Source organism: Cobetia sp. MMG027 (assembly GCF_027947415.1).
Lineage (GTDB): Bacteria > Pseudomonadota > Gammaproteobacteria > Pseudomonadales > Halomonadaceae > Cobetia > Cobetia marina.
In genome coordinates this window covers 229,155-344,497 of the sequence record NZ_JAQJIO010000006.1, presented here as the reverse complement: position 1 = coordinate 344,497, position 115,343 = coordinate 229,155, and the positions used below count along the sequence as shown (strand labels likewise).

Here is a 115,343-nt window from a genome sequence, read left to right as displayed (position 1 = left end):
GAATGCCAGCGCCTTCCTCGCCCGTGCCCAGACACCTCAGGTCGAGAGCAACCTGCGCCAGATCACCGAGCTTACCCAGCGCATGGGCGAGATCAGCGCCCAGCTGCGCCAGTTCTCGCGCAAGAGTGGTGACCGCCTGGAAGCGGTCGACCTCGCCACCAGTCTCGACTATGCCCTGCGCCTGCTGCAGCCACGCCGTGATGCCCAGGCAGTCGACATCACGCGTGAGCAGAGCACCGCCCTGCCCAGGGTGCGTGCCGAACCGGTACGCCTCGAGCAGGTACTGGTCAATCTGCTCAGCAATGCACTGGATGCGCTGGCCGACAGGCCGTCAGCGCCAGCCTGCCTCCAGCTGAACCTGCATGAACGAGCCGGCAGTGAAGGCACGCAAGTGGTGCTGGAAGTGCATGACAACGGCCCGGGACTTGCGCCAGCCCAGCTGACGCGGGTCTTCGAACCCTTCTATACCCAGCGCGCCGATGGCAAGGGACTGGGACTGGGACTGTCGATCAGCGCGCGTATCGTGGCGGATCTCGGCGGCACCCTCGAGGCGCATCCCTCACCGCTGGGGGGCGCACTGTTCCGACTGACGCTGCCGGCGTCGGGCACGCCCTCACAGCCCTGTTCCCCATCCGCCGCCGCCAATTCACAGGAGCCGTCATGAGTGATGTCACGAATGCTGACATGCAGGTGCTGGTCGTGGATGACGAACCTCATCTACGCGACAGCCTGAGCCAGAGCCTGATGCTGGCCGATTACCTCACCCGGCCGCTGGCCAGTGCCGAGGAAGCGCTTGAGATCCTGAACACCGAAGCCCCCTTCGAGGGCGTGGTGATCACCGACATCCGCATGCCGGGCATGGATGGTCTGAGCCTGCTGCGCGCCGCCCGTGAGCTGGATGACGAGCTGCCGGTGATCGTGATGACAGGGCATGGCGATGTCGATACCGCCGTCTCCGCCATGCAGGGCGGCGCCTGGGACTTCATCGAGAAACCCTTCGATCGTGAGCGGCTGCTGGACGGGGTGCGGCGTGCGGTGGCCGCCAGACGTCTGGCGCTGGAGAACCGCTCACTGCGCGAGCAGCTGGATACCCAGCGCAACAGCGCCGGGCCGCGCCTCGTCGGCAGCAGCGAGGTGATTCAGCGCCTGGATGCCCAGGTCTCACGGCTGGCGGCGGTGGATGCCGATACCCTGCTGTACGGCGAGACCGGAGCCGGCAAGGACCGTGTCGCCCGCTGTCTGCACGAGCGCAGTCTCCGTGCCAGCAAGCCCTTCGTGGCACTCAATTGTGGCGGCATGCCGGAGACGCTGATCGAGTCGGAGCTGTTCGGCCACGAGAAGGGGGCCTTTACCGGCGCCAGCGAGCGCCGTATCGGCAAGCTGGAACACGCCGACGGCGGCACCCTGTTTCTCGATGAGATCGAGTCCATGCCGATGTCGTTGCAGATCAAGCTGTTGCGTGTCCTCCAGGAGCGCAGTATCGAGCGACTGGGCAGCAATACACCGCGCCCCATCGACATCCGCGTCATCGCGGCCACCAAGCGTGACCTGCGTGAAGCGGCCAGCGCCGGCGACTTTCGTGAAGACCTCTACTACCGCCTGAACGTCGTCACGCTGTATCTGCCGCCACTGCGTGAGCATCGCGAGGATATCCTGCAGCTGTTTCGACACTTCGCCATTCTGGCCAGCGAGCGCACCAGTCTGGAGGTTCCGCCGCTGGATTCGCGTACGCTGCAGGCGCTGCTCGACCATGACTGGCCGGGCAATGTGCGTGAGCTGAGAAACTGTGCGGAGCGTCATGTGCTGCTGGGGGGGCTGGAGGGCAATATCGGCGACAGCATGGCGGAGGGGCAGCCGCCGGGAGGTTCCGCCGAACAACGCAGCCTGCAGGCGGAGATGTCACTGGAAGAGAGCGTCAGCCAGGCAACCGAAGGTCAGGCACTGCCGACACGCATGGAGGCCTTCGAGGCCGCGCTCATCCGTGACGCGCTGGCCGCGTGCCGCGGACAGGTCGTGATGGCCTGCGAACGACTGGGACTGCCGCGCAAGACACTTTACGACAAGCTCAAGAAGCATGGCCTGAGTGCCGAACCCTACCGGCGCTGAAGCGCATGGCGGGCTGCGGGAGAGGTAGCCGTCGTGTCAGACACCGGCCATCAGGCGAGACAGGCTGGCGCCGAAGACGGACAGCGGTCCCTGCAGGTGCATGATGTCCACCAGCACCGCCAGCGGCGGTAGCCAGGGAGTCATCGCGGCGATCACCGCCACCATCGCCAGCGAGTTGCCCGGCTCGCGGTAATCGAACAGCTTGAAGGCGGTGCCGAAACTCTTCTTGAGACGCGCCCCGACCATGTCGACGCTGTACATCTCATCCAGCAACAGATGGATCATGGCGCCGAACAACAGGGCGGCGCCCTGCCACCAGGCCTGCTCCTCACTCTGGCCGAGCAGATGCAGACTGGCGGCCGTCACGCCCAGCGAGCACAACAATGAGGCCAGCAGGGAATGCCAGATGCCGCGATGGACGGTGAAACGCTTGAAGATGGCGCTGGCCACATAGCGCACGCCCAGATAGGTCGCGCCGCCCGCCATCATCAGCGGCCCCGCCAGCAGGCGGTCCTGCAGCAGCAGCACGCAGGCCATGGTCGCCAGCACCGCAAACAGCGTGAACAGGATACGGATGGCGCGCGAGTTGTCTGAGTCGATGTCCGGCAGGATGCCACCGAAGGTCGTCAGGCTCGCCAGCGGCACACCCTCCGCCAGCGACCACAGGCCGCCTTGCCAGCCGGCCGCCGCCACGATACCGCCGGCAAAGGCTGCCACGGTGATATGGGTACGAAAATTGGCCATGAGATACGGGTCGCGAGCCCTCGACGATGTCACTGGACCAGTCACCACACGCTGGCACTGGATATATGTCCAGATTATGACGCAAGCATTTCATGAAAAACAATGGCTTGTCCGGGTTTGTGAGTGCAGATGCTGCCTCCACCGTCAACGCTCGGGAAATGCAGCCCCCGAAACGCGCACTCCCCCGCCAGCCTGGGCCGACGGGGGAGTGCTCTTTGCTGCGCTCGGGGAACTCCTTGAAGGAGGTTCAGCCGGCGTAATCCTCAGCCAGATGCTGATCCTTCAGCTTGACGTAGTTCACCGCCGAATAGGTGAAGAACTCACGCTCGCTGTCCTTGATGGGACGCAGCGCACGCGCGGGATTGCCCGCATACACATGCCCGCCTTCGAGACGCTTGCCAGGCGGCACCAGTGCGCCCGCCGCGATGATGACCTCATCCTCCACCACCACACCGTCCATCACGATGGCTCCCATGCCGACCAGCACGCGGTCATGGATGGTGCAGCCGTGCAGCACGGCCTTGTGGCCGATGGTGACGTCGTCACCGATTTCCAGCGGATGGCCGCCCGGATTGAAGTCGCTGGCGTGAGTGATGTGCAGCACTGCCCCGTCCTGCACGCTGGTACGCGCGCCGATACGGATACGGTGCATGTCGCCGCGGATCACGGCCAGTGGCCATACCGAGCTGTCATCACCGAGGGCGACATCGCCCAGTACGACACTGCTGGGGTCGATGAAAACCCGTTCGCCCAGCCGCGGCGTCAGGCCCTTGAAGGATCGAATGCTCATGCCTTGCCTCCTGAATTAGGCCACCAGCCTACTGCTCCCATCGTCATGATGCCAATAGCGCGGCAGCCTGAATCGCGTTGCGGTTTGCTCGACGACGCTCATTTCCCCGCCTTGCGGCACCGCCCCTCCCGAGGACTAAACGCCCTGCTCACGTAACCCTTGGCGGCCTACTTGAAGAAGCTCCACCCCAGCACGACCAGCACCAGCGGAATCGAGATCCAGCGCAGCACCCAACGCCAGCGACGGAAGAAACGACGCGACGTCCCCAGCCCCGCCAATGCCAGATTCTGCGGCATGATCCAGCCCGCGAAGATGGCGATCAGCAGGCCGCCGATCGGCAGGAAGAAGTCCGGCGGAATCGTCGTCACCACATCGAAGGCGTTCATCTCTCCCAGCAGGTGCACCTCCTTGAGGCTCGAGAAGGACAGCACCGACAACAGGCCCATCGCCCAGACCGCGATACCCACCGCCAGCGCGGCACGCCGACGTGTCATTCCCCAGCCCTGCAGCACCTCGACGATGGGTTCGGCGATGTTGATCGAGCTGGTCCAGGTCGCCAGCAGCAGCAACAGGAAGAACAGCGCCAGCAGCAGGCTGCCGCCCGGCAGATTGGCAAAGGCGATGGGCAGGCTGACGAACATCAGTCCGGGCCCGGAAGCCGGGTCCAGCCCCTGACTGAACACCGCCGCGAAGATGGCGATCCCCGCCAGCAATGCCACCCCGATGTCCAGCGCCGCCACGGCAATCGCGGCCGTCGGCAGACTCTGGCGCTCCGGCATGTAGGCGCCATAGGCCATCAGCGCACAGGCGCCGACCGCCAGCGTGAAGAAGGCATGCCCCATGGCATTGAGCACCACGTCCAGCGTGATGGCGTCGGGATTGGGCATGAACAGCCAGCTGATGGCGGGACCGAAGCCCGGAGTGCTGATGCTGTAACCGGCCAATGCCAGCAACAGCACGTAGAGCAGCGGCATCATCAGGTTGTTGAGACGCTCGAGCCCCGAGGAGATGCCGGCGGCCACCACGCTCATGGTCATCAGCATGAAGACGGTGTGGTTGAAGGTCATGGTGACCGGGTCTTCCAGGAAGGCACCGAAGGAGGCGCCGATCTCCGGCGGGCTCATGCCGCTGAAGTCCCCCTTCAGTGAATCGACCAGATACTCGATCGACCAGCCCGACACCACCGAATAGAACGACAGGATGAAGAACATGGTGATGGCACCGAAGAAGCCCAGCCAGCGCCAGTTCGGCGTACGGCCAGCGCTGGTCGCCAGATGGGCGAGCGCCTGCATCGGCCCGCGCCGACCGGCGCGACCGATCATGATCTCGGCCATCATCACCGGCAGGCCCAGCAGCAGCACGAAGCCGATGTACAGCAGCAGAAAGGCCGAACCGCCGTTCTCGCCCGTCATGTACGGGAAGCGCCAGATGTTGCCCAACCCGACGGCAGCGCCGGTGACGGCCAGGATGAAGGCGCGGCGACTGCCCCAGCGTTCGGTGGTTTCGCTCATGTCTGCTCTCGTGGTGAAGAATCGATAGTCAATGAAGGCTCATCAGGGGCTGCAAGATAGCAGCCGCGTCGTTCAGGGCCAATGCGGGCTCGGCTCGGGCGTCCCACGCGGAGAGGTCCGAGCCGCCTCCTATCGGGTCGATAGATTGAATAACACGCGCCAAGGCCTCACATTCTAGGTATCCCCGCGGCGACGGTGACACCGTTCTCGTGGCGCCTCCGATGCGCCAGTCTTCCTTTACCGTTCACCGCTGCCGCCCATCCGAATGACGCGAGGTACACGATGTCGATCAATCCCCTGCTGGAACGCAACACTCTGCCTCCCTTCGACACCCTCAAGGCCGAGCATGTCGAAGACGCGATCAGCGAACTGCTGGAGCACAACCAGCAGGAGATCGAGCGCCTGATCGAGGCCACCCGCGACGACACGCGCTGGGACAACTTCGCCGCGCCGCTGGAAGCGCTTGGCGACCGCCTGAGCCAGGCCTGGTCACCGGTCTCGCACCTCAACTCGACCATGAATTCCCCCAAGCTGCGCGAGGCCTATCAGGCCTGTCTGGCCAAGCTGTCGGCCTACTCCACCTGGGTGGGTCAGAACAGCGATCTGGCCGCGGCCTATCAGCGCCTTGCGGACAGCGACGAATTCGCAAGCCTTGATGAAGCCCAGCAGAAGGCGATCACCAACAGTCTGCGCGATTTCCGTCTCGCCGGTGTCGATCTGCCCCAGGACAAGAAGCAGCGTTATGGCGAGATCCAGGCGCGCCTGTCCGAACTCTCCAACACCTTCTCCAACCATGTGCTGGATGCCACCCAGGCCTGGCACAAGGATGTCGAGGAAGAGGCGCTGGCGGGCGTGCCGGAAAGCGGCCTCGCGGCGCTCAAGGCCAACGCCGAGGCCAAGGGGCTGGAAGGCTATCGCATCACCCTGGACTTCCCGAGCTTCTTCCCGGTGCTCGGCTACGCCGACAACCGCGAGCTGCGCGAGGAGGTCTACACCGCCTTCGTCACCCGCGCCTCGGAAAAGGGTCCCAACGCCGGTGATTTCGACAACGGTCCGGTGATCGAGGAGATTCTGGCCCTGCGTCAGGAACTGGCCAGGCTGATCGGTTTCGACGATTACGCCTCACTGTCACTGGCAACCAAGATGGCCGACTCGCCGGCACAGGTCATCAGCTTCCTCGAGGACCTCGCGACCCGTGCAGTGCCCCAGGCGCGTGAAGAGTTCAACGAGCTGGCGGCCTACGCCACCGAAAGCCTCGGCATCGATGACCTGCAACCGTGGGATGTCGGCTACGCCAGCGAGAAGCTGCGCGAATCACGCTACGCGATCAATCAGGAACAGCTGCGCCCCTACTTCCCGGCGCCGCAGGCCATCGACGGACTGTTCGAGGTGGTCAATCGCCTCTACGGCATCACCTTCCAGCAGCGTGAAGTGCCGGTGTGGCACGACGACGTCAGCTACTACGAGGTGATCGAGAATGACACGCCGATCGCCGGCTTCTATCTCGATCTCTATGCCCGCGAAGGCAAGCGTGGCGGCGCCTGGATGGACGAGTGCCGCGTGCGTCGTCGCCGCGAGGATGGCAGCCTGCAGTTGCCGGTCGCCTATCTGACCTGCAACTTCACCCGCCCGGTGGGTGGCCGCCCGGCGCTGCTGACCCACGATGAAGTGGTTACGCTGTTCCACGAGTTCGGTCACGGTCTGCATCACATGCTGACCCGTCAGGAAGTCGCCGAAGTCTCCGGCATCAATGGCGTGGCGTGGGACGCCGTCGAGCTGCCCAGCCAGTTCATGGAGAACTTCTGCTACGAGCGTGAAGGGCTGGATCTGATCGCGCGTCACGTGGATACCGGCGAGCGTCTGCCCGACGACATGCTCGAGCGCCTGCAGGCAGCCCGCAACTTCCAGGCGGCGATGACCATGGTCCGCCAGCTGGAATTCTCGCTGTTCGACTTCCGCCTGCATCACGAGCTCGACACGCCGTCCGCCGGCGATGTCCAGACGCTGCTCGACGAGGTACGCAGCAAGGTCGCCGTGGTCCCGGCGGTCGAGTTCAACCGCTTCCAGAATGGCTTCAGCCACATCTTCGCCGGCGGTTACGCCGCGGGTTACTACAGCTACAAGTGGGCCGAAGTGCTGTCGGCGGATGCCTTCAGCGCCTTCGAGGAAAGCGCGGTCTTCGACACCGCCACCGGTCAGCGCTTCCGGGAAGAGGTACTGGCCAAGGGTGGCTCGCGTGATGCCGCCGAGCTGTTCCGCGCCTTCCGAGGCCGTGACCCGCAGGTCGGTGCCCTGCTGCGTCACTCCGGTATCGGTGCCCAGGCGGCCTGAGCCTCGCCCAGACGCCGGTCTTGATGACGGCGCAAGCCTGATCACACACTGCTGACCCTGCGCCCCTGACCTTTGCCGGTCGGGGGCGTATCATATGGCGCATCGTCCGCCTGACGCTCGCATTGCCCGATGCCGAGCGGCCTGACACAACCAGATCCTGACTGGAGGCACCATGTCTACCATCAAGCGCTTCATCGCGGGTGCCGTCTGCCCACGCTGCGGAGCAATGGACCGCCTGCGCACCTGGGAGCAGAACGAGACACGCTACCGTGACTGCGTGTCCTGTGACTTCTTCGAGCAACAGGCCATCGAGGAACCGCCCACCCTCGAGGAGCTGTCCACGCGCGTGAACGCGCCACGCGACGAGCCCGCGAGTGATGAGGTCCAGCCGGTGCGTATCCTGGACCCCGGCAAGCTGCATTGACCGCATGTGATATCGCGAGCCCCCCGTGGCATCCATGCTTGCTGCATGAAAAAGCCCCGCCAGATGGCGGGGCTTTTGCGTATCAGCTCGACGGACTGTCAGCTCGACTGGCCCACGGCTTTCATTTGACCACGCCGCAGGCAACGCGCGAGCCGCCACCGCCCAGCTTGGGCGTATCGGTGTAGTTGTCACCGCCAGAGTGGATCATCAGCGCATGACCGCCGAGATCGCTCTCCTTGAGGCGCGGAGCCAACACCGGCAGCGAGATCTTGCCATCGGCATCGACGCTCAGCGCCGGAAGATCGCCCAGGTGGCCATCGCCATACGGGCCCTGGTGGGTGCCGGTCTCCTCTGGGTCGAAGTGGCCACCTGCCGCGGCACCGGCCACGGCCTCACCGTCCTTCTCGGCGGGTTCGCAGCTGGCATTGGCATGCAGGTGGAAGCCATGGATGCCGCTTTCGAGTCCTTCGATCTTCGGCGTCAGCAGCAGACCATCAGCAGTGTCCTCGGCCATGATGCTACCGACGGTCTCGCCCACCCCGTCACTGCTGACACGATGCATTTCCACCTCGGTGGCCGCCTGGGCGACACCGCCGAACAACCAGGCACCGAGCGCCACCGCAGCGGCGCTCTTGAAGGGCTTTCTGGTAGATGTCGCAAAGGATGCCGTATGCCGTGTTTCGTGATTCATGAGCAATCTCTCCTTCACTGAGGCCGGCTTCACTGCCGACGCCTTGAGTGGCTTGCGGGCCGCTGTCGCAAGCGGCTACCCCTCAGACCTCAGGGCGAGAGACGTCACATTCAATGCAATTCTGCCAATGACTTGCCGCGCACGCCGGGCGAGCACACCTCAGCGAGAAGAGATCCCCAGGTTTTCCAGCACCTTGAGACACGGCCCGGCCTGGTTGAGGGTATAGAAATGCAGACCCGGCGCGCCGCCATCCAGCAGACGCTGACTCATCCGCGAGATCACCTCGGTACCGAAGGCCTGGAGGCTCTCGCTGTCATCGGCGTAGCTCTCGAGCTGCCTGCGAATCCAGCGCGGAATCTCGGCACCGCAGGAGTCGGAGAAACGCGCCAGCTTGGTGTAATTGGTGATCGGCATGATGCCCGGGATGATCGGCTGCTGGATGCCCAGATCACGTGCTCGCTCCACGAAGTGGAAGTAGGCATCGGCATTGAAGAAGTACTGGGTGATGGCGATGTCGGCCCCGGCATTCATCTTGCGTGCGAAGTTCTCCAGATCCATACGGTAGTTGTCAGCCTGCGGGTGACACTCCGGGTAGGCGGCCACCGCGATCTCGAAATGATCGCCGGTCTCGTCACGCACGAACTCCACCAGCTCATTGGCATGGCGCAGTTCACTGCGCGCGCCCATCCCGGACGGCAGATCACCGCGCAGCGCCACCAGGCGCTTGATGCCCTGCTCGCGATACTCGCCGAGAATCTCGCGCAGCTCACCACGGTCGCTGCCGACACATGACAGATGCGGCGCCGTGCAGATACCGCTGCTGCGCACGGACTGCACGGTATTGAAGGTGCGCTCACGCGTGGAGCCACCAGCGCCATAGGTGACCGAGAAGAATGCCGGGTCCAGCGCGGCCAGGCGGTCACGGACACCCATCAGCTTTTCACGTCCCACCTCGGTATTCGGTGGAAAGAACTCGAAACTGATGCCTGAGGGGTGTTCGCTGGCGCTCATGGGGCGGCCTCCTGGTCGGTCGTGTCCGGCATTGATGTTCTTGTGCCGCACACGTCGCGGTGTGCGTGCTGCCGTGTGGCGCTGCGCTGATGACACAAGCACGCGCACGGTGCATGTCATGCATCATGACCTGCGCCTCGATCCACGGCCAATGAAAGGTTTTCGCCTCAACATCAATATCATTCATATAAGAAACTGCTTTCTTATAACCACAACGCCTTACCCGGCTCACCTGCTGCGCGACACCCTCCCTGCAGCCCGAGCGGGCGCCGTTTTCGAGATGACGTCGGCACATGACTCACGGCATGATGGCTCGCACGCCCCCGCCCCGCTTCACAAGGAACCGTGATGGATCACCTGGATCTGCAGCAACCGCTCTGGATGCTGATCACCTTCGTTGCCATCGGCGCACTTTGCGCCCGCAAGCTGGCCATCGACCCACGCCCCATCGCCACCTTGCTGATCTACGTGATCGCGCCGCTGACCTTCTTCCGCGGACTGGTGCTGGGCGAGCCCTCCTTGAGCGATCTGGGTCTGACACTGGGCCTGTTCACGCTGTCGAGCCTCATCTGTCTGCTGGTGCGTCCACTGGCCGCGAAGTTCTTCCCGCCGCAGGAGGCCGCCTTGCTCGCCTTCTCTTCCGGCACCGGCAACACCGGCTACTTCGGCCTGCCGGTCGCGATGCTGTTGCTGCCGCCGGAAGGCGTGACCCAGTACCTGTTCTGCCTGCTCGGCATCACCCTGTATGAGTTCACGCTGGGCTTCTACGTCAGTGCGCGCGGGCAGTTCTCGATGCAGCAAAGTCTGGTGAAGATCGCGCGGCTGCCGCTGATCTACGCCTTCATGGCCGCACTGCTGGTCGGCACGCTGGGGCTTCAGGTGCCGGGGGCGGTCATGGAGGGGCTCGACTACTTCAAGTACAGCTACACGGTGCTGGGCATGATGATCATCGGCATGACGCTGGGGGGCATCAGCCTGCGCGAGGTCGACCCGCGCTTCATCCTGGCCGCGACCGCCCTGCGTTTCGTGATGTGGCCGCTGCTGAGTCTGGGCAGCGTGATGCTGCTGGGCAGCCTGTTCGCACTCGACCCGGTACTGGCGCAGGTCCTGCTGCTGCTGGGGGTGGTGCCGATGGCCGCCAATGTGGTCGTGCTGGCCATCGAGCTGAACATCCAGCCGGCCAAGGGCGCGATCGCGGTGATGCTGACTACCCTGGCGGCCCCGCTGATCATCCCACTCTACCTGTCATGGATGCTGACGATCAGCGGGCTGGGGTGAGGCTCAGGCCCCGGCCATCTCGGGGGTGACGGCCTCGGTGGCGGGTGGCACGGCCTGACGCGGCATCACATGACGCGGGGCGCTTTCGAGAATCTGCCCCTGCCAGTCGATCAGATGCAGTGCGCCGTCGCCATCTTCCGCCAGCGCAGTGCAGTGCTCTACCCAGTCGCCGTCGTTGCAGTAGAGCACGCCATCCTCGACCCGAAAGCCCGCCTGGTGGATATGCCCACCGACATAGCCATCCAGGCCCTCGAGACGGGCCTGGCGCATGGCCGCCTCCTCGAACTGGGCCACGTAGCGCTGGGCGACGCCACTGCGGCGCTTGAGCGCGCTGGCCAGCGACCAGTAAGGCAGACCGAACATGCCACGCGCGCGGTTGCACCAGCGATTGAGCGACAGGATGAAGCCGTGCATGCCATCCCCCAGCGTGAGCAGCCACGGTGCGATGCGCACATGGGTATCGAATTCATCGCCGTGAGAGACCAGCAGGCGGCGCCCGCTGCCGGTGGTATGGATCACGCGCCGCTCGATGCTCACGTTGTGGAGCTTGAGGCCGCAGAGCCGACGGAAGGCGGCATCGTGATTGCCGGGAATGTAGATGACCTCGCAGCCACTGCGTGCCAGGCGCAGTACCCGCGCCACCAGCGCCTGCTGATCCTTGTCGAGCACCGCACGCTTGCGCATCGCCAGCAGATCCACGATATCGCCGACCAGATACAGACGCTCAGGGCGCACGCGCCGCAGCAGCTTCGCGAGCAGCGCCGCCTGACAGTCCGGCGTGCCCAGATGCACGTCCGAGATGAACAATGTCCGCACCTGGCCGAGTGACGCATGCCGTGGCGCCGCCTCTGCAGAAGACGCCGGAGAAGACGGGGGAGCGAAGTGCGGCACGGGCATGTCAGTTACCTCTGATCAATCACCTCGGGATCGGCGAGCGCAGACAGACATGGCTACGCCCCGGATTGCCGGACCAGAGTGACCGCGTGCGATGACGCCTCCATAACAGGACCATGACCGGGCGATGACAACCCGCCGCTCACGCCTGCTGATTGCTCCCCTTTACCACCGCATGCCGGCCGGCGCGCTTCTGGCGGTACATGCGATCATCCGCGATGTGGATGAGATCCTGCACGCTGATCTCGCCCTGCAGTACCGAGTCATGCGTGACCCGCCCGATGCTCACCTCGACCGGAAAGGCGATCTGCTCCTCGAGACGTTGCGCCTCCAGGTGATGCATCAGCTGATTCGCCGCCTGCTGACTGGCCATGTCGCAGGCCCCGGGCAGCACGACCAGAAACTCGTCTCCGCCCAGACGGCAGGCCATCCCTTCCTCTCCCGCGGCCTGTGCCGCGCCTGCGGCGACCAACTGGATCAGCCGGTCCCCCTGGGGATGGCCAAAGGTGTCGTTGACGTACTTCAAGCGATCGACATCCACGAACAGGATGGATAGACACCGGCGTTCTCGCAGGCTGGCGGCCAACGTCCTGTCGAGAAACTCGAGACCACAGCGGCGGTTGGGCAGACTGGTCAGCAGGTCATGGTTGGCACGGTATTCCAGCTCATGCTGCTGCGTGAGCAGCTGCTGATTCATGTGGCTGAGCTCGGCGTTGCGCACCTCCAGTGCCCGGCGCAGCTTGACGGTACGCAGGAAGGTGGAGCTGCGAGCGTGCGCCAGCGCCGGCGCCATGATCATCGTCGCGATCATGTAGGCACCTCCCGCGCCGGCAAGGTCCTTGAGCGAGAGCGGGCTCAGCCATAGAAAGAGCGGCAGATAGCCCAGTATCAACGGCAGACTGCTGACCAGCTGGTACCGCCAGCCCCACACCAGCCACGCCGGCATGGCGATCAGCATGGAGGTCGAGAAGCTCAGGTTCCACAGCGATAGCGTGATGGCATCCTGGATCATCGTCGCGCCGAAGCAGAAATACAGATTGGCGCAGACGGCGCCGAGCAATGCGATATCGTCGGGCCGACGTGGCTGGCGACGCAGTAGCGTCACACACAGCACACAGACACCGAGAAGCAGAAAGCGCCCGAGCCACAAGGTCGGCCAGGCGTCAGGGACCTGGAAGTAATCGAACAGCAGAAAGCACGCCAGACCCGCCATCGCGAACAGCACGAAGGTATGATTGAGTCGCGCCCGATAATGGCGAGACTCCTCATCCTCCATCTCACTGCATGGCATGAGGTGATCATGGAACGACACGGCACGTCCTCTCGGAAAGCTGGGGCATGGCCTCATGCTACACCTGCCGCCAGCCTCCCCCTATCCCGACGGCTCGCGTCCCGCCAACGCTACTGCCACGAGTCCTGGCGGCGAGATGCACTCAGGGCCCGATACCGGGAAGGTACGGGCCCTGAGCGTCTCGACGTGACTCGCGCCTTTCGCCTGCGGTCAGACGACCTTGCCGCGTGAACCAGCAGGCACATAGATGCGCGCGGAGGCAGCATCTCCCAGCCAATATCCCGAGAAGATGCCATACAGCCCTGCCGCCATCAGGCCGCCGATGAACAGCGTGAAGTGGGTGATGTCACCCAGCGGCAGGAAGCTGATGACCAGCGTCACCGCCGAGGAGGCCAGCAACGCCTTGACCGCCGCGACATTGACGCCCTTCTCGAAGAAATACTCTCCCTGCGCGCTGTCGGTGAACAATGCCCGGGTGTTGATGCCGCCCTTGTGGATCAAGTAGTGATCGAACAGGATCACGCCATACACCGGGCCGATGGCCGCGGCGAGAATGCCCACGGTGTACTGGATGATTTCCGGATTGTTGAACAGATTCCACGGCGTGATGAAGATGGAGCCGACGGCGGCGAGCATGCCGCCCATCCGCCAGCTGATGCGCGACGGCGCCACATTGGAGAAGTCGAACGCCGGTGACACGAAGTTGGCCACGATGTTGATGCCGATGGTCGCCAGCACCAGGGTCAGGATGCCCAGCGCCGCCGCGACACCGTTGTCGATGCGCGCGACAGTCTCCATCGGGTCATGCAGCATCTCGCCGAAGATGGGCTGCGTGCCGGACACTACTACCACGGTGATGACGGCAAACAGCAGGAAGTTGACCGGCAGGCCCCAGAAGTTGCCACGCTTCACGTCACCAGGCGTGGCGCAGTAACGCGAGAAGTCACCGAAGTTGAGCGTCGGACCCGCGAAGTAGCCCGCCACCAGGGCCGCGGCGATCACCATCTGCCACAGGGCATCACTGCCGGAGAGTGTCTTGCTGCCCAGCGTGAAGCTGATGTTGTCCCAGCCGGCCTGCCAGACGATCCAGCCCGCCAGCGCGAACATCACCACATAGACCGCCGGCCCGGCGAAATCGATGAAACGGCGCACCGCGTTCATGCCCCACCAGAACACCAGCGCCTGTAGCACCCACATGAACAGGAAGCAGTACCAGCCAAGCTGCGAGAGGCCGAGGTACTGGACCTCGGTCAGCCCCTCCAGCGACGGCACGTAACGCAGCAGCACCAGCATCAAGGCATGTGCCGCCAGATACGTCTGGATGCCGTACCACACCACCGCGATCAGCCCGCGGATGATCGCCGGGATATTGGCGCCATAGATGCCGAAGGACTGGCGGCAGACCACCGGAAACGGTACCCCCGTCTGCTGGCTGGGCCGCGAGATCAGATTGGCGAACACCTGCACCACCAGAATCCCCACCAGCATCGAGACCAGAATCTGCCAGCTGGCCAGACCCAGGGTGAACAGACTGGCGGCGAAGACATAGCCACCGACGCTGTGCACGTCGGACATCCAGAACGAGAAGATGTTGTACCAGTTCCAGTTCTGCTCGCAGGGCGCGAGGTCGTCGTTGATGAGCCGCTTGCTGGCGTTGCTCAGGTCAGGGGGAGTCTGGGGTGTCATTGTTGTCTCCAGAGGGGGCTTGGTGCCCGAGTGGACGTTCCGTCCGTGGGCCGGTCACGAGGCATCACGCCTCGCCATGCCTATCCCCCTATCAACAAGCATGCCAATGAAACATATGTTGCGGCTTTTCAATCTCCCAGCGTTTCCCCCAACCCCCGCTCTGCCTGCACCTCCTGCCAGTAGTGCCTCTCAAGCCGAAATCGCTGCCCCCTCAAGCACCATCGATTCCCCCTGAATTCGCCATATGCACCACCAGGGCGCACCAACGATGAAACGAACGTTGCTGAAGCGGTGATTGCCCGTCTGGCACGAATGCTGCTCACGTATTGACCATCCTGCTCGAACGTCTCACCCATCCCCGCGAGCCGAACCTCATCACAGGAGACACGCGCCATGTTGCGTCTCAAGGTCATCAATCCCAACACCAGCCAGGCGATGAGCCAGCAGATGGCGCACTCGCTGCAACGACAGCTCGCGGACGACGTCCGACTCGAGGTACTGACCGCCGAGCATGGCGCCCCCAGCATCGAGACGGCCGTCGAGGAAGCCATGGCGGTGGTCGCGCTGCTGAGTCTGATCGCCCGGGACAGGGAAGGCCTGCTGGACACGCCCCCCGCCGATGGCTATCTGCTGGCCTGCTTCGGTGACCCCGGCCTTGAGGCCGCCCGCGAACTGAGCCCCGTGCCGGTGATCGGCATCGCCCAGGCCGCCATGCACATGGCCACGCTGGCGGCTCCCTCCTTTGCCATCGTCACCAGCATGACCAGCACGCTGCCGATGTCCGAGCAGCTGCTGGAGCGCTATGCGATGCGTCCGCTGTGCAAGGCACTGCTGGCCTGTGACGTCCCGGTACTGGCGCTGTCCGAGGCGCGCACTCCCCCGCAGGCGCTGCTTGAGAGCTGTGAGCAGGCCAGGGCGAGCGGTGCCGGCAGCATCGTGCTGGGCTGCGCCGCGATGGGCCCGCTGCGCGACGCCATCGCTCGGGATATCGGTCTGCCGGTGGTCGACCCGCTGCTGGCGGGACGGGATCTGCTGCTGACATTGATGCGCCAGCCCGCCGTCACCCGCGCGGCACCGGGCGGCGAGGCCAAGCCGCTCAGCGGCGTCTTTGCCCGGGGGCTGGCCGCCCTCTGACCTGCCATTGCGATGCCCTTGGCTTGCCTCTCTCGACAGCAACGAAAACGCCCCCTCACTGCTGTCAGTAAGGGGGCGTTCCTCTTGGCAGGCTCTGACTCAATGCTGGTCGTGCGGCGCCTCCGAGCGAGAGCGATCCCCGACGACTGCGGTCACCAGCTTGCCGATGCTCAGGCCCTGCACGAGGATCGAGAACAGCACGATGATGTAGGTGGTGACCACCAGCGGCTCGCGGAAGTCACCTTCGGGAATCGCCAGGGCCAGTGCCACCGAGATGCCGCCGCGCAGGCCACCCCAGGTGAGCACGCGCGTGGTGCCGGCCCGGAAGGTATACCAGCGCCGCAAGAGGCTCAGCGGAATGCCGATCAGCGCCAGACGCGAGAGCAGGATGACCGCCACCAGCGCCAGGGCGATGCCGATCGAGGTCAGGGTGATCGGCATCAGTACCAGCTCGAGGCCGATCAGCACGAACAGCACCGCGTTGAGGATCTCGTCGACCAGCTCCCAGAAACCGTCCAGATAGCGGCGGGTGTTGTCGGACATGGCGCCATCACGCGCCATGTTGCCGATGATCAGCCCCGCCACCACCATCGCGATGGGGCCGGAGACGTGCAGCGCCGAGGCCAGCGCGTAGCCGCCCAACACCAGCGCCAGGCTCAGCATCACCTCGACCTGATACTGGTCGATGCTGCGCATCAGCTGATAGACCAGCGCACCCAGTGCCAGACCGAGCAGAATCCCGCCGCCGGCTTCCTCGAGGAACAGGAGCCCCATGTGGCCGAGCTCGACCTCACCGCTGCCCGCCGAGGCCGCGCTCAACAGCGCGGTGAACAGCACCACCGCCACGCCATCATTGAACAGTGACTCGCCGACGATGCGGATCTCCATGTCGGCAGGCGCCCCGGCGCTGCGCATGATGCCGAGCACGGCGATCGGGTCGGTGGGCGAGATCAGCGCACCGAACACCAGGCAATACAGGTACGGCACCTCGATGCCGGCCCACTGGAACAGCCACCAGGCGGCGGAGCCGATCACCAGGGTCGAGACCAGCACGCCCAGCGTGGCCAGCAGGCCGATGGAGCGGCGATAGGCCTTCAGACGCGAGAGATCCACGTGCAGCGCACCGGCGAACAGCAGGAAGGACAGCATGCCGTCCATCAGCAGGCTGTTGAAGTTGATGCGCCCCAGCCAGTCTTCCGCGATGTCGGCCACGACGGTGGTCACCGCGAAGTGATCCAGTCCGATCACGCCGAGTGACAGCACCAGACCGATGGCCATCACGCCGATGGTCGGGGGCAGGCGCAGGACCCGGTGGTTGAACCACATGCACACGGCAGTGATGGTAATGAACAGTGCAGCGAGATTGAGCATCCGAAAACGGTCCTTTGCAGTGGCGCCGATACCCTGGCGGGCATGACGTCCTTGTCATTCGTCTTTCATACGAGCTGGTGTGGTGAGCCACTCGCGTGGCCAGCAGCGCTGATCGTGACTGCCATAACGGGTCGTGACTGCCAGAACGGGTCGTGACTGCCAGCACTGGCCGTGATTCCCAGCACTGGCCGTGACTACCAGAGATCACCGTGACGTTCACGGTGACAGAGATAGAGACGCAGCTCGAACTCACGTTGATGATACTCCGGCTGCATGTGACAGCAGAGTCGATAGAACGCCTTGTCGTGGGCCTTCTCGCGCAGATGCGCCAGCTCATGGACCACGATCATGTTCAGCAGCGGCTCCGGCAGGCGCCGAAACAGCGACGAGATGCGGATCTCGTGCTTGGCCTTGAGCTTGTTGCCCTGCACCCGCGACACGAAGGTGTGCAGCCCCAGGGCGTTGTCGATGACGTGAATCCGGTCGTCATAGACCACCTTGCTGATCGGCGCCGAGCTGCGCAGGTACTGATTCTTCAGCGCCATGGTGTAGTCATGCAGCGCACGGGCCCCCTGCAGCTGATGTGGCTCGGGATATCTAGCGAGAAAGAAGGCTGCCGTCTTGCCCGACGCCAGCAGTTCACTCGCCTGCTGTTGGATCTCGGGGCCGTAGCCCTTGAGATAGCGTAGATCAGCCACTGGGCCTCTCTCCTGTTGCTGTCCCACAAAGGGTCAGACCTGCGTGTCAGTCGGGCTCGCGCCGCTAACGCTCCACCAGAGACAGGAAAACCCGCCGAAGCGGGTTTTCCTGTCATGACACTGAGCCGGTGGGGGCGAGATGCCCCTCCCCTGCCAGGCCTGTCGAGCTGACGACCTTACAGGCCGGCAGCAGCCTTGAGGCCAGCGGCACGGTCGGTCTTTTCCCACGGGAAGGCGGTGAAGGTTTCGGTCTTCTTCTCGCCGGTCACGTCGGTCCAGCTGTAGCTGTGCTCGAACGGCTCACGACCGAAGTGGCCGTAGGCAGCGGTCAGCTGATACATCGGGTGCGCCAGATCCAGCATGGTGGTGATGGCATACGGACGCAGGTCGAAGTGCTCGCGCACCAGCTCGACGATCTTGGCATCGCTGATCTTGCCGGTGCCGAAGGTGTTGATCGAGACGGAGGTCGGCTCGGCGACACCGATGGCGTAGGAGACCTGGATCTCGCACTTGTCGGCCAGACCGCTGGCGACGACGTTCTTGGCCACGTAACGACCGGCATAGGCGGCGCTGCGATCGACCTTGGACGGGTCCTTGCCGGAGAAGGCACCACCACCGTGACGGGCCATGCCGCCGTAGGTGTCGACGATGATCTTGCGGCCCGTCAGACCACAGTCACCCACCGGGCCACCGATGACGAAGTTGCCGGTCGGGTTGATGTGGTATTCGGTGGTCTCGGACAGCCACTCGGCCGGCAGGACCTGCTCGATGATCTCGCGCTTGACCATCGCGCGCAGGTCTTCCTGGGACACTTCCGGGTCATGCTGGGTGGACAGCACGACGGCTTCGACGGCGACCGGCTTGCCGGCTTCGTCGTAGCGGAAGGTGACCTGACTCTTCGCATCCGGACGCAGCCACGGCAGCATGCCGTTCTTGCGCAGTTCCGCCTGACGCTCCACCAGACGGTGAGCGTAGTGGATCGGCGCCGGCATGAAGGAGTCGGTCTCGTTGGTGGCATAGCCGAACATCAGGCCCTGGTCGCCCGCGCCCTGATCTTCCGGCTTGGTGCGATCGACGCCCTGGGCGATATCGACGCTCTGCTTGCCGATCAGGTTCAGGACACCACAGGTCTCGCCGTCGAAACCGACATCGGAAGAGGTGTAGCCGATATCCGTGATGACACGACGTACCAGCTCCTCGAGATCGACCCACGCGCTGGTGGAGATCTCACCGGCCACGATGGCCACGCCTGTCTTGACGAGCGTTTCGCACGCCACGCGTGCCTGCTTGTCGCGCGCGATGATGGCATCGAGCACGGCATCGGAAATCTGGTCGGCAATCTTGTCCGGGTGCCCTTCGGACACGGACTCGGATGTGAAGAGTGAGTATTCGCTCATTGGTCCTCGACCCTCTTTTCGGATGCGGGGATGATTCGGCCACTGACGGCAGATGGCTGCTTGAGACCGAGTAGAAACACGCTTGCGGCGCACGTTGAGGACTGACACAGACGGCCCGGCCTCGGGGGGGCGAGTTTACACGCCACTTATGTGAGTGCCTAGCGCCATGCGGACTGCACGACGGCCGTTTCGAGACCTTTTTGCCACAAGAAGGACACCAACCGGCATAAGTCAGCAAGACGCATGGACGGCTGCGGGGCCCGGATGCGATTTGCCGCGCCCCGTCATCTCGGTGACAATACTGGCCCGGAGATCGCGTACGGGCGAAGCTTCGTACGCACAAGGTTCACGCGACGCACTGTCCTTTCCGGCGCGCTGCGCACCACAGGCAGAACGCCGTGATTCATTGCCACACTCTTGACGCCCCGCAGGCGAGGAGCTATTGCATGCCTTCCCGTTTTGACCTGGCCAACGCCATCCGTGCACTTTCCATGGACGCCGTTCAGAAGGCCAAGTCTGGCCACCCCGGCGCCCCCATGGGCATGGCCGACATCGCTGAAGTGCTCTGGAACGACCACCTCAAGCACAACCCGGCCAACCCGAACTGGGCCGACCGTGACCGCTTCGTGCTGTCCAACGGCCACGGCTCCATGCTGCTCTACTCCCTGCTGCACCTCACGGGCTACCAGCTGAGCCTTGAAGATCTGCAGAACTTCCGCCAACTGCATTCCAAGACCGCCGGTCACCCGGAATACGGTTATGCGCCGGGTATCGAGACCACCACCGGCCCGCTGGGCCAGGGGCTGGCCAATGCCGTGGGCATGGCGATCGCCGAGAAGACACTGGCGGCGCAGTTCAACCGTCCGGGCCACACCGTCGTCGACCACACCACCTGGTGCTTCCTGGGCGATGGCTGCCTGATGGAAGGCATCTCCCACGAGGTCGGCTCGCTGGCCGGCACCCTGGGTCTGGGCAAGCTGATCGCCCTGTATGACGACAACGGCATCTCCATCGATGGGGAAGTCGAAGGCTGGTTCACCGATGACACCGCCAAGCGCTTCGAAGCCTATGGCTGGCACGTCGTGGCCAACGTCGACGGCCACAAGCCGGAAGAGATCAACGCCGCCATCGCCCTGGCCAAGAGCCACGACGACAAGCCGAGCCTGATCATCTGCAAGACCGTCATCGGCTTCGGCTCCCCGAACAAGGAAGGCACCGAGTCCTGCCACGGCGCTCCGCTGGGTGACGACGAAGTCGCGGCGACCCGCGAGAAGCTGGGCTGGACCCACGCACCCTTCCACATCCCGGAAGACATCTATCAGGGCTGGGATGCCAGCGAGCGCGGCGCCAAGCTCGAGAGTGACTGGGATGCGCGCTTCGCCCGTTACGCCGACGCGCACCCGGAACTGGCCGCCGAGTTCACCCGTCGTCTGGAAGGCAAGCTGCCGCACGCCCTGAGCAGCGAGAAGATGATCGAGGACGCTCAGGCCGCCGGCGACAGCCCGGCGTCGCGCAAGGCCTCCTTCGAGTGCCTGAACCAGCTCGGCCCGCAGCTGCCGGAACTGCTCGGCGGCAGCGCCGACCTCGCCCCGTCCAACCTGACCTTCTGGAAGGGCGCCCAGGCGATCACCCGCGAAGACTTCAGCGGCAACTACCTGCACTACGGTGTGCGTGAGTTCGGCATGGGGGCGATCATGAACGGCGCCGGTCTGCACGGCGGCTTCATCCCGTACGGCGCGACCTTCCTGATCTTCATGGAGTACATGCGCAACGCCGTTCGCATGGCCGCCCTGATGGGTCAGCAGGCCGTCTACGTCTTCACCCACGACTCCATCGGTCTGGGCGAAGATGGCCCGACGCACCAGCCGATCGAGCAGCTGACCAGCCTGCGCACCACGCCGAACCTGTCCACCTGGCGTCCGGCGGATGCCGTGGAGACCGCAGCCGCCTGGGATGCGGCCATCAAGCGTCACTCCGGCCCGACCGCGCTGATCCTGTCGCGTCAGAACCTGCCGCACCAGAACCGCGACAAGGCCCAGCTGGCCAACATCAGCCGTGGCGGTTACGTGCTGAAGGACGCCGCCAACGGCCAGCCGGAACTGATCCTGATCGCCACCGGCTCCGAAGTCGGTCTGGCGATGGATGCCGCCGCCGAGCTGGAAGCCGCCGGTCGCGCCGTGCGTGTCGTGTCCATGCCGGCCACCGACCTGTTCGATGCCCAGGACGCGGAATACCGCGAATCCGTGCTGCCGTCCTCCGTCACCGCGCGCGTGGCGATCGAAGCCGGTCATCGTGACTACTGGTTCAAGTATGTCGGCCTGAACGGCGACATCATCGGCATGGAGACCTTCGGGGAATCCGCGCCGGCTGGCGACCTGTTCAAGCACTTCGGCTTCACGGTCGAGAACGTGGTCGAACGCGCCAACACGCTGCTGGGCTGATCACCGCCTGACTCACCCCGTCGATGACGGAGTGGGATGCAGATCGACGCCGCCGCCTCCCGCTGGGAGCGGCGGCGTTTTCGTCTGTGCGACACTCGAGAAGCCCTCCACCGTCACCGGCTGTCGCCTGTAGTCGACGCGCTCCATGTCAGTCACAGCTTGATGACACGATTCATCCTGCATGAACGGTCATTCTCCGGCGATCCAGCCCTCGACAGACAGCGTGGATGGCGACTACACAACCCCTCCAGTTGGGTAGTGTGACTACGTGTTCTTAGACGAAAAAAACCAGAAATCAGGCGCTTGCGCGCCTTTCGCTCCCTCCGCCCAGCAAAGCGATGCGCTACCATGGACCCCCTGAAAAACACCCGGAACGAGACCTCATTGAGCCATCAGTCCCCTCTGCCCACCTCCGACGCCTCCCAAGAGGCCAGCATGCGCCTTCGCCAGGGGAACGCCCCCTTGCGAGTGGCCATCAATGGCTACGGACGCATCGGTCAGTGTGTGCTGAGAGCACTGGTGGAACGTGAAGCACGTGGCGAGACGCTGCCACTGGAAGTGGTGGCGATCAACGAGCTGTCAGACCTGGACACCATCACCTATCTGACACGCTACGACACCACCCATGGCCGCTTCCCCGGCACGGTGGAGCAGCGCGACGGCCAGCTGGTCGTCAACGGCCATGCGATCAGCATCCTGTCCGAGGCCAATCCAGACTGCCTGCCCTGGCGGGCACTGGGGATTGACCTGGTCCTGGAGTGCTCCGGCAGCTTCAAGGACCGCGCCACCGCCGAGCGCCATCTGTCGGCAGGCGCGGGACGGCTGCTGTTCTCCCAGCCCGGCGATACCGACGCCGATGTCGATGCCACCATCGTGTGCGGCATCAACCAGTCGGTGCTGGCCCCCGCCGGGACAGGGCAGGACGCTGGCGGCATGCGCATCGTCTCGGCGGCGTCGTGTACGACCAATTGCCTGATCCCGATCCTCACGGTGCTGGAGCAGGCCTTCGGGCTGGAGCGTGGCGTCACCACCACGGTGCATTCGGCGATGAACGACCAGCCGGTGATCGACGCCTACCACCAGACGGACCTGCGCCTGACGCGCTCCGCGATGAGTTCGATCGTGCCGGTGGATACGGGGCTGGCCAAGGGCATCAACCGCCTGATGCCGCATCTGGAAGGACGCTTCGAGTGTCTGCACCTGCGTGTGCCGACCATCAACGTGTCCTGCATGGACATGTCCATCGAGGTGAAGCGCGACGTGAGCGCGGACGAGGTCAATGACCTGCTGCGCGAGGCCTGCGCACGACGCCTGCAGGGCCTGATGGGGTTGAGCGAGGAGCCGACGGCGTCCATCGACTTCAACCACGATCCGCGCTCGGGTATCGTGGATGCGACCCAGACCCGTGTTGCCGGCGGCCGGCTGATCAAGATGCTGTGCTGGTTCGACAACGAATGGGGCTTTGCCAATCGCATGCTGGACGTCGCCACCCATTGGCACGCCTGCGAGATGACAACGCCTCTGGCGACGGGAGCTCTCTCCACCGATTCACGACCAAGGAACCCGTCATGAACGTGCAAACGATGACCGCCCTCGACCTGTCAGGCAAACGCGTGCTGATCCGCGAAGATCTCAACGTGCCGGTTCGCAATGGTCAGGTGACCAGCGACGCGCGTATCCGCGCCAGCCTGCCGACCATCACGGCGGCCCGCGATGCGGGAGCGCGCGTCATGCTGATGAGCCATCTGGGCCGTCCCACCGAAGGGCAGCCGGAAGAGCAGTTCTCTCTGGCACCGGTCGCGGCACACCTGGGCGAGCTGCTGGGCAGCCCGGTGCGTCTGATCACCGACTATCTCGACACGGCACCGGACGTCGCCGAGGGCGAGGTCGTGCTGCTGGAAAACGTGCGCTTCAATGCCGGCGAGAAGAAGGACGATGAAGCGCTGTCTCGCGCCTACGCCGCCCTGTGCGACATCTACGTGATGGACGCCTTCGGCACTGCGCACCGCGCCCAGGCCTCCACCCATGGCGTGGCACGCTTCGCCCCGGACGCCTGCGCCGGCCCGCTGCTGGCCGCCGAGCTGGAAGCCCTCGAGAAGGCACTCGCCGCGCCGCGCGCGCCGATGGTCGCCATCGTCGGCGGCTCCAAGGTCTCCACCAAGCTGGACGTGCTCAAGGCGCTGTCCGACAAGTGCCATCAGCTGATCGTCGGTGGCGGCATCGCCAACACCTTCATCGCCGCCGCCGGTTACAACGTCGGCAAGTCGCTCTACGAGGCTGACCTGCTGGAGACCGCTCGCGCGCTGATGGACAAGGTCGAGATCCCGCTGCCCACCGACGTCGTCGTGGCCACCGAGTTCTCCGACAAGGCCGAGGCCATCGTGCGTGACGTTGCCGACGTGCGTGATGACGAGATGATTCTGGATATCGGCCCGGACACCGCCTCCCGCTTCGGGGCGCTGCTCAAGGATGCCGGCACCATTCTGTGGAACGGCCCGGTGGGCGTGTTCGAGATCGACCAGTTCGCCAACGGCACCGAGAAGCTGGCCATGGCCATCGCCGAGAGCGACGCCTTCTCCATCGCTGGCGGCGGGGACACCCTGGCGGCCATCGACAAATACGCTGTCGAGTCCCGCGTGTCCTACATTTCTACCGGTGGCGGTGCCTTCCTCGAGTACGTGGAAGGCAAGACGCTACCGGCCGTGGCGGCATTGGAAGCCGCTGCAAGCTGACCCGGGCTGCGCTCGAATGGCGCAGCGACAAGGTCCTCATCGACTGTCCCGGTACCCTGAGCCAGCCACATGCCCGGGGTACCCGGTAACTGGGTCACGGTAACAGGGCCATCCTCTGCCTGCGGCACAGGGTGGCCAGACGCTACTCCCTTTTCCATTCCCCAAGAAGACAGGTGATGTCATGGCATTGATCAGCATGCGCCAGATGTTGGACCACGCAGCCGAGTACGGATACGGCATTCCCGCGTTCAACGTCAACAACCTCGAGCAGATGCGCGCCATCATGGAAGCCGCCGACCACACCGACTCTCCGGTGATCGTCCAGGCCTCTGCAGGCGCTCGCAAATACGCCGGCGCGCCGTTCCTTCGCCACCTGATTCTGGCCGCGATCGAGGAATTCCCGCATATCCCGGTGGTCATGCACCAGGATCACGGCACCTCGCCAGCCGTCTGCCAGCGCTCCATCCAGCTGGGCTTCAGCTCGGTGATGATGGACGGTTCGCTGGGGGAAGATGGCAAGACCCCGACAAGCTACGAATACAACGTCGATGTGACCCGTCGCACCGTCGAGATGGCGCATGCCTGTGGCGTGTCCGTCGAAGGCGAACTGGGTTGCCTCGGCTCGCTGGAAACCGGCATGGCCGGTGAAGAAGATGGCATCGGTGCGGAAGGCAAGCTGGATCACGACCAGATGCTGACCGACCCGGAAGAGGCCGCCGACTTCGTCAAGAAGACCCACGTCGATGCCCTGGCCATCGCCATCGGCACCTCCCACGGCGCCTACAAGTTCACCAAGCCGCCGACGGGTGACACCCTGTCCATCCAGCGCATCAAGGAAATCCACGCCCGCATCCCCGAGACTCACCTGGTGATGCACGGCTCTTCCTCCGTGCCGCAGGACTGGCTGGAAATCATCAACGAATACGGTGGCAAGATTCCGGAAACCTACGGGGTTCCGGTCGACGAGATCGTCGAAGGCATCAAGCACGGCGTGCGCAAGATCAACGTCGATACCGATCTGCGCCTCGCCTCCACCGGCTCCATCCGTCGTTTCATGGCCCAGAACCCGTCTGAATTCGACCCGCGCAAGTACCTGAAGGAATCCGTGAAGGCGATGCGCGACATCTGCATCGCACGCTACGAAGCCTTCGGTGCTGCCGGCCACGGCAGCAAGATCGACCCGATCAACCTCGAAGCGATGTTCGAGCGTTACCACCGTGGCGAGCTGGACCCGAAGATCAACTGATCTGACGGCCATGCGCACGACGGCATGAACGAAAGGCGGCCCGCAGGGGCCGCCTTTTTTTGACGCATCAGGGTGCCGCTGCCGACGCGCACGGGTATCCTTTCCTCAGACACCGCCGACAACGCATCATTTTTCTGGTACCGCAGGAGACATCATGGCCTCGCTCAAGGATCAACTTTCCGGGCTTGTCTATTCCACTGAACACGGCGCCACCTGCCCCGAATGCCGCCGCGCCGAAGCCGACTGCGAGTGCGCGGACCTCGCCGAGCGCGAACGGCTCGACAGCCTCGATGGCGTGGTGCGTATCCGCCGCGAGACCAGCGGCCGCAAGGGCAAGGGCGTGACCACCGTGAGCGGGATTCCGCTGGCGGAGAAGGAACTCAAGGCGCTTGCCAAGACTCTCAAGCAGCGGTGTGGCACCGGCGGCAGCCTCAAGGACGGTATCGTGGAGATCCAGGGCGATCACCGCGAGACGCTCAAGACCGAGCTGACGCGACGCGGCTATACCGTCAAGCTGGCCGGCGGCTGAACCTGCACGCCCCGGCATCCGTCTCATCAGACATCTCGGTTGGCGGCGTATCGCCGACCGCACAAGGGACCTCCATGCTGAAACTCTCCATGCCTCATCCTTCCCGCTCTCTGGCCATCGGCGCACTGCTGCTCGGCACGCTGGGGCTGGCGGGCTGCATGACCGGCCCTGACTTCGCTCAGCTGGAGGCACGCGTGGTACCACAGCAGGCCTTCCAGGCACCGGGTGATGCGCTGCTGGAGGTCCGCCTGGTGGATATCTCCAGAGCCGATGCACCGGCCAACCTGATCGCCAGCACCCGCTTCGGCGGTCTGCGCCAGGGGCCTTTCCCGGTCAGCCTGCAATATGATCGCAATGCCATCGAGGATGGCCATCGCTATGCACTGCAGGCCGACGTGCGCAGTGACGGCAAGCTGTACTGGATCAATGACAGTGTGGTGCCGGTACTGGACACTACCCACAACGCAGCGCAGGGTGAGGTCGAGGTGCCGATCGTGCCGCTGCCACGTGCGCTGGGCCACTGAATACGCTCCCCTCTCCTGTAGATAGGACATCCCGATGGATTGGCTGGAATACCTGTTACCTGTCTTCTTTCTCACCCCGCTGGGCGCCATCGCGCTGGTGGTGCTGGGCATGCGCGGCCTGCATGAGCGCCGCATCCAGTCACCCCTGACCCGCCGCCAGCTGCGCGAGCCGGGCCAGAGCCTGCGAGACCGCCTCGATGACGCCTTCCAGTCATTGTTTCTCGATGGCGCACTGGGACCGCTCATCACACTGAGCCCGCTGATCTATGGCATGGGACGCATGGTGTTCGGCGAAGAGCAGAACTGGCTGGAGTGGGCGGGCTATGGACTGGCCTGCGCGCTGTTCGTGCTGATCTTCGCGCTGCGCCTCACCCGCCACTTCCAGCGCATCCGCAAGTTGAAGCTGGGGCTGGCCTGCGAGCTGTCCATCGGCCAGGAGCTGGATCAGCTCATTCGCCCGGAGCAGTTGAGCAGCGTGGTCTATCATGACGTCCCCGCCGACGGCTTCCATATCGACCATCTGGTGCTCACGCCGCTCGGTGCCTATGCCATCCGCACCAAGGCGCGCTCGCGTCCGCTGGATGCTCTGGGAGCGATCAAGAACGAGGTCAAGCTGGAGGATGGCCGTCTGTACTTCCCCGGCGGGCGCGAGCGCAAGCCGCTGCGCGAGACACGCGTCGCGCGTGACTGGACTGCCGCCTGGCTCAAGCGCGAGTGTGGTGTCGAGGTACCGGTACACGGCATTCTGGCGCTGCCGGGCTGGCAGATCATCCGGCGTGGTGAACAGCGCAAGGGCGACCCGGACGTCGTCAATGGCGAAGGGCTGGCCGAGTGGCTCAGCACCCATTGCATGACCCCGGAGGATGGCTGCCCGGCGCTGGATGAGGCACTCAAGCAGCGCATCAACGAGGCGATTCTGCTGCGGGTACAGGCCGAACGCATGGAAACGCCCTAGGCCAGCGACTGGCGGTCTCCCATCCGCCCGTCACAAGGACTTGCCAAGCGGGCCGGCGCGACGTTAAATACGCGCCGGTCCAGCCCTGGCTCCTTGATCGCGCCGTCGCAATGATGGCGCTTCTGGCGACATATCCCCCATGAAACTCATCACCTTCGACGCATTTCGCACCCTCGGTATCGCCGGCGTTCGCTACATCAAGCCGGAACGCATGCTGGATCACCTCGACGAGATCCGCGCCGCCGACATCCTGCTGTTTCCCGAATACTGGCAGATCACCACCCTGGTCTACGGCCTGGGAAAACGCATCTTCCCGAGCCTGCCCAGCTACGCCATCGGCCACGACAAGGTCGAGCAGACGCGCGTCTTTCAGGCCATCTGCCCGGACAATGTGCCGCCCACCGAGATTCGGGGTGCCAGCCGTCAGGCAATCGACGACATCGAGGCACGCTTCGGCTATCCGCTGATCGTCAAGGAAGTGAAGAGCTCCATGGGGGCCGGGGTGAAGCTGATCCAGTCACGTGGCGAGCTGGAAGCCCACGCAGCCGAGCACCCGGTGCTGTATGCCCAGCCGCGGCTGGATATCGATCGCGACCTGCGCATCGTGGTGGTCGGTGGCGAAGTCATCACTGCCTACTGGCGCGTCACGCCGCTGGGCGGCTATCGCTCCAATGTCAGTCAGGGCGGCGAGACGGCCTATGACAACATCCCGGCGCCCGCCATCGAGCTGGCGCTGCAGCTGGCCGAGGCGCTGAGTGTCGACCACGCCGGTTTCGATATCGCGATGGTCGATGGCCATCCGATGGTCTTCGAGTTCAATCGTCTGTTCGGCAACCAGGGCATTCAGGACAGTTCACGGCGTATCGGTGCCGCCATCAGTCGCTATCTGGCCCTCGACAATGACGACAAGGACCCGACGCCGCCGGTGCTGACACCGCGCCGCGCCCGCAGCGAGACACTGCAGGAAACCGCCTGAATCATCGCCCCTGAGACTCACCAGCCCGTCATCCAGACAGCAGAAAGCCGCCCCGAGGGGCGGCTTTCTGCTGTCGGCGGCCTGATCCTTCAGGCCGGCCGGATCACAGTCGGGAAGGACGGCTGTGCGGGTCGCCTTCGACATGATCCTTGGGCGTATCCTGCTGCGGCTTGCCCGCCGCAGGCACGTCCTCGTCCGGAATCTCCCAGGTGCCCTCTTCCGTCCAGGGGTCGTCTTCCGGGAATTCCTCGATATTGATCTCCTTGACCGTGTAATCCGGCTGGTAGCGCAGGTCATAGTGCGCGGCGCGCACGATGGAGATGCACAGCAGCAACGCCACCGCCAGCAACGGCACGCCACCGATGATCGAGGCCGTCTGCAGGGTTTCCAGCCCGCCGACGAACATCAGCACGATCGGCATGAACGACAGCGCGAAGGCCCAGAAGAGACGGTTCCAGCGCATCGGCTCCTCATCCACTTCCTTCTGGACCACGGCCGCCAGGATATAGGAGATGGAGTCGAAGGTGGTGGCCGTGAAGATCAGTGCCAGCAGCGTGAAGGCAAAGATCACCACATAGTCCAGCGGCAGGGTATGCAGCATGGCGAAGATGGCAGCGGTCGGGCTCTGCTCATTGAGTATGGTCACCACGTCCAGCTCACCTGACAGCTGCAGGTACAGGCCGTAGTTGCCCATCACCATGAAGAACAGGAAGCAGCCCATGGTGCCGAAGAACATCGAGCCCGCCACCATCGCGCGAATGGTGCGACCCCGCGAGATGCGCGCGATGAACAGCCCCACGCTGGGCGCGAACACCAGCCACCAGGCCCAGTAGAAGATGGTCCAGTCCTGCGGGAAGTGGGTGTTCTCGAAGCCCTTGAACTCGGCGAACGGCTCAAGCCAGGTCGCCATGTGGATCAGATTGCTCATCACGCGCCCCAGCGCGTCCAGACCGGTATTGGCCATGAACAGGGTCGGACCTGCGATGAAGATGAACAGCAGCAACCCGACCGCCAGCCAGAAGTTGATATCCGACAGCAGCTTGATGCCCTTCTTGAGCCCAACGTAGGCGCTGTAGCCGAACAGCGCGGTACACACCAGCAGCACGACGACCTGGGTCATCAGCGACTTGGGTACGCCGAACAGCTCATGCACCCCCTCGTTGATCATCGGAGCTGCCAGACCGAGCGTGGTCGCCCCGCCACCCAGCATGCCGAAGACGAAGCTGATGTCGACCAGCTTGCCCAGCCAGCCACGCGCCAGCTTTTCGCCGAGCACCGGCATCAGCGCCTCGGAAATCTTCAGGACACTGTGGTGACGCACGTAGTAGAAGTAGGCGATCGGCACGGCGGGAATCAGATAGATCGCCCACGCCAGCGGCCCCCAGTGGAAGATACCGTAGGCGGCGGCCCATTCCGCGGCCTCCGGTGTCTGGCCTTCCACATGGAACGGCGGCGACTGGTAGTAGTAGACCCACTCGATCATCGACCAGTAGAGGATGGAGGCCCCGATACCGGCGCAGAACAGCATGGCCGCCCACGACACGATCGAGAACTCGGGCTTCTCTTCGGCGTCGCCCAGCTTGATCTGCCCGATATCACTGAAGATGATGTAGATCATGAAGCCACCGGCTCCGACACCCAGCATCAGGTAGAGCACACCCAGCTTGCTGGTGACGAAATTCTTGGCCGCCGATACCCACATCGCACCCTGCTCGGGGAAGATGACCAATGGCAACGTCACTGCCAGCAGCAGAAAGATCGAGCCGAAGAAGGTCGGCTTGTCGATCATGTCGAAGGCCTTCTCTGGCTTGTTCTCCGCGTTGGCAGCGGTTCCTCCGGGGGTTTTCTTGCTCATAAATAAGCCTCATTTATCGTTATTGCCCTGCATGATAATAGCTTATCATGAATGAAAAGTGACCTGCGCGTTCACACTTCGTACAAAGCTAGTACAACAACTCGATAGGCTACGTAAAGAAAATTTACCGCTTGTCAGCGCAAGGACGTCACGCGAGACAGCAGCCGGCCAGGATGACGTCAACGGAGACATCGAGGAAAAGAGGGACGGAGGGAAAGCGGGAAAGGAGTTGCCGGAACAGATGGGCCGCGTGACCGGCAGGAGGCCGGCAAGGCAACGCGGAAATGACACGGCAGACCACGACTGCCCGGCACGGCTTGCCGGACAGTCGTCATGCTCGAGCGGATGGCTCAGTCGCCGCGCAGGCGGCCACCCATCTCCTGAGCGAGGTCCACGGCGAAGTGATCGGTCATGCCGCCGATGAAATCGAGCATGCGCCGGTAACTGCGGTAGAGATCCCAGTCACGCGTCGGGGTGTTCTCGCCGATCAGCGCCAGCACGCGCTGATGCTTGAAGCTGGAGCGCCCCGTGGTGTGCAGCTCATGGGCAGCCCCGATGAAGGCTTCAAGCAGGATGCCCAGCGTGGTGTAGGCGCCGATTTCCAGCTTGGCCTTGCGCTCGTTGCGAAAGATCTTCTGGCGCGCCAGATTCTTGGCTTCCCGCACGCCCCAGCCGAGATCGGGATGACACAGATCCAGCAGGTCCTCACTGAGGGTGCCCGCCAGCAATTCCGCCTCATGCTGCACGAAGGCCTGGGCCACGTCATTGACCGCCCGCTCCATCGCCGCGCCCCTGAGGGCCGCCACCTTGCGCCGCTGTGACGTGCCACGCGCGACCATGTCGTCATACTCCCGCGGCGCGCCACCACTGATGCCGGTCAGAATCTCGTAGACCTCCTCGAACTGCAGTATGCCCATCTCGAGGCCATCCTCGAGATCGAGCAGCGCATAGCAGATGTCATCGGCGGCCTCGACCAGCCATGCCAACGGGTGGCGACACCAGCGGCCATCGTCACGCGCCAGCAGCCCGCAGCGCTCGGCCACCTGATCCAGCAGTTCACGCTCACTCTGGTAGCAACCGAACTTGCCGCCTGCCGTGGCGTGCTTCACCGTCCAGGGATACTTGAGCAGGGTGCCCAACGTCGCCGCCGTCAGGCGCATGCCGCCATGAAACTGGTTGTATTCGATCTGGGTGACGATACGAAAGCCCTGAGCGTTGCCTTCATAGGTGAGCAGGTCTTCGCGCTCGGCCTCGCTCAGGCCTGACAGACGCCCGTGGTCACTGGCGGCCTCTGCGGCAAACCAGTCACGGATGGCATATTCTCCGGCATGCCCGAAGGGTGGGTTGCCGATGTCGTGTCCCAGACAGCCGGTCTGGACGATGACGCCGAGGTCGGCGGGCGTGACCCACTCGGGCAGATGGTCCTTCAACTTCTCGCCGACCATCATGCCCAGCGAACGCCCGACGCAGCCGACCTCCAGGGAGTGGGTCAGACGCGTGTGGATGTGGTCGTTGTCGGTCAGCGGGTGCACCTGGGTCTTGCGACCCAGCCGTCGGAAGGAGCCCGCGAACACGATCCGGTCGTGATCCTTGTGAAAGGGCGTACGGCCCATCTCACGCGATACGGTGCCCGGTGCGTCATGCAGGCGACTCGGCTCCAGCAGTCGTTCCCAGTTCATTGATGACATCAGGCAACTCCTTGGCAGGCGCCCGAGAAACGACGCCGGCGAGCAGACAACGGTGAATGACGGGCAGAAAAAAAGAGAACAGGGATTGTGGCACCCTGTTCTCTTTCTCTCCAGACCGCTGGGCGGTTCTCCTGTCCGCCCAGACGGTTTCTCTACCCGCTCAGGCGGTTCATCACCCGCTCAGTCTGAGAAGGGTGCTCGACACTGCCTGGCGCCGGGGCGGCTCAATCCTCGGCCAGTGCCGGCAACAGCACCTTGAGCTTGCGCGTCAGCGTGTTGCGTCCCCAGCCCAGCAACTCGGCGGCTTCGCCCTTGCGACCGCCGGTATGCTTGAGCGCCGTCTCGATCAGGATGCGCTCGAAGTCGGGCACCGCCTCTTCCAGCAGATGGGTATGGCCGGCGGCGAGCGCGCGGTCCGCCCACTCACGGAAGGCACCACGCCAGTCCCCGGACGCGGCCTCGGTGCCACTGACGTCACGCAGTTCCGGCGGCAGATCCTCGACCATCACCTCGCGGCCCGAGGCCATCACCGTCAGCCAGCGACAGGTGTTCTCCAGCTGGCGCACGTTGCCCGGCCAGTCGAAGCGCGTGAGGTGCTTCTCGGCCGCCTCGGTGAGCACCTTGGGGTCCGTGGCCAGCTCGCGTGCGGCTTCGGCGAGGAAGTGCTGCATCAGGCGCGGGATGTCCTCACGGCGCTCTGACAGCCGCGGCAGGTGGACGCGGATCACGTTGAGGCGGTGGAAGAGATCCTCGCGGAAACGACCATCCTCCACCAACGCCTCCAGGTGCTGGTGGGTCGCGGCGATGATACGCACATCCACCTTGACCGGCGTGATGCCCCCCACGCGGTAGAACTCGCCATCCGCCAGCACCCGCAACAGGCGTGTCTGGGTTTCCGCCGGCATGTCGCCGATCTCGTCCAGGAACAGGGTGCCACCATCGGCCTGCTCGAAGCGTCCGCGACGCAGAGCGGTGGCACCGGTGAAGGCGCCCTTCTCGTGGCCGAAGAGCTCTGACTCCATCAGGTCCTTGGGGATCGCCGCCATGTTCAACGCGATGAACGGCTTGGCCTTGCGGGGCGAATGCTGATGCAGCGCCTGGGCGACACGCTCCTTGCCGGTCCCGGATTCGCCGTTGATCAGTACGGTGATGTGCGACTGGGACAGGCGACCGATGGCTCGAAAGACCTCCTGCATCGCTGGCGCTTCCCCGATGATCTCCTTGGTCAATCCTTCCGGCACCACCGCGGGGGCCTTGGATTCCCGCGCGTGCGCCACAGCGCGCCGCACCAGCGCCAGCGCCTCATCGACATCGAAGGGCTTGGGCAGATACTCGAAGGCACCGCCCTGATAGGAGGCCACGGCACTGTCGAGGTCGGAATGGGCCGTCATCACGATCACCGGCAGGTCCGGATAACGCTCGCGGACTCGTGCCATCAGATCGAGGCCATCGATACCGGGCATGCGGATGTCGGTGATCAGCACATCCGGGCACTGGCGCATGATGCTGGCTTCTGCCTGATCCGGGCGCTCGAAGCTTTCCACCTCGAGGTCAGGCTGGGCCAGAGCGCGCTCCAGTACCCAGCGGATGGCGCGGTCATCATCGACGATACAGACGCGTGCAGTCTCGCTCATGAGGGATCTCCAGAAGTGCCGGCAAGCGGGATTAATAATCGGAATTCGGTATGGCCGGGGCGCGAGTCACACTCGATCAACCCCTGATGCTGGTGCAGGATGCCCTGGGCGATGGAAAGCCCGAGCCCTGAGCCTTCGGCGCGCCCCGAGACCATCGGGTAGAACAGCGTCTCGCGCAGCGCCTCGGGAATGCCCGGGCCGTTGTCGCTGATCGCCAGCTCGCAGACCAGACGATGGCGCTCATGACCCAGCGTGAACTGCCGCCGGGCCCGCGTGCGCAGGGTGATCTCCCAGGGCGCCTCATTGCCATCGGCTGATTCGGGCTGCGGCTGCTCGTTGAGGGCCTGGGTCGCGTTGCGCGCGATGTTGAGCACCGCCTGGATCAACTGGCCTTCATCGCCGATGACTTCAGGAAGGCTCGGGTCATAGTCGGCCGTCAGCTTGATGTGATGCCCTTCCGCCGCCAGCAGGGAGCGCACCCGCTCGGTCACCGAGTGGATATTGACCGGCGACTGCAGCGGTGGCCGATTCGGCCCCAGCATGCGATCGACCAGATCGCGCAGGCGATCCACCTCCTCGATGATGATGCGCGTGAACTCCACCATCTGCGGTTCCGGCAGATCGCGCTCCAGCAACTGGGCCGCGCCCCGGATACCGCCAAGCGGGTTCTTCACTTCATGCGCCAGCCCGCGTGTCAGCACCTTGACGGCTTCCTGCCGAGCGATCAGCGCCTCCTCGCGGGAGATCTGCATCAGACGATCACGCGGCTCGATTTCCACCAGCAGCTCATTGGCGCTGACCGGGGTCGCGGTGAAGTCCACCGTCAGCGGCTCGTTGGCCGCATTGACGATCTCGGCCTCACGCTGGGTGTAGGGATGCTGTTCTTCCAGCGCCTTGCGCAGCACCTTGATGGGCTCTTCATCCAGCCCGGTCAGATGTTCAGGGGAGCTGCCCTTGACGCGCACCAGGCTGACCGCCAATAGCGTCTCGGCCGCCGGGTTCAGCCATACCACGCGCAGCTGTGCATCCAGCACCACCACGGCAGTATTCAGGTGTTCGAGCAGTCGTTGATGCATGCCTTTATCCGCCATTCGCAGTACGTCTCCCTGTTCTGCAATAACCGCGCCAGTCTGGTGCAAATGCCGCGTGCATGGCACCCGCGCCGATGCACCTCTTTCGGGCGTCGATTTGAAGCACCATTATGGTGCACCAAAGGATCGCACTGCCAACCCGATGAAGCAGACCTGCTCATCACCGGGCGTGCTGCTGCATCGCGGGCGATACCGTTGCCAGACCTGGCGACAAAAAAGGCCACCCGAAGGTGGCCTGATGACCTGGCGCGCGAGTCACGTGTCGTTCGCAAGCCAGAAGGACTGTCACCCCCGTCTCTCAGCCACCCCCGGCATTGGCCGGGTTGTTGGGATTGCGCGGGAGATTGACGCTGGCGCGTTGCACGTAGACCACTCGGGGCTCGGTGGTCTGGCGCACTCGTCCGGAGGCATCCAGCAGCTCCGCCTGGATGACGTGCTTGCCACGCTCGAGCCCCGGCACCATGAAGACACTGCTGTTCATGGCCGATTGCGACGGCGCGCCATCCACGGTCACGCGTACCTTGTGCTCGGGACGCAGCTGCGGCTCGATGGCCAGGCGCACCGCCAGGTTGCCGGCCTGCCCCGTGGGCAGCGTCTCTTCATTGCTCGGGCTCTGGATGAAGAAGCGGGTATAGCCACGGAAGCTGACATCCACGGCAGGCGCGGAGGGTCGGCTACGGGAAGCGGTCTCGGACGGGGAAGATGACACGCCACGCGAAGCAGGCGCGCGCGAGGGAGCAGACTCGGTGGAAGGCACCACACTCAGCGGCGTCAGCTTGACCTTGCTGCCACCCGCCGGCTGATCACTGAACACCACGTTGCCGTTGGCATCCACGTGCCGGTAGACCTGAGCCGCCTCGAGCTCCGCCGAGACGCTGCCCAGGGCCAGCACCGCTGACAGGCAGAGACCGAGCGTCGTCATGCCGGACAGGCGAGCCATCCGCCGCATTCCCTTGACCGGCAAGGACCTGCTGTCACCCACTGAACCGATGCCACGCGAAGAAGAAGTGAAGGGCCACATCCGGGAATTCCTGAAGAAGTCATGGGAAGCCAGAAGCGCGCATCCGCTCCTGCCAGTCGTGTCACTCACTCGGACGCTACCAGCGTGCCAGAAGTGACATATCCTGCTGCCAAGTTACAAAGCTTCCCGCGTTGATACCAGCCCTGCTTGTTGCGACGCGACTTTCCGCGACGGGTCGCGGGTCCTGGACAGCCGGGAGTCAGCTCTTGGAGCACATGTCTCAGAAACGAGAACAGGGCCATACCTGTCGGTATGACCCTGTGTGTCTCGCCTCACGCATGCCCCGCGCTCAGACTGCTCCGGGCGGGGCCGTGAGCGACATGCGCCGTCGGTAGATCAGACGCTGTAGTACATGTCGAATTCGAGCGGGTGAGTCGCCATGCGCAGGCGCTGGATGTCTTCGCCCTTCAGCTCGAGGTAGGCATCGATCATGTCGTCGGTGAAGACGCCACCCTGGGTCAGGAACTCACGATCGCCGTCCAGCGCGGTCAGTGCCTGTTCGAGGCTCTCGGCCACGGTCGGGATGGACTTGGCTTCTTCGGCCGGCAGGTCGTAGAGGTTCTTGTCCATGGCATCGCCCGGGTGGATCTTGTTCTTGATGCCGTCGATACCGGCCATCAGCATCGCGGAGAACGCCAGGTACGGGTTGGCCGTCGGATCCGGGAAGCGAGCCTCGACACGCTTGCCTTTCGGGCTGGCGGTGTACGGGATACGGATGGAAGCGGAACGGTTGCGGGCAGAGTAGGCCAGCATGACCGGGGCTTCGAAGCCCGGCACCAGACGCTTGTAGGAGTTGGTGGACGCATTGGTGAAGGCGTTCAGCGCACGAGCGTGCTTGATGATGCCGCCAATGTAGTAGAGGGCCATTTCGGACAGACCCGCGTACTCGTCACCGGCGAACTGGTTGTCGCCATCCTTCCAGAAGGACTGGTGAACGTGCATGCCGGAACCGTTGTCACCGACCAGCGGCTTGGGCATGAAGGTCGCGGACTTGCCGTAAGCGTGCGCCACGTTGTGGATCACGTACTTGAGTTCCTGAACCTCATCGGCCTTCTTGACCAGGGTGTTGAACTTGACACCGATCTCGTTCTGGCCGGCGTTCGCCACTTCGTGGTGGTGAACTTCGACTTCCTGACCGATGGCTTCCAGGGTGTTGCACATGGCAGCACGGATATCGTGGAAGCTGTCGATCGGCGGGACCGGGAAGTAGCCGCCCTTCAGACGCGGACGGTGACCCAGGTTGCCGCCTTCCGGCGTGGAATCGGTCGCCCATGCACCTTCTTCGGAAGAGATCTTGAACATCGCGCCGTTCATCTCGTTCTTCCAGTGCACTTCATCGAAGATGAAGAATTCCGGCTCCGGACCGAAGAAGGCAGTATCGCCCAGACCGGTGGACTTCAGATATTCCTCGGCACGCTTGGCGACGGAACGCGGGTCGCGCTCATAGCCCTGCATGGTGGCCGGCTCGATGACGTCACAGCGCAGCACCAGAGTGGTGTCTTCGGTGAACGGGTCAAGGAAGGCAGTGCCATCGTCCGGCATCAGGATCATGTCGGACTCGTTGATGCCCTTCCAGCCTTCGATAGAAGAACCATCGAACATCTGACCATTCTCGAAGAATTCTTCGTCAACCGTGCGCGCCGGGATGGAGACGTGCTGCTCCTTGCCCTTGGTGTCGGTGAAGCGCAGATCAACCCACTTGACTTCGTGTTCTTCAATCAGGGCAAGTGTCTTCTCAGCCATGGTAATTCTCCGATGGAGCCGGCGGCTCGGTTGCAGTTGGTGTCAGCGTTGTCTGTTCAGGTCTTTCGTTGTCTGTCTTTTTTCTCATGGTCAGCCAATGGATGCCAGCCATGAAGAGGATGACCTGATAATGCATCGAGCGTGCCAGAATGAAGCACACCAGAACATCAACAACAATAACTAACTGAAAACAATGAAGAAATACATGCACCCAAAGATGACATACTGGATTTTGCAGCGAGAAACATGACCCCACAAGGTGCAGAAAAGAGGATTGCGCAGGCACGAATTATCATATTGGTGCATCAAAAAATGCCTTGGCACCAATATGGTGCACAGCGAGCCATCAGGCCGATCTGACCGGTCACATCAGCCTCACGCTGGCCGCGTCAATTCGAGAGAACTCGCTGTCGATGACGGTCTTTTTCGCTCGTGATCGTCATGGCAGCCCCTGGCCACAAGTTTTTTTTCATCTGTCACAAGCGCGCGGAAAAGACTTGAGAGACAATCATTTGGGCACTTCAAGCCAATCCATGGCCCTCACTGACCCGCCTCGTGAATGCACGATGCTGGCAGGAGGCATGCCATGCCCCCTATAATGCGCCCCAAATCACAAGCGCCCGGTACGCGAGCGCCCATTTTCCGCACAGGTTCCCGTCGTGATCGAGAAACTTCGCAACATAGCCATCATCGCCCACGTTGACCACGGTAAAACTACCCTGGTCGACAAGCTCCTGAGTCAGTCTGGCACCCTGGACCGCAAGGCCGAGGGTCAGGAACGCATCATGGATTCCAACGACCAGGAAAAAGAGCGCGGCATCACCATTCTCGCGAAGAACACCGCGATCCAGTGGAACGATTACCACATCAACATCGTGGATACCCCTGGGCACGCTGACTTCGGTGGCGAAGTCGAGCGCGTGATGTCCATGGTCGATTCCGTGCTGCTGCTGGTCGATGCTGTCGATGGCCCGATGCCGCAGACTCGCTTCGTGACCCAGAAGGCTTTCGCCCAGGGTCTGAAGCCGATCGTCGTCGTCAACAAGATCGACCGTCCGGGCTCTCGTCCTGACTGGGTCGTCGACCAGATCTTCGATCTGTTCGACAACCTGGGCGCGACCGACGAGCAGCTCGACTTCCCGATCATCTACTGCTCTGCCCTCAACGGCATTGCCGGCATGGATCCGGAAGACCTGCAAGACACCATGGACCCGATGTTCCAGTCCATCGTCGACATCGTCGAGCCGCCGAAGGTCGAGCTGGACGGTCCGTTCCAGATGCAGATCTCCGCACTGGACTACAACAGCTACGTCGGCGTCATCGGTCTGGGCCGCATCAAGCGCGGTTCTGTCAGCCCGGGTCAGCAGGTTTCCATCGTCACCAAGGAAGGCGCTGTCCGCAAGGGCAAGATCGGCCAGGTCATGACCCACATGGGTCTGGACCGCGTGCAGACCGACAAGGCGACCGCCGGCGACATCGTCTGCATCACCGGTATCGAGAACCTCGCGATCTCCGACACCATCTGCGACACCGCGACCGTCGAAGCGCTGCCGCCGCTGACCGTCGATGAGCCGACCGTCTCCATGACCTTCCAGGTCAATGACTCTCCGTTCGCCGGTCAGGACGGCAAGTTCGTCACCAGCCGCAACATCCGTGAGCGTCTGGACCAGGAACTGATCCACAACGTCGCCCTGCGCGTCGAACAGGGTGAGACGCCGGAGAAATTCGTCGTTTCCGGCCGTGGTGAGCTGCACCTCTCCGTGCTGATCGAATCCATGCGTCGTGAAGGCTTCGAGCTGGCCGTGGGCCGCCCGGAAGTCATCATCAAGGAAATCGACGGCAAGAAGCAGGAGCCGTACGAAGAAGTCATCATCGACTGTGAAGAGCAGCACCAGGGCTCCATCATGGAAGAGCTGGGCTACCGCAAGGGTGAGCTGACCAACATGAACCCGGATGGCAAGGGTCGTGTGCGTCTGGACTTCATCATCCCGTCACGTGGTTTGATCGGCTTCCGTGGCCAGTTCCTGACCCTGACCTCCGGTACCGGCATCCTGACCAGCCGCTTCGATCACTACGGTGACCTGAAGGAAGGCGCAGGCGTCGAGCGTCGCAACGGTGTCATGATCTCCATGGTGCCGGGCAAGGCACTGTCCTACGCCCTGTACACTCTGCAGGAGCGCGGCAAGCTGATCATCGGTCACGGTACCGAAGTCTATGAAGGCATGCTGGTGGGTATCCACAACCGTGCCAACGACCTGGTCGTCAACCCGACCAAGGCCAAGAAGCTGGATAACATGCGCTCCACCGGCAACGACGAGAACATCGTGCTGACGCCGCCGATCCGCTTCACTCTGGAACAGGCGATCGAGTTCCTGGATTCCGATGAGCTGGTGGAAGTCACTCCGCTGCACATCCGTATCCGCAAGAAGTACCTGAAAGAGAACGAGCGCAAGCGCGCCAGCAAGTAAGACGCTGCCCGTGCAGCCCTCCACCCCATGTGGAGGGCAAGCCTGAAACGCAAAAGACCCGCCTCCCGGCGGGTCTTTTGCGTTTCAGGCGTTAACAACGCCACTTCCCTAATACTCGAGCATGTCATTGCAGATAGTGCGTCGCCATTAGGGCCGGCAGTTTCCCCCCTCAAACGTCCGTTCCTTGGCCTAACGCGTTCTAACCTCTTAAATGTGAGTCATATCAAGCTTCTGTTGTTGCGCATATCGCAGTGCTGCTCTCTTCCACCCGGCGATAGTGGTTTTCGGATGCGCCAACTTGTTGCCCGCAACGGCCAGAAGCCGCAATAGAAAACTGGAACCTGTTTATATGGCAACAGATTATTTCAATGCGTCACTTTCATGCGACGCAATGAAGTCGCGCCTTTCGCGGACACTGGGGTCAACGCATCCGAACAGGTATCTTCTGCCGGAGCTTTTTTCATGCCTACCCAGCATTTAAGAAGTCCTCAGCCATCACAGGAAGCCCGGAACCGGGTCATCTTCCCGATCATCAATGACGCCTGCCACGCGTTGCCATTGCCAGGGCCCTCTCCAGCAATCTCGCATTTCGGCGCCATAGAAGACCCGTATGAAAGGATTCATCAATGAGCATCAAGGAACGCCTGGAAACCCTGCCCTGGGACACGCTGGCACGCTACCGTCTGATCGAGATCATCGCCCTGTGGGAAGGCCGCGTCACGTCACGTCATCTGGGCAACGCCTTCGGGATAGCACGCCAGCAGGCGTCACGCGTCATGAAGACCTATCGCGAGACCGTCGCCGAACACAATCTTGAATATGATCCCGTGATCAAGGGCTACCGCCCCTCCGCCAATTTTCACCCGATGCTGACGCGGGGTGAGGTGGATGAATATCTGCAGCTGCTCGGCAATCATGACAATCTGAATCCCCACTTCACCGGACTCGGACTCGGTCAGGCCAACACCGAGGCGCTCCGCTTGCCGTCCCGCAGCGCCAGCCCGCCCGTGGTCCGGACATTGATTGAAGCGGCCAGCCAGGGAGCACGCCTGGAGGTCACCTACGCCTCTTTGAACTCCCCTCAGGGGGAAGAGCGTATCCTGTGTCCACATACGCTGGTCTATGCCGCAGGTCGCTGGCATGTGCGGGCCTTCTGTGAGAAGAACCGGGCTTTTCGCGACTTCGTGCTGTCTCGATTCCGCGATGTCCCTGAGCTGTTCGGCGAGGCACTTGAAGGCAGTCAACGTGAATTCGATGACGGCTGGGAAACCCGGGTCACCCTGCGCCTGGGGGCAGACCCTCGCCTGACGCCAGATGAGCGTGGCCTGATCGAACAGGACCACGGCATGGTCGACGGCGAGCTTCACCTCCCGACTCGCGGCGCCCTCGTCCAGTATGTGCTGCGTGAGCTGGGCATCAATCCGGATTATCTGGATGAGTCGCCCCGTGCGCAGCAATTGGTGGTGTTGAATCATGCCGAGATCAGCGACTGGTTGTTCGTCAGCTCCAGCGCCTGAAACGATGGCTTGCAGGACTATCCAGCGCTGAGTGAAGTTTATATGATGACTTCTGCACACAGTCCTTCGCCTACCCGGCGGAGGGCTGTTTTTTTGGTAACTCGCCAGGCCTTGTCAGCAAGGCGCGGATACCACACCTGACAGGAGGTCACATGGCCACACTTCCCTCGATCATCATCAATCGTCTGGATGCCGAACGCCTCGAGCGCCTGATCGATCGCGTCTCGGCTGCCGACCGCCAGGTGGCGGAACAGCTTGAGGACGAACTGGAGCGCGGCGATATCGTCGAGCCTCACGAGGTGCCCGCCGATATCGTCAGCATGAACAGCCGCGTGGAGTTCACGGATCTGACCCGCCAGCAGACCCTGATACGCACGCTGGTCTATCCGCACGCCCTGTCAGACCAGCAGGATGGCCTGTCAGTACTGGCGCCTCTGGGAGCCGCTCTGCTGGGGCTGCGGGTCGGTAGCCTCATCGAGTGGCAGCTGCCGGATGGCAGCCTGCACGAGGTACGCATCGAGGCGCTCCACTACCAGCCGGAAAGCGCGGGCGATCTGCACCGCTGACAGCGCCTAGCGCATCAGCAGGCGGCGGATCAGACCATGGATGGCGCGTGCTGCCGGCCCGTCGGCATAGGGCGGATACATCAGCTTCGCGCCATTCATGCGCCCCTTGGCAAAGACGCCCTTGGCCTTGCTCAGCGTCTGGAATCCTTCCCGCCCGTGGTAATGCCCCATGCCGGATGGCCCGATGCCGCCGAACGGCATGTCATCCTGCGCCACATGCAGCAAGGTGTCGTTCAGACACATTCCACCTGCATGCGTGCCCTCGGTGACCCGCTGCTGTTCGTGCTTGTCGTGGCCGAAGTAGTAAAGCGCCAGCGGGCGTGGGCGCGCATTCACGTAGGCCATCGCAGCGGACAGCTCATCCACCGCCGCGTCCGGCAGCGCGACAATCGGCAGCAGCGGCCCGAAGATCTCCTCCTGCATCACCCGCATCTCATCCGTCACCTCAAGCAGTGCCAGCGGCGGCATCAGACGCTTCTCGACCAGCGCCGGGTCATCCCAGTCAGGGCTGTCGAGCAGTGGCCTGAGCGTCGCACCCTTGGCCAGTGCATCCTCGAGCACTTCCCTCACGCGCTGGTATTGACGCTGATTGATGATGCGCGAGTAATCCTGCGTCTCGGCGAAGCGCGGATAGAAGCGCTGGAAGCACTCCCCCAACGCCTGAACCAGCGACTCGATCTGATCTTCCGCACACAGCACGTAATCCGGAGCGACACAGGTCTGGCCGGCATTCATGCCCTTGCCGAAGGCAAGACGTGAGGCCGCCTTGCGGCGCTGCGCGTCGTCCGCCATCAATTGGCGCGACATGATCACCGGCGACTTGCCGCCCAGCTCCAGCGTGACGGGGGTCAGATTCTCCGCCGCGGCGCGCATCACATGCCGGCCCACCGCCGTGCTGCCGGTGAACAGCAGGTGGTCGAAGGGCAGTGCCGAGAAGGCCGCCGCGACCTCGGCCTCGCCGGTCACCCCCGCGACCTGCACTTCCTCGAAGGCATCCGCGAGCATGCCGCGCAGCGCCTCGGCGGTTTCCGGCGTGAATTCGCTCATCTTGATCATCACCCGATTGCCGGCGCTCAGCGCGCTGATCAAGGGGCCGATCGCCAGATACAGCGGATAGTTCCACGGCACGATGATGCCGACCACACCAAGTGGCTGGTAGACGACACTTGCACTGGCTGGCTGGAAGGCGGCGCTGACGTGGCGCTTCGAGGGCTTCATCCAGCCCTTCAGGTGACGGCGTGCATGGCGAATGCCCTCGTAGCTCGGTACCAGTTCCGCCAGGCGTGTCTCGTGAGCACTGCGATGACCGAAATCTCGGCTGATGGCCGCGACCAAGGCCTCCTCGTGCACCTTGAGCGCATCACGCAGCGCTGCCAGCCAGCCACGCCGCTCCTCGGCACTCGGCATCGGCGCGTGGGCGAAGGCTGCTCGCTGAGCGTCCAGCAACTCACGCATGCGAGCCATCTCGGCCTCTCCCTCGTGGTCTGATGAGGCAGTCGCAGCGTCGGAGGTGGCAGGGAGGTCGTCAACAGCACGGGGGTCTTCAGGGGAAGCAGGCGTCATGAGCGTATCCGGTGGGAGCTGTCGAGAATGACAGACGTCGTCGTGGCTCACTCCGTTTTAGAACACTCGTTTGATGGCGTCAAAGAAAGTCTGCACGACAGTCCACGCAAGCCAGAATGCAAGAAGCCCCCGCACCGTGAGGTGCGAGGGCTTCTCGGATGTCATCTTGCCGATCGGCCGATGACGGAATTCGTTGGCGCGCCCAGCAGGATTTGAACCTGCGACCCCTGCCTTCGGAGGGCAGTACTCTATCCAGCTGAGCTATGGGCGCGCATGCCATGATTGCGGAGAACCAAGGCGCGCTTATGGTAACGTCTTGATTCTACGTTGTCGAGATATCACGCCCGTCACACGGTTGCCGCCCCCTCGGCCAGCGCTATACTGGCTCGATACACAGCCTTCAAAAGGTGCACCTCATGCAAGCTCGCCAGCTATCCGCGTCATTCCTCACGCGCTCATCCCTGCCGGTTTCCCTGAGCGCGATGCTGTTCAGCGTGCTTGTCAGTTCACAGGCGCTCGCCGCGGACAATTCGCATGACGCCATCGCCGAGCGCCTCAAGCCGGTGGGTGAGCTATGCCTGAAAGGTGAGAATTGCGCAGGTGACATGGCCGGAGCGGGCCAACAGCCGTCTGCGGCGGCGGAGACCGACTCCGCCAGCGCTGCCAGCGCGATCGACGGCGAGAAGGTCTACGGCGGTATCTGCATGGCCTGCCATACCACGGGCGCGGCCGGCGCACCGCGTCTGGGTGAGGCCGGCGACTGGGAAGCGCGTCTCGCCAAGGGCGACGAGACGCTCTACACCCATGCCATCGAAGGCTTCAATGCCATGCCGGCCAAGGGCGGCAACCCGGCGCTGTCCGATGAGGAAGTGAAGGCCGCCGTGGACTATCTGCTCGACTCCGTGCGCTGACCCTCAAGCGCGACTAACCGAGCAGGGAACGCAGGCCCGCGATGGCATCCCGTCCGCGGGCCACCTTCTTCTCCTGATCCTGCGGCTTGTCGGCACGCCCTTCCCACTCGAGATCCTCGGGGGGCAGCTCATCCAGGAAGCGACTCGGCACGCAGTCCATCATCTCGCCATAGGTCTTGCGCTGCCGGGCCAGTGTCAGCACCAGCGTGCGCCGTGCCCGCGTGATGCCGACATAGGCGAGGCGACGCTCCTCCTCCACCGTCTCCATCTCGATGGAGTTGCGGTGCGGCAACAGGTCTTCCTCCAGCCCCATCACGTAGACGTGCGGGAATTCCAGGCCCTTGGAGGCATGCAGCGTCAAAAGCTGCACACGGTCCGAATCGTCCTCCTCGGCCTGCTGCTCGAGAATGTCGCGCAGCACCAGACGTGAGATGGCCGCCGCGACATCACCGGTCTCGGTGTCACCGACCATCGCCTCGCTGCCCTCAAGCTCTTCCACCTCCTCCTGGGGATTGCCGCTGATCGACTTCTCCAGCTGGTCGATCAGGATCCAGACGTTGGCCATGCGCCGCTCGGCGATCTTGGGGGCACTGGCGTTCTGATACAGCCAGCCCTCGTAATCCACCTCATGAAACAGCTCGCGGATCGCGCTGATCGACTGACCGGCGTCCATCTCGCGACGCACGCGGTCCAGCGTGTGGGTGAAGCGACCCAGCCTGTCCAGGGCGCGCTCGCTGAGCTGCTCACGCAGGCCCATCTCGCTGCAGGCGGCGTAGAGTGACACGCCACGCCCGGTGGCGTAGTTGGCCAGCTTCTCCAGCGTGCCCGGCCCGACTTCGCGCCGCGGCACGTTGACGATGCGCAGGAAGGCATTGTCGTCCGCCGGGTTGATCAGCAGACGCAGATAGGCCATCGCGTCCTTGATCTCGTTGCGCCCGAAGAAGGAGGTACCGCCGGAGAGCTTGTAGGGAATCTGATAGTGCTGCAGCTTCAGCTCCAGCAGACGCGCCTGGAAGTTACCACGATAGAGCACCGCGAAATCACGCCACTCGGCGCCTTCCTTGATGCGCCGCGTCAGGATCTCCCCCGCCACGCGCTCAGCCTCGGCCTCTTCGTTGCGATTCATGATGATGCGGATCGGGTCGCCATCGCCCATCTGCGACCACAGCGTCTTGTCGTAGACGTGCGGGTTGTTGGCGATCAGGGTGTTCGCCGCGCGCAGGATGATGCCGGTGGAGCGATAGTTCTGCTCCAGCTTGATCAGATTCAGCCGCGGGAAATCCTCGCCGAGGGTGACGAGGTTCTCGGGGCGCGCGCCGCGCCAGGCGTAGATGGACTGATCATCGTCCCCCACCACGGTGAAGGTCTGACGCTCCTGCATCAGCATCTTCACCAGCAGGTACTGACTGATGTTGGTGTCCTGATACTCATCGACCAGCATGTAGTGGATGCGCCGTTGCCAGCGTGCCAGCACCTCGGGATGGTCACGGAACAGCACCACTGGCAGCAGGATCAGGTCATCGAAGTCCACCGCGTTGTAGGCCTTGAGATGCCGGTTGTAGGCCTCGTAGATCACCGCGGCGTACTGGGCGTCTTCATCCTCGGCATGCGACAGCGCCGCCCCGGGCAGGATGAGGTCATTCTTCCAGGTGGAAATCTGACTCTGCACCGCATTGATCTGCTCGGCGTCGGTGTCGGCTTCCTTGTGCATCAGCTCCTTGATCAACACCTTGGCGTCATCGGTGTCGAACAGCGAGAAGCCCGGCTTGTAGCCCAGTGTCTTCAGCTCGCCGCGGATGATGGTCAGGCCGAGGGTGTGGAAGGTCGAGACGATCAGCCCGTGGCCCTCGCGGCCCTTGAGCATCTTGCCGACTCGCTCCTTCATCTCGCGCGCCGCCTTGTTGGTGAAGGTCACGGCGGCGATGTTGCGTGCCTTCATGCCGCATTCCTGCACCAGATAGGCGATCTTGGTCGTGATCACGCTGGTCTTGCCGGAACCGGCCCCTGCCAGTACCAGACAGGGGCCATCGATGGCGCGCACGGCTTCCTGCTGGCGGGGGTTGAGCTTGGCGAGGCGATCACGGATCTCGGTCATCACGGTGTCCTGCTGGGCGAGGAAATCAATCGAAGAAACATCTCTGGTGGTGCCGGGCATGAACGGGCAGCGCACTCAATCAAGCTGCACGGCCCCGGCAAAGTCGAGCTGACGCCAGCTTTCGTAGACGACGACGGCGACGGCATTCGACAGATTCATGCTGCGGCTGTCGGCCAGCATCGGCAGGCGCAATACCTGCTCGCGGGGGAGACTGTCGAGCATCGCCTGTGGCAGGCCGCGCGTCTCGGGGCCGAACACCAGCGCATCACCGGCCTGGAAGCTGGCCTCATGCGGCGCGGTGCGACCCCGCGTAGAGAGCGCGAAGATGCGCGCAGGCTTCACGGTTGCGACGAAGTCATCGAAGCTGGCATGGCGCTGCACACGTGCCCACTCATGATAATCGAGTCCGGCACGCCGCAGGCGCTTGTCCTCCAGCTCGAACCCGAGCGGCTCGATCAGATGCAGGCGAAAGCCGGTATTGGCGCACAGGCGGATGATGTTGCCGGTATTGGGCGGAATCTCGGGCTGATAGAGCACGATATCGAGCATGAGCGAACTCGCGGCAGATGACGAAACAGGGCGTTGGCAGGCCAGCATTCCCCTCATGGCAGCACCGCCCGCCAGGACAACGCAAAGCGGGCCCCGAAGGGCCCGCCATCTTACCGCAATGCGCATCCGTCGCGCAGGGCGGGAATCAGAACTGCAGACGCATGCCGACCAGCGGGCCGGAATCCAGCGTGCGCTCGTCACGGTTGTCGAAGTCCGCCTTCACCTTGCGGTAGCCGACATAGCCTTCGACGTTGTCGATGACCTGGTAGCGGGCGCGCAGACCGTACTCGTAGCTGTGCTCCAGCTCGTCGCTGGTCACGACGTCCGGGGTGACGTAGCCATAGCCACCCAGCGAGACGCGCGGCGCGCCCGGCAGGTAGTAGTAGCCATAGCCGCCCAGGCCCAGACCGCCGCCGTCACCGTGGTCGGTGTCGTACTGGCTCCAGCGTGCGCCGAGGCCCACGTCGTATTCGCTGGTGCGCTCGGTGCCCAGCAGCTGGACGTGACCGGCGGTGACATCATCGTGGTCATCGCTGGACAGGATACCGCCGCCGAGCTGGACGCCGTTGCTGATCTCGCCGTTCAGCTCGCCCTGGACGGCTTCACTGTTGAGGTTGAGATCGGCGTTGCCGGCGAGTGCCGGGGCGGACAGGCTCGCGGCAAGGATAGCTGCCGAAAGGCCGAGAATGTTACGGTAAGCTGTCATGTGCATGTCTCTCTACGTGACTGGGAAATGTGGTGTGCGCGGGTCATGAGCGCTCTCAGGCGCTCTGGAGACCGTACTGCGCACGATAGTCGCGGATAGCTGCCGCGTACCCAGACAGTTCCTGCTGTGCGTATTGCTCAAGATACTCCAGCACCTGGTCGAGCGTCACGATACTGACCACGGGCATGGAGAAACGTGCTTCCACTTCCTGGATGGCACTGTTCGCTTTCAGGCCACCCTGTCCATCCGGAGCACGCTCCTGACGGTCCAGAGCGATCACGACCCCCGCCGCCTTGGCACGCTCGGCGTGGATGATCTCCATCACTTCGCCGATGGCGGTACCGGCGGTGATGACGTCATCGATGATCATCACGCGGCCTTTGAGGGGCGCGCCGACCAGCGAGCCGCCTTCACCATGCGTCTTGGCTTCCTTGCGATTGAAGGTAAACGGCATGTCGCGCTGATGGTGGTCGGCCAGCGCGACGGCCGTCACGGCACCCAGCGGGATGCCCTTGTAGGCAGGGCCGAACAGCACGTCGGCCTCCAGGCCCGAGTCGACGATGGCGCGGGCGTAGAAACGGCCCAGGCGCGCCAACGCCTGACCGGAGCGGAACAGGCCAGCATTGAAGAAGTAGGGGCTCACCCGCCCGGACTTGAGCGTAAACTCGCCAAACCGCAGCACGTCCTGCTCGATGGCAAACTCAATGAACTCCCGCTGGTAGTCCTGCATCCGATATCACCTTTGAATTCGTTAGCCATTTACCAAATCGTCTAAAGCTCGGGTATCATACAGGCGCGACGAACCAGGGACCACGTATGAAAATCGCTACAGTTAACGTCAATGGTATTCGAGAAGCGGTCAGCCGCGGCTTCCTCGACTGGCTTGCCAGTCAGGACGCCGACGTCGTCTGCATCCAGAACCTCAAGGCCAAGAGCTTCGAGCTCGACGACAGCATCCTCTACCCGGAAGGGTATGAAGGCTACTTCCTTGACGCCGAGAAAGACGGCTTCTCGGGCGTAGGCCTCTACTGCCGCCAGATTCCCAAGGCCATCATGTATGGACTGGGCTTCGAGCAGTGCGACAACGAAGGCCGCTACCTGCAGGCCGATTACGACCGCTTCAGCATCTGCTCCTTCCTGATGCCTGACGGCAGTGATCCGGACGCCAAGGGCGCCTTCATGGAGCAGTATCAGGAATACCTCAGCAAGCTGCGCCGCAAGCGTCGTGATTACATGATCTGCGGCACCTGGCATGTGGCCCACAAGACCGTCGATCTCGCCAACTGGTCCGACAACCAGATGACGCCCGGCTTCAAGCCGGAAGAGCGCGCCTGGATGGATCAGGTCTTCGGCCCGATCGGCTTCATCGATGCCTTCCGTGAGGTCAATCGCGAGGCTCACCAGTACTCCTGGTGGCCGGCGCTGGACAGTGACCAGCCGCGCGCCCGTCAGGAAGGCTGGCGCCTGGACTATCAGGTCATCGACCCGAACCTGCGTCGTCACATCAAGGACGCATGGATCGATACCGACGCGACCTTCAGCGAATTCGCACCGGTGATCGTCGAGTACGACCTCGAACTGTGATCCGTCGCGTCTCGCCTTGAGCGCTCGGCCTCGGGCCACCCTGCCAGTCGCATGATGTGCCATCCGGCACTGACGAAAACGCCCCCACCGCGCAAGCGATGGGGGCGTTTTCCGTCGGGTCCCGAAAAAGGACTCAGGCCTCGGCGGGCATGCCCAGCGCCGCACGCTGCGCGGCGAACAGCTCCGCTCCGGTCCGCTCGGCGAGATCCAGCAGCGCGTTGAGCTCGGCGCGATCAAAGGCTGCGCCTTCGGCCGTGCCCTGCACCTCGATCAGCCCCTTGCCTTCCGCCATCACCACGTTCATGTCGGTATCGGCCTTGCTGTCTTCCGGATAGTCGAGATCCGTGACCGGCACGCCCTTGTAGATACCGACGGACACGGCGCTGACCAGACTCACCAGCGGGTCCGTCTTGATCTTGCGCTCACGCTGCAGGCCCTGCAGCGCATCGACCAGCGCCACACAGCCACCGGTGATCGCCGCGGTACGCGTACCGCCATCGGCCTGCAGCACATCGCAGTCGATGGTGATGGTGTATTCGCCCAGCTTCTTGAGGTCCACCGCAGCGCGCAGCGCACGGCCGATCAGACGCTGGATCTCCACCGTACGACCACCCTGCTTGCCACGCGCCGCCTCACGATCACTGCGGGTGTGGGTCGCGCGCGGCAGCATGCCATACTCGGCGGTCAGCCAGCCCTTGCCGGAACCGCGCAGCCAGCGCGGCACGCCCGCCACGACAGAGGCGGTGCACAGTACGCGGGTATCCCCGAACTCCACCAGCACCGAGCCCTCGGCGTGACGAGTGAACTCACGGGTCAGGCGGATCTCGCGCGGCTGCTCCGGGGTGCGGCCACTAGGGCGGATCACGTTGGCTTCGCTCATGGGGATTCCTTTGTTGCAGTCTTCGGGAGGCCAGAGTCTACACGCCACGCCCACGGGCGACGACCTTCACCGCACACCGGGCCGCCCGCCCGAGAGCACTGGGCGCTCAAGAGCGGCGAGCGTACACTTCAAGACAATCATCACGGACGCTTCATGCTCCGCCCCTTCTTCCCGACTGCCAACCGACAAGGAGCACGTCATGGTCCACAGCATGACCGCCTTCAGCCGCCAGACCCATGAAGCCGACTACGGCACCCTGACACTGGAACTGCGCTCGGTGAATCAGCGTTATCTGGAACCGCACTTCCGCCTGCCCGACAGCCTGCGCGAACTCGAAAGCGCCTTCCGTGAAGGCCTGCGCAAGCGCCTCAATCGCGGCAAGGTCGAACTCTCGCTGCGCTTTGACGCCGAAGCCGGTGCCGACAGCCTCGCCGTCGATGCCAGACGCCTGGGCGAACTCAGTCGCGTGCTCGCCGAAGTCGGCCAGCACTGCCCGGACGCCCCTCAGCCCTCACGCCTCGCCCTGCTCGACTATCCCGGCGTACTGGTACGCGAAGGCGCTGATCAGGAGCGCATCAAGGCCGATGCCTTGAGTCTGTTCAAGCACGCGCTGGACGAGCACATCGAAGGCCGCGCCCGCGAAGGCGAACGCCTCGCCGAACTCATCACCGCTCGCCTCGACAGCGTCGACAGCCACGTCGCCGAAGTCCGCCGCCTGATGCCGGACATCCTCGCCCGACAGCGTGAAACCCTGCTCGCCCGCCTCGAGGAAGTCCGCGCCACCCTCGACCCGCAACGCCTGGAAGCCGAACTGACCCTGATGGCCCAGAAGGCCGATGTCGATGAAGAACTCGACCGCCTCGACACCCACGTCAGCGAAGTCCGTCGTCAGCTCACCCAGAAGGGCCCCATCGGCCGCCGCCTCGACTTCCTGATGCAGGAACTCAACCGCGAAGCCAACACCCTCTCCTCCAAATCCGTCGTCGCCGACACCACCCGCTGCGCCGTCGAGCTCAAGGTGCTGATCGAACAGATGCGCGAGCAGATTCAGAATATCGAGTGATATCCCGCCAAAGGAGTTAGCCGGATGAGCAGACCCGAACCATGGAGTGGTGAAGAAGTCACAGCGATTGTCGAAACGTACAAGAAGATGCTGGTTGCAGAACTGTGTGGCCAGCATTACGTGAAAACAGACCACAATCGTGAGCTAGCCGAGAAATTAAATAATCGCTCAAAGGCTTCTATCGAATTTAAGCATCAAAACATCAGTGCCGTGCTACGAGATGCTGACTGCCCCTATATCAATGGCTACAAGCCGATGAGCAATTATCAGGGCATGCTGGTCGATGTTGTTGAGCGCCACCTACTTCGTACTGAGCTATTCGATCAGGCAGCACGCAATGCAGCAGACCGGCCAGTCATTGATGCGCCGGCCCCAAGAGATATTTCCATCATTGTCACACCGCCGGAATCTAAAACACCTCAGACCAGCGTGCAGGAAGCCAAACAGCGTTACACGACGCCCACGCCGGTTAAGCGCGACTACTTGGCACGAGAAGCCCGCAACCATGCACTAGGGAGTGCTGGCGAGCGCTTTGTGGTGGCCTTTGAAAAGATGCGCCTTAGAAAAGAAGGCCTGACATCGCTAGCCGAGAAGGTCGAGCATGTGGCGGAAACCCAGGGCGATGGCTTGGGCTATGACGTCCTATCCTTTGATGCGGATGGACGAGAGCGCTGGATCGAGGTGAAGACGACGGCATTCGCCAAAGAGTGCGCTTTTTTCATCACGCCAAATGAACTCAAATGCTCGCAAGCCAATCCTGAGCACTACCATCTTTTCCGCATCTTTAGCTTCTTAACCCAACCCAACATGTACTGCTTGAGGGGGGATCTTTACCCGCAATTGACGCTCAATCCGCAAAGCTATCGCGCACATCTACTGTGAATGGCTGGCTCCCGTGTCCTAGCAATTGAAACTCAGCCCCACAGCCACAATCTTGTTTGCATCCCTCAGCTGAGGGCTTTTCCGCTCAAGGAGTCAGGCATGTCTATCGAACAAGTGCTGTACCGTGCAGAAGCCACTACCACTGGGGGGCGTGAGGGCAAGTCGCGTTCTTCCGATGGAGCGCTGGATGTCACCCTGAGCACGCCGAAGGAGCTGGGCGGTGGTGGCGGTGAAGGCACCAACCCGGAGCAGCTGTTCGCGGCGGGTTACTCTGCCTGCTTCATCGGTGCCATGAAGCACGTGGCCAGCACTGACGGCGTGACGCTGCCGGAAGGCCTGGAGATCACCGGCAAGGTGGGTATCGGCCAGATTCCGGCCGGTTTCGGTATCGAGGTGGCGCTGGATATCAGCCTGCCGGGCATGGACAAGTCCGAGGCGGATGCGCTGGTCGAGAAGGCGCACCAGGTGTGCCCTTACTCCAATGCGACGCGTGGCAACATCGATGTGACGCTGAACGTCAGCGTCTGATGACTGACGACTGATAGCCAGACACGAAAACACCGCCCCTCGGGGCGGCGTTTTTGATGGTGCGACACGCTCATTGCTCTCGAGCGTGCGAGCCGATCAGACGCCCTGCTCACGCGCCATGCGGCGGGCAATCAGCGGAGCGTTCCACAGGCTGGGCAGCAGAATCAGCGACACTGGCACGGCGGTGACGACGATGAAGGATTGCAGTGCATTGATGCCGCCATCGCCCATCGAGATCAGCAGCGCCGCGACCACGCCCATCATCAGGCTCCAGAACACGCGCACGCCACGCGGCGGATTGTCGTGACCGCTCATCACCATCGAGACGGCGTAGGTCATCGAGTCACCGGTGGTGGCGACGAACAGCGTGGTCAGCACCAGGAACAGCACCGAGATGGTGAAGCCGAACGGCAGTTGCTGGGTGATGGCGATCAGCGCTGCCGGCAGGTTGAAGCCGGTGAACGGGCCGGAGACGCTGCCCGGGTTGCTCAGCTCGAAGGCGAGACCGCTGCCACCGATGATGGTGAACCACAGGCAGGTGACCAGCGGCGAGATGACCGCGATCAACAGCACCATCTGACGCAGGGTACGGCCACGCGAGATGCGCGCGACGAACATCGCCATCAGCGGACCATAGCCGATGAACCAGCCCCAGAAGAACAGCGTCCAGCCATTCAGCCAGCCATCGTCAGCACGGAAGGTGGACATGGAGACGAAGTCGCCGACGTAGCGCACCAGCCCTTGCGGGAAGGCATCCAGCAGGAAGCCGGTCGGGCCCATGATCAGGATGAACAGCAACAGCGCGCCGCCGAGCAGGACGTTGGTGCTGCTCAGGAACTGGATGCCACGGGTCACGCCGCTCACCGCTGACAGGGTGTAGATGACGGTCAGCACGAGCAGCAGGGTGAGCTGGGTCGCGTAGGTATCGGGGATGCCGAACAGCGCATTGAGGCCATAGCTGACCTGCAGGCCGAGGAAGCCGATGGGGCCGACGGTACCGGCGACCACCGCCAGCACGCAGCAGGCATCCACCAGTGCGCCGACGGGGCCACGCATGACGCGGTCGCCGAACAGCGGGTAGAGCAGCGTGCGCGGCTTGAGCGGCAGGCCCTTCTCGTAGTGCAGGTACATGAAGATGATGCCGGTCAGGCTGCCGAGCATCGCCCAGGCCAGGAAGCCCCAGTGCATGAAGCTCTGCGCCAGCGCGTTGTAGGCGGCATCGGCGTTGCCCGTCGGGGCATCGGCGCCGAACACCGGCGGCGGCGAGGTGAAGTGAGCGATCGGCTCGGCCGCTGCCCAGAAGACACCACCGCCCGCCAGCAGCGTGCACAGGATGATGGCCATCCAGCGCAGCGTCGAGATATCCGGCGCGGCGAGTCCGCCCATGCGCACCCGTCCGGTGCGGCCGATGGTCAGCACGATGGCGATGACGAAGGTCGCCAGCATCAGCGCTTGCCAGTAGGCACCGAAGTAGTGGGTCGAGACACCGAAGGCACTCTGGATGAGCGCGGAGACACCGTCGAGATCGACCAGTGCGGCGATGGCGAACAGCGCCAGCACGCCACCACTGATGATGAAGACAGGCCAGTCGATACCTTGCGGGGAGTGTGCGGAATCAGCGGGGGGAGTTACCGGTGTGGCGGAGCCGGACGAAACAGTCCGGGAAGAATCCGTCATTAGTCAGCCTCTGGGCATGATCTGAGTGACGGTGCAGTGTATCAGTCGAGACAGAAGGAAATAGGCGATAAGCGGTTGTTTTTACACCTATGTAACGCGACGTATCATCAAGCCTACAGCCGTTTTACATTCTTGGCGCGCCGTAACATGACGCATCCTTCGAGTCGTGCCCCTTCGCGCCGCTTGTGCCCTCAGTCCCTCTCCTCATGAAGACGCCGCCCTGGAGGGCGGCGTCTTCTTTCTCGTCATCGGATGACATGGCCCTGCCTATCCTGCCGGGCGAATCATGTCGGGCGAACCATGTCAGCCAAAGTCATGTCGGATGAGTCATGAGGATGAATCAGAGTCCTTGCTCGCGGGCCATCCTGCGCGCGATGCCGGGCGCATTCCACAGGCTCGGCAACAGGATCAGCGAGACCGGCACGGCGGTGACGACGATGAAGGATTGCAGCGCATTGATGCCACCATCGCCCATCGAGATCAGCAAGGCTGCCACCACGCCCATGATCAGACTCCAGAACACGCGCACGCTGCGTGGCGGGGCGTCATGCCCACTCATCACCATCGAGATGGCATACGTCATCGAGTCGCCAGTGGTGGCCACGAACAATGCCGACAGAATCAGGAACATCACGGACATGATGAAACCGAACGGTAGCTGCTGGGTGATGGCGATCAAGGCCGCCGACAGGTTGAAGCCGGTGAACGGGCCGGACACGCTGCCGGGATCGGCCAGCTCGAAGGCCAGACCGCTGCCACCGAGAATGGTGAACCACACGCAGGTCGCCAGCGGCGACAGGAGAGTGATCAACCACACCATCTGGCGCAGCGTGCGGCCCCGCGAGATACGCGCGACCAGCATCGCCATCAGGGGTCCGAAACCGATGAACCAGCCCCAGAAGAACAGCGTCCAGCTGTTCAGCCACCCAGTGTCCGCGCGAAAGACCGCCATCGGCGCGATGTGTTTCAGGTAGTCCACCATGCCCAGCGGGAAGGCCTTGAGGAGGAATTCCGTCGGTCCCATGATCAGGATGAACAGCAACATCGCGCCGCCGATCAGCACATTGGCGCTGCTCAGGAATTGAATGCCGCGCATGACACCACTCACCGCTGACAGGGTGTAGACGGCGGTCAACATGGCCAACAGCACCAGTTGCGTCGTGTAGGTGTCGGGAATGCCGAACAGCGCGTTGAGCCCGAAGCTGAGCTGGATGCCGAGAAAGCCCACTGGCCCCACGGTGCCCGCGATGACCGCCAGCACGCAGCAGGCATCCACCAGCGCTCCCGCAGGTCCTCGCATTACCCGGTCGCCGAACAGCGGATAGAGCAGCGTGCGCGGCTTGAGCGGCAGACCCTTCTCATAGTGGAGGTGCATGAAGACCACGCCGGTCAGGCTGCCCAGAACCGCCCAGCCGAGAAATCCCCAGTGCATGAAGCTCTGCGCCAGCGCGTTGTAGGCAGCATCGAGATTGCCCACGGCGGCGTTCGGGCCGAACACCGGTGGCGGCGAGGTGAAGTGGGCGATCGGCTCCGCCGCTGCCCAGAAGACGCCACCCCCCGCCAGCAATGTGCACAGGATGGTCGCCATCCAGCGCGGCGTGGAAATGTCCGGCGTGTCCAGGCCACCCAGCACCACCCGTCCCGTGCGACCGAACGTCATGCCGATGGCGACAAGGAAGGTGGCGATCATCAGCGCCTGCCAATAGGCACCGAAGTAGGCGGTCGAGAGATCGAAGGCATGCTGGATGAGCGACGAGACGCCCTCGAGATTGACCAGTGCGGCGATCACGAACACCGCCATCACGCCACCGCTGAGGAGGAAGACGGGCCAGTCGAGGCCCCGGGAGGAAGCGCGGGAAACAGGGGTAGGGGCTGCTGAAGTTGCGGCGCCGGACGAAAGGGTCCGGGTGGTATCCGTCATTTATCTGCCTCTGGGCATGGTCTGATTAGCCGGGCAGTCTATCAGCCACACCCTTGGCATCGCTGTGACAAGTCCATGATTTTACTGCTGTGTTACGCGAAGTATCACCAAGCCCACAGCGGCATTACATTCTGCCCAACACAAGGACACCGGATTGCCACTCGCCGTGCCTGCCAACTCCTGAGAGGATGAAGCTGACACGTGAGGCATTGCCTGCCCCGCCCCCTCCTTCATCCGCGATAGTGCTCCCTCGATACCATGACATCGCCTCGCCGCCGTGATTTCACCCCCTCGATGAAACTGCGCAACCAGCGTCTGCTTCAGGACGTGACCTGCTCCCGGAGCGCACCGCTCGATGTGGCCTTCGTGCTGCTGGAGCACTTCTCCCTCCCCGCCTTCACCTCCGGGCTGGATGCGCTGGTGACTGCCAATCTGCTCCGTGACGATCCCTTCTATCGCCTGCACACCTGTGGCCTGAACGATGGCAGCGTACGCAGCGATCTGGGCATCGACATCATGCCCGGCCTGACGCTTGCCGAGCTGGACCCCGCCCAGTGCGATCTGCTGATCGTGTGCGGAGGCTATCGCGTGATGCTGGAAGAGATCCCGAAGCTCAACGACCTGCTGCGCCGTGCCGCCCAGCAGGGCTGTCGCCTGGGCAGTCTGTGGAACGGCAGCTACTTCCTGGCCTCGGCCGGGGTGATGGAGGGCCATCGTTGCACCATTCACCCCGAGAACGCGGCGCTGTTCAGCGAGACCTTCCCCGCGCTCGAGCTGTCCCGAGCCCCGCTGGTCGTCGAGGAAGCGCGTCTCAGCAGCGCCAGCGCCGCCAGTGCGCTGGACATGATGCTGGAAGGCATGCGTCAGCGTCACGGAGAGGATCTGGCGCGCAGCGTCGAGGAGATTCTGGCCTGCGAGCGCCCGGCCACGCCCAGTCCGTGGCATGTCGAGCAGACGCTGCCCGCACCGGACAGTCACCTTCCCGAGGCACTGCGCTCCATCCTGGAGTTGATGAGCAGCAACCTCGAGGAGCCGCTGAGCATGACCGACATCTCGCACTGCGTCTCCCTGTCGCGGCGCCAGATAGAGCGGCTTTTCACGCGACATCTGGATACCACGCCATCTCGCCATTATCTGGAGATGCGCCTGACACGCGCCCGCCAGCTGCTGACCCAGGGCAATGCCAGCATCACCGATGTCACCGTGGCCTGCGGCTTCGTCAGCACCACACATTTCAGTCACTGCTTTCGGGATTACTTCGGCATGTCACCGACGCGCGCTCGCCAGAGATGCTGACAGTCCCTTGCCACTGATGAGCCCCAGAAACGCAGAACGCCGCCCCGAAGGGCGGCGTTCTGCGTTGCGACGTCTTGTGCTCACGGGGCTTTCACGGCCTCGCTTCATGCACACATCAGGCGGAAGCCGTCTGCAACTCGCGGCGCTCATGGCGCTGCCCGAGCAGGAAGACGATCAAGCCGGCGATGGCCATGGCCACCCCGACCAGGCCGATGGAGGAGTGGGACGGGCCATACGCGAAGGCCAGGCCACCACACCAGGCGCCCAGCGCATTGGCGATGTTGAAGGCCGCATGATTGAGGGTCGCCGCCATGGTCTGGGCGTCTTCCGCCACATCCATCAGGCGCATCTGCAGCGCCGGTGCCAGGCCGATGCCCGTGCCGACCAGTCCGACGAACAGGATACCGCTCCAGACACCGTCGGCGGCGAAGTAGAAGCCACCCTGTACCAGCGCGCTCCAGATCAGCACGGCAGGAATGGTGCGCATCAGGTCGATGTCCGCAGCACGGCTACCGATCAGGTTGCCGATGATGGTGCCTACCCCGAAGACGGCCAGCACCATCGGCACCAGGTTCTGGGACAGTCCGGCCTGGACGTTGAGCGTCTCCACCGCATAGCTGTAGACACTGAACATGCCGCCGAAACCGATGCAGGCGATGCCGAGGGTATAGAGCACCCGCGGCTTGATCAGCGCGGCCAGCTCGGTCAGCGGCGTCGCGTTCTGATTGCCTGCCTGATAGGGCACGAAACCACGCACCAGCACGGCCGTCGCCAGCGCCAGCAGGCCGACGAGGAGGAACGCGGAATGCCAACCGAACAGACTGCCGAACCAGGTCGCCGCTGGCGCCCCGATGAGAATCGCCACCGTCAGCCCCATCATCACGCGCCCGACGGCACGGCCACGCTCGCCGGCGGGAGCAGCATCCGCCGCCACCAGTGCGGCCACCCCCAGATAGACGCCATGCGGCAGCCCCGCGATGAAGCGCAGCGCGGCGAAGCTGGTCAGTGAGGGGGCCATCAGGCTGGCCACGTTGCTGAGCGCGAACAGCAGCATCAGGCCGATCAACAAGCCACGCCGCGGCAGGCGTGCGCCAAGCGCCGAGATCAGCGGAGCACCGACCACCACCCCCATCGCATAGGCGCTGATGGCATAGCCGACCTGCTGGGATGACACCTGAAAGTCCGCGGCGATGTTGGGCATCAGCCCCATGATCACGAATTCGGTAGTGCCGATGGCAAAGGCACCGAGTGCCAGCGCCAGTTCGGCGATGCGCGGATGGCGCGCAACGGGGGAGGCAGACATGTCCGGGTCTCCTGAAACTTGAAAGGGGATATCACCCGTGTCCGTGCTCATCCGCAGCACCGCTGACAGGTGCAGGCCACGGATGGCATTGCCTGCGCATGGCTGGCGCTACGCAAGGCAAAAGACCGCGCGCCATTCATCATCTGCCAGGAAGGCGGGAATGAATGGCGCGCGGGACAGGTAACAGGTGATGCGCTCGTGCGTGGCGTCTCTCTTGGACGCCTGCTGCACGTCATGGCGCTGCTCTATCGTCTGGCAAACGGTATTGCGGCAACCCTCCTCAAGTTGCCTTGGGCGAGGCGTCAGCAAACCGTGCGATCCCTCATGGGCCCGAGCCGACTCGCGGGCTGGCCGATGCTTGAGCGATCAATGAAATATACGACCATTGTTGCAGATAACGCCACGCCGGCCCAACCGATTCATCACGACAACTGTGGTGCCGGAAGTGCAACATCGGTACATGACACCGTCATGTCTGCCTGCAGCCCAAGCAGGGGTGAGTGTGCGATAATGCGCCGATTCAGCGACAGCAAGCGGATCCCTTCCATGTCTTCGACATCATCAGCACCCTCCACTGCCGCCAGCAACGCCCGTGGCACTCTCTACATCATTTCCGCGCCCTCCGGCGCCGGCAAGACCACACTGGTCAAGGCATTGCTGGAGCGCATGGACGGCATCGGCGTATCCGTCTCGCACACCACCCGCGGCCAGCGCCCGGGCGAGCAGGATGCCGTCAACTACCACTTCGTCGATGTCGATCACTTCAAGACGATGATCGAGCAGGGCGACTTCTTCGAGCACGCCCAGGTCTTCGACAACTTCTATGGCACCTCGCGTCCGGCGGTCGAAGCTCGCCTGAGCAAGGGCGAGGACGTCATCCTCGAGATCGACTGGCAAGGCGCCCAGCAGGTACGCGCCCAAGTGCCGGAAGCCGTCTCCATCTTCATCCTGCCGCCGTCGCGTGAAGCGCTGCTCGAGCGTCTGTCCGGCCGCGGTACCGATGGGGAAGACGTCATCGCCCGGCGCATGCGTGACGCCGTCAGCGAGATGTCCCACTACGACGAATACGACCTGATCGTCATCAACGATGATTTTACTCAGGCATTGGACGAGCTGTGCAGTCTGATCACCGCCGAGCGCGCACGCCGCCCGCGCGTCCAGGCGCGCCATGCCGCATTGCTGGACTCCCTGCTCGCCGGATGACGCCCGTGCACGAAGTCCAGGCATGACAAGGACTTGTTGCGGCCTACGGTGCTGATCATGCGCGCTCTGGTCGCTTACGCCGCCGAGAGCGCGCCATGTCGCGCCACCGGATAGCGCCCTACTTGTCACGCCACAAGGGCGTCGAGTAGACTCGATTCCCTTTCAGAATCATTGGCCGCTGCGCTGTCTCGCCCCTGGCGGGCTGGCGCAGCGGCATTGTGCTTGCGTCGTGTGCGAGATACTGTCAGATGATCAGGGTATGCGGCCCCTAGCGGTCGCGGCACTCTGCGCTGATTACACGCCGACAGCGAACCCCCGAATATCCCGCTATTGAAGGTGCACTGCCATGGCCCGCGTAACCGTAGAAGATTGCCTCGAGAACGTCGACAACCGCTTCCAGCTGGTGATGATCTCCACTCGTCGTGCCCGTCAGCTGTCACGTGGCAGCCGCAACGCCCAACTGCCGTGGGAAAACGACAAGCCGACCGTGCTGGCCCTGCGCGAAGTGGCGGCGGGTCTGGTCAACCGCGACATCCTGAATGAGCCGGTCGAAGCTCCGATCCAGCGCAAGCCGGTACTGCCGCAGATCGAGGACTGAGCCCCGGCTCTCCCTCTCCTGTACGTGTGCTGATCCGCACCTCCAACGTCGCGCCATCATGGCCATCACGCGGGGTGCGGGCCCGGAACCACCTTGAGCCAAGGCCGCTGAATGTTCACGATCGATGACCTGGCAGACCGCCTGGGCGGTTATCTTCCCGAGGAAGAGATCCGTCAGGTTAGGCGCGCCTTCTATTACGCCGAGCAGGCCCACGATGGCCAGCGCAGGCGTTCCGGTGAACCCTATGTGACCCACCCGCTGGCGGTGGCGAACATTCTCGCCAACATGCACATGGACCATCAGAGCCTGATGGCGGCCATGCTGCACGATGTCATCGAAGACACCAGCGTGACCTTCGAGGCACTGGCCGGCCAGTTCGGCGAGCCGGTGGCCTTGCTGGTCGATGGCGTCTCGAAGCTGACCCAGATCACCTTCGAGGACAAGGCCGTCGCTCAGGCCGAGAACTTCCAGAAGATGGTGCTGGCGATGTCCCAGGACATCCGCGTCATCATCGTCAAACTGGCCGACCGTCTCCACAACATGCGTACCCTTGGTGCCCTGCGCCCCGAGAAGAAGCGGCGCATCGCCCGTGAGACGCTCGAGATCTACGCCCGCGTCGCCAACCGCCTCGGTATCAACACCATCCGTGTCGAACTGGAAGATCTGTCCTTCCAGGCGCTGCACCCGATGCGCTCCGAACGCATCAAGCGTGCCGTCACCGCCGCGCGTGGCAATCGTCGTACCCTGATGCGCGAGATCCAGGCCAGCCTGCAGAACGCGCTGGAGCGCGATCAGCTGCCCGGCTCGGTGATCGGCCGTCAGAAGCATCTGCTGTCCATCTACCGCAAGATGCGTGACCAGCAGAAGCCCTTCAATGAACTGATGGACGTGTTCGGCTTCCGCATCATCACTGATGACGTGGACAGCTGCTATCGCATCCTCGGCGTGGTGCACAATCTCTACAAGCCGGTACCGGGTCGCTTCAAGGATTACATCGCGATCCCCAAGGCCAATGGCTACCAGAGTCTGCACACCACGCTGTTCGGCATGAACGGCATGCCCATCGAGGTACAGATCCGCACCCGCGAGATGGAAGCGATGGCCAACAACGGCATCGCGGCCCACTGGCTGTACAAGGCCGGGCAGACCGACCGTCCCATCGGCGCGGGCAGCCACGCACGTGCCCGCGAGTGGGTACGCGGCCTGCTCGAGATGCAACGCCATGCCGGCAACTCGCTGGAATTCATCGAGCACGTCAAGAACGACCTGTTCCCCGATGATACCTACGTGTTCACCCCCAAGGGCGACATCATGGAGCTGCCGCGCGGTGCAACGGCGGTCGATTTCGCCTATGCGGTGCACACCGATGTCGGCAACAGCTGCATCGCCTGTCGCATCGATCGTCATCTGGCGCCGCTATCCTCGCCACTGGAGAGCGGCCAGACCGTCGAGGTCATCACCGCACCGGGCGCCAAGCCCAATCTGGCGTGGCTCAACTTCGTCACCACCGCCAAGGCGCGTTCCGCCATCCGCCACTACCTCAAGCATCAGCAGCGCAGCGAGTCCGTGGCATTGGGCCAGCGCCTGCTGATCAAGGCACTCGCCGGCCTGGACATCACCCTCGAACAGCTGCCGCCCCAGCGCCTGGATACCCTGGCGGCGGAGCTTGAGCTGGAAGGCGGGCGTGATGATCTGCTCGAGTCCATCGGTCTCGGTACCCGCGCCGCCTACAGCGTGGCGCAGAGCCTGCTGAACGACAGGATGAGTCCCGCGGCACAGCAGCCCAAGTTCTCGGCCAAGGATGGCAACGTCCAGCCGGAGGACAGTGGCATCGGGCCGATGCAGGTCAGTGGTGGCGACAGCATGGTTACCAGCTATGCACGCTGCTGCCACCCGCTGCCGGGAGAGCCCATCATGGGCCACCTGTCAGCCGGCAAGGGCCTGGTGGTCCATCGTCAGGAATGCAGCAATCTGACCGAGCTGGCCAGCGATCCGGAGCGTGTCTTCCCGCTGACCTGGGCCGAGCAGATCGAAGGCGACTTCACCGTCGCCCTGCGCATCGAAGCCCAGACCCAGCGCGGGCTGATCGCCGAGCTGGCCGAACTCGTCACCGACGCGGAAGCCAATATCGAACGCATCGGTATCGAGGAGCGCGACGCTCACCTGGCCATCGTCAATCTGACCCTGGCGGTACGTGATCGCATTCATCTGGCACGCATCATCAAGCGCATGCGCAACCTGTTGCACGTGGAGCGCATTACCCGCGTCATCAGTTGATCGGATTCAAGGCCGCGTCGTTCGCCACCGGCGGGCGGCGCGGTTTTCGTTTTTGGGACTTCCGCAAGGTCGTCCATGGACACGACGGGCCTTTGCCCGACACCTCGCCGAGACAGGCGAGCAGCGCACTCACAAACACAATCGCAATTCACTGTCACAAGGCAACTGGCACAAGACCAGTAGGAAAGACAGTCACAAGGAGCACAACATGAGCAATCGCGCGATCATCAACACCGACAAGGCACCCGCTGCCATCGGGCCGTACTCCCAGGCCATCAAGGCGGGCAACACCGTCTATCTCTCCGGCCAGATTCCGCTGGACCCGCAGACGATGGAAGTCGTCGAAGGCGGTATCGAGGCGCAGGCGCGTCAGGTGTTCACCAACCTGAGCGCCGTGTGTGAAGAGGCCGCCGGCAGCCTGGGCGACATCGTCAAGCTCAACCTCTACCTGACGGACCTCGATGACTTCGCTCGCGTCAACGCGGTGATGGAAGAGTTCTTCAGCGCGCCCTTCCCGGCGCGTGCCGCCGTCGGCGTCAAGGCACTGCCCAAGGGCGTGGCCTTCGAAGCCGAAGGCGTGATGGTCATCGGCGACTGATCACGGTGGATCTTGCCGCCTGATCTGCCGAAACGTCTGACCTGCTGAAACGTGGTCTGCTGAAACGACAGTGCCCGCCCCGGAAACTCGGGGCGGGCACTGTCAGTTATCGGGCCAGGCAGCCCTAGCTCCTCCCGGCGTCTCGACTTGTCCACAGCCGGTCAGGATGCGTCACGCGCGACCTCCTGTGGACAAGTCAATCGCCGTGCGGCGCTCAGCGCCCGGAAAGCTCGCTCTCCGGTACCGTCACGCCATGTTCCTTGAGCACCTCGGCATAACCCTCGCGGAAGGTCGGGTAACGGAAGCGATAGCCACTCTCGAGCAGCAGCGCATTGCCGCAGCGCTTGCTGGAGCGACGCCGCAGCGGCGACTGGATCACCTCGGTGGATTCGACCTTGAGCTGACGTGCCAACCACGCCATCACCTCGTGCAGCGGTGCACCATCACAGTCGGTGGCCAGATAGATCGGCTCGACCGGCTTGCCCTCTAGGCTCAGCGCGATCAGGTGCGCCAGCACGCCCGCGCAGTCGTCACGGTGGATGCGGTTGGAGTAGAGTGGCGGGTTGCTGGCGGCGATGCGACCATCGCGCGCCTGGCGGATCAGCATGTCGCGGCCCGGCCCGTAGATGCCGGAGAAGCGCACCACGGTGCCGTTGAGCGAGGAATCGAGCAGTGCCTGCTCGCCTTCGCGCATCAACTGGCCCGAGAAGCTGGTGGCATCGGTGGGCGACTGCTCGTCGACTTCCTCGCCATCCTTCTGGGCGTAGACGGAGGTCGAGGACACGAACAGCACGCGGGTCGGCGGATTGGCGCGCGACTCGAGCTCCGTCACCAGCGCCCGAATGCCATCGACGTAGGCGGCGCGATAGGCCTCTTCGTCGAAACGGTCGGCGCTCAGCACATGTACCACCGTGTCGGCATCTGGCAAGCTGGCCAGTGCACCTTCGGCAGTGATGTCCAATGCCAGCGTCTCGATGCCGAGATCCGCCAGCCTGGACACATCGCGCCTGACACCGATGACGTGCTGACCGGCCTTGAGCAGTTCGCGCGCCAGCGCGCTGCCAACGTCGCCACAACCGAGGATGAGACTCGTCTTCTTCACCTTTGCCGTGCTCCTTGGTAAAACGAATCGGTACCCACCGCATCCCAGGATGCCAGTTCCGGGCAGGAATCATGACTCTAACAGAACTCCGCTACATCGTAACCTTGGCCCAGGAGCGTCATTTCGGACGCGCCGCAGAGCGCTGCTTCGTCTCGCAGCCGACCCTGTCGGTGGCCGTCAAGAAGCTGGAAGAGGAGCTGGGAGTCGCACTGTTCGAGCGTTCCAAGTCCACCGTACAGGTCACACCGCTCGGCGAGAAGATCGTTCAGCAGGCCCAGCGCGTGCTGGAACAGTCCAGCGTGATCAAGGAGCTGGCCAATGCCGGCAAGGATCAGCTCTCCAGCCCGTTGCGCATCGGCGCCATCTATACCATTGGACCTTACCTGTTTCCGCATCTGGTGCCGGAACTGACGCGGCGTGCGCCGAAGATGCCGCTCTACATCGAGGAAGGCATGACCGGCGATCTGCGCCGCAAGCTCAGAAACGGTGAGCTGGACATCATCATCGTGGCGCTGCCCTTCACCGAGACCGACGTGCTGACCAAGACGCTCTACGAAGAACCCTTCGAGGTGCTGTTGCCGTCGGGTCACGCGCTGCTCGAACAGGACAGCATCGCCAAGGAGCAATTGATCAATGAGCGTCTGCTGATGCTGGGCGAGGGCCACTGCTTCCGTGATCAGATTCTCGAGGCGTGTCCGGCCATCGGCCATCAGATCAACAATCCCGAGAACACCCTGATCGCCGAGGGGGGCTCGCTGGAGACCATTCGTCACATGGTCGCCTCAGGCCTCGGTATCACCGTGCTGCCCTACTCGGCCACCGGTACCGGCCATTACGAGAGCGGCGTGCTCGAGACACGTCCCTTCAAGGACCCCGCCCCCAGCCGCAGCGTGGCCCTGGCATGGCGTGCCAGCTTCCCGCGCCCCAAGGCGATTGACGTGATCAGCCAGGCGATCGCCGAGTGCTCGACCCGCGCCCGCCAGAGCAACGAGAACGGCATGCAGGGTTCCGCTTCCCAGAGCCACGAACCGGCATGAGCAGGGCGGGCACGGACGCCTCATCTGCCGGGCCCGCCAGCGCCGGTGTCTTTGCCACCGGCGCGCTGGCGCAACCGCTGGACAGCCTGAGCGGGGTCGGCCCCGCGCTGAGCGAGAAACTCTCGCGGCTGGGACTGGAGCGCGTGGCGGACCTGCTCTTCCACCTGCCGCTGCGTTATCAGGACAGGACTCGCGTCACCCCCATCGGCACGCTCAAGAGCGGCATGGAGGCGGTGGTGGAAGGCGAGGTGACGGCCTGCGACATCGTCAAGGGTCGCCGGCGCAGCCTGCTGGTGCGCCTGCGCGATGGCAGCGGCATCCTCAGTCTGCGCTTCTTCCACTTCTCTCCCGCCCAGCAACAGCAGTTCCAGCGTGGCCACAGCGTGCGCTGCTTCGGTGAGGCGCGTGCCGGGGCCACCGGTCTCGAGATCTATCATCCGGAATACCGTCTGCTCGGTCAGGGCGCGGCCCCGGTGGAAGACCACCTCACCCCCATCTATCCGGCCACCGAAGGACTCAATCAGGCGCGCCTGCGCGGCTTGATCGGCCAGGCCCTCAAGCAGCTCGAGGAGACGCCCCATGAGCTGCCGGACCTGATCCCCGAGGCCCTGCGCGCACGCTTTCGCCTGCCCGGGGTGATCGAGTGCCTGCGTTTCCTGCATGAGCCGCCGCCGGATGCGCCCGTCGATCAGATGAGCGACGGCGTGCATCCCAGTCAGCGGCGTCTCGCCCAGGAAGAACTGCTCGCCCATCAGCTGAGCCTGCGGCAGGTGCGAGCGCGCATCCAGCAGGATGGCGCCCCCTCGTTGAGCGCCAGCGGTGGCCTGAGCACCCGCTTTCTTGCCCAGTTGCCCTTCTCGCTGACCGGCGCCCAGCGCCGTGTGCTGGATGAGGTACGCCGTGACCTGGCGCGCGAAGTGCCGATGCTGCGCCTGGTGCAGGGCGACGTGGGCTCGGGCAAGACGGTGGTGGCGGCAATGGCGGCCCTGATCGCCATCGGTGGTGGCTGTCAGGCCGCCTTGATGGCCCCCACCGAGATCCTCGCCGAGCAGCACTATCGCAACTTCCGCGAATGGCTGGAGCCACTGGGCATCGAGGTCGCGTGGCTGGCCGGCAAGCTCAAGGGCAAGGCGCGGCTGGATGCCAAGGCGGCCATCGCCGATGGCCGGGCACGCATGGTGGTCGGGACTCACGCGCTGTTCCAGGCCGACGTGACCTTTCAGCGCCTGGGGCTGGCGATCGTCGATGAGCAGCATCGCTTCGGCGTGCATCAGCGTCTCGCCTTGCGCGAGAAGGGCGAGGCCGGCGGCCTGACCCCCCATCAGCTGATCATGACCGCCACGCCGATCCCGCGCACTCTGGCGATGAGCGCCTACGCGGATCTCGATCTCTCGGTGATCGACGAGCTTCCCCCGGGGCGTACCCCGGTGCAGACCGTGGCAGTGGCCGACCCGCGGCGCCCCGAGGTGGTCGAGCGCATTCGCGCCGCCTGCGCCGAGGGTCGTCAGGCCTATTGGGTATGCACGCTGATCGAGGAATCCGAGGTGATGACCTGTCAGGCCGCCGAGGTGACGCGTGACGAGCTGACCGAGGCGTTGCCGGAGCTGTCCATCGGTCTGGTGCACGGCCGCATGAAGGCGGCCGAGAAGGCCGAGGTGATGGCGGCGTTCAAGGAAGGCGAACATGACCTGCTGGTGGCCACCACGGTGATCGAGGTCGGGGTCGATGTGCCGAATGCCAGCCTGATGGTGATCGACAACCCCGAGCGTCTCGGCCTGTCGCAGCTGCACCAGCTACGCGGGCGTGTCGGGCGTGGCAGCACCGAGAGCTTCTGCGTGCTGCTCTATCATCCGCCGCTCTCTCAGCACTCCAGGCAACGCCTGGCGGTGATGCGCGAGACCACCGACGGCTTCAAGATCGCCGAGAAGGACCTGGAGCTGCGCGGGCCCGGCGAAGTGCTGGGCACGCGCCAGACGGGGCTGGCGGGGATGAAGATCGCCGATCTCGAGCGCGACAGCGACCTGATCGCCCCGACCACCACCCTGGCCGACGCCATTCTCACTGAGGCCCCCCAGGCCGCGGAGCCCCTGATCCGCCGCTGGCTGGGGGAGGCGGCTGGCCAATACGGCGCCGTCTGAGCGCCCTGTCCACCTGTCCCCCAACGCACTCGTTCACCTGGCCACTCGTTCACCTGGCCACTTGCCAGCCGCGCCAGCCCTCAGCTGGCGCGGCTGGCCTTGATCAGCTGGGTGCCGGCACTTTCCAGCGGCTGCAACAGCCGCAGCACCAGAATCAGCTGTGACAGCGCCAGGCGCCCGGTGGTGGACTCGACCTGCTCGATCTCGGCCTCCAGCGCCGCGATCTCATGATCGCTTTCCAGCGTGAGGGTGATCTCGCCGCCCGCCTCCAGCTGCTCACCCAATGCCGTCAGCTGCTGGCTCAGGCGCTCGCCATGGCGCAACAGCGTCTCGATGCCGCTGCTGGCGGACGAGGTGGATTCCAGCTCGCCACGATGCGCCGCCAATGCCGACAGATACCCCAGCGCGGTATGGGCATGGAGCAGGAAGCCGAAGCCCGGTTCCACGTCACGCCGGAAATGGCCCGGCTCCTTGCGCGCCGTCGCCAGCAGGCTCGAGAAGGCGGCGTCGGCATTGTGGGCATTGCGCCGCGCCAGGCGGTAGGCCAGGTCATCGCGCTTGCCGTGACGATACTGGGACAGCACCTCCCCCAGATAGCGCCCGCTGGTCTTGAGGCTGACACCGGCCTGACGATAGAGCTTGCGGCCCTGCCAGTCCGGCAGGATCAACACCACGGAAAGCCCCGCCAGCAGGCCACCGACCAGCGTATCGAACAGTCGCGGCCAGATGAGATCGAAGCCATCACCGACCTGGTTGAAGCAGGCCAGCACCATCAGGGTGATGGCCGCCGTCGCCAGGGTGTAGCGTGACCCGCGCGTGGCGAAGAACAGCACCCCCGCGACCACGGCGATGCCGGCCTGGAGGGTGGGGGCCGGGAACAGGCTGATCAGCGCCCAGCCAGCCAGCAGGCCGATCAAGGTACCGACGATGCGCTGAGCCAGGGTGCGCCGGGTATCGCCGAAGCTGGGCCGGCAGACGAACAGCCCCGTCAGCAGAATCCAGTAGCCCTGGGTCGGGTGGACCGCCAGCAGCACGCCATAGCCGGCCACCAGGGTCGCGGTCAGGCGCAGCGAGTGACGGAAGATCGGCGAGCGCGGGGTCAGATGGCTGCGAATGCGCTCGAGCATGTCCCGCGTGCCGTGAGGCGAGCGATCCAGCAGGCTGTTGTCGCTTTCACTGCTGCTGGCTTCCAGATCGCCGAGTCGCTCGATCTGCCCTTCGATCAACCGCAGGTTGCCCGCCAGCGCCTCCAGCGCCTGCATCAGATGACGCCATTCAGGCCGATGCTGCTGCTTGAGATACTCGAGCGAGGCGTTGAGGTCTTCCAGCGCCTGCTGGCTGTCACTGGCCTCGAAGGGCTGACGCATCAGCAGCGCCCGGCCCAGCCCCTTGCAGGCGCCGCCCTGCTGCTCCAGCAGGCGCTGACAGCGGAACAGGATATCGTGGTGGAAGAAGGCATCACTGAGCTGGCCATAGGGGTAATGGCTCGAACTGGCCCGCTCATGAAGGTCCTGGGCGATGAAGTAGAGCCGCAGGTAGCGATCCAGCTTGCTGGTGTCGCGCCGCCCGGCGAGACGCCGGAAGACCATCTCCTTGGTCTGGTTGAGCGCCACGACCACGCGACCATTCTGCTCCGCCAGCGCCAGACGACGCGCCGAGCGATCCACGTTGCGCAGTGGCTCGAACAGCTGAGCCTTGAGAATCAGATAGCGGCCCAGTTCACGGTAGAGGGTCGCCATGCTGTGCTTGAGCGGCTGACGCGAGAACAGCGCGCACCACAGTACCGACAGCAGGCCATACCAGGTCGCGCCGATCACCAGCAGCAACGGCTGGACCAGATTGATGCCCAGTCCCGGCTCACGCAGCCACTCGGGCAGGCTGCGTTCCAGCAGCGCGATCTGCCCATCGCCATGCTGCTGCTCGAGACTGATCATGGTGTACACGGCCAGAATCAGCGAGGCGCGGGCGATGGCCCCGTAGCGGGCATCGATCGCCGCCAGCATCGGCAGAGTGAAGGTGGCCAGCGCCAGGCCGATCACGAAGGGCAGCGGCATGCCGAACAGCAGCTCCACCGAGACGGCGGCGATGCTGAAGCAGGCCAGCGTCATGCCCAGCGCGCGCAGTCGCCCGCGCCAATGGTCATCCGTTTCCGCCAGTCCCGAGGCAATCACGCCGAGAAACAGCGGGATCACCAGCGCCATCTCGTCCAGCCAGAACCCTACCGCCATCACACCGCCCAGCGCGATGAGCATGCGCAGCGAATAGCTGAAGGCATCCAGCGTCCACAGTCGACGCAGAGAGTGGATGAGCGAGTGTTGCAGGGAGCGTGTCATGAAGTGTTCCGTGACCAGGGCGCGAGCAGCGCATTAGACTTTAGATTTATGCCGCTAGCATACCACCCTGTTCTGCCGTGTCCGATAGCTCCGGCTCACACAAGCGTTGGCAAGCGCTTCAGGCGCCAAACTCTCCGTCCGTGCCACTCTACCCACTCATGCTACCCACTCATGCCTACCCCGGATTTCATGGAGAACACCGATGCACCCACTCATCGAACGTGTCACTGGCGCCCTCGGGCTGTCACCGGAGATTGCCGAACAGGCGGTCGGCCTCATTCTCAAGTTCGTGCGTGAACAGGGCCCGGATGGGCCGGCGGCATCACTGCTGGGGGCCATTCCGGGCGCCGAAGGGTTGATCGGCAGCGCTGGCGAGGAAGCCGCCGAGTCCGGGGGCGGTGGCCTCATGGGCGGCCTGATGGGGGCGGTCAGTGCATTCACCGGAGGCAGCGGAGGGGGAGCACTGGAGCTGGGCCAGAAGCTGATGGGACTGGACCTGAACATGGATCAGGCACGTGGCGTGGCCGATGAGACGCTGAGCTATGCGCGCGAGCTAGCCGGCGATGGTGTGGTCGACCAGGTCATCGAGGGCATCCCGGGCCTCAAGCATCTGCTGTGACACCTTGCGTGCCCTCACGAAAAACGCCCCGCTGAGCAGATCAGCGGGGCGTTTTTTTCGGTCACTACGGCATGGCCGTCGGTTCAGCGAATCCGCTTGAGCAATGACTGCAGACGATTGAGCTGGGCGGAATCCCCGACCAGACGCACGCGCTGCTCCATCATGCCATTCAAGAAGGCCTTGGGAGACGGCTTGAGCAGGAAGGCCACCGCACTCTCAGCATCCGCGAAGCGCAGCTCAAGCTCCGTATCCACCGGCAGACCGGTGCCGGAGGTCACACCTTCCCGAGACATCCGATAATGACGCGCGATGCTCAGATCCTCCGTGGCAACGCCCCAATCCAGCGAACGCGTCTCGAGCTGAGCGCGAAATTCGGGGTCGCGCCGGAAGGCACGCTTGAGCAGCAGGCCCAGTACCCACAACAGCAACTTGAGCTTCATGGCGTCATTCCTTCCTTGAGAGGCGGCACGGTCAAGCGGTCAGCCGCGAACAGCCATCGATACCGTCCATGACAAAATGCCACCGGGCCCGAGTGGCGGAGCCGGTGGCATCGATACTGACATCGGGCAAGCATGGCGGGCCGCCACGCCAGCAGGGGCGCGGCGGCGTGGACCAGACTTACTTGGTCACCGCATCCTTCAATGACTTGCCCGGCTTGAAGGCCACTGTCTTGCTGGCCGGGATGGTCAGGGGTTTGCCTGTCTGGGGGTTCTTGCCGGTACGCGCTGCACGCTGACGCACCGTGAAGGAGCCAAAACCAATCAATGAAACATCGTTGCCCTTGGCGACCGTGTGGGTGATCTCGTCGAGAATCACGTTCAACACCTGACTAGCCTTGTCCTTGGACAGATCCGCACGCTCGGCGATGGCCGCAGCGAGTTCTGGCTTGCGCATGAAAAGCCCTCCTGGTTTGGCATTCTGCACGGGCGGCTCAGCCGCCGATTCATTGTTGTTCTTGCACGGATGTTGTTCTTGCACGGATGTTGCTGCACTTGCTGGCATTGCATGGCGCTTGGGCGATGCGATACCGGGTCCCCCTTTCTCGGGGTGAACGTCACCGGTAACACGTCGTCCCTGATTCTCGCCTGACGCTCTGTGACGGAAACTTCACTATCGTGCCTGACTACGCTGGCTTCAAGGGGTCTGCGACCATCGGCCATGGCATCGCCTAGCCTAGCAACGGCGGTGCCTGCCGCGCCAGCTCGACTTTCCTGCGAACGGAGGCGCCTGTCAACGCATATCCAATCAAGCGTTCGTTCGCATCGAGAGCGCGTGCATCAAGATCATCTCCCTCGCCCGTGATGTCCCAGCGCGCCACGGCCGTCCGAGGCGGGTAGGCCACGATGGGCAGCGCCGGTGTCTTGACCAGCACGGGCCAGGCCTTCCAGTCGAGCTCGACCGCCTCGCCGCACAGATTGGCGGCCAGCACCCGGGCTGCGGCCTGCAGGGGCTGCACGTACATGGCATTGACCCCTTCGACACTGGCGCAGTCTCCCAGCGCCCAGACATGCGGCCGGGAGGTGGCAAGGTGACGATCGACGCGGATGCCGTCCCCACCAGCACTCAACCCCGCGCCCTGTGCCAGCTTGATGCGTGGCGCGAGCCCCGTGGCCAGCAGCACCAGCGAGCCCTCCACCGCATGACCACTCTGCAGCACCACGCTGACGGGCGCCTGCGTTGCCTTGCCGGCGGTGATGGTCTCGACCATCTCGCCTTGCAGCCGACGCACGCCGATGGCATCGAAGGCCTTGCCAAGTCGCCGGCCGAGCGCCTGGGGAAGCAAGCCATCCAACGGAGTGTCTTCCGCTGCGACCAGGGTGACCTCATGTCCTGCGGCTTTCAGGTCATTGGCGTATTCACACCCCACCAGACCGGCACCGACGATCACGACACGGCCACTCTCCCCCGCCTCACGCGCTGCCGTCAGCGTGGCGCTGAAGGCGGCGTAGTCATCGAGATCATTGATGCTCATCACGCGCGAGCCGACCGAGTCATCGATGGGGAAGGGTCGCCGTGGCGCGGCACCGAGTGCCAGCACCAGCTCGTCATAGGCCAGGCATTCCTCGCCCAGCCAGACCTGTCGCGCGTGGGTATCGATGCTCGTCACTCGCTGATGGGTGCGCAGCTCGGCGTCCAGTTCATCCACCAGGGCCACGGAGGTCTGCCGTGCCAATGCCCGGGCGCTCATGCCCTTGGCAAAGGCGGTGGACAGCAGAGGCTTGGCGTAATCGTGGCCACTGTCCTGACTGACCAGGATCAGTCGACTGTCCTTGTCACGCGCACGCAGGGCACGCGCCAGGCCAATGCCGGCCATGCCGGTGCCGATGATGACAAGGGTACGAGGGTCGCGCATGGCGCCATCTCCTGAGATCGATCCGAGAGGAAAAGAGGGTAGTCGGGCCCCAGCATACCAGCCTGCCACTGGCGCGGGCATGCTCACGCTGCAGGCCTTGCGGTTCGGGCGTGCTAGACTCGCCACTTGTCATCCTGACAGGGAATTCATCGTGGTCTGTCACTCCCACTCGGCAGCGTTTGCCGGCAAGATCGCTATCCGGGCCATGTCTCGCTCGGAACTCAGCACTCCCTGCGCTCACCAGAGAGCGATGGACTCGGCGGTCCGCCGCCACTGGCAGCCCGCCGCGAGCCTGCAAGGCGTCATGCCGGCCGGCTGGTGGCCATGGCTGTCCTCCAGCGACTCGCTGACCCAGCGTCTCGATCACGCCATGCGCATGCTCGATGGTCAGGGGCTGCGCGTGCGCCTGCTGCTGCAGGACACCGGCCCTGCCCGGCGGGATGAGGCGCGGATGCTGGGTATCGCGCCACGACGCCATGTCTGGCGGCGCGAAGTGGCCCTGTGTCATGGCGATGAGCCCTGGGTGATCGCGCGCTCGCTGGCGGCGCTGGACCTGGCCCATGGCCACCGTCTTTCGACGCTCGGCGAAGGCTCGCTGGGCCATTGGCTGTTCCGCCAGCCTGACCTGACCCGCAGCGCCATCGATGTCAGCCGGGCGCCACTGAGGCTTGCCAGCACGCAGCCGCTGGCACGCACCGCCAGCCTGTGGATGCGCCGCTCGATGTTCTCGCACGGTCGCTTCCGGGTACTGGTCCAGGAAGGTTTCACCCCTCGGTTCCAGCACGCCCTGGAACTCTGATTCCCCACTGCCGTTCGATCAGGAGTCCTGATGTCAGCGTCATCCGCTTCCCGCCCGTCCAAACTGGCCGATTACCTCGCCCTGACTCGTCTGGACCGCCCCATCGGCACCTGGCTGCTGATGTGGCCGACCCTCTGGGCCCTGTGGCTGGCGGCCGATGGGCTACCGGACCGCGATACGCTGCTGATCTTCGTGGCTGGCGTCTATCTGATGCGTGCCGCCGGCTGCGTGATCAACGACTACGCGGATCGCCACTGGGACAAGCATGTCGAACGCACCCGGGATCGCCCGCTGACCTCAGGACGCATCACGGAGCGCGAGGCGCTGACCCTGTTCGGTGTGCTGGTCGCGGCCGCCTTCGTGCTGGTGTGCTTCACCAACCTGACCACGGTGCTGCTGTCGATCGTCGCCGTGCTGCTGGCGGCCAGCTATCCGTTCATGAAGCGCTTCCATCATCTGCCGCAGGTGGTGCTGGGTGCCGCCTTCGGCTGGGCGATTCCGATGGCCTTCGCGGCGACGCTTGAGGAGGTGCCGACCTATGGCTGGTGGCTGTTCGCGGCCAACCTGATGTGGACGGTGGCCTACGACACCGCCTATGCGATGGTCGATCGCAATGACGATCTCAAGGTCGGCATCAAGTCCACCGCCGTCCTGTTCGGCCGCGCCGACACGCTGATGATCGGTCTGCTGCAGCTGGGCATGCTGGCGGTGTTGATCGGCATCGGCCTGCACCTGGCGCTGGGCATCTTCTACTGGCTGGGGCTGGCCGCGGCGGCCGTGACCTTCGTCTGGCAGCAGCGCCTGATTCGCGAGCGGGAGCGTGGCCCCTGCTTCCAGGCATTTCTCAACAACCACTGGTCCGGCCTGCTGATCTTCGCGGGCATCGCGCTGGCGACCTGGCCAGCTGCCTGACCCCTCTTTCCGGCCAACGGGCCCGAGTCCTCATCCGGTCTGCCAGCGACCTTCCTCGTGCGGCGAGGCGTGACATTCACACCTCGCGAGAGTTGAGGGACTCGCTGGCAAGCCGGGCGGCAAGCTGCCAAGCTGCCAAGCTGCCAAGCTGGCGATTGTCATCTCACTGTCATATAAGCAGGTTGTAATCGTCATCGACTTGTCATTCTGGCGCGTGCGCCGACTGCTGCATGGGATCTAGCGATGAGCTCCAAGACCGTACTGATTGTCGACGACGAATCCTCGATACGCGAGATGATCGCCGTCGCCCTGGAAATGGCGGATTACCGCGTGCTGGAGGCCGACAATGCCCAGGACGCCCACGCCATCGTCGTCGATGAAAAGCCCGATCTGCTGTTGCTGGACTGGATGATGCCCGGCACCAGCGGGCTGGAACTGGCGCGCCGCCTCAAGCGTGACGAGACCACGGCGGAGCTGCCGATCATCCTGCTCACCGCCAAGGGCGAGGAAGATAACAAGATCCAGGGGCTCGAGGCCGGGGCGGACGATTACATCACCAAGCCCTTCTCGCCACGCGAGCTGGTGGCACGCCTCAAGGCCGTGCTGCGCCGCACCACGCCCAAGGGCGTCGAGGAGTCGGTGGAAGTCGAGGGTCTGATGCTCGACCCCGCCAGCCACCGCGTGACCGCACACGGCAACTCCCTGGAGGTCGGCCCCACCGAATACCGCCTGCTGCAGTTCTTCATGACCCATCAGGAGCGCGCCTACACCCGCAGCCAGCTGCTGGATCAGGTCTGGGGCGGCAATGTCTATGTCGAGGAGCGCACCGTGGACGTGCACATTCGTCGTCTGCGCAAGGCGCTGGGCGAGGGGCATCAGCACTTGATCCAGACCGTCCGCGGTACCGGTTATCGCTTCAGCGCCCAGGCCTGAGACGCGGATGCGCTACTGGACGAACGAGCTATGGCGGCTGGGCTATCTGGCGGGCGGCTTCGGGCTGGTCGGCGGACTGCTCGGCCTGCTGGGCTGGGGCTTGGCGCTGGGGCTGGCGCTGTACCTGTTCGTCCATCTCAAGCATCTCAAGAGCCTCTACACCTGGCTGATCACCAACCCCCATGAAGAGCCGCCGCCCGGCGATGGCGTCTGGGGGGATCTGCTCGATCGTCTGTATCGCTACCAGAAGGGTCAGCGTCAGGCACAGGAGCGACTGCGCAGCATCCTCAATCGCATCCAGGAATCCTCGGAAGCGATGCGCGATGGCCTGGTGATGCTCGACAACCACGGCGACATGGAGTGGTGGAACAGCGCTGCCGAGCAGTTGATCGGCCTCAAGGCCAGTCACGACCGCGGCCAGCACGTCACCAACTATCTGCGTGACCCCGTGTTCATCGATTACTTCAATCGGCTGGCCTATCGTGAGCCGCTGACCCTGCAATCGCCGCTCTCCGACAACCTGACCCTGCAGATCTCCATCACCCTGTTCGGTGACAACGAGCGCCTGGTGATGGTGCGCGATGTCACCCGTCTCTACCGTCTCGAGGAAATGCGCCGCGATTTCGTGGCCAATGTCTCCCATGAGCTGCGCACGCCGCTGACGGTACTGGCCGGCTACCTCGAGACCTATTCCGACTATGCCGATGACCTGCCCCCGCGCTGGCAGCGTGGCCTGGGACAGATGCAGAGTCAGACCGACCGCATGCAGCACCTCGTCGAGGATCTGCTGACCCTGTCGCGCCTGGAGACCGACGAGCTGTCGGGCGAAGGACGTCGCATCGACATGGCGCAGCTGCTGACACGTATCCGGGAAGATGCCGAAGGCCTCTCGAAGGAGCGACATGTCATCACGGTGGAGGTCGAGCCCGGACTGGCCCTGATGGGTGAGGAGCAGGAGCTGAGAAGCGCGATCTCGAATCTGGTCTTCAATGCGGTGCGTTACACGCCGGAAGGCTGCCACATCACGCTGCGCTGCCAGAGCACCACCGAGGGCGTGATGGTCGAGGTGGAGGATGACGGTGACGGCATTGATCCCGTGCATCTACCGCGCCTGACGGAGCGCTTCTATCGCATCGACAAGGGACGCAGCACCGCCACTGGTGGCACCGGGCTGGGGCTGGCCATCGTCAAGCATGTGCTGATCCGCCATCAGGGCCGCCTGGAGATCGACAGCCTGCCCGGCGAGGGCGCACGCTTCCGTTGTCATTTCCCGGCGGAACGCCGCTGCGCGACGACTGCCTGACGGTTGCAGCCCCACTGACACGAACGCCCCGCCGCGCCCTCTGCATGAGGTCACGGCGGGGCGTCGTGGTATCTGCGTTCGTCAACGCTCGCGATAAAGCCTGGCTCAGCGGCGCGGGGCAGGCAGCTGTCGGTAGTGGCTCTGCCACATCAGGACGGCACCCGCCACGGCCCCGGGAATGAACAGCAGGTTGGCCAAGGGCACCAGCGTCAGCACGAACACGGCACCACCGAAGGTCAGTGACGGCCACCAGCGCGCCTTGAGACGCTGCTTCATGTCGCCGAAGCTGACCTGATGGTTGTCCATCGGATAGTCCAGATACTGGATCGCCATGCTCCAGGCCGAGAACAGCCCCCACAGCAGCGGTGAGAGCAGATTCAGGCCCGGAATGAAGCCGAGAATGAACAGCGCGATCATGCGGGGAATGAAGTAACCCAGTTTGGCCATCTCGCGCCCCAGCGAGTCGATCCCGATCTTCACCAGGCCACGCTCATCCTCGATCAGGGTGCCATCCAGTCGATGCTCGACCTTCTCGGCCAGAATGCCGTAGAACGGCGCCGCGATCAGATTGGTCACCAGGCTGAAGGTGAAGAACACCGCCAGCAACAGACTCAGCACCAGCACCGGCCAGATCAACCAGCTCAGCCATTCCAGCCAGCTGGGCACCTTGAGCATCCAGTAATCGATCCAGCCCTCGAACTGGCTGAACAACAGCCACAGCGTGGCACTGTAGAGCACCAGGTTGATCGCCAGTGGTACGAACACGAAACGGCGTAGCCCGGGGGTATAGACCATGCGGGTCCCGCGGACCAGCGCCGATACGGCATCAATCATGCGACGTCCTCGTCATCTCGTGAAAGGCGGCTGCCCTCGGGCGGCCGGAGCCACACCCTAGCACTACCACCCGCCCCACGCAGCTGTCGGCGCATCGAATGGCAGACGCCCCGCACTCCGTCGGCGGGACAGATGCGGGGCGTCATTGGCAGACAGGCGTCAGGCCCCGGGGAAGGGGCCTGCACGTCAGGGCTTGTCGAGATCCTGCGGCTGGAGGTCATGGGTGTCGGTGTGACGCACGTCCACGCCCTTGACCAGGAAGATGACGTACTCGGCGAGGTTGTCGGCGTGATCCCCGATACGCTCCAGCGCACGCAGAATCCACATCACGTTGAGCACCGGGGTGATCTGGCGCGCGTCTTCCATCATGAAGGTCATCAGCGAACGCATCGCGCTCTGGTATTCCAAGTCCACCGAGGCGTCCTCACGCAGGACCTTGAGCGCCAGATCCGTGTCGAAGCGGGCGAAGGCGGTCAGCGAGTCACGCACCATGCTGCGCACATGCTGACTGAGGTGACGAACCTCGACCATGCCACGCGGGCTCTGGCCGTTCTCGACCAGCGAGATGGCATTGCGCGCGATCTTGCTGGACTCGTCACCGATGCGCTCCAGGTCCGAGGTGGCGCGAATCACGGCCAGCACCAGACGCAGGTCAGAGGCCGCCGGCTGACGGCGCGCCAGCACGCGGGTGCACTCGTCGTCGATCTTCAGCTGCATGTCGTTGACGGCCTTGTCATTGTCACGCACGCGTGTCGCCGTCTCGCTGTCACCCTCCAGCAGGGCCGTGACGGCATCCTGCAGCTGCTTCTCCACCAGACCGCCCATGGCCAGCAGGTGTGTCTTCAGCGCATCCAGCTCGTGATTGAACTGCTGGGATATGTGCTTGCCGTGCGAATCGCTGGTGATATCCATTACCCTCTCCCGGGAAGTCATCCGCCGAGGCAGGCGGTCTCTGACATGTGGCATTGATGTAGAAGCGCTGCAGCAGGGTCTGGCGCAGGCGGCTCCCTCCTAGCATGACGCCTCTTGATTGCAGTTATATTTCACTCGAGCGCCGGGACGCCAATCGAATCTCGCGCCGCGCTGACATATCGACGACGCGATGGCCCATCCGCCAACGTCCCGCGCGAGACACGTGTCAGCCACCTGCAGTGCCGCTTCGGTGATCTCACCCGAAACGGCCGGTGATGTAGTCCTCGGTCTGGCGACGACGCGGGTTGGTGAACAGCTGATCGGTCGGGGCATATTCCACCAGCTGCCCTTCATGCAGAAAGGCCGTGGCATCCGAGACACGCGCTGCCTGCTGCATGTTGTGGGTGACGATGACCAACGTCAGGCGTGAGCGCAGCGAGCGGATCAGCTCCTCGATCTTGAGCGTCGAGATCGGATCCAGCGCCGAGGCTGGCTCATCCAGCAGCAGGACTTCCGGCTCCACCGCCAGCGTGCGCGCGATCACCAGGCGCTGCTGCTGGCCACCGGAAAGCCCCAGCGCGCTGTCGAACAGCCGGTCCTTCACTTCCTCCCACAGCGCCGCGGCCCGCAGACAGGATTCGACCTTGTCATCCAGATGGCGCTTGTCATTCTCGCCGACCAGCCGCAGCCCGAAGGCCACGTTCTCGTAGACCGACATCGGAAAGGGGTTGGGCGTCTGGAACACCATGCCGACGCGCCGGCGCAGCATGGGGACATCCACGCCCCGGGCATGGATGTCCTCGCCTTCCAACCAGACCTTGCCGCTCAGGCGTGACTGCTCATCGAGATCGGTCATGCGATTGAAGGTGCGCAGCAGGCTCGACTTGCCACATCCCGAGGGGCCGATGAAAGCCGTCACGCGCTTGCGCGCGATGCGCAGGCTGATGTCGTCAAGCGCACGCCGTCGGTGACGCTCCTTGCCCACCTGCGCCTGATAATCGAGGCACAGGTGGCGGGTTTCCAGGCACGTGTCCTGCGGATTGACGACCTCGGGGTGCTGCGAGCTCGACTGGACGCTCTCACGTGCAGAGTCACGCTTCATTCGGTGGCTCCCTTGTAACGTTGTGCCAGCATGTGACGCAGGCGAATGGCACTCAGATTGAGGCACAGGATCACGACCACCAGCACCAGCGCGGTCGCGTAGACCAGCGGGCGACTGCTGAAGGCATCGCTGCTCTGGAAGGCCAGATCATAGACCTGATGGCCGAGGTGCATGAACTTGCGATCCAGATGCAGCCACGGGAAGCTGTCATCCAGCGGCAGGTCCGGCGCCAGCTTGACCACGCCGACCAGCATCAAGGGCGCGACCTCGCCTGCCGCACGCGCCACCGCCAGAATCAGCCCGGTCATCAAGGCCGGAGATGCCGCGGGTATCACCACGCGCCTGAGGGTCTCGAAGCGCGTGGCACCCAGTGCCAGCGCGCCTTCGCGCAGGCGATGCGGCACCCGCGCCAGCCCCTCCTCCGTGGCCACGATCACCACCGGCAGCGTCAGCAGCGCCAGCGTCAGCGATGCCCACAGCAATCCACCGGTGCCGAAGGTGGGGGTCGGCAGACGCTCGGAAAAGAACAGTTCATCCAGGCCGGCCCCCAGCCCGTAGACGAAGAACCCCAGCCCGAAGACCCCATAGACGATGGAAGGCACGCCGGCGAGATTGCGCAGCGCGATGCGGGTCAGTCGCGTGAGACGCCCCTGATGCGCGACCTCGTGCAGATAGAGGGCCGCCATCACGCCGAAGGGCATCACCAGAATCGCCATCAGCACCACCATCAGCACGGTACCGAAGATGGCGGGCCAGATGCCGCCACTGCCTTCATTGGGCGAGCCGGAAACGAAGTCGCGAAAGCGCTCCAGCGTCAGCAACAGTCGTCCGCCAAAGCCCATGGCATTCGGCTGCCAGACATGGCGGATGTCATTCAGCGCGATGCGCCCCTCATGACCGCCATTGCCCCCGAGCAGTAGCTGGCCGGCGTCCAGGGCTCCCCGGAGGGCCAGCAGTTGCCCCTCACGGGTGATCAGTGCCTCGCGTGTCGTCTCGAACTCCGCGATCAAGGAGGCATCCGCCTCGTCCTGCGTCGTGACAGGCCCTTGTCGAGCGGACAGTTGCTGCTGCAAGGCCAGCAGGCGCGCGCTCAAGGCCTCGCTGTCAGCGCGCAGTGCCGCCAGCTGACGGCGCTGGCCCTCAAGCGCCGCCAACCGCGCATGCAGTGCCTCGGCATTCTGGTGCAGTGAAGGAGTCGGTGCCCCCGGGACCGCACTGTCGGAGGAGAGCTGCGGAGAATGATCCAGCTCACCGGTGAGCGGATCACTCAGCGCTCTGGCCATGCCATACAGCACTCGCCCGTCGCGCATTTCCAGCATCAGCGCCTGGCGAGGAAAGCGGATATTCTCCATCAGGGTATCCGGCAGCCACTGCCAGCTCGCCGAGGCCCCATCCTGAGAGGAGGTCTGCAGCAGCCACCAGCGCTGCGACTGTCGCTCACGTTGCTGATCACCGGTGTCCGCTGCCGAGGGACGCAGCTCCTCATGCATCAATTCGCCCAGCAGGTGACGGTTGTCCGCCGCCGGCTCGCCACGGGTGGTCTTGAGCGCCGTGACGCTCTGCCCCGGCTGGGTGGTGAGTTCGACCTCGACCAGCCGTGAGGGCCAGAAGTGACTGAGCGAGCCCACCACCAGCAGGCTGATCAGCCCCAGCACCAGTACCAGCGAGACACTGACCGCCATGGCATTCAGCCAGCCCCAGGGGCCACCATCACGCCAGTAACGCGCCAGACGCGCCGTCACAGGCTCACGAGGTCTGAGCAACGAGGACGGCGGTACCGCATCAGGACGACTCATCCCCAGCCTCCACGTTGCGGCGGCATGAAGCGCAGGCGCAGCACTTCCGCCAGCGTATTGACCACGAAGGTGAAGAGGAACAAGGCCAGCGCGGCAAGGAACAGCAGGCGGTAATGGCTGCTGCCGACCTCGGCTTCCGGCAACTCGATCGCCAGGGTCGCCGCCAGTGAGCGCACCCCCTCGAACAGGCTGGCATCCACCAGCGGCGTGTTGCCGGCGACCATCAACACGATCATCGTCTCGCCCACGGCGCGCCCCATGCCGATCATCATCGCGGAGAACAGCCCGACGGCGGCGGCCGGCAGGATCACGCGGCGCAGACTCTGCCAGGGCGTCGCCCCCAGTGCCGCGGACCCCGCCGCCAGTCCGCGAGGGACTGAGGACAGCGCGTCCTCACTGAGCGTGAAGAGTGTAGGCATCACCGCCAGCCCCAGCGCCATGCCGGTCACCAGGGTATTGCGCTGGGCGTAATCGATGCCGTGATGGGCAAACAGCCATTGACGGATGTCGCCCTCGAACCACCAGGCTTCCAGTTGATGAGCCAGCGTCACATCCAGCCACAGCAGCAGCATCAACAGCGGCAACAGCCCGAAGGCGGCCATGTTTTCCGGCATCAGGCTGCGCAGTGCACGCGGCGACAGGGTCCACACGAAACCGGCCACCATGGTGCCCAGCGGAATCAGTACCAGCCCCAGCAGCACGGCCATCAATTCACGCTCGACGAAGGGCGCGACCACCAGCGCCGCGATGAAGCCGATCACCACCGTGGGCAAGGCCTCCATCATCTCCAGCATCGGCTTGATGCGCGCCCGCTGGCGCGGGGCCATGAAACAGGCCACATGGATGGCACAGCCCAGTCCCAACGGCACGGCAAACAGCAGGCCGACCAGCGCGACCTTGAGCGTCCCCCACATGATGGGTACCAGCGACAGGCGGGGTTCATGGGCACCGGTGCTCTCCAGCTGCCAGATCCAGGCCGGTGCGTCACGCCCCTCATACCAGACCTTGCCGAAGATCGCGCCAAGCCCCACGACCTGATGCGGATCACGGATCTCGAGACCCGCATAGGCCTGTTCAAGAGCCCCCAGACCACCTGCCACGGACGTTGGCCGTGCCAGCAGACGACGATCCTCCTGCTGGAAGCTCAACTCGACTCCTCCCGCCACCTGTGCGGGTGACAGCCAGTCCACCAGCTGCCGACGACGCTCGGCCGTGGCTAGATACAGCCCGAGTCGGCCATCCGCGTCGAGTGCCGCGAAGCCCAACCCATGATGTGCCGCGGCGATGGTTCTCACCGGGGCCGACAGGCCACTGTCGAAGTCTCCCGCCTTGATCAGCGGGCTGGTATGCGCGGGCAGCAGGTAATGACTCAGTCCACCGCCGGCATCCCCCAGGATCAGACTCTTGCCGCCGCGCAGGACACTCAGGGCGGTGATCGGCTGGGCAGCATGCTCCTGCCGGCCCAGCTTGCGGGCCAGAGGTACCTGGCCGGCGGACGCATCGTTCAACTGCCATTGAGTGAAGGCATGCGGCCCTGCCGTGACCAGCAACTGCCCCTCCAGGGCCGAAAGGCTGGCCGGGCCGGGCAGCCATTGCTGCTGCCAGCTGCCTTGCGGCGTGGTCGAGGCCAGTCTTGCCAGCCACAGACGATCACCTTGTCGATCGGGCATGCGCAGCCATAGCTGCTGTCGGCTCTGCGTGAGGTGAGCCTGCCGATGATCCAGTCCCTCGGGTACCTGGAGGGAACTCGATCGACGCAGACCGTCATCGGTGTGCTGGATCAGCTGCAACCGGTTGCCGGCCAGCCACTCGATCCGCCACTCGTCCATGTCCGCGGCGCGAGTGTCCAATGCTCGAGATTCCAGTACCTGCGAGCTGCTCGGCGTCGTGCCGGGCGGTTTGAGCAGCGGCCATGACACGCTGATCAGATAGCCGAGCATCACCACCACCAGCGCCATCACGCCAAGACCGGCAACCGTCAGCCACAGGCTTGCCAGGCGATCGCGACGCAGACGGCGAGATTGCATTCGTGAGGCTTCAGCAGCAGCCGGCATGAATATTCACCACAAGAGAAGAAGCGCGCGGGAGGGATCACTCCCGCGAGCGAAAGATGGGGTCTGCCTCAAGATTATGTCCATGAGATGACAGCGAGATGACAAGCGTACTCAGAGACCCTCGCCCTCATCCAGCCCCAGACGTTCACGCCACTGGTTCAGCTGATCGTCCGGCAACGGTACATAGCCTTCCCGCAGGATGGCCTGTTGTCCCTGACGCGACATGATCAACGACAGGAACGCCTGCTCCAATGACGGCAGCGGCTTGTCAGGCACACGATTGACGTAGATGTACAGGGCGCGTGTCAGCGGGTAACGCCCGTCGCGGATACTGGCCCGACTCGGAAATATCGCCATGCTGCCGGCGTCACGACTCACCGACAGCTGTTTGACCATGGGAGATGAGGTGCTGAAGCTGGCGTAGCCGATCCCGCCCGGCGAGGAGCCCACGGCGCCGATGATCGACGCCGACCCCGGTTGCTCGCTCACGTCCAGCCGGAAGTCGCCGCCACACAGGGCGACACGCCGGAAGGCACCGTAGGTCCCGGAGGTGGCACTGCGCCCGAAGCGGCTGATCTGACGCTCAGCCCAGTCTCCCGACAGCCCCAGTTGCCCCCACCGATCGGCCCGCTGACTGCCACACTCATGACTGGCCGAGAAGATGGCATCGAGCTGCGCGATGCTGATCGACTCCAGCGGATTGCGGCGATGTACGAGGATGCCCATGGCATCCAGCGCCACGGGGACTTCCAATGGCGGATACCCGAATGCCCGGATGAAGTCCTGGCGCTCCTGATCGCTCATCGGCCGTGACATCAGCCCCACCCGTGTGGTGCCGGCAATCAGGGCAGGCGGCGCCGTCGAGGACCCCGCTGCCTGCAACTGGACCCGCACCCCTGGATGGTAGCGACGCAGCTGAGCCGCCCACCGCGTCACCAGCACCGAGAGGGTATCGGAGCCCACGGCCGTCAGGTTGCCGACGACCCCCGGCACGGGGCGATATTCAGGTACCTCGGCAAACGCGGGCATGACCGGCATCAGCAGGCAGGCCAGCAACGCAAGGCGACTCGAGAGCCAACGGGGACGACGCAAGGATGCGATGAAGAACATGACGATTTCAGGCCTGAAAGATGAATGATGCGCTCATTGGCGGTGATGACTATCGCGTTGTTCCTTCAACCCCTGCCACTCCTTCAATACCACTTCCCTGCGTGAGGCTGTCTCACCAGCGGCATTGCTGCGCCGAGTATCCTTCATTGCAACGTTGAGGCACGAGACCAACATGCTGCAATGCAAGAAAATTCCCGCTGCAACGCCTGGCGAGAGAGGACATCCCTTCCACTGGCAGAGTAGGATACCGGACATGAGATGCCTTTCGTGAGCCACTACCCGCTCGGGCTCTCCTTCCATCGCCACTAGGCAAACCATCGACGCCACTGGGCAAACCGCCGACGCCAGTGCACCCTGAAGACATAACAACAAGACAGCGAGTGACGACATGCAAGCCCTGGATGATGCCCCGGTGCCGAACGGCACGCTGACGCTCAAGCTGATCGCTCAGCGTCACGATACCAATCTTTATGGCGATATCAGCGGTGGCTGGTTGATGCATCGCATGGATGAGGCCTGCGAACTGGCCGCCGGCCGTGTGGCCAACGGACGGACTGCCACCGTCGCCGTGGAGGGCCTCGACTTTCTCTCACCGGTGCGCGTCGGCTCGGTGGTCAATATCTTCACGCACGTCACGGAAGTCGGACGCAGCTCGGTACGGCTCACGGTCGAGGTCTGGATTCGGCCGCCTCAGGAGCGCAACCATCGTGCGCTGACCAAGGTGACCGAGGCCAACTACGTGATGGTGGCCCTGGACGACAATGGCCGAATCCGCGCGGTGCCGGAACAGGGCAACGACGAGGAAAGTGTCTGACGTGATGGACACCGCCATTCATGAAGAAGCCGCCCCGAGGGGCGGCTTCTTCATTTCCCACCGGAGCCCGCCTGACACTGCCTGACGAGCGAGTCGCGATGCCCCCACACACGGCGGCGGGCGGTCTCCTCAGCTCTCGCCCAGCACCCGGGCACGCGCATCAAGGAAGCCCTGTTCACCGATGCGCGTCCAGGGGGCGACCTGCTGCTGGAAGGCACGGTAGGACTCGTAGACACGCCTGGCATCCTCATCCTTGGCGATGAACTCGTCCAGCACCTCGTTGGACGCCTTGAACAGCGCCGCGTAGACATCCTGCGGAAATTCGCGCAGCTCAACGCCATGTTCCTCGACCAGCGAGGTCAGGGCGGTGGCATTGCGCAGCGCGAATTCATCCACCATCGCATGATTGGCAATCCTGGCTGCCTGGATCACCACCTGCTGGAGGTCTTCCGGCAACGCCTGCCAGGCCTCGAGATTGACGGTGCCTTCGAGAATGGCGGAGGGCTCGTTCCAGGCCGGGGAGTAGTAATACTTGGCCACCTGATGCAGACCGAAGGCCAGATCATTGTAGGGACCGACCCAGTCGGTGGCGTCGATCACACCGGTCTCCATCGCAGTGAAGATCTCGCTGCCCGGCAGATTCACCGCGCTGGCACCGATGCGGTTCATCACTTCACCCGCGAGCCCCGGCAGGCGAATCTTCAGGCCCTTCATGTCCGAGAGACTGTTCACTTCCTTGTTGAACCAGCCGGCCATCTGGGTGCCGGTGTTGCCCACCGCCAGCGGCTTGAGGTTGTGACGCGCGTAGATCTCGTCCCACAGCTTCATGCCATCGCCGTGATACAGCCAGGCGTTGGTCTCGGTGGTATTCATGCCGAAGGGCACGGCGGTGAAGAACTGGGCGGCAGGTACCTTGCCCTTCCAGTAATAGGACGCCGAGTGACCCATCTGGGCAGTCCCGGAAGACACGGCGTCGAAGACTTCCAACGCCGGCACCATCTCACCGGCCCCATAGACCTTGACCTGAAGACGACCACCGGAAAGCTTCCCGATCAGGCTGGCGAACTCATTGGCACCGGTGCCCAGTGCCGGGAAGTTCTTCGGCCAGGAGGTCACCATCTTCCAGTGGATGGTTTCCTCCTCGGCGGCATTGGCCGTGGAGACGAAAGGTGCAGCGGCGAGACCGGCAGCACCGGCCCCCAGAGCAGAGAGAAAACGGCGGCGTTGCATGGGGCGTTCCTTGTTCGAGTTGTGGGCAATGCATGGCGCGGCATCAAGACAGCAGATTATCTGCCACTATGCCGCGACCCATGGATGGCCCACAACTGCACCAAGGCCGTAATGGCGCACGAATACCGCGCCCCCTGCACCGCTTTTTACTTCTCGCCAGCGCCTGCTGTCAGCGCCTCATGCCTGCGTCTGCCATCAATGCAGGATCAGCTGAGTACTTCCAGCTTGGCGAAGCCCAGCACCAGCCACTTGTCGCCTTCGCCCTCGAAGCTGATCTGGACACGCGCGCGCTCGCCCTGGCCTTCGGCGTTGATGACCACGCCCTCGCCGAACAGCGGATGACGCACCAGGCTGCCGAGCGACAGCGCCGGCATGTCGCCATTGGCCTCGACACTCTCCTGACGCGGCCCGGAGGGGCGACGATTCGGCGTAGCACGCTGGGTCGAGACCGGACGCGAGACCTGGCCACGCAGGCGCACTTCCTCCAGCAGCTCTTCCGGCAGCTCACGCAGGAAGCGCGACGGTCGCTGGAAGGTCTCCTTGCCGTGCATGCGCCGCAGCTCGGCGTAGGTCAGGTAGAGGCGCTGCATGGCACGGGTGACACCGACGTAGCACAGGCGACGCTCTTCCTCGAGGCGCCCCGGCTCCTCCAGTGACATCTTGTGCGGGAACAGCCCTTCCTCGACCCCGGCGACGAACACCACCGGGAATTCGAGCCCCTTGGCGGAGTGCAGCGTCATCATCTGTACGCATTCCTCGCCTTCGGCGGCTTCATGATCGCCGGCATCCAGCGCGGCTTCGGCGAGGAAGGGCTCCAGCGCCTCGGCCCCTTCGCTGGGGGCTTCCGGGTCCATGCGCTCGCCCTGACTGAAGGCGCGACAGGCGTTGACCAGCTCGGCAAGGTTCTCGAGGCGCGCCTGGCCCTTCTCGCCCTTCTCGGCGGCGTGATGCTCGCGCAGGCCGGAGACGTGGATGACGTGCTCGACCAGCTCATGCAGCGCCATGCCGGCGGTGTCGTTGTCGAGGCCATCGATGATGTCGGCGAAGGCACGCACGGCGGTGGCGGCGCGCCCCTTGAGGGCACCGTCGGAAACCGCATCGCTCATCGCCTGCCACATGGTCAGGTTGCCGTAGCGCGCACGCTCGCGCAGCTGCTCGACGGTGCGCATGCCGATGCCACGCGCCGGCACGTTGATCACGCGCTCCAGGGCGGCATCGTCCTCGCGGTTGTTCATCAGGCGCAGGTAGGCGAGCGCGTTCTTGATCTCGAGACGCTCGTAGAAACGCTGCCCCCCGTAGATGCGATACGGCATGCCCTGGCGGATCAGCGTCTCCTCCAGCACGCGTGACTGGGCGTTGGAGCGATACAGGATCGCGATCTCGTCGCGACTGTAACCATGCTCATTGACCAGTTCGCGGATGGTATCGGCGATGTAGCGCGATTCGTCGATGTCATTGAAGCCGGCATAGACCCGAATCCGCTCGCCACGGCCGCTGTCGGTCCACAGCTCCTTGCCCATGCGCCCGCCGTTGTGGCTGATCAGGGCGTTGGCAGCCTCCAGGATGGCGCTGGAGGAGCGGTAGTTCTGCTCCAGACGCACCACACGGGTATTGGCGAATTCCTCGGTGAAGCGCTGGATGTTCTCGACCCGTGCGCCACGCCAGCCGTAGATGGACTGGTCATCATCGCCGACCACGGTCATGCATTCGCGATCACCGGCCAGCAGCTTCAGCCAGGCGTACTGCAGGGTGTTGGTATCCTGGAACTCGTCGACCAGCAGGTGGGCGAAGCGCTCGCGGTAATGCGCCAGCAGATGCGGCGTGTCACGCAGCAGCTCCAGCGAGCGCAGCAGCAGCTCACCGAAATCCACCAGTCCGCCACGCTCGCAGGCGAGCTGATAGAGCTCGTACATCTCGACCATCTTGCCCATATAGGCGTCGCCGTGGGTCTGGACCTGATGGGCCCGCAGCCCCTCTTCCTTGCAGCCGGCGATGAAGTACTGGACCTGCTTGGGCGGCCAGCGCTCGTCATCGACGTTGTGCTCCTTGAGCAGCCGCTTGACCATGCGCAGCTGGTCATCGCTGTCGATGATCTGGAAGTGCTCGGGCAGACGCGCCTCCTGCCAGTGGGTGCGCAGCAGACGGTGACTGATGGAGTGGAAGGTGCCGACCCACATGTGGCGCAGACTGCTGCCATTGAGCGCCTCGAGACGCGTGCGCATCTCGCGGGAGGCCTTGTTGGTGAAGGTCACCGACAGGATGGCATAGGGCGAGAACTGATATCGGTCCATCAACCAGGCGATGCGATGGACCAGCACGCGGGTCTTGCCGGAGCCGGCGCCCGCCAGTACCAGCATGTTGCCCGGCGGCGCGGACACGGCCTCACGCTGATGCGTGTTGAGGTGATCGAGGAGGGGCGATTCGGACATGCAGGGCTCACCACAGGGCAGAGAAGTCGAGGGGCGGGGCAGCGGGTCGGGGGCTGCCCCTGTTCAGGCATCCACCTTATCACAGCGGCCTGCCCTGCTCTTCCCTGCACGCGTCATCCCTGACAGGTGACGCTTGTACGGCACTCAGTGCGTATCGAAGTCGTGATCATCGATGCGCAGGGTGGCAAGGCTCTTCTTGACCGCTTCCAGCTGCTCCTTGAGCTTGGGACCACGTGCCTTGGCGACCCCCACCGCCAGCGTATCGACGATCACCAGATGCGCGATGCGTGAGCTCATCGGCGTATAGATCTCGGTGTCTTCGTGTACATCGATGTGCAGCGGCAGCGTGACTTCATCCGCCAGCGGCGAGCCGCTGGGACACAGGCCGATGACGGTCGCGCCGGCATCCCGTGCCAGACGCACGCTGGCGATCAGCGCCTTGGTGCGTCCGGTCTGGGAGATGGCGACCACCACGTCGCGCGGACCCAGCGTCACCGCTGACATGTTCTGCATGTGCGGGTCGGTGTAGGCGGCAGTGGAGATCTGCAGACGAAAGAACTTGTGCTGGGCATCGTGGGCCACGGCACCCGAGGCGCCATAGCCGTAGAACTCGACCCGGCTGGCGGAGGCCAGCGAGTGGATGGCACGTGCGACGGCTTCGGCATCCAGACGGTCACGCACTGACAGCAGCGTGCCGATGGTGGAATCGAACAGGGAGTGAGAGAACTCCGCCACGCTGTCGGAGTCATTCATCGAGAACTGGGCGAACTGGGTGCCCGTGGCCAGGCGTTGCGCCAGCTGGAGCTTGAAGTCCTGGAAGCCGGCAAAGCCCATCGCACGACAGAAGCGCACTACCGTCGGTTCACTGACCGAGGATTCACTGGCCAGATCGACGATCCGCATGTGAATCACCTCCTCCGGATGGCGGAGGACGTAACGGGCAACCTTCTGTTCAGAGCGGCGGAAATTCTCCATCCGGCTCCTCAGGTCGTCGAAGATGGCATGACTCACGGCACACTCCTTGCAGACTTCATGGGCATGCCTGAGCTTACGACATCCCCCGGGGGGTGTCGCCATCACAGGCGGTCTATGGTCACAATTTTGTCAAGTGAGCTATAGTAAAACGGTGTGGCGCCAGTGAAAGCCCACATCCTTTGGATGCCATGGAGGTCGAATCATGCGTAATTCAGAGCAGGTAGATACGCTCAAGAACGAGCTTCTCGATATTTTCATGACCCTCGGTGCCGACGAACATCAGGCCCGCAAGAAACAAAGCGCAGTCCGCCACCTCCGCGCCAGACGCGGAATCGAAATGCACAACGAAATCAAGCGCCTGAGCGAGGATTTAAGCGACATCGAAGTGCTGGAAACGGAAAGCGATATCGATACCCACTGATTCTCGGGCGGGGAGCGATACGTCTCCCCGCCGAGCAGTCCCCCATCTCCCTGCCAGCTCAGGGACGAGGGCTTCTGTCTTCCTTGCCGCCATCTCTGATGAGCATGGTCAGCCCCCCTCGCGACATTTTCTTCTGCCTTCGGGCCCTCAGCCTTCATTTCCCTCTGCAACGACTCTGCCTTCTGCCGCGCGCTCGCCACGGTGTCACTCTCGATCGTCCTTCATCTGCACCGACATTCTCTGCCTCATTGTCATGTCATCGCCCAGGACGATGCACCAACAGAGTGCAAGTACACACCGACATGAACGTGACGTCCGCCATCTCCCACACTGAGCATCGAGTCGCCGCCAGGGTGTCGTGCACGGGCCATCTCGGCCAGAAACGCAAGAGGCTCGCCGGATAGGCGAGCCTCTTGTCGTTCTTCAATGCCGTCAGATCCGTGCTGACAGAACATCAGGTCAGCCTGAAGAGTGGGGCCGGGATTACAGGCTGGAGGCGAAGACCACCACCACGCCGATCGGGGCGATGAAGCGCGCCACGAAGCTCCACAGCTTGAAGGCCGAGTCGCTCATGTTGAGCTGACTGCGCACTTCATCACGCCCCATGAACCAGCCGACGAAGACGATGGTCGCCAGGCCGGTCAGCGGCAGCATCAGCTTGCTGGTCGCGTAATCGAGCAGGTCGAAGATGGTCATGCCCTCGAACTTGGCGAACATGCCCAGCGGCGCCACATCACTCCACAGATTAAAGGACAGGATGGTGGCGATCCCCAGCAGCCAGGTCGCGATCCCCGCCACCCAGGCAGAGGCCACGCGTGACATCGGCGTCTTCTCTTCCAGCCATTCGACGATGGGTTCCAGCAGCGAGATGCCTGAGGTCCAGGCCGCGAAGACCAGCAGCACGAAGAACACCACGCCGAACACTTCACCGCCCGGCATATGGCCGAAGGCCAGCGGCAGGGTCTGGAAGATCAGGCCCGGGCCCGCAGCGGCGTCGAGACCATTGGAGAACACCACCGGGAAGATGGCCAGCCCCGCCAGCAGAGCGATGACGGTATCCAGCACCACCACGATCAGCGCGGTACGCCCGATGTTGACGTCATCGGAGAGATAGGAGCCGTAGGCCATCATGATGCCCATGCCCAGTGACAGGGTGAAGAAGGCATGCCCCATCGCCGCCAGCACGCCATCCTTGTCGAGCTTGGAGAAGTCCGGTGTCAGCAGCCAGGCAGCCGCTTCCGCGAAGCCATCAGTGGTCGCCGCATACCCGACCAGCATGACCAGCATGACCGCCAGCAGCGGCATCAGGATCTTGGCGGCACGCTCCAGACCACCCGCGACGCCCCCGGCCACGACCAGGATCACCATCAGCATGAAGGCACTGTGCCAGGCCAGCAGGGTGGTCGGGTCGCCCAGCAGACCACCGAACAGACTGCCTGCCGTGTCAGAGGTCAGGCTTTCGAAGCTGCCACTGGCGGCGTCGGCGATGAAGGCCAGTGCCCAGCCACCGATGACACTGTAGAAGGACAGAATCAGATAGGCGCCGAGCACACCGGCCACCCCGATCAACACCCAGGCGGGGCTACGCTTGAGGCGCGCACTGATGTGACTCATGGTCGAGATCGGGTTCTTCTGTCCCAGGCGGCCCAGCAGCCACTCGGACATCAGGATCGGCAGACCGATCAACAGAATGCAGACCAGATAGACAAGAACGAAGGCACCGCCGCCGCTCTCACCGGTCATGTACGGGAATTTCCAGATGTTGCCCAGTCCGACGGAGGAACCGACGGCGGCCAGGGTGAAGGCCAGGCGAGAAGACCACTGAGCGTGGGAATGCGGTTTGGATGACATGTGAGTCCCTGATTCGTCGCGATGATGCCAGCCACGGGTAGCGGCCTGTGGCATCTTGTTGTGCTTGTTGCATCATGCTGGCGAGACGGAAGGATGAACCGTGGCCGACAGGATGGCGTCGCAGGATCACTGCTGTGGTGCATCTGGCCGTCATCATGGCCGGATAGGCCCGTATGACAGACAGACTGGTGTCGATAGACACGCCGGAATGGACACGCTGCCCGCCCCGGTAAATATCGCCGTGGTAACGACAATAGGTAGGTAAAGTTACTCGATTGACCCGATATCTACCAGCAAGCCACCCTCAGACCATCGCCTCACGATAGAAAACAGCGACTGAGGCCGGAGCCGCCTTGTTGTCAGGAGTATGCACAAACAGGAAAGGGCTTTTCCCCTGACTTATCCACAGAGAAAGGCGTTCCACCCAGGGCTGGAAGAAGGCCAGATTGGTCGCGTCGTCATGATGCCCGATGAAGCGGACCAGCGGTTGGCGTGCGCTGGAGAACACATGCAATGGGCGATGCGGCTTTTCCGAGCGTGCCACGGCAAGCCCTGGATGCGCGGTATCAGGGCCACCGAAGAGTGGACGGACATCCAGCATCACGCGATCGACTCCGTGACTTATCAACAAGCGATTCAACTGTCGTTCCACCGAGCCCTTGGCAAAGAAACTCGGGGCACGGGGCTCCACGGCCCAATCAAGGCCAGCACCCTCGACATGCGCGAAGAATTGCGCAAGACGCGGGAGTACCTCCTCCCCGAGGTCACGCGGCAGCTGGATCATGATCGGCCCCATGCGCGACTTAAGCGGCGCAAGCCGCGCCAGGAATTCCGCCAGCTCCTCCTCGATTCCCTGAAGCCTCAACTCATGGGTCAGTCGTCCCGGCAACTTGAAGCAGAAGCGGAAGTGCTCGGGCGCCTGGCGGGCCCAGCTGGCCACGGCGCTCTCCGGCGGCAGAGCATAGAAGCTGGTATTGCCTTCGACACAGTCGAAGACCTGCGCGTAATCCGCCAGATGCTCGCGCGGGCCACTGCCCGGCAGCAGGCTGCCGCGCCAGTCATCGTTGGCCCACATCGCGAGCCCTAGATGAAGATGCCCCGCCTCGCAAGCTCTGTCATGGCCCGCAGCGTGCGGAACATTCGTCTCCGTCGGTGCGGAGGATGCATGAAAATGGTGCATGAAGGCGCCATAGCTAGAGGAATGTGAGGGTCAAAGGCCCAATACACCGAATAATATCGTCTGCTAGAGCGACGTAAGCACAATAAAAACTGTCATCACGGCGTGCTATGGTCCGCTTCCTGCATGAACCGTCACAGGCGAACCACCCCTCGCCGCGACATCGCTTTCTGCCCGCCACAAGCAGGTCGGAAGCCATCATTGTTGACTGCCCATACCCCGGAGCCTGTCATGACTGCTTTCCAACGACTCATCCTGCGTGCCAACGACAGCCGCTCCCGTGCGGCCAATGCCATCACGCTGCGTAGCCTGATCACGCTCTTCGAGGGCTGTCTGCTGGTGGCACTCGGCGTGCGCCTGCTGCAGGCCGGCGGCTTGCTGGTCAGTGGTACTGCCGGGATGTCATTGCTTGGCTCGGACCTGACGGGCTTGAGCTTCGGCAGTCTGTTCTTCCTGATCAACCTGCCCTTCTACGGGCTGGCCTGGAAGCAGCTGGGGCTCAACTTCACGCTGCGCACCCTGGGATGCGTCAGTCTGCTCTCGGTCCTGACGGATCTACTGGCGGTCAGTCTGCCGCTGGGCGACGTCAATCTGCCGGTGGTGGCGATTGCCGCAGGCCTGCTCATCGGGCTGGGGGTCACCCTGCTGTTTCGCGAGAACGCCTCCCTCGGCGGACTCAACATTCTCGCGCTGGATCTGGAGCAACGCTTCGCCATCCATGCAGGCCGCACGACTTTCGCCTTCGATCTGCTGCTGATCGCGCTCGCCGCGCTGGTCTATCCCTGGCCGCAGGTCATCTGCTCGGCACTGGCGTTCGCCACGCTGTCTTTCGTACTGGGCCGCTACCACCGCCGCACGCCTCAAGGATCAGATGCCAGCACCACCGCTCAAGACGATGGCAAGCAGGTGCAGGCAGCTCACTAGCGGCGACCACGCCCGCCATTGGAGCCGCCGCCGCCCTTGTACGACGAGCTCTTGCCCCCGGCACTTCTGCCGCCAGGATTCTTCTTGCCAAAGGTCTTGCTACCAGAAGACTTGCTACCAGAGGACTTTTCGCCAGCCCCCCTGCTCGCCGCATCGCGCTCATCGCGACGCTCTCCGGCCTTGCCACGCGTGCGTGGCTTGAGGCCGCTCGCGAGCTTGCCCGCGCCATTGGCGTTCTTGCTGCCCGGCTGGGAGCCGCCCTTGCCGGGGCTGCTGCGTTCCTGATTGCCACGAGCGGATCTGGACTCATCGGTACGCTCCCGCCGCCCCGCCCCTTCCTGGCGAGCACCCGAGCGTTGGCCTGTCTTGGGCTGACCTGAGCCGCGCTGATCCGAGCTGCGCTGGCCCATGGCGCGCTTGCTGCTGTCCTCGCGCCGAGCACCACCACGCCGGCCGCTATCCGTATCCTGCGCGGCACGCTGATGGCGCGCGGCAGTCGCGTGCTGGGAAGGCGTCGGCGCCTCCGCCAGTCGTGAGGCCTCCTCGGTACCACTGGAGCCTTCGATCATCCGATGGATGTCGTCCATCTCGCGCTGGGTGAGATAGCGCCATTCGCCGATGCCCAGCCCGTCCAGGCTGACATTCATGATGCGAACCCGCTTGAGCTTGAAGACCTCATAGCCCAGCGCCTCGCACATGCGGCGAATCTGGCGATTGAGCCCCTGCGTCAGGATGATGCGGAACACATAGGTGGAAATCTGCTCGATGCGGCACGGCTGGGTGATGGTATCCAGAATCGGCACGCCGGCTGCCATGCGCTTGAGAAAGTCCGGGTTGATCGGCTTGTCGACCCGCACCACATATTCCTTCTCGTGGGCGTTGCCGGCCCGCAGGATCTTGTTGACGATGTCGCCGTCACTGGTCAGGAAGATCAGGCCATCGGAGGGCTTGTCGAGGCGACCGATCGGGAAGATCCGCTTGGGATGGCCGATGTAGTCAATGATGTTGCCTTCCACGTGACGCTCGGTGGTACAGGTGATGCCCACCGGCTTGTTGAAGGCCAGATAGACCGCTTCCTGCTTGGCCTTCAACGGCTTGCCGTTGACCAGCACCTCATCGCCCGGCGCGACCTTGGTGCCCATCTCGGGGACGACACCATTGATGGTCACTCGCCCTTCGGCGATATGGCGATCCGCCTCGCGCCGCGAGCAGAAGCCCGTTTCGCTGATGAACTTGTTGAGGCGGGTAAGCGATGCGTCGCGATCAGTCATGGCAGGTCACGTGCGTGCGCCGGGCGATGAACGCGCAGCGGACGTAAGAGGATAAGAAGGCAGGCGCACAGGATACCAAAAACGGCAGCCCTGAGGCTGCCGTTGGCACGATGAGACTGAGCTCATCTGCTGCTGCGCCAGACATGACGCAGCCGTCTTGCATCGCGGATCACTCGACCGTGACGCTCTTGGCCAGGTTGCGCGGCTGATCGACATCGGTGCCCTTGAGCACGGCGACATGGTAGGACAGCAGCTGCAGCGGCAGAGTGTAGAGAATCGGTGCCAGCACTTCGCTGACATGTGGCATGCGCAGCACGCGCACGCCTTCGCTCTCTTCGAGACTGATGTTCTCGTCAGCGAAGACGAACAGCTCCCCGCCACGTGCACGCACTTCCTGCAGGTTCGACTTGAGCTTCTCGAGCAGCTCGTCGTTGGGTGCCACCGCGACCACCGGCATGTCGGCATCCACCAGCGCCAACGGGCCGTGCTTCAGCTCGCCCGCCGGATAGGCCTCGGCGTGGATATAGGAGATTTCCTTGAGCTTGAGCGCGCCTTCCAGCGCGATGGGGAACTGGGTGCCACGCCCGAGGAACAGCGCGTTGTGCTTGTCGGCGAAGGCCTCGGAGAGACGCTCGATCTCGCTGTCCATGGCCAGCGCCTTGGTGACCAGTGATGGCAGCTGACGCAGCTCACGCACCACCTCGGCTTCCCCGGCCTCATCGCCACCCCGCACGCGACGCAGCGACAGCGTCAGCAGCATCAGGCCGACCAGCTGGGTGGTGAAGGCCTTGGTGGAGGCGACGCCGATTTCCGGTCCGGCCATGGTCATCAGGCTGAGGTCCGATTCACGCACCAGCGAGCTGCCCGGCACGTTGCAGATCGCCAGACTGCCGAGGAAGCCGCCCAGCGACTGGGCATAGCGCAGTGCGGACAGCGTGTCGGCGGTCTCGCCGGACTGGGACAGGGTGACGAACAGGGTGCCATCGGCCACCACCACCGGACGGTAGCGGAACTCGGAGGCGACCTCGACCGCCGCCGGAATGCCGGCCAGACGCTCGATCCAGTAACGCGCCACCATGCCGGCGTGGTAGCTGGTACCACAGGCGACGATCTGCACCTGCTTGACCTGACGGAAGAGGTTTTCCGCCTCGCTGCCGAAGCTGCGCACCAGCACGTGATCACCGTTCAGGCGACCTTCCAGCGTGGCAGCCAGCACACGGGACTGCTCGTGGATTTCCTTGAGCATGAAGTGGCGATAGTCGCCCTTGGAGGCGGCATCCTGCGCGTGCTCGAAGGTCTGGACCGGGCGCTCGTTGGCCTCGGTGATCAGACGCTCGCCCTGCTCGAAGATCTCGATCTGCTCGGCGGTCATGCGCACCAGATCGCCTTCCTTGAGATAGATGAAGCGATCGGTGACCTGCAGCAGCGCCAGCTGATCGGAGGCCAGGAAGTGCTCGTCGATCCCGACACCGATCACCAGCGGGCTGCCCTGACGCGCGCCGATCAGCACGTCCGGCTGGGCACGATGCACCACGCCCAGCGCGAAGGCGCCATCCAGCAGGGCGACGGCCTTCTGAACGGCGGTCAGCAGGTCCTGGCTCAGGGTGTATTCACGCGCCAGCAGGTGGGCGACCACCTCGGTGTCGGTCTCGGAGGTGAAGACATACCCCTGACCTTGCAGCTCGCGCTTGAGCGTCTCGTAATTCTCGATGATGCCGTTGTGGACCACGGCCAGGCTGTCACCGGACTGGTGCGGGTGAGCATTGGCTTCACTCGGCGCCCCATGCGTGGCCCAGCGAGTGTGAGCGATACCCACGCGTCCCTTGAGCGGTGATTCTTCGAGACGCTCCTGCAACGCCGCGACCTTGCCCAGCGCACGCACGCGATTCAAGCGGCCCTCTTCGGACAGCACGGCCATGCCGGCACTGTCATAGCCACGGTATTCGAGGCGGTGCAGACCCTCGAGCAGGATGTTCTGGACGTTACGACTGGCGACGGCGCCTACGATGCCACACATGAGCAATCTCCTTATGCTGTTGCTGGCGCCACGAGCGGGGCGATCAACACCTCGACTCCATGAGCGCGAATCTGGTCACGCGCAGCATCAGGCAACGCGTCATCGGTTATCAGGGTACTGATGCTGGACCAGGCCAGCTCCAGGTTGGGAATGCGACGGCCCAGCTTGTGGGATTCCGCCATCACCACGACTTCTCGCGACACCTCGGCCATCACGCGTGACAGGCCGATCAGCTCATTGAAGGTGGTAGTGCCACGTTCGAGGTCCAGACCATCCGCGCCGAGGAAGACCTGGTCGAAGTCGTAGCTGCGCAGCACCTGCTCCGCCACCTGTCCCTGGAAGGAATCGGAGTGCGGATCCCAGGTACCACCGGTCATCAGCAATACCGGCTCGTTTTCCAGCTCGCGAATGGCATTGGCCACGCTCAGCGAGTTGGTCATCACGATCAGGTCATCACGCCCCTTGAGCTCGGGGATCAGCACCACCGTGGTGGTACCGCTGTCGATGATGATGCGCTGATGGGCGCCGATACGGCTGGCTGCCAGGCGGGCAATGGCCTGCTTGGCGGCACTGACCGGTTCGTCATGCACCAGCAGTTCACGCGGCATGGCCACGGCGCCGCCGTAGCGCCTGAGCAGCAGGCCGCTCTTCTCGAGAAAGGCCAGATCCTTGCGGATGGTGACCTCGGAAGTGGCGAGTTCCCGCGCCAGTGCCTCGACACTGACTTCACCGTCACGTCCCAGTTGTTCGAGGATCTGGTGACGCCGTTGTGGTGTCAGACGCTTGGACATCAGGGCCCCCTATAAAGTTTCGAAACGAAAGATAAGTGAGGAATAACGAAACATCAAGTGAAAGACGAGACAGGATGAGACGATTCATTCCTGCACGCCGTTCCACAGAGCTGACCGCGATGACAAAACGGGGAGACACCTGTCGGTGCCTCCCCGTTTCTGATGCCCACCTTCACTCACCAGCAAGCATCGCGACTGAAGCTGCCGTTCACTTCTTGGTCGGACGCGGCCATTCCGGCTTGTCGATACGCTTGCCACGCGCCACGCTCAACGCACCTTCGGCGACATCGCGGCTCAGGGTCGAGCCAGCGCCCACGGTGGCACCCGCACCGATCTTGAGCGGCGCCACCAGCGCGGAGTTGGAGCCGATGAAGGCATTGTCACCAATTTCGGTTCGGAACTTGTTGGCACCGTCATAGTTGCAGGTGATGGTGCCGGCACCGACGTTGACTGCCTCGCCGAGGGTGGCATCACCGACATAGCTCAGGTGATTGATCTTGGCGTTCACGCCCACCTGGGCATTCTTGGTCTCGACGAAGTTGCCGATGCGCGCGCCGCGCGCCAGTTCGGTTCCAGGACGCAGACGTGCGAAGGGCCCGACATTGTTGTCACCTTCCAGTACCGCACCATCGATGACGCTATGCGGCGCGATGTTGGCGCCGGCACCGATGGTGGCATTGCGGATCACGCAGTGGGCGCCGATGACCACATCATCCGCCAGGGTGACGTCGCCTTCGAAGATGCAGCCGACATCGATGCTGATGTCAGTGCCGATGGTCAGCTTGCCGCGCACGTCGATGCGCGCCGGGTCCGCCAGGCTGGCACCTTCGGTCATCAGGCGGTTGGCCTCACGACGCTGGAAGGCGCGCTCGAGATCGGCCAGCTGCAGACGATTGTTGACGCCCTGCACTTCCTCGACCGCCGCCGGCTGGGCGGTGGCGATGTTGACACCTTCGCTGGCCGCCATGGCGATGATGTCGGTCAGGTAGTACTCGCCCTGGGCGTTGTCGGCGGACAGCGCAGGCAGCCAGCGCTTGAGCTGGGCACCGGTGGTGGCGAGGATACCGGTGTTGCCTTCCTGGATGGCCAGCTGCTCCGGCGTGGCATCCTTGTGCTCGACGATGGCGCTGACGCGACCTTCGCTATCGCGCACGATACGGCCATAGCCTGTCGGGTCTTCCAGAATCACCGTCAGCAGGCCAAGAGTCTGCTCACTGACTTCGGCCAGCAGCGCCTCGAGGGTCTCGCGACGAATCAGCGGCACATCGCCATACAGGATCAGCACCTTGCCATCGCCGATGGCTTCCAGTGACTGGGCCACGGCGTGACCGGTGCCCTTCTGCTCTGCCTGAACGGCAAAGCTCGCGCCGGTGTCGGCCAGCTGCTGCTGCACACGCTCACCACCATGACCGATGACGACATTCAGATGCGCACCGTCCAGGCCTGCAGCGGTGTCAGCCACATGACGCACCATCGCCTTGCCTGCCAACGGGTGCAGCACCTTCGGCAATTTGGAACGCATGCGGGTGCCCTGGCCTGCGGCAAGAATGACGACGTCGGTACGCTCTGCACTGCTCATCGGTGAACTCCTGTAGAAAGCGGGTCTTCATACCTGAAGCCCCTGAAAATAATGGCGCCATCATAGCAGCTGAACCCTGAGCTGCCAGTGACGAGGTTTACCCACGGCCCTGTCGCCGAGAACAGACCCGCGAAAGCATCAGTCGCCCGCAAGACACCTGAGCCATCTCTCCGATGGGCTCGACACCCTTCCTGATGAGCCCGGTCAGTCCCCGGCGTCACAGGAACGACCTTCGATGGCTAGAGGCATCAGTCCTCTCGGGCATAAAAAAAGGCGACCCGAAGGTCGCCTCTTTCCTGTCACTGGCCGTCATGGCCCAGTGCATCTCAGCGCGTGTGACGACGCATCTGCTGCACGGTGCGCAGCTTGGCCATCGCCTCGGCCAGTTCGGCCGTGGCGCGTGAGTATTCCAGTTCGGAAGCCTGATCGTTCATGGCCTTCAAGGCCACTTCCTTGGCTTCCTGGGCTGCCGCCTCATCCAGATCGTCGGCACGTACTGCGGTGTCGGCGAGGACTGAAACGAGGTTCGGCTGCACTTCGAGGAATCCACCACTGACGTAGTAGATTTCCTCAGCCCCACCCTGACGCTGAACGCGAATCGGGCCGGGTTGCAGCTCGGTCAGCAGCGGTGCGTGACCCGGCATGATGCCGAGGTCACCTTCGCTGCCGGCAGCCACGAGACGCTCGACCAGGCCGGAAAAGATGCCTTTCTCAGCGCTGACGATGTCGCAATGGACGCTCATAGCCATACCTGTTTCCTCATGCCTGAACAGGGAAATTACATGCCCTTGGCTTTCTCGACAGCTTCGTCGATGGTGCCGACCATGTAGAACGCCTGCTCCGGCAGTGCGTCATATTCGCCGTCCAGGATACCCTGGAAGCCGCGGATGGTGTCCTTGAGGGACACGTACTTGCCCGGCGCGCCGGTGAAGATTTCCGCCACGAAGAACGGCTGTGACAGGAAGCGCTGGATCTTGCGCGCACGTGCCACGGTCTGCTTGTCTTCGTCAGACAGCTCGTCCATCCCGAGGATGGCGATGATGTCCTTCAGCTCCTTGTAGCGCTGCAACACACCCTGAACGTTACGGGCAGTGTTGTAGTGCTCCTCGCCGACGACCAGCGGGTCGAGCTGACGAGAGGTGGAGTCGAGCGGGTCAACGGCCGGATAGATACCCAGCTCGGCAATCTGACGAGACAGTACGACAGTCGCGTCAAGGTGCGAGAAGGTGGTCGCCGGAGACGGGTCGGTCAAGTCATCCGCGGGGACGTAGACGGCCTGCACGGAAGTGATCGAGCCGGTCTTGGTAGAAGTGATGCGCTCCTGCAGGACGCCCATCTCTTCCGCCAGTGTCGGCTGATAACCCACCGCGGACGGCATACGACCCAGCAGTGCGGACACTTCGGTCCCTGCCAGGGTGTAACGATAGATGTTGTCGACGAACAGCAGAACGTCACGACCTTCGTCACGGAACTTCTCGGCGATGGTCAGGCCGGTCAGTGCCACGCGCAGACGGTTGCCGGGCGGCTCGTTCATCTGACCGTAGACCAGGGCAACCTTGTCGAGAACGTTGGATTCCTTCATTTCGTGGAAGAAATCGTTACCTTCACGAGTACGCTCACCCACGCCCGCGAACACGGAGTAACCGCTGTGCTCGGTGGCGATGTTACGGATCAGCTCCATCATGTTGACGGTCTTGCCGACACCGGCGCCGCCGAACAGACCGACCTTGCCGCCCTTGGCGAACGGGCAGACCAGGTCGATGACCTTGATGCCGGTTTCCAGCAGCTCGTTTGATGCTGCCTGTTCCGCGAAGCTCGGGGCTGCACGGTGGATCGGCATGTGCTCATCCGCACCCACGTCACCCGCTTCATCGATCGGCTGACCCAGCACGTTCATGATGCGACCCAGAGTCGCCGTGCCGACCGGCACGGAGATCGGAGCACCAGTGCTCTCAACTGCGAGACTGCGCTTGAGGCCTTCGGTCGAACCCATTGCGATAGTACGGACCACGCCGTCGCCCAGCTGCTGCTGGACTTCGAGTACGGTCTCGCTATCGGCGACGTTCAGGGCGTCGTAGACCTTGGGCACTGCGTCCCGCGGAAACTCGACGTCAATCACCGCGCCGATGATTTGTACGATACGTCCGCTCATTCCTGGTTCCTCTTAAACCTGCGATTGAAACCTGCTTGCCTGTTGCCACGCTGTCATCAGACGGCGGCGGCACCGGATACGATCTCGGAGATTTCCTGAGTGATCGCTGCCTGGCGGGCCTTGTTGTAGACCAGCTGGAGGTCGTCGATCAGGTCGCCGGCGTTATCGGTCGCACTCTTCATTGCGATCATTCGCGCTGCCTGTTCGCAGGCGATGTTCTCGACCACGGCCTGATAGACCTGGGCCTCGACATAGCGCTTGAGCAGCTTGTCGAGCAACGAGACGGCATCCGGCTCATACAGGTAGTCCCATGTAGTGGGACCGGTTTCTTCGTCGTTCTGATCAGCTTCGAGAGGAAGCAGCTGACGCACGACCGGCTTCTGCGTCATGGTGTTGACGAACTCGTTGAACACCACGTACAGACGGTCGAGGCTGCCCTCGTCGAATGCGTCCAGCATGGCCTTGACGCTACCGATCAGATCCTGGGTACCCGGGGAATCCCCGAGACCGGACTTGGCGGCAAGCAGGTTGCCACCGTAGTTGCGGAAGAAGGTACCGGCCTTGGAGCCGAGGGCACAGAAGTCCACCTCGACACCCTGGTCGCGCCAGCTCTTCGCATGCTTGGTGACAGCCTTGAACAGATTGGCGTTCAGGCCACCACACAGGCCGCGATCACTGGAGACCACGATATAACCGACACGCTTCACATCGCGTTCCATCAGATACGGATGGCGATATTCCGGGTTGGCCCGGGCGATGTGTCCTACAACCTTGCGGATCTGATGGGCATAAGGCTGGCTGGCCGCCATGCGATCCTGCGCTTTACGCATCTTCGACGCAGCCACCATTTCCATGGCGCTGGTGATCTTTTGCGTATTTTTGATGCTCCCGATCTGGGAGCGAATCTCTTTTGCAGCTGCCATAGCGATCTGCCTTATTCATGCCACCCGAAGGGAAACGACAAGGCCCGGACTGGCCGGGCCATGTCACTTACCAGCTCTGGGTCGCCTTGAACTTCTCGACGCCAGCCTTGAGACCATTCTTGATCTCGTCATCGTAGCCGCCGGACTGATTGATCTTGTCCAGAAGATCCGCGTGCTCGGAGCGCATGTAGTCAAGCAGCGCTTTCTCGAAGCCCAGCACCTTGGCGACTTCGACGTCGTCCAGGTAGCCTTCGTTGGCCGCGAACAGCGAGATCGCCATGTCGGCCACGGACATCGGAGAGTACTGCTTCTGCTTCATGAGCTCGGTGACACGCTGACCGTGCTCGAGCTGCTTGCGGGTCGCTTCGTCCAGATCGGAGGCGAACTGCGAGAAGGCTGCCAGTTCACGGTACTGAGCCAGTGCCAGACGCACACCACCACCCAACTTCTTGATGATCTTGGTCTGGGCAGCACCACCGACACGGGAAACAGACAGACCCGCGTTGATGGAAGGACGGATACCGGAGTTGAACAGGCTGGTCTCGAGGAAGATCTGACCGTCGGTGATGGAGATCACGTTGGTCGGAACGAACGCGGAGACGTCGCCACCCTGGGTCTCGATGATCGGCAGCGCGGTCAGGGAGCCGGTCTTGCCTTTCACTTCACCCTTGGTGAACTGCTCGACATAATCGGCGTTGACGCGTGCAGAACGCTCAAGCAGACGGGAGTGGAGATAGAAGACATCACCCGGGTAGGCTTCACGGCCCGGCGGACGCTTGAGCAGCAGGGAGATCTGACGATACGCCCATGCCTGCTTGGTCAGATCGTCATAGACGATCATCGCGTCTTCGCCGCGGTCGCGGAAGTACTCGCCCATGGTGCAACCGGCGTACGGTGCCAAGAACAGCATGGCAGCCGGGTCGGAGGCACCAGCCGCGACGATGATGGTGTGTTCCATCGCGCCGTGCTCTTCGAGCTTGCGCACGACGTTGGCGATGGTGGACTGCTTCTGGCCGACGGCGACGTAGACGCAGGTAATGCCCTTGCCCTTCTGATTGATGATGGCATCAATCGCGATGGCGGACTTACCGATCTGGCGGTCACCGATGATCAGCTCACGCTGACCACGGCCGATCGGCACCATGGCATCGATGGACTTCAGACCAGTCTGCACCGGCTGGTCGACCGGCTCACGGGCGATGACGCCCGGAGCGACCTTCTCGACCGCGTCAGTCAGCTTGGCGTCGATCGGGCCTTTGCCGTCAATCGGGTTACCCAGAGCATCGACCACACGGCCGACCATTTCCGGACCCACCGGCACTTCGAGAATGCGACCGGTGCACTGCGCGGTCATGCCTTCTTCGAGTTGCAGGTAGTCGCCCAGGACGACAGCGCCGACGCTATCACGCTCAAGGTTGAGCGCCATACCAAAGACGCCACCCGGGAATTCAATCATCTCACCGAACATGACGTCTGCGAGGCCGTGGATCTGCACGATGCCGTCGGAGACGCTGACGATGGTGCCCTGATTACGGGCTTCGGATGCGACGTCAAGCTTTTCGATACGCTGCTTGATGATGTCGCTGATCTCGGAAGGATTCAGTTGCTGCATGCCATGTCCCTCGGACTCAGGAGTTCAGTGCTTCGGAAAGCCGGGCCAGCTTGCCGCGCACGGAGCCGTCAATGACGGTATCTCCGGCACGGATGATGACGCCGCCGAGCAGCGTACTATCCACCTGAGTGGTAATGGAGATGTCGCGGTTCAGACGCTTGCGCAGGGCGGTGGCGAGCTTCTCTTCCTGCTCGCTTTCCAGTGCAAAGGCGGACACCAGGGTCACCTCGACACGCTGTTCCTGCTCGGCCTTCTGGGCCTCGAACAATTCGGCCACGGAGGGCAGGGCCGCGAGGCGGTCCTGCTCACCGAGAGTCCGGATGAAGTTGCGTGCGTTGTCGTCCAACGCGTCGCCGCACACGTCAATGAAGGTGTCGACCTTGTGCTCGGTAGAGAGCTTCGGGTTGTCGAGCACCGCCTTGACGGTCGCGTCGACAGCGACGTTCGCCGCTGTCGACAACATTCCGGACCAGGCCTCTAGCGCCTGCTGGCCGCGTGCAAACTCGAACGCCGCCTTGGCGTACGGGCGAGCCGCGGTGGAGGTAGACGTTTCAGCCATGGAATCAGTCTCCTCAGAGCTCAGCAGCGAGTTTGTCAATCAGCTCGCGGTGCTTGGCTTCGTCGATGGAGGATTCCAGGATGCGCTCTGCACCGATCACTGCCAGAGATGCGACCTGACCACGGAGCTCGTCCTTGGCCTGGTTGATCTCCTGGGTGATCTCTGCGCGCGCCTGAGCGACCATACGCTCGCCTTCGGCACGGGCAGCTTCACGAGCTTCCTCGATCATCTGGTTGGAACGCTTGTGCGCCTGCTCAATGATGCTTGCTGCTTCTTCCTTGCTTTCCCGCAGTGTCTCGCTGGCTTTTTCCTGCGCCAGTTCGAGGTCACGGGTAGCACGGCTGGCAGCATCCAGACCATCTGCAATCTTCTTCTGACGTTCTGCCAGAGCCTGTGTGACCGGCGGCCAGACATACTTCATGCAGAAGAAAACGAAGACCGCAAAGGCGATGGCCTGACCAATCAGGGTTAAGTTCAGATTCACGCCAGCACCTCTCGCTTCACGATTGTTGGGTCATAAACACGGTTGGCCTGTGGCCAGCCGATGTTTAACCGACAAACGGGTTGGCGAAGGTGAAGAACAGCGCGATACCGACACCGATCATGGTCACGGCATCCAGCAGACCAGCGACGATGAACATCTTGACCTGCAGCTGCGGGATCATTTCCGGCTGACGCGCGGCGCCTTCCAGGAACTTGCCACCGAGGATACCGAAACCGATGGCGGTGCCCAGGGCGCCCAGACCGATCAGCAGGGAGACGGCGATAGCGGTCATGCCAAGAACTTGTGCTTCCATTGTGGAACTCCAGTTTTAGTCAAGTTTAAGTCAAGGGTTGAGGGTGTGAGCAGAGCTCGGAAATCTTGCCCCGCGCCACGAATGGCACGGGGCGGGTACATCAGTGATCTTCGCTGGCCATGCTCAGATAGACGATGGTCAGCATCATGAAGATGAATGCCTGCAAGGTGATGACCAGGATATGGAAGACTGCCCACGGGAAGTGGAGCGGCAGCTGCCAGATACCGACCAGCGAGATCAGAATGAAGATCAACTCGCCTGCATACATGTTACCGAACAGACGCAGCGCCAGAGAGATCGGCTTGGCGATCAGCGTCACGAATTCAAGCAGGAAGTTGACCGGGATCAGCGCGATCTGTGCCAGCTTGTTCGGGGTATTGAACGGGTGCAGCGTCAGTTCGGCCACGAAGCCCTTGAGGCCCTTGACGCGAATGGAGTAGAAGATGATCAGCGCGAACACGGACAGTGACATGCCCAGTGTGGCGTTGATGTCGGTGGACGGTACCACCTTGAAGAACACGTGAGCCGGATCGGCGCCGAACATCTCGCCAACCTTGGCAGCAACGCCCGGCAGCCAGTCGACGGGGACCAGGTCCATCAGGTTCATCAGGAAGATCCAGCAGAAGATCGTCAGCGACAGCGGCGCGATCAAGCGGGAACGACCGTGGAAGGTCTCCTTGACGGACTGATCGACGAACTCGACCATCAGCTCGACGAAGTTCTGCAGACCACTCGGCACGCCGGTGGTCGCGGACTTGGCGACCTTGCGGAACAGGCACAGGAAGATCAGACCCAGCCCGATGGACCAGCCCATGGTGTCCAGATGGATGGCCCAGAAGCCCATGTCGGAGGCTTCCTGGGCACTGTGCGCCATGGACCACCCGTGTTCGGGGTGGTTACCGAACGTCAGATTCTGCAGGTGGTGCTGAATATATTCGGAGGGACTCGGGTTGGTGCCTGCCATTACTCTGCCTCAGGTTCGTGTGTACGGTGTTCGCTTCACCAGCCAGGGGCCCAGCCAGTGAACCGCCATTGCCGCCACGTAAGCGCAAAAAAATAAAGCGGGGTTTGAGGGCGGCACTGCAATGAAGAAGAATGCAAACAATACGGCCGTCAAACCGAACTTACCGGCCTCAGCCTGATAGAAGGCCTTGACCATCGCCTGGGCGTAACGTGCACCCGTCACGCGCAATGAACGCCAGGCAAAGAACAGGTTGGGCAGCAGGCAGACCAGGCCACCACACAGGGCAGACAATGCCGCGCCGCTTCCCTTGCTCACCCAGGACAGGAGTACGGCACACAGAATCACCAGCGCCTGGCCCCAGAGAAGTCGCGCGACCTGAGGGCGTCGCAAGGCAGCGGGTGTCGTCTTGTGCATCGTGAACCTGTCCATCGCAGTGATGACTCTCGCCAATCCCTGTCACTGCGCATCCTGCAGCCGGGGAGCAAACTCGCCGGATTATAGGGGAGCGCCGCATCGCCATCAACCAAACTGCCGGCTAAATTCCTTGATCTTTCGCAAGCTTACGACCAAAGCCTCACCATCTTGCGTGAAACAGATGACAGTTGGCTTACGTTGACAGTCGCTTGCGATGCAGGCGACGTAGGGTTGCGCCTATCACAACCCGCCGTCAAGACGATCTTGCCGCTCCGGTCAGAGAAACGCACTTCATGGCCCTGCGACAATGCGTCACAGGGCCACGAAAACGACCAGAGAAGCACGGAAAGGCTCGATGTCAGCCGATCACCTGCACCGAAGGCACGCCATGCCTAGTGGATATGACCGAGAATGCCATCCAGCTCATCCAGGCTGGTATAGGAGATGGTGACCTTGCCCTTGCCGCTCTTGCCATGACGGATATTGACCGCCGCCCCCAACTGCTCTGACAGCCGGGTCTCCAGGCGCTGGATGTCCGCATCTGGCCTGGGTGCGGAAGGCTTGGTCTGCTCCCCTTTCTGCACGCTTTTCACCAGCGCTTCCGTCTGGCGCACGGTCAGCTCACGCTCGACCACCTCATGAGCCAGCTTGCGCTGACGTGCAGGACTGAGCCCGATCAGGGTACGGGCATGGCCCATGTCCAGCTCACCGCGTTCCAGCAGTGTCTGCACTTCCTGGTCCAGCGTCAGCAGACGCAACAGGTTAGCCACTTGCGCACGTGAGCGACCGACGGCATCCCCGACCTGCTGCTGAGTCAGTTCGAACTCGTCGAGCAGGCGCTTGAGCGCCATGGCCTCTTCGACCGGATTGAGATTCTCGCGCTGGATGTTCTCGATCAGCGCCAGAGCCAGCGCGATCTCGTCACTGATGCCTTCCCGGATGACGGCCGGAATGGTGTCCAGTTCCGCCAGCTGGGACGCCCGCCACCGCCGTTCACCCGCGATGATCTCGTAACGTCCTTCCGCGATGGGCCGCACCACGATGGGCTGCATGACCCCCTGGGCGCGAATGGAATCCGCCAGTTCTTCCAGCGCTTCCGGCTGGATGTCACGCCGCGGCTGGTACTTGCCACGTTGCAACTGCCCCAGTGGCAGGCGCTCGAGGCGCTCGCCGGACAGCACGGCTGCCTCGGCCCCGGTATCCGTCGCACCACCAGCGGCATTCCCGCCGTCGGGCGACAAGGCGTCAGTCGTGGCCGCCGGCAGGGCGCCTTCGGCATCAGATTCGGCATGGCGGCGGCGATTGCCAGCGCCGATCAGGGCATCCAGGCCCCTTCCCAGGGCACGCTTACGCGTCATGGACCTTCCTCGGTGAAGTTACAGCGAGAGACGACGAATCAATTCCTTGGCGAGCACGCGATAGGCCTGGCTGCCACGCGACAGACGCGCGTACTTGGTGACCGGCAGACCATGGCTCGGCGCTTCGGCCACCCGCACGTTGCGTGGAATGGTGGCCTTGATCAGGGTATCGCCAAAGTAATCGGAAAGTTGCTTGCTGACATCGCGGGTCAGACTGTTGCGGGCGTCGTACATGGTGCGCACGATCCCGAACACGTCGAGGGCCGGATTCACGTTGCCCTGTATCTGCTCGACGGTATCCAGCAGCGCTGACAGGCCTTCCAGAGCATAGAACTCGCACTGAAGGGGAATCAGGACACCATGGGCGGCGGTCAGGGCATTGACGGTCAGCATGTTGAGCGAGGGCGGGCAGTCGATCAGCACCACGTCGTATTCCGAGGCGATCGGGGCGAGTGCCTCGGCAAGACGCCGCTCGCGCCCTTCGACATCCAGCAGGTCGACTTCGGCGGCCGTGAGATCGCCATTGCCCGGCAACAGGGCATAGCCGGCATCCGGGCAGTCGAGAATCACGTCGCTGGCCCGCAGTTCACCCAGCAGCACGTCCAGCACACTGCCTTCCAGGTCATGCTTGTCGATGCCACTGCCCATGGTGGCGTGGCCCTGGGGGTCGAGGTCGATCAGCAATACGCGGCGATCGAGCGCCGCCAGCGAAGCGGCGAGATTGACGGCTGTCGTGGTCTTGCCGACACCACCTTTCTGGTTGGTCAGCGCGATGATCTTGGTCACGAGCGACTTCCTTGGTTCCTTGAGAAGCGGGGCCTTTGGCACCAGCCGCATGCTCACGAGGGCAGATCATGGATCTGCCCTCCCAGAGCCTCAGGCTGCCTGCCTTTTGCGCCCGGCACAATCCCTGCACGCGCCGCGAGACGAGCGGTCAGTCGCGTTTCAAGCGCAGAAGGTGACGTTCACCTTCTTCTCCCGGGACACACAGTCTGAGCGTCTCGACCAGCGAGACACCCGCCGGCAACCGCGCGATCTCGTCATTGGGGATGCGACCTTTCATCGCCAGCCATTCGCCGCCTTCTGCCAGTACGGCGCCTGACAGATTGACGAAGGCGTCAGTATCGGCGAAGGCCCGCGAGATGATCTGCTCGAAGGGCGCACCATCATAGGCTTCGATACGCACCTGAGTCGGGCTCAGGTTGTTCAGGCCCAGCTCGTGGCCGGCCTGAATCTGGAAACGCACCTTCTTGCCATTCGAATCCAGCGGTACGACAGCGATGTCGGGACGCATGATCGCGATCACGAGACTCGGCAGGCCCGGGCCGGCACCGACGTCCAGCAGGCGTGGCCCGCTGATGTGGGGCAGCACGCTGAGGCTATCCAGCAGATGGCGCGTCACCATCGCCTCCGGCTCACGTACCGCGGTGAGGTTATAGGCGCGATTCCACTTGTGCAACAGCACCAGCAGCGTCATCAGCTGCGCATGCTGCTCATCACTCAGCGCCACTCCCATGGCGCTGGCACCGCGACTGAGCAACTGGGCGCAACGCGCACGCTGCGTCTCGTTGAGCGTCTGACTCATTGCGCGACTCCCGTGTCAGCCGTATCGGTATCTGCTGGAGTCTCCGCCTTGATCAACTGCCGTTTCTTCAAGTGAATCAACAGGATGGAAACCGCTGCTGGCGTGACACCGGAAATGCGGCCTGCCTGGGCAAGCGTCGCCGGGCGCGCTTCATTGAGCTTCTGCTTGATCTCGTTGGACAGGCCATCGACGGAGTCGTAATCGAGACTGGCCGGCAATTCGGTGTGCTCATGACGACGCAGGCGGTCGATCTCTTCCTGCTGACGCTGGATGTAGCCCGCGTACTTGGCGGTGATCTGCACCTGCTCGGCGATGCGCCAGTCGTCGACTCCTTCCCCTTTCAGGCCTGCCACATCCGGATACTCGAGCTCCGGGCGCTTGAGCAGCTCCATCAGGCTGGCTTCACGCTTGAGCGGTGAACTGAGCTTGTCGCTCAGCGGGGCCAGCTCCGGGCTCTTCGGCGTCAGCCAGGTGCTTTGCAGACGAGCGGTCTCGCGCTCGATCGCTTCGCGCTTCTGCTCGAACGCCGCCCAGCGCGCGTCATCGATCAAGCCGAGTTCGCGGCCCTTGGCAGTCAGACGCAGATCCGCATTGTCCTCGCGCAGCAGCAGACGATATTCGGCACGTGAGGTGAACATGCGATACGGCTCGCGAGTGCCGAGGGTGATCAGGTCATCGACCATCACGCCGGTGTAGGCCTCGTCGCGCAGCGGATGCCAGGCCTCGTCGTCAGTGGCGCGCAAGGCGGCGTTGACGCCTGCCAGCAGGCCCTGGGCACCGGCTTCTTCATAGCCGGTGGTGCCGTTGATCTGACCGGCGAAGTACAGATTCTTGATGAAACGCGTCTCCAGGGAGTGATGCAGGTCCTGGGGATTGAAGAAGTCGTACTCGATGGCGTAGCCGGGACGCGTGATGTGCGCGTTTTCCATGCCACGAATCGAGCGTACCACCTCGAGCTGCGTATCGAAGGGCAGCGAGGTGGAGATGCCATTGGGGTACAGCTCATGGGTATTCAGGCCTTCCGGCTCGATGAAGACCTGGTGGCTGTTCTTGTCGGCGAAGCGATGCACCTTGTCCTCGATGGACGGGCAGTAACGCGGCCCGATGCCATCGATGACGCCGGAGTACATCGGCGAGCGATCGAGATTGGCGAAGATGATCTCGTGAGTGCGCTCGTTGGTATGCGTGATGAAGCAGTTGACCTGCTCCGGATGCATTTCCCGACTGCCCATGTAGGACATCACCGGGCGCGGTGCGTCACCCGGCTGAGCTTCCATCTTGCTGAAATCGACGCTCTTGGCATCGATGCGCGGCGGGGTACCGGTCTTGAGCCGATCAACCCGGAATGGCAGCTCGCGCAGACGTGACGCCAGGCCGTTGGCGGGCGGATCCCCGGCACGTCCACCGGCATGGTGATCCAGGCCGATATGAATCACGCCACCGAGGAAGGTCCCGGTCGCCAGCACCACCGTGGTGGCGTGGAAACGGATGCCGGTCTGGGTGACGACACCCCGTACGGTCTCGCCTTCGACGATCAGGTCTTCCGCACCCTGCTGGAACAGCGTCAGGTTCGGCTGGTTCTCCAGCACGTTGCGAATCGCCGCCTTGTACAGCGCCCGGTCGGCCTGTGCTCGAGTGGCACGTACCGCCGGGCCCTTGCGGGCATTCAGTGTGCGGAACTGGATACCCGCCATGTCGGTTGCCAGGCCCATGGCACCGCCCAGCGCATCGATCTCCTTGACCAGATGGCTCTTGCCGATCCCACCGATGGCGGGATTGCAGGACATCTGCCCCAGGGTCTCGATGTTATGGGTCAGCAGCAGGGTCTGACGGCCCATGCGGGCAGCCGCCAGTGCGGCTTCCGTACCGGCATGACCGCCGCCGATGACGATCACGTCAAAGCGGTTCGGGTAATCCACGTTGGCACCTCGGGGTATCACGAAACTTGGATGAAGCGCTGTTCGCATGGTGGCGAATCAGGCAAATCGGCCAGACACGACGATGACTCGATGTCTGGATGGATCCGGGACTGACGAACGTCATGGCGAAGACAAGGCGCCGCAGACGGCATGAGCTCGACCCGATGGGGAGCCTGCAAGCCAATCGGATGACGTTCGGGCCGCACAGTATAAACCGCCTGTGGGTAAGCGTCAGGAGTTTTCCACAGTGCCATGGCAGGACGTGCCATGCAGTGGACTCGCGGATGTTTCTCTCAGGGCATCAATCACGACAGTGAGTCGAGCCCGTGTCGAGTGTGTGTGGCGTAGGGGATTTTCCCGAGGACTGGGTCGGATCGCCCTGCCGTTCGTTATCCCGAACACCTCGGGAAGTGAGCTTCCTCGAACTCGGTCTTTCGGGGTGTCCGAACGTCCTTCGGGTTTCCGGATAACAAGATTATATAAAGAAAAGAAAAAGGGGTTCTGTTGATGTTGTAACTACTGTTGTGGACAAAATCAGTGGGAAATCGACTTTATCTCTTAAAAATCAGTATCTTACGATGTTGATATAGTTGGGGAGAAAATGCGTGCTACCTGAGGACGCCACCGGTGGCTTCCTGTGGATGAAACACCGCCTTGTCCACAAGCCCAGTTATCCTCGTTTTCATACCGTGCTGGTACCGGACTTTTCTTCCCTGCTGTGCACAAGTGGCCAGTTTACCCACAACCCCTAGTGCTGCAAGGGCTAACGTACAGAAGGCCGCGGATGATGCCGCAAAATGTCCACAGAGGCAAATCGTCTTCACCTCGACACGCCAACTCTGTAGATAGTACGGGGATAAGCCGTGAGTGGATGGCTACGCTGCCCAGCAGTGGTGCCCTGAGAGATACGATGATACTGCTGTGGATAGTTGTTGGCGTGATTGAGGCTTGCTTACCGGTGCCTGGCCGGCCAGACGACTCATGGGCTGACATCAGGCGTGTGTTATCACCAGCCACGGCCCCTTGCAGGCGATGTTTCGAGCGCCTTTCGCGTCAGGACATGCGGTGTGAAAGACGGGTCCTTCGGCGACTGATGAAGTGAATCGAGAGCCTCAGCGAGGCTGGGGGCGTGACGTGAGAGGCAGCCAAGGTGGGGCGAATCATCTGATTTCATTGCATGAAAAAAGCGCGAAATCGTCAGTCGAGATCGAAAAACTTCATTTCGAATGCCAGAACTCCCGTCATTCGGGCCACAACAGACACGTCTATCGCCAGATGATGCTCTGGATTGGCCAGGAATTGCCTCTTCACTGCGTGGCATTCGGGCAAAAAAAAGCCCCGACCTGACGGTCGGGGCTTGGCCTCTCTCAAGAGGTGGTAGCGGGGGGAGTCAGTGCTTGAGGACGCGTGCCAGGAAGCTCTGGGTGCGCGGATGACGAGGGGTGTCGAAGACCTCGCTCGGAGTGCCTTCCTCGACGATGCTGCCCTGGTGGACGAAGACGACGCGATCCGCGACTTCACGCGCGAAGCTCATCTCATGCGTGACGATCATCATTGTCATGCCGTCGCGTGCCAGCTCACGCATCACGTCCAGCACCTCCCCGATCATCTCGGGGTCCAGTGCGGAGGTGGGCTCATCGAACAGCATCAAGCGGGGTTCCATCGCCAGTGAGCGGGCGATGGCGACGCGTTGCTGCTGGCCGCCTGACAGCTGGCCGGGGTACTTGTCGGCCTGCTCGAGAATATTGACCCGCTCGAGCAGCGTGTCGGCCTGTCGCTCGGCGGTCGCCCGGTCACTGCCGCGCACCTTGATGGGGGCCAGGCTGACGTTGTCACGTACCTTCATGTGCGGAAAGAGATTGAATTGCTGGAAGACCATGCCGACTTCGGTGCGAATCGTCTTCAGCGCTCGGTGGCTCTTGCCGTGGGGGATCAAGGACTGTCCGTCCACTTCGATGCTGCCGCCCTGGAACTCCTCGAGGCCATTCACGCAGCGGATCAGCGTCGACTTGCCGGAACCACTGGCGCCGATGATCACCACCACTTCCCCCTGGGCGACCTCGAGATCGATGTCCTTGAGCACATGCAGGCTGCCGAAGTGCTTGTTGATCTTTTGCATGTTCACGATGGCGGTCATCAGGCGCTCCTGGCCGGCGCGAAGGGCTGGCTGATCGGGAAAGAGGAAGAGGGTGTCAGCGCGGTTGTCGCCTGGTGGGAAAGCACGGTAGAGATCATTGGCCCACCAGTCCGCGACGCTCCAGCATCCG

99 protein-coding genes and 1 tRNA gene (2 of these 100 cut by a window edge) are annotated in these 115,343 nt (G+C 63.4%); 37 read left to right on the top strand and 63 right to left on the bottom strand.

Annotated elements, in window-relative coordinates; all coding sequences use genetic code 11:
• Together PJK54_RS10720 and PJK54_RS10715 are read left to right on the top strand one after the other, a co-directional pair.
• On the top strand, positions 1-664 hold the end of the coding sequence (locus PJK54_RS10720; RefSeq protein ID WP_271302781.1) for an ATP-binding protein. The gene continues 1,697 nt to the left of window position 1, outside the view; the window shows 664 of its 2,361 coding nt (coding positions 1,698-2,361); the start codon falls outside the window, past its left edge; it ends in the stop codon at positions 662-664.
• Entirely contained in the window at positions 661-2,106 is a 1,446-nt protein-coding gene (locus tag PJK54_RS10715) for a sigma-54-dependent transcriptional regulator (RefSeq protein ID WP_084207741.1), read from the top strand. The genes PJK54_RS10720 and PJK54_RS10715 overlap by 4 nt, the downstream gene beginning before the upstream one ends.
• 36 nt (positions 2,107-2,142) lie before the next feature.
• Here PJK54_RS10715 and PJK54_RS10710 read toward each other — a convergent pair whose 3' ends face one another.
• The 3 genes from PJK54_RS10710 to PJK54_RS10700 form a co-directional block, all read right to left on the bottom strand.
• Complete coding sequence (locus PJK54_RS10710; protein WP_077379967.1) at positions 2,143-2,850, bottom strand: metal-dependent hydrolase; 708 nt, start codon at positions 2,848-2,850, stop codon at positions 2,143-2,145.
• A gap of 247 nt (positions 2,851-3,097) precedes the next feature.
• Complete coding sequence (locus PJK54_RS10705) at positions 3,098-3,640, bottom strand: gamma carbonic anhydrase family protein (protein ID WP_077379965.1); 543 nt, start codon at positions 3,638-3,640, stop codon at positions 3,098-3,100.
• A 167-nt stretch (positions 3,641-3,807) separates the two neighbouring features.
• Positions 3,808-5,151 (bottom strand): sodium-dependent transporter, encoded by a 1,344-nt coding sequence (locus tag PJK54_RS10700; protein ID WP_176493858.1) that lies wholly within the window; start codon positions 5,149-5,151, stop codon positions 3,808-3,810.
• 282 nt (positions 5,152-5,433) lie between these two features.
• On the opposite strand from PJK54_RS10700, the gene prlC reads away from it, so the two are divergent.
• Together prlC and PJK54_RS10690 are read left to right on the top strand one after the other, a co-directional pair.
• Positions 5,434-7,482, top strand: coding sequence for an oligopeptidase A (gene prlC / locus PJK54_RS10695; RefSeq protein ID WP_271302780.1), 2,049 nt, complete (start codon positions 5,434-5,436; stop codon positions 7,480-7,482).
• Between the two features lie 172 nt (positions 7,483-7,654).
• Entirely contained in the window at positions 7,655-7,906 is a 252-nt protein-coding gene (locus tag PJK54_RS10690; protein ID WP_084207738.1) for a YheV family putative zinc ribbon protein, read from the top strand.
• A gap of 121 nt (positions 7,907-8,027) precedes the next feature.
• On the opposite strand, the gene sodC is transcribed toward PJK54_RS10690, so the two are convergent.
• Together sodC and metF are read right to left on the bottom strand one after the other, a co-directional pair.
• Positions 8,028-8,597 carry a superoxide dismutase family protein gene (sodC, locus tag PJK54_RS10685; RefSeq protein ID WP_136939546.1) on the bottom strand — a complete coding sequence of 190 codons (570 nt, stop codon included), beginning with the start codon at positions 8,595-8,597 and terminating at the stop codon, positions 8,028-8,030.
• 159 nt (positions 8,598-8,756) lie between these two features.
• The gene (gene metF / locus PJK54_RS10680) at positions 8,757-9,608 is read right to left on the bottom strand and encodes a methylenetetrahydrofolate reductase [NAD(P)H] (protein WP_077379955.1); all 852 of its coding nucleotides are present in this window, start codon (positions 9,606-9,608) and stop codon (positions 8,757-8,759) included.
• Positions 9,609-9,956: 348 nt separating this feature from the next.
• On the opposite strand from metF, the gene PJK54_RS10675 reads away from it, so the two are divergent.
• Positions 9,957-10,886 (top strand): AEC family transporter, encoded by a 930-nt coding sequence (locus PJK54_RS10675; protein ID WP_077379953.1) that lies wholly within the window; start codon positions 9,957-9,959, stop codon positions 10,884-10,886.
• A 3-nt stretch (positions 10,887-10,889) separates the two neighbouring features.
• Here PJK54_RS10675 and PJK54_RS10670 read toward each other — a convergent pair whose 3' ends face one another.
• From PJK54_RS10670 to PJK54_RS10660, 3 genes are all read right to left on the bottom strand, one after another.
• On the bottom strand, positions 10,890-11,783 hold the full coding sequence (locus PJK54_RS10670; protein WP_271302779.1) for a UDP-2,3-diacylglucosamine diphosphatase: 894 nt from the start codon (positions 11,781-11,783) through the stop codon (positions 10,890-10,892).
• 139 nt (positions 11,784-11,922) lie between these two features.
• Positions 11,923-13,071: a GGDEF domain-containing protein gene (locus PJK54_RS10665; protein ID WP_167592949.1), complete on the bottom strand. Its 1,149-nt coding sequence runs from the start codon at positions 13,069-13,071 to the stop codon at positions 11,923-11,925.
• A 210-nt stretch (positions 13,072-13,281) separates the two neighbouring features.
• Positions 13,282-14,757, bottom strand: a complete 1,476-nt coding sequence (locus PJK54_RS10660) for an NCS1 family nucleobase:cation symporter-1 (RefSeq protein WP_077379947.1) — start codon at positions 14,755-14,757, stop codon at positions 13,282-13,284.
• 393 nt (positions 14,758-15,150) lie between these two features.
• On the opposite strand from PJK54_RS10660, the gene PJK54_RS10655 reads away from it, so the two are divergent.
• Positions 15,151-15,891, top strand: a complete 741-nt coding sequence (locus PJK54_RS10655; protein ID WP_271302778.1) for an aspartate/glutamate racemase family protein — start codon at positions 15,151-15,153, stop codon at positions 15,889-15,891.
• Between the two features lie 99 nt (positions 15,892-15,990).
• On the opposite strand, the gene PJK54_RS10650 is transcribed toward PJK54_RS10655, so the two are convergent.
• The 3 genes from PJK54_RS10650 to metK form a co-directional block, all read right to left on the bottom strand.
• A complete protein-coding gene (locus PJK54_RS10650; protein ID WP_271302777.1) occupies positions 15,991-17,262 on the bottom strand; it encodes a cation:proton antiporter in 1,272 nt (423 codons plus the stop codon).
• Positions 17,263-17,456: 194 nt separating this feature from the next.
• The gene (locus PJK54_RS10645) at positions 17,457-17,960 is read right to left on the bottom strand and encodes a M48 metallopeptidase family protein (RefSeq protein ID WP_077379941.1); all 504 of its coding nucleotides are present in this window, start codon (positions 17,958-17,960) and stop codon (positions 17,457-17,459) included.
• A 176-nt stretch (positions 17,961-18,136) separates the two neighbouring features.
• Complete coding sequence (gene metK, locus PJK54_RS10640; RefSeq protein WP_077379939.1) at positions 18,137-19,357, bottom strand: methionine adenosyltransferase; 1,221 nt, start codon at positions 19,355-19,357, stop codon at positions 18,137-18,139.
• 446 nt (positions 19,358-19,803) lie between these two features.
• Here metK and tkt point away from each other — a divergent pair, with 446 nt between their 5' ends.
• From tkt to PJK54_RS10600, 8 genes are all read left to right on the top strand, one after another.
• Positions 19,804-21,798, top strand: coding sequence for a transketolase (tkt, locus tag PJK54_RS10635; protein WP_077379937.1), 1,995 nt, complete (start codon positions 19,804-19,806; stop codon positions 21,796-21,798).
• Positions 21,799-22,233: 435 nt separating this feature from the next.
• Complete coding sequence (locus PJK54_RS10630; RefSeq protein ID WP_271302776.1) at positions 22,234-23,370, top strand: type I glyceraldehyde-3-phosphate dehydrogenase; 1,137 nt, start codon at positions 22,234-22,236, stop codon at positions 23,368-23,370.
• Complete coding sequence (locus tag PJK54_RS10625) at positions 23,367-24,530, top strand: phosphoglycerate kinase (RefSeq protein WP_084207733.1); 1,164 nt, start codon at positions 23,367-23,369, stop codon at positions 24,528-24,530. The genes PJK54_RS10630 and PJK54_RS10625 overlap by 4 nt, the downstream gene beginning before the upstream one ends.
• Before the next feature lie 181 nt (positions 24,531-24,711).
• Positions 24,712-25,776, top strand: a complete 1,065-nt coding sequence (fba, locus tag PJK54_RS10620; protein WP_077379931.1) for a class II fructose-bisphosphate aldolase — start codon at positions 24,712-24,714, stop codon at positions 25,774-25,776.
• A 154-nt stretch (positions 25,777-25,930) separates the two neighbouring features.
• Positions 25,931-26,305: a translation initiation factor Sui1 gene (locus PJK54_RS10615; protein ID WP_084207732.1), complete on the top strand. Its 375-nt coding sequence runs from the start codon at positions 25,931-25,933 to the stop codon at positions 26,303-26,305.
• A 74-nt stretch (positions 26,306-26,379) separates the two neighbouring features.
• On the top strand, positions 26,380-26,829 hold the full coding sequence (locus PJK54_RS10610; RefSeq protein WP_136939537.1) for a YbaY family lipoprotein: 450 nt from the start codon (positions 26,380-26,382) through the stop codon (positions 26,827-26,829).
• Positions 26,830-26,863: 34 nt separating this feature from the next.
• Positions 26,864-27,784 (top strand): nuclease-related domain-containing protein, encoded by a 921-nt coding sequence (locus PJK54_RS10605; RefSeq protein WP_271302775.1) that lies wholly within the window; start codon positions 26,864-26,866, stop codon positions 27,782-27,784.
• A 139-nt stretch (positions 27,785-27,923) separates the two neighbouring features.
• On the top strand, positions 27,924-28,760 hold the full coding sequence (locus PJK54_RS10600; protein WP_077379923.1) for an ATP-grasp domain-containing protein: 837 nt from the start codon (positions 27,924-27,926) through the stop codon (positions 28,758-28,760).
• Between the two features lie 103 nt (positions 28,761-28,863).
• On the opposite strand, the gene PJK54_RS10595 is transcribed toward PJK54_RS10600, so the two are convergent.
• The 7 genes from PJK54_RS10595 to PJK54_RS10565 all read right to left on the bottom strand — a co-directional run bounded on the left by PJK54_RS10595 (position 28,864) and on the right by PJK54_RS10565 (position 38,078).
• Entirely contained in the window at positions 28,864-30,615 is a 1,752-nt protein-coding gene (locus tag PJK54_RS10595; RefSeq protein WP_077379921.1) for a BCCT family transporter, read from the bottom strand.
• Between the two features lie 350 nt (positions 30,616-30,965).
• Entirely contained in the window at positions 30,966-32,303 is a 1,338-nt protein-coding gene (locus PJK54_RS10590) for a deoxyguanosinetriphosphate triphosphohydrolase (protein WP_084207729.1), read from the bottom strand.
• A 224-nt stretch (positions 32,304-32,527) separates the two neighbouring features.
• Complete coding sequence (gene ntrC, locus PJK54_RS10585) at positions 32,528-33,937, bottom strand: nitrogen regulation protein NR(I) (protein WP_077379917.1); 1,410 nt, start codon at positions 33,935-33,937, stop codon at positions 32,528-32,530.
• Positions 33,934-35,013, bottom strand: a complete 1,080-nt coding sequence (gene glnL, locus PJK54_RS10580; RefSeq protein WP_077380022.1) for a nitrogen regulation protein NR(II) — start codon at positions 35,011-35,013, stop codon at positions 33,934-33,936. The genes ntrC and glnL overlap by 4 nt, the downstream gene beginning before the upstream one ends.
• A 313-nt stretch (positions 35,014-35,326) precedes the next feature.
• The gene (locus PJK54_RS10575; protein WP_240499632.1) at positions 35,327-35,968 is read right to left on the bottom strand and encodes a DUF4124 domain-containing protein; all 642 of its coding nucleotides are present in this window, start codon (positions 35,966-35,968) and stop codon (positions 35,327-35,329) included.
• Positions 35,969-36,385: 417 nt separating this feature from the next.
• On the bottom strand, positions 36,386-37,792 hold the full coding sequence (gene glnA / locus PJK54_RS10570) for a glutamate--ammonia ligase (RefSeq protein WP_065392424.1): 1,407 nt from the start codon (positions 37,790-37,792) through the stop codon (positions 36,386-36,388).
• The gene (locus PJK54_RS10565; RefSeq protein ID WP_271302774.1) at positions 37,785-38,078 is read right to left on the bottom strand and encodes a hypothetical protein; all 294 of its coding nucleotides are present in this window, start codon (positions 38,076-38,078) and stop codon (positions 37,785-37,787) included. The genes glnA and PJK54_RS10565 overlap by 8 nt, the downstream gene beginning before the upstream one ends.
• A gap of 373 nt (positions 38,079-38,451) precedes the next feature.
• Here PJK54_RS10565 and typA point away from each other — a divergent pair, with 373 nt between their 5' ends.
• The 3 genes from typA (at position 38,452) to rnk (ending at position 42,343) form a co-directional block, all read left to right on the top strand.
• On the top strand, positions 38,452-40,260 hold the full coding sequence (gene typA / locus PJK54_RS10560; protein WP_077379915.1) for a translational GTPase TypA: 1,809 nt from the start codon (positions 38,452-38,454) through the stop codon (positions 40,258-40,260).
• 626 nt (positions 40,261-40,886) lie between these two features.
• The gene (locus PJK54_RS10555; RefSeq protein WP_077379913.1) at positions 40,887-41,777 is read left to right on the top strand and encodes a WYL domain-containing protein; all 891 of its coding nucleotides are present in this window, start codon (positions 40,887-40,889) and stop codon (positions 41,775-41,777) included.
• 152 nt (positions 41,778-41,929) lie between these two features.
• A complete protein-coding gene (rnk, locus tag PJK54_RS10550; protein ID WP_077379911.1) occupies positions 41,930-42,343 on the top strand; it encodes a nucleoside diphosphate kinase regulator in 414 nt (137 codons plus the stop codon).
• A gap of 6 nt (positions 42,344-42,349) precedes the next feature.
• On the opposite strand, the gene PJK54_RS10545 is transcribed toward rnk, so the two are convergent.
• Positions 42,350-43,807, bottom strand: a complete 1,458-nt coding sequence (locus tag PJK54_RS10545) for a coniferyl aldehyde dehydrogenase (protein WP_271302773.1) — start codon at positions 43,805-43,807, stop codon at positions 42,350-42,352.
• Positions 43,808-44,100: 293 nt separating this feature from the next.
• Positions 44,101-44,177 (bottom strand) — tRNA-Arg (locus PJK54_RS10540).
• Between the two features lie 145 nt (positions 44,178-44,322).
• Here PJK54_RS10540 and PJK54_RS10535 point away from each other — a divergent pair.
• Positions 44,323-44,817 carry a c-type cytochrome gene (locus PJK54_RS10535; protein WP_271302772.1) on the top strand — a complete coding sequence of 165 codons (495 nt, stop codon included), beginning with the start codon at positions 44,323-44,325 and terminating at the stop codon, positions 44,815-44,817.
• Between the two features lie 13 nt (positions 44,818-44,830).
• On the opposite strand, the gene rep is transcribed toward PJK54_RS10535, so the two are convergent.
• The 4 genes from rep to pyrE all read right to left on the bottom strand — a co-directional run bounded on the left by rep (position 44,831) and on the right by pyrE (position 48,897).
• Positions 44,831-46,912, bottom strand: coding sequence for a DNA helicase Rep (gene rep / locus PJK54_RS10530; protein WP_077379907.1), 2,082 nt, complete (start codon positions 46,910-46,912; stop codon positions 44,831-44,833).
• Positions 46,913-46,987: 75 nt separating this feature from the next.
• Positions 46,988-47,461, bottom strand: coding sequence for a tRNA (uridine(34)/cytosine(34)/5-carboxymethylaminomethyluridine(34)-2'-O)-methyltransferase TrmL (gene trmL / locus PJK54_RS10525; protein ID WP_191236394.1), 474 nt, complete (start codon positions 47,459-47,461; stop codon positions 46,988-46,990).
• A 145-nt stretch (positions 47,462-47,606) separates the two neighbouring features.
• Positions 47,607-48,167, bottom strand: a complete 561-nt coding sequence (locus tag PJK54_RS10520; RefSeq protein ID WP_271302771.1) for a YfaZ family outer membrane protein — start codon at positions 48,165-48,167, stop codon at positions 47,607-47,609.
• 55 nt (positions 48,168-48,222) lie between these two features.
• Positions 48,223-48,897 (bottom strand): orotate phosphoribosyltransferase, encoded by a 675-nt coding sequence (gene pyrE / locus PJK54_RS10515; protein ID WP_271302770.1) that lies wholly within the window; start codon positions 48,895-48,897, stop codon positions 48,223-48,225.
• Between the two features lie 86 nt (positions 48,898-48,983).
• Between pyrE and PJK54_RS10510 the strand changes: the two genes are divergently transcribed.
• On the top strand, positions 48,984-49,751 hold the full coding sequence (locus PJK54_RS10510) for an exodeoxyribonuclease III (protein WP_077379899.1): 768 nt from the start codon (positions 48,984-48,986) through the stop codon (positions 49,749-49,751).
• 133 nt (positions 49,752-49,884) lie between these two features.
• On the opposite strand, the gene rph is transcribed toward PJK54_RS10510, so the two are convergent.
• The gene (gene rph, locus PJK54_RS10505; protein ID WP_077379897.1) at positions 49,885-50,631 is read right to left on the bottom strand and encodes a ribonuclease PH; all 747 of its coding nucleotides are present in this window, start codon (positions 50,629-50,631) and stop codon (positions 49,885-49,887) included.
• A 199-nt stretch (positions 50,632-50,830) separates the two neighbouring features.
• Here rph and PJK54_RS10500 point away from each other — a divergent pair, with 199 nt between their 5' ends.
• The 3 genes from PJK54_RS10500 (at position 50,831) to PJK54_RS10490 (ending at position 53,104) form a co-directional block, all read left to right on the top strand.
• Positions 50,831-51,694 carry a YicC/YloC family endoribonuclease gene (locus tag PJK54_RS10500; RefSeq protein WP_271302769.1) on the top strand — a complete coding sequence of 288 codons (864 nt, stop codon included), beginning with the start codon at positions 50,831-50,833 and terminating at the stop codon, positions 51,692-51,694.
• 24 nt (positions 51,695-51,718) lie between these two features.
• The gene (locus PJK54_RS10495) at positions 51,719-52,576 is read left to right on the top strand and encodes a DUF3883 domain-containing protein (protein WP_176493848.1); all 858 of its coding nucleotides are present in this window, start codon (positions 51,719-51,721) and stop codon (positions 52,574-52,576) included.
• 99 nt (positions 52,577-52,675) lie between these two features.
• Positions 52,676-53,104, top strand: coding sequence for an organic hydroperoxide resistance protein (locus PJK54_RS10490; RefSeq protein ID WP_077379887.1), 429 nt, complete (start codon positions 52,676-52,678; stop codon positions 53,102-53,104).
• A 96-nt stretch (positions 53,105-53,200) separates the two neighbouring features.
• Here the strand turns inward: PJK54_RS10490 and PJK54_RS10485 are convergent, their stop codons facing one another.
• The gene (locus tag PJK54_RS10485; RefSeq protein ID WP_077379885.1) at positions 53,201-54,781 is read right to left on the bottom strand and encodes a BCCT family transporter; all 1,581 of its coding nucleotides are present in this window, start codon (positions 54,779-54,781) and stop codon (positions 53,201-53,203) included.
• A gap of 340 nt (positions 54,782-55,121) precedes the next feature.
• On the bottom strand, positions 55,122-56,702 hold the full coding sequence (locus PJK54_RS10480) for a BCCT family transporter (RefSeq protein ID WP_271302768.1): 1,581 nt from the start codon (positions 56,700-56,702) through the stop codon (positions 55,122-55,124).
• Between the two features lie 294 nt (positions 56,703-56,996).
• Here PJK54_RS10480 and PJK54_RS10475 point away from each other — a divergent pair, with 294 nt between their 5' ends.
• Complete coding sequence (locus tag PJK54_RS10475) at positions 56,997-57,998, top strand: GlxA family transcriptional regulator (RefSeq protein WP_255304485.1); 1,002 nt, start codon at positions 56,997-56,999, stop codon at positions 57,996-57,998.
• Between the two features lie 115 nt (positions 57,999-58,113).
• Here the strand turns inward: PJK54_RS10475 and PJK54_RS10470 are convergent, their stop codons facing one another.
• Positions 58,114-59,301 carry an MFS transporter gene (locus PJK54_RS10470; protein WP_077379879.1) on the bottom strand — a complete coding sequence of 396 codons (1,188 nt, stop codon included), beginning with the start codon at positions 59,299-59,301 and terminating at the stop codon, positions 58,114-58,116.
• Positions 59,302-59,847: 546 nt separating this feature from the next.
• On the opposite strand from PJK54_RS10470, the gene gmk reads away from it, so the two are divergent.
• The 4 genes from gmk to PJK54_RS10450 all read left to right on the top strand — a co-directional run bounded on the left by gmk (position 59,848) and on the right by PJK54_RS10450 (position 63,977).
• Positions 59,848-60,504: a guanylate kinase gene (gene gmk, locus PJK54_RS10465; protein WP_077380016.1), complete on the top strand. Its 657-nt coding sequence runs from the start codon at positions 59,848-59,850 to the stop codon at positions 60,502-60,504.
• A gap of 346 nt (positions 60,505-60,850) precedes the next feature.
• The gene (rpoZ, locus tag PJK54_RS10460; protein WP_077379876.1) at positions 60,851-61,102 is read left to right on the top strand and encodes a DNA-directed RNA polymerase subunit omega; all 252 of its coding nucleotides are present in this window, start codon (positions 60,851-60,853) and stop codon (positions 61,100-61,102) included.
• 111 nt (positions 61,103-61,213) lie between these two features.
• On the top strand, positions 61,214-63,379 hold the full coding sequence (locus PJK54_RS10455) for a RelA/SpoT family protein (RefSeq protein ID WP_077379874.1): 2,166 nt from the start codon (positions 61,214-61,216) through the stop codon (positions 63,377-63,379).
• 208 nt (positions 63,380-63,587) lie between these two features.
• Positions 63,588-63,977 (top strand): RidA family protein, encoded by a 390-nt coding sequence (locus PJK54_RS10450; protein WP_077379872.1) that lies wholly within the window; start codon positions 63,588-63,590, stop codon positions 63,975-63,977.
• A gap of 214 nt (positions 63,978-64,191) precedes the next feature.
• On the opposite strand, the gene PJK54_RS10445 is transcribed toward PJK54_RS10450, so the two are convergent.
• Positions 64,192-65,079, bottom strand: coding sequence for an NAD-dependent epimerase/dehydratase family protein (locus PJK54_RS10445; protein WP_271302767.1), 888 nt, complete (start codon positions 65,077-65,079; stop codon positions 64,192-64,194).
• A 71-nt stretch (positions 65,080-65,150) separates the two neighbouring features.
• On the opposite strand from PJK54_RS10445, the gene PJK54_RS10440 reads away from it, so the two are divergent.
• Together PJK54_RS10440 and recG are read left to right on the top strand one after the other, a co-directional pair.
• Positions 65,151-66,116 (top strand): hydrogen peroxide-inducible genes activator, encoded by a 966-nt coding sequence (locus PJK54_RS10440; RefSeq protein ID WP_077379868.1) that lies wholly within the window; start codon positions 65,151-65,153, stop codon positions 66,114-66,116.
• Entirely contained in the window at positions 66,113-68,254 is a 2,142-nt protein-coding gene (gene recG / locus PJK54_RS10435) for an ATP-dependent DNA helicase RecG (protein WP_077379866.1), read from the top strand. Before PJK54_RS10440 ends, recG begins: the two co-directional genes overlap by 4 nt.
• Positions 68,255-68,334: 80 nt before the next feature.
• On the opposite strand, the gene yccS is transcribed toward recG, so the two are convergent.
• Complete coding sequence (gene yccS, locus PJK54_RS10430) at positions 68,335-70,587, bottom strand: YccS family putative transporter (RefSeq protein WP_136939522.1); 2,253 nt, start codon at positions 70,585-70,587, stop codon at positions 68,335-68,337.
• Between the two features lie 202 nt (positions 70,588-70,789).
• Between yccS and PJK54_RS10425 the strand changes: the two genes are divergently transcribed.
• Positions 70,790-71,206 (top strand): hypothetical protein, encoded by a 417-nt coding sequence (locus PJK54_RS10425; protein WP_271302766.1) that lies wholly within the window; start codon positions 70,790-70,792, stop codon positions 71,204-71,206.
• A gap of 83 nt (positions 71,207-71,289) precedes the next feature.
• On the opposite strand, the gene PJK54_RS10420 is transcribed toward PJK54_RS10425, so the two are convergent.
• From PJK54_RS10420 to PJK54_RS10410, 3 genes are all read right to left on the bottom strand, one after another.
• Entirely contained in the window at positions 71,290-71,646 is a 357-nt protein-coding gene (locus PJK54_RS10420; protein ID WP_077379860.1) for a hypothetical protein, read from the bottom strand.
• A gap of 178 nt (positions 71,647-71,824) precedes the next feature.
• Positions 71,825-72,100: an HU family DNA-binding protein gene (locus PJK54_RS10415; protein ID WP_024952843.1), complete on the bottom strand. Its 276-nt coding sequence runs from the start codon at positions 72,098-72,100 to the stop codon at positions 71,825-71,827.
• A gap of 274 nt (positions 72,101-72,374) precedes the next feature.
• A complete protein-coding gene (locus PJK54_RS10410; protein ID WP_176503490.1) occupies positions 72,375-73,559 on the bottom strand; it encodes an NAD(P)/FAD-dependent oxidoreductase in 1,185 nt (394 codons plus the stop codon).
• 79 nt (positions 73,560-73,638) lie between these two features.
• Here PJK54_RS10410 and PJK54_RS10405 point away from each other — a divergent pair, with 79 nt between their 5' ends.
• The 4 genes from PJK54_RS10405 (at position 73,639) to phoR (ending at position 77,506) form a co-directional block, all read left to right on the top strand.
• Positions 73,639-74,358 (top strand): chorismate--pyruvate lyase family protein, encoded by a 720-nt coding sequence (locus PJK54_RS10405; protein ID WP_271302765.1) that lies wholly within the window; start codon positions 73,639-73,641, stop codon positions 74,356-74,358.
• Between the two features lie 30 nt (positions 74,359-74,388).
• Positions 74,389-75,270 (top strand): 4-hydroxybenzoate octaprenyltransferase, encoded by an 882-nt coding sequence (gene ubiA / locus PJK54_RS10400; protein WP_084207713.1) that lies wholly within the window; start codon positions 74,389-74,391, stop codon positions 75,268-75,270.
• A gap of 243 nt (positions 75,271-75,513) precedes the next feature.
• The gene (gene phoB, locus PJK54_RS10395) at positions 75,514-76,203 is read left to right on the top strand and encodes a phosphate regulon transcriptional regulator PhoB (RefSeq protein ID WP_077379851.1); all 690 of its coding nucleotides are present in this window, start codon (positions 75,514-75,516) and stop codon (positions 76,201-76,203) included.
• Positions 76,204-76,210: 7 nt separating this feature from the next.
• Positions 76,211-77,506 carry a phosphate regulon sensor histidine kinase PhoR gene (phoR, locus tag PJK54_RS10390; protein ID WP_271302764.1) on the top strand — a complete coding sequence of 432 codons (1,296 nt, stop codon included), beginning with the start codon at positions 76,211-76,213 and terminating at the stop codon, positions 77,504-77,506.
• 105 nt (positions 77,507-77,611) lie between these two features.
• Here the strand turns inward: phoR and cysZ are convergent, their stop codons facing one another.
• The 6 genes from cysZ to PJK54_RS10360 all read right to left on the bottom strand — a co-directional run bounded on the left by cysZ (position 77,612) and on the right by PJK54_RS10360 (position 85,314).
• Positions 77,612-78,340, bottom strand: coding sequence for a sulfate transporter CysZ (cysZ, locus tag PJK54_RS10385; protein WP_084207711.1), 729 nt, complete (start codon positions 78,338-78,340; stop codon positions 77,612-77,614).
• 186 nt (positions 78,341-78,526) lie between these two features.
• Entirely contained in the window at positions 78,527-79,252 is a 726-nt protein-coding gene (phoU, locus tag PJK54_RS10380; protein ID WP_077379844.1) for a phosphate signaling complex protein PhoU, read from the bottom strand.
• Positions 79,253-79,508: 256 nt separating this feature from the next.
• On the bottom strand, positions 79,509-80,354 hold the full coding sequence (gene pstB / locus PJK54_RS10375; RefSeq protein ID WP_077379842.1) for a phosphate ABC transporter ATP-binding protein PstB: 846 nt from the start codon (positions 80,352-80,354) through the stop codon (positions 79,509-79,511).
• The gene (pstA, locus tag PJK54_RS10370; RefSeq protein WP_271302763.1) at positions 80,351-82,150 is read right to left on the bottom strand and encodes a phosphate ABC transporter permease PstA; all 1,800 of its coding nucleotides are present in this window, start codon (positions 82,148-82,150) and stop codon (positions 80,351-80,353) included. Before pstA ends, pstB begins: the two co-directional genes overlap by 4 nt.
• Positions 82,147-84,177, bottom strand: coding sequence for an ABC transporter permease subunit (locus PJK54_RS10365; protein ID WP_271302762.1), 2,031 nt, complete (start codon positions 84,175-84,177; stop codon positions 82,147-82,149). Before PJK54_RS10365 ends, pstA begins: the two co-directional genes overlap by 4 nt.
• Positions 84,178-84,315: 138 nt before the next feature.
• Positions 84,316-85,314 (bottom strand): PstS family phosphate ABC transporter substrate-binding protein, encoded by a 999-nt coding sequence (locus PJK54_RS10360; RefSeq protein ID WP_136939514.1) that lies wholly within the window; start codon positions 85,312-85,314, stop codon positions 84,316-84,318.
• 388 nt (positions 85,315-85,702) lie between these two features.
• On the opposite strand from PJK54_RS10360, the gene PJK54_RS10355 reads away from it, so the two are divergent.
• Positions 85,703-86,128, top strand: coding sequence for an acyl-CoA thioesterase (locus PJK54_RS10355; protein WP_077379833.1), 426 nt, complete (start codon positions 85,703-85,705; stop codon positions 86,126-86,128).
• 129 nt (positions 86,129-86,257) lie between these two features.
• On the opposite strand, the gene PJK54_RS10350 is transcribed toward PJK54_RS10355, so the two are convergent.
• From PJK54_RS10350 to hexR, 3 genes are all read right to left on the bottom strand, one after another.
• Complete coding sequence (locus PJK54_RS10350; protein ID WP_077379831.1) at positions 86,258-87,358, bottom strand: TRAP transporter substrate-binding protein; 1,101 nt, start codon at positions 87,356-87,358, stop codon at positions 86,258-86,260.
• Positions 87,359-87,564: 206 nt separating this feature from the next.
• The gene (gene uvrD / locus PJK54_RS10345; RefSeq protein WP_136939512.1) at positions 87,565-89,787 is read right to left on the bottom strand and encodes a DNA helicase II; all 2,223 of its coding nucleotides are present in this window, start codon (positions 89,785-89,787) and stop codon (positions 87,565-87,567) included.
• 144 nt (positions 89,788-89,931) lie between these two features.
• Complete coding sequence (gene hexR, locus PJK54_RS10340) at positions 89,932-90,798, bottom strand: transcriptional regulator HexR (RefSeq protein ID WP_043331730.1); 867 nt, start codon at positions 90,796-90,798, stop codon at positions 89,932-89,934.
• 166 nt (positions 90,799-90,964) lie between these two features.
• On the opposite strand from hexR, the gene PJK54_RS10335 reads away from it, so the two are divergent.
• The gene (locus PJK54_RS10335) at positions 90,965-91,183 is read left to right on the top strand and encodes a PA3496 family putative envelope integrity protein (protein WP_077379827.1); all 219 of its coding nucleotides are present in this window, start codon (positions 90,965-90,967) and stop codon (positions 91,181-91,183) included.
• A 483-nt stretch (positions 91,184-91,666) separates the two neighbouring features.
• On the opposite strand, the gene PJK54_RS10330 is transcribed toward PJK54_RS10335, so the two are convergent.
• Both PJK54_RS10330 and PJK54_RS10325 read right to left on the bottom strand, forming a co-directional pair.
• The gene (locus PJK54_RS10330) at positions 91,667-93,034 is read right to left on the bottom strand and encodes a sodium-dependent transporter (RefSeq protein ID WP_077379825.1); all 1,368 of its coding nucleotides are present in this window, start codon (positions 93,032-93,034) and stop codon (positions 91,667-91,669) included.
• 304 nt (positions 93,035-93,338) lie between these two features.
• Entirely contained in the window at positions 93,339-94,109 is a 771-nt protein-coding gene (locus PJK54_RS10325) for a DUF72 domain-containing protein (protein ID WP_271302761.1), read from the bottom strand.
• A gap of 333 nt (positions 94,110-94,442) precedes the next feature.
• Here PJK54_RS10325 and PJK54_RS10320 point away from each other — a divergent pair, with 333 nt between their 5' ends.
• A complete protein-coding gene (locus PJK54_RS10320) occupies positions 94,443-95,135 on the top strand; it encodes a YitT family protein (protein WP_271302760.1) in 693 nt (230 codons plus the stop codon).
• Here the strand turns inward: PJK54_RS10320 and rluF are convergent.
• The 19 genes from rluF to PJK54_RS10225 form a co-directional block, all read right to left on the bottom strand.
• Complete coding sequence (gene rluF, locus PJK54_RS10315) at positions 95,132-96,406, bottom strand: 23S rRNA pseudouridine(2604) synthase RluF (RefSeq protein ID WP_271302759.1); 1,275 nt, start codon at positions 96,404-96,406, stop codon at positions 95,132-95,134. The genes PJK54_RS10320 and rluF overlap by 4 nt on opposite strands.
• 169 nt (positions 96,407-96,575) lie before the next feature.
• Positions 96,576-98,423 carry a glutamine--fructose-6-phosphate transaminase (isomerizing) gene (gene glmS / locus PJK54_RS10310; RefSeq protein ID WP_077379814.1) on the bottom strand — a complete coding sequence of 616 codons (1,848 nt, stop codon included), beginning with the start codon at positions 98,421-98,423 and terminating at the stop codon, positions 96,576-96,578.
• Between the two features lie 11 nt (positions 98,424-98,434).
• Positions 98,435-99,214, bottom strand: coding sequence for a DeoR/GlpR family DNA-binding transcription regulator (locus PJK54_RS10305; protein WP_077379812.1), 780 nt, complete (start codon positions 99,212-99,214; stop codon positions 98,435-98,437).
• Positions 99,215-99,422: 208 nt separating this feature from the next.
• Positions 99,423-100,793, bottom strand: coding sequence for a bifunctional UDP-N-acetylglucosamine diphosphorylase/glucosamine-1-phosphate N-acetyltransferase GlmU (glmU, locus tag PJK54_RS10300; RefSeq protein WP_271302758.1), 1,371 nt, complete (start codon positions 100,791-100,793; stop codon positions 99,423-99,425).
• 326 nt (positions 100,794-101,119) lie between these two features.
• Positions 101,120-101,542: a F0F1 ATP synthase subunit epsilon gene (locus tag PJK54_RS10295; RefSeq protein ID WP_054556360.1), complete on the bottom strand. Its 423-nt coding sequence runs from the start codon at positions 101,540-101,542 to the stop codon at positions 101,120-101,122.
• A gap of 29 nt (positions 101,543-101,571) precedes the next feature.
• Positions 101,572-102,945, bottom strand: coding sequence for a F0F1 ATP synthase subunit beta (gene atpD, locus PJK54_RS10290; protein WP_077379807.1), 1,374 nt, complete (start codon positions 102,943-102,945; stop codon positions 101,572-101,574).
• 56 nt (positions 102,946-103,001) lie between these two features.
• The gene (atpG, locus tag PJK54_RS10285) at positions 103,002-103,868 is read right to left on the bottom strand and encodes a F0F1 ATP synthase subunit gamma (RefSeq protein WP_065392631.1); all 867 of its coding nucleotides are present in this window, start codon (positions 103,866-103,868) and stop codon (positions 103,002-103,004) included.
• Positions 103,869-103,935: 67 nt separating this feature from the next.
• The gene (atpA, locus tag PJK54_RS10280) at positions 103,936-105,480 is read right to left on the bottom strand and encodes a F0F1 ATP synthase subunit alpha (protein ID WP_065392630.1); all 1,545 of its coding nucleotides are present in this window, start codon (positions 105,478-105,480) and stop codon (positions 103,936-103,938) included.
• A 16-nt stretch (positions 105,481-105,496) separates the two neighbouring features.
• Positions 105,497-106,039 (bottom strand): F0F1 ATP synthase subunit delta, encoded by a 543-nt coding sequence (locus PJK54_RS10275; protein ID WP_077379805.1) that lies wholly within the window; start codon positions 106,037-106,039, stop codon positions 105,497-105,499.
• Between the two features lie 13 nt (positions 106,040-106,052).
• Positions 106,053-106,523: a F0F1 ATP synthase subunit B gene (locus tag PJK54_RS10270; protein WP_065392628.1), complete on the bottom strand. Its 471-nt coding sequence runs from the start codon at positions 106,521-106,523 to the stop codon at positions 106,053-106,055.
• A gap of 64 nt (positions 106,524-106,587) precedes the next feature.
• Positions 106,588-106,836, bottom strand: a complete 249-nt coding sequence (gene atpE, locus PJK54_RS10265) for a F0F1 ATP synthase subunit C (protein WP_011508579.1) — start codon at positions 106,834-106,836, stop codon at positions 106,588-106,590.
• A gap of 100 nt (positions 106,837-106,936) precedes the next feature.
• A complete protein-coding gene (atpB, locus tag PJK54_RS10260) occupies positions 106,937-107,800 on the bottom strand; it encodes a F0F1 ATP synthase subunit A (protein WP_077379803.1) in 864 nt (287 codons plus the stop codon).
• 9 nt (positions 107,801-107,809) lie between these two features.
• Positions 107,810-108,214, bottom strand: a complete 405-nt coding sequence (locus tag PJK54_RS10255; RefSeq protein WP_077380014.1) for an ATP synthase subunit I — start codon at positions 108,212-108,214, stop codon at positions 107,810-107,812.
• Between the two features lie 392 nt (positions 108,215-108,606).
• On the bottom strand, positions 108,607-109,572 hold the full coding sequence (locus tag PJK54_RS10250; protein ID WP_084209564.1) for a ParB/RepB/Spo0J family partition protein: 966 nt from the start codon (positions 109,570-109,572) through the stop codon (positions 108,607-108,609).
• Between the two features lie 18 nt (positions 109,573-109,590).
• Positions 109,591-110,358 (bottom strand): ParA family protein, encoded by a 768-nt coding sequence (locus PJK54_RS10245; protein WP_077379799.1) that lies wholly within the window; start codon positions 110,356-110,358, stop codon positions 109,591-109,593.
• Positions 110,359-110,506: 148 nt separating this feature from the next.
• Complete coding sequence (rsmG, locus tag PJK54_RS10240) at positions 110,507-111,157, bottom strand: 16S rRNA (guanine(527)-N(7))-methyltransferase RsmG (protein WP_077379797.1); 651 nt, start codon at positions 111,155-111,157, stop codon at positions 110,507-110,509.
• Positions 111,154-113,076 (bottom strand): tRNA uridine-5-carboxymethylaminomethyl(34) synthesis enzyme MnmG, encoded by a 1,923-nt coding sequence (gene mnmG / locus PJK54_RS10235; protein ID WP_077379795.1) that lies wholly within the window; start codon positions 113,074-113,076, stop codon positions 111,154-111,156. The genes rsmG and mnmG overlap by 4 nt, the downstream gene beginning before the upstream one ends.
• A 1,390-nt stretch (positions 113,077-114,466) precedes the next feature.
• Positions 114,467-115,213 carry an amino acid ABC transporter ATP-binding protein gene (locus PJK54_RS10230; RefSeq protein ID WP_077379793.1) on the bottom strand — a complete coding sequence of 249 codons (747 nt, stop codon included), beginning with the start codon at positions 115,211-115,213 and terminating at the stop codon, positions 114,467-114,469.
• A 94-nt stretch (positions 115,214-115,307) separates the two neighbouring features.
• A protein-coding gene (locus tag PJK54_RS10225; RefSeq protein WP_077379791.1) for an amino acid ABC transporter permease crosses the window boundary here: on the bottom strand, positions 115,308-115,343 show its end. The gene runs 636 nt beyond the window's last position; 36 of the gene's 672 nt are visible here — the last part of the coding sequence; the start codon falls outside the window, past its right edge; it ends in the stop codon at positions 115,308-115,310.

Coding starts and splice junctions, on each gene's coding strand:
- PJK54_RS10475 (WP_255304485.1), top strand. CDS start 56,997: ATGAAACTGCGCAACCAGCGTCTGCTTCAGGACGTGACCTGCTCCCGG.
- recG (WP_077379866.1), top strand. CDS start 66,113: ATGAGCAGGGCGGGCACGGACGCCTCATCTGCCGGGCCCGCCAGCGCC.
- rsmG (WP_077379797.1), bottom strand. CDS start 111,157: ATGAGTCAGACGCTCAACGAGACGCAGCGTGCGCGTTGCGCCCAGTTG.
- PJK54_RS10470 (WP_077379879.1), bottom strand. CDS start 59,301: ATGTCTGCCTCCCCCGTTGCGCGCCATCCGCGCATCGCCGAACTGGCG.
- pstB (WP_077379842.1), bottom strand. CDS start 80,354: ATGAAGCGTGACTCTGCACGTGAGAGCGTCCAGTCGAGCTCGCAGCAC.
- sodC (WP_136939546.1), bottom strand. CDS start 8,597: ATGAATCACGAAACACGGCATACGGCATCCTTTGCGACATCTACCAGA.
- PJK54_RS10320 (WP_271302760.1), top strand. CDS start 94,443: ATGACTGCTTTCCAACGACTCATCCTGCGTGCCAACGACAGCCGCTCC.
- PJK54_RS10305 (WP_077379812.1), bottom strand. CDS start 99,214: ATGTCCAAGCGTCTGACACCACAACGGCGTCACCAGATCCTCGAACAA.
- metK (WP_077379939.1), bottom strand. CDS start 19,357: ATGAGCGAATACTCACTCTTCACATCCGAGTCCGTGTCCGAAGGGCAC.
- PJK54_RS10590 (WP_084207729.1), bottom strand. CDS start 32,303: ATGTCATCAATGAACTGGGAACGACTGCTGGAGCCGAGTCGCCTGCAT.
- rpoZ (WP_077379876.1), top strand. CDS start 60,851: ATGGCCCGCGTAACCGTAGAAGATTGCCTCGAGAACGTCGACAACCGC.
- PJK54_RS10360 (WP_136939514.1), bottom strand. CDS start 85,314: ATGTTCTTCATCGCATCCTTGCGTCGTCCCCGTTGGCTCTCGAGTCGC.
- PJK54_RS10250 (WP_084209564.1), bottom strand. CDS start 109,572: ATGACGCGTAAGCGTGCCCTGGGAAGGGGCCTGGATGCCCTGATCGGC.
- PJK54_RS10330 (WP_077379825.1), bottom strand. CDS start 93,034: ATGTCATCCAAACCGCATTCCCACGCTCAGTGGTCTTCTCGCCTGGCC.
- PJK54_RS10450 (WP_077379872.1), top strand. CDS start 63,588: ATGAGCAATCGCGCGATCATCAACACCGACAAGGCACCCGCTGCCATC.
- PJK54_RS10595 (WP_077379921.1), bottom strand. CDS start 30,615: ATGAGCAAGAAAACCCCCGGAGGAACCGCTGCCAACGCGGAGAACAAG.
- PJK54_RS10675 (WP_077379953.1), top strand. CDS start 9,957: ATGGATCACCTGGATCTGCAGCAACCGCTCTGGATGCTGATCACCTTC.
- PJK54_RS10455 (WP_077379874.1), top strand. CDS start 61,214: ATGTTCACGATCGATGACCTGGCAGACCGCCTGGGCGGTTATCTTCCC.
- PJK54_RS10230 (WP_077379793.1), bottom strand. CDS start 115,213: ATGACCGCCATCGTGAACATGCAAAAGATCAACAAGCACTTCGGCAGC.
- PJK54_RS10420 (WP_077379860.1), bottom strand. CDS start 71,646: ATGAAGCTCAAGTTGCTGTTGTGGGTACTGGGCCTGCTGCTCAAGCGT.
- PJK54_RS10655 (WP_271302778.1), top strand. CDS start 15,151: ATGTTGCGTCTCAAGGTCATCAATCCCAACACCAGCCAGGCGATGAGC.
- PJK54_RS10705 (WP_077379965.1), bottom strand. CDS start 3,640: ATGAGCATTCGATCCTTCAAGGGCCTGACGCCGCGGCTGGGCGAACGG.
- PJK54_RS10490 (WP_077379887.1), top strand. CDS start 52,676: ATGTCTATCGAACAAGTGCTGTACCGTGCAGAAGCCACTACCACTGGG.
- glnL (WP_077380022.1), bottom strand. CDS start 35,013: ATGCATCAACGACTGCTCGAACACCTGAATACTGCCGTGGTGGTGCTG.
- PJK54_RS10630 (WP_271302776.1), top strand. CDS start 22,234: ATGCGCCTTCGCCAGGGGAACGCCCCCTTGCGAGTGGCCATCAATGGC.
- PJK54_RS10415 (WP_024952843.1), bottom strand. CDS start 72,100: ATGCGCAAGCCAGAACTCGCTGCGGCCATCGCCGAGCGTGCGGATCTG.
- cysZ (WP_084207711.1), bottom strand. CDS start 78,340: ATGATTGATGCCGTATCGGCGCTGGTCCGCGGGACCCGCATGGTCTAT.
- PJK54_RS10605 (WP_271302775.1), top strand. CDS start 26,864: ATGGATTGGCTGGAATACCTGTTACCTGTCTTCTTTCTCACCCCGCTG.
- fba (WP_077379931.1), top strand. CDS start 24,712: ATGGCATTGATCAGCATGCGCCAGATGTTGGACCACGCAGCCGAGTAC.
- ubiA (WP_084207713.1), top strand. CDS start 74,389: ATGTCAGCGTCATCCGCTTCCCGCCCGTCCAAACTGGCCGATTACCTC.
- PJK54_RS10335 (WP_077379827.1), top strand. CDS start 90,965: ATGCGTAATTCAGAGCAGGTAGATACGCTCAAGAACGAGCTTCTCGAT.
- PJK54_RS10535 (WP_271302772.1), top strand. CDS start 44,323: ATGCAAGCTCGCCAGCTATCCGCGTCATTCCTCACGCGCTCATCCCTG.
- PJK54_RS10520 (WP_271302771.1), bottom strand. CDS start 48,167: ATGACAGCTTACCGTAACATTCTCGGCCTTTCGGCAGCTATCCTTGCC.
- PJK54_RS10615 (WP_084207732.1), top strand. CDS start 25,931: ATGGCCTCGCTCAAGGATCAACTTTCCGGGCTTGTCTATTCCACTGAA.
- PJK54_RS10510 (WP_077379899.1), top strand. CDS start 48,984: ATGAAAATCGCTACAGTTAACGTCAATGGTATTCGAGAAGCGGTCAGC.
- PJK54_RS10545 (WP_271302773.1), bottom strand. CDS start 43,807: ATGGCTCGCATGCGTGAGTTGCTGGACGCTCAGCGAGCAGCCTTCGCC.
- PJK54_RS10405 (WP_271302765.1), top strand. CDS start 73,639: ATGCTCACGCTGCAGGCCTTGCGGTTCGGGCGTGCTAGACTCGCCACT.
- pstA (WP_271302763.1), bottom strand. CDS start 82,150: ATGAGTCGTCCTGATGCGGTACCGCCGTCCTCGTTGCTCAGACCTCGT.
- PJK54_RS10650 (WP_271302777.1), bottom strand. CDS start 17,262: ATGCTCAATCTCGCTGCACTGTTCATTACCATCACTGCCGTGTGCATG.
- glmS (WP_077379814.1), bottom strand. CDS start 98,423: ATGTGTGGCATCGTAGGCGCCGTCGCCAGTCGTAACGTCCAGAACATC.
- pyrE (WP_271302770.1), bottom strand. CDS start 48,897: ATGCAGGACTACCAGCGGGAGTTCATTGAGTTTGCCATCGAGCAGGAC.
- PJK54_RS10670 (WP_271302779.1), bottom strand. CDS start 11,783: ATGCCCGTGCCGCACTTCGCTCCCCCGTCTTCTCCGGCGTCTTCTGCA.
- rnk (WP_077379911.1), top strand. CDS start 41,930: ATGGCCACACTTCCCTCGATCATCATCAATCGTCTGGATGCCGAACGC.
- PJK54_RS10500 (WP_271302769.1), top strand. CDS start 50,831: ATGGTCCACAGCATGACCGCCTTCAGCCGCCAGACCCATGAAGCCGAC.
- PJK54_RS10660 (WP_077379947.1), bottom strand. CDS start 14,757: ATGACACCCCAGACTCCCCCTGACCTGAGCAACGCCAGCAAGCGGCTC.
- PJK54_RS10365 (WP_271302762.1), bottom strand. CDS start 84,177: ATGCAATCTCGCCGTCTGCGTCGCGATCGCCTGGCAAGCCTGTGGCTG.
- PJK54_RS10295 (WP_054556360.1), bottom strand. CDS start 101,542: ATGGCTATGAGCGTCCATTGCGACATCGTCAGCGCTGAGAAAGGCATC.
- metF (WP_077379955.1), bottom strand. CDS start 9,608: ATGAGCGCCAGCGAACACCCCTCAGGCATCAGTTTCGAGTTCTTTCCA.
- trmL (WP_191236394.1), bottom strand. CDS start 47,461: ATGCTCGATATCGTGCTCTATCAGCCCGAGATTCCGCCCAATACCGGC.
- rph (WP_077379897.1), bottom strand. CDS start 50,631: ATGAGCGAAGCCAACGTGATCCGCCCTAGTGGCCGCACCCCGGAGCAG.
- PJK54_RS10325 (WP_271302761.1), bottom strand. CDS start 94,109: ATGTGGGCCAACGATGACTGGCGCGGCAGCCTGCTGCCGGGCAGTGGC.
- PJK54_RS10690 (WP_084207738.1), top strand. CDS start 7,655: ATGTCTACCATCAAGCGCTTCATCGCGGGTGCCGTCTGCCCACGCTGC.
- PJK54_RS10350 (WP_077379831.1), bottom strand. CDS start 87,358: ATGCAACGCCGCCGTTTTCTCTCTGCTCTGGGGGCCGGTGCTGCCGGT.
- PJK54_RS10715 (WP_084207741.1), top strand. CDS start 661: ATGAGTGATGTCACGAATGCTGACATGCAGGTGCTGGTCGTGGATGAC.
- tkt (WP_077379937.1), top strand. CDS start 19,804: ATGCCTTCCCGTTTTGACCTGGCCAACGCCATCCGTGCACTTTCCATG.
- PJK54_RS10480 (WP_271302768.1), bottom strand. CDS start 56,702: ATGACGGATACCACCCGGACCCTTTCGTCCGGCGCCGCAACTTCAGCA.
- glnA (WP_065392424.1), bottom strand. CDS start 37,792: ATGGCTGAGAAGACACTTGCCCTGATTGAAGAACACGAAGTCAAGTGG.
- PJK54_RS10710 (WP_077379967.1), bottom strand. CDS start 2,850: ATGGCCAATTTTCGTACCCATATCACCGTGGCAGCCTTTGCCGGCGGT.
- gmk (WP_077380016.1), top strand. CDS start 59,848: ATGTCTTCGACATCATCAGCACCCTCCACTGCCGCCAGCAACGCCCGT.
- PJK54_RS10410 (WP_176503490.1), bottom strand. CDS start 73,559: ATGCGCGACCCTCGTACCCTTGTCATCATCGGCACCGGCATGGCCGGC.
- rep (WP_077379907.1), bottom strand. CDS start 46,912: ATGACCGAGATCCGTGATCGCCTCGCCAAGCTCAACCCCCGCCAGCAG.
- atpG (WP_065392631.1), bottom strand. CDS start 103,868: ATGGCAGCTGCAAAAGAGATTCGCTCCCAGATCGGGAGCATCAAAAAT.
- uvrD (WP_136939512.1), bottom strand. CDS start 89,787: ATGTCCGAATCGCCCCTCCTCGATCACCTCAACACGCATCAGCGTGAG.
- atpE (WP_011508579.1), bottom strand. CDS start 106,836: ATGGAAGCACAAGTTCTTGGCATGACCGCTATCGCCGTCTCCCTGCTG.
- PJK54_RS10610 (WP_136939537.1), top strand. CDS start 26,380: ATGCTGAAACTCTCCATGCCTCATCCTTCCCGCTCTCTGGCCATCGGC.
- PJK54_RS10495 (WP_176493848.1), top strand. CDS start 51,719: ATGAGCAGACCCGAACCATGGAGTGGTGAAGAAGTCACAGCGATTGTC.
- yccS (WP_136939522.1), bottom strand. CDS start 70,587: ATGACACGCTCCCTGCAACACTCGCTCATCCACTCTCTGCGTCGACTG.
- PJK54_RS10255 (WP_077380014.1), bottom strand. CDS start 108,214: ATGCACAAGACGACACCCGCTGCCTTGCGACGCCCTCAGGTCGCGCGA.
- ntrC (WP_077379917.1), bottom strand. CDS start 33,937: ATGAGCGAGACTGCACGCGTCTGTATCGTCGATGATGACCGCGCCATC.
- phoB (WP_077379851.1), top strand. CDS start 75,514: ATGAGCTCCAAGACCGTACTGATTGTCGACGACGAATCCTCGATACGC.
- PJK54_RS10355 (WP_077379833.1), top strand. CDS start 85,703: ATGCAAGCCCTGGATGATGCCCCGGTGCCGAACGGCACGCTGACGCTC.
- glmU (WP_271302758.1), bottom strand. CDS start 100,793: ATGAGCAGTGCAGAGCGTACCGACGTCGTCATTCTTGCCGCAGGCCAG.
- atpA (WP_065392630.1), bottom strand. CDS start 105,480: ATGCAGCAACTGAATCCTTCCGAGATCAGCGACATCATCAAGCAGCGT.
- PJK54_RS10625 (WP_084207733.1), top strand. CDS start 23,367: ATGAACGTGCAAACGATGACCGCCCTCGACCTGTCAGGCAAACGCGTG.
- rluF (WP_271302759.1), bottom strand. CDS start 96,406: ATGACTGATCGCGACGCATCGCTTACCCGCCTCAACAAGTTCATCAGC.
- phoU (WP_077379844.1), bottom strand. CDS start 79,252: ATGGATATCACCAGCGATTCGCACGGCAAGCACATATCCCAGCAGTTC.
- PJK54_RS10440 (WP_077379868.1), top strand. CDS start 65,151: ATGACTCTAACAGAACTCCGCTACATCGTAACCTTGGCCCAGGAGCGT.
- PJK54_RS10600 (WP_077379923.1), top strand. CDS start 27,924: ATGAAACTCATCACCTTCGACGCATTTCGCACCCTCGGTATCGCCGGC.
- atpD (WP_077379807.1), bottom strand. CDS start 102,945: ATGAGCGGACGTATCGTACAAATCATCGGCGCGGTGATTGACGTCGAG.
- PJK54_RS10275 (WP_077379805.1), bottom strand. CDS start 106,039: ATGGCTGAAACGTCTACCTCCACCGCGGCTCGCCCGTACGCCAAGGCG.
- atpB (WP_077379803.1), bottom strand. CDS start 107,800: ATGGCAGGCACCAACCCGAGTCCCTCCGAATATATTCAGCACCACCTG.
- prlC (WP_271302780.1), top strand. CDS start 5,434: ATGTCGATCAATCCCCTGCTGGAACGCAACACTCTGCCTCCCTTCGAC.
- PJK54_RS10575 (WP_240499632.1), bottom strand. CDS start 35,968: ATGGCTCGCCTGTCCGGCATGACGACGCTCGGTCTCTGCCTGTCAGCG.
- PJK54_RS10485 (WP_077379885.1), bottom strand. CDS start 54,781: ATGACGGATTCTTCCCGGACTGTTTCGTCCGGCTCCGCCACACCGGTA.
- PJK54_RS10555 (WP_077379913.1), top strand. CDS start 40,887: ATGAGCATCAAGGAACGCCTGGAAACCCTGCCCTGGGACACGCTGGCA.
- PJK54_RS10700 (WP_176493858.1), bottom strand. CDS start 5,151: ATGAGCGAAACCACCGAACGCTGGGGCAGTCGCCGCGCCTTCATCCTG.
- PJK54_RS10425 (WP_271302766.1), top strand. CDS start 70,790: ATGCACCCACTCATCGAACGTGTCACTGGCGCCCTCGGGCTGTCACCG.
- phoR (WP_271302764.1), top strand. CDS start 76,211: ATGCGCTACTGGACGAACGAGCTATGGCGGCTGGGCTATCTGGCGGGC.
- PJK54_RS10665 (WP_167592949.1), bottom strand. CDS start 13,071: ATGCCATGCAGTGAGATGGAGGATGAGGAGTCTCGCCATTATCGGGCG.